Here is a 98672-nt window from a genome sequence, read left to right on the forward strand (position 1 = left end):
TGCCTGCCACCGCGTCTGGTAGCTTACCCGACGCGGCCTCATTCAAGTTACAAGGATAGCCAAGGCCACGGATGTGGCCGCCCGGCGCCTGAGGGAAAACTAAACAGTCACGTCCAGCATCTGGCCGCGCCAGGGGTGGGCGCTGCTGCGGGCGCGGACGGCGTTGGCGCCGGTGTCGGTCGACTGGCCCGTGTCGGTGCCGCTGCGGTTGTCCTTGCCGGCTTCCGACTTGCCGGTGGGCTGGGCGGCGTTGGCCGTCTGCGTCGCCACCGGCTTGGCCGCCCCTTGCGCGCCCGCGACAGCCGCCAGGAACGACGGGTTCTGCGTCGGCGACTGCTGCTGCGGCGTCAGTACCGGGGTCGGCACGGCCTGGGCGGTGATGGGCGGGACAATCATGCGAACGACTCAACGCCCGCTCCATGGGCAAGTCAATATGGCCCTCAGGTATAGGGCCTGGTGCCGCCATGTGCCGAGCGCGGGTGTGATGCCCGGCTTGATCAGGGGGTGAGCAAGGTGTGATTGGCTAGAAAAGCCTTTGTTTCAGAGAAAAGATCAGGTGCCAATCTTTGCCCATAGTACAGAGAGCCGGTCGTCGTCAAATGGACGAAATCCAGGTAAACCGGTGTATCGCCCAACGCCATGATGCATTTCTCCGCGCCCCCACAGACAACGCTGGTCGTTGAAATATACCGTACCTCACCGCCCTTGAAATGCTGCGCCAGCAAACTGTCCAAGTCTTTGGAAACAGATCTATTGAGATCGTTTCCGGGGAAGATGGATCGGTCTCCCTTCTGTCGCCTTTCTGTCAGGATGGTGGGCACGGGCCTCAGAAACATTTCAGGCGGTCCCAACACGATGACGGACACGCCGGCCTCCTTCAGGCGAAGGATGGTCTTGTCCAACTCTGGCAGCATGCTTTCCACCCAGGCGCCACCGAGGATGACCCGTTGGGGTTTGTGGGACAGGATCATCTGAAAAGCCAGATGATTGAATTCCAGACAGTTGGGCCGCTTGGGAACCACAAGGTCCAAAATGGGCGGACATCCTGAGCTGGTCAGTTGGCCCAGGGTGGCGCCGTACTCCTGGGCGCGCGGAGCAAGGCCGTGATACAAATGGGCCAGCGTGCTGTCGCCCCACAGAATGGGATCCGATGGTTTCTGACCCAGGCAGCTTTTCTCATCGAAATCAGAAACGTGATTGTCGATGTCGATGAAGCACGTTCCCTTCCTGATGCCTTTTAGGAAGGCGTCAATGGTGTCCTTGCCGGCCATCACCTCGCGTGCGCTGTCGTTGAAACGCGACGGGTAGCCTTGATTGGCGATGACCAAGCCCCCGAAGGCGAGCACGGGTAGGGCGGTGCCCACGATCAAAGCCGGGGCGAGCTGCCCCCTGACGCGCCTTCTTATGAAGGGCTGCTCTATGAATTGATAGCTTAGCCACGCCAGGAAGGTGCACGTGATCAAAGAGACAGCGATATAGATCGCGGAATCCGCGCCTGGTGCGAGATGCCGCCACAATACCAGGACGGGCCAATGCACCAGGTACAATGAATAGGAGATGTTGCCGATGAACTTGAACGGCCCTGATCCGATGAAGCGGGACAGGGCGGTTTTCCCATTTTCCCCACCCCAGATGACGAGGGCGGTGCCAAGACAGGGAATGAGGGCGACAACCCCAGGGAACGACATGGCTTCGTCGATAAGCGCCATGCTGAGGATGATCAGCAGGAGGCCGGCGTAAGATATTGGCGCTACCATTTTGGGAGCCAGGACCACCTTATTAGCCACCGTCGCCAGTATGCAGCCAATCAACAGTTCAAAGGCCCGAAAAGGCAGCAGATAGAATGCCGCGTCAGGGTCATGATTTCTTACAATCAACTCTCCGATCAAAGAAAATAGGAATAAAAATAATAATACAACCGGAAATCTCTTCGGGAAAAGGCGAGTCAATATCAGGGTGATTGGCGGATAGAGGAGGTAAAACTGTTCCTCAACGCCCAGAGACCAATAGTGAAGGAGGGGGATATCGGTGGCTGCAGGCGCGAAATAACCCGAAGCGGTATAAAAATAAATATTTGGAACGTATATCAGGGAAAATATCGTTGATTTTCCGAAGTCGTGAAGCTGGTTCGGGCCCAAAATACTGTATGAAATAATAGAAGTTATAAATATTGTAAAAATGGACGCCGGAAGAATTCGAATTGCGCGCTTTTTGTAAAAAGATGTAATGGAGAAATTTTTATTCCCTATATCTTTATTTATGCTTAATGATATCAAAAATCCAGATATAACAAAAAACATATCTACGCCAACAAACCCTCCAGACAAATTTGTTGCGCCAAAATGAAATAAAACGACGGCGATTATGGCGATTGCGCGCAATCCCTGAACGTGCGGCCGAAATCCAATGCGGCTATTTTCTTGGTCGATATGTTGCAAATTAACACCTTTAACTTCTAAAAGAGATAATAGATAAACACTCTGCAAAAATTCGTAAGACGACAAAGGGAAGATCGTTCAACCATTTAATAAAAGCATCAGACCTTGCATCTCTACGTCGGTGCTACGAACACCATTGTGGACCAGTTAGAATATGGTGCGCGAGAGAGCAAGCGGAAAGTTGATTTGCAATCTGAAGGACATCCAGCGCCACGTTTTATGGCGGGGATACCAGATGAACAGGACGTCGGCGATTGTCTGGATGGATGCGCAAGCCTGCGCCCGGCCGCCGCCAAAGGCTCAACCGAATGTGTAATGCACCTCGACAATGCCCGGGTCGTCCGGATAGTCGGTCTGCTTGAAGCCCAGGTCGCGGCACATCTGCAGCATGGTGACGTTTTCGCGCAGCACTTCGCCGAACACCTCGCGGATGCCGCGGGTGCGGGCGTAGTCCAGGATGCGGGTCATCAGCAGATAGCCCAGGCCCTTGCCCTTCATGTCGCTGCGCACCAGGACGGCGTATTCCGCCTTCTCGTTGTCCGGGTCGGCGGTGATGCGTACGGTGCCGAAGATGGCCTCGTCGCCCGGGCGCAAATCCGACCCTTCGGCCGCTGGTGGCGCCGGGTCGGGGGCGATGGCGACCAGGGCCATCTCGCGGTCATAGTCGATCTGGGTCAGGCGGGCGGCCATGGCGCGCGACAGGCGTCGCATGGGCGCGAAGAAGCGCAGGCGGATGTCCTCGATGGCGGTGCGGGCGATCATGTCATGGATCAGCGGCTCATCCTCCGGCCGTATGGGCCGGATGAGGAACTCGCGCCCATCATGGATTTGGACATGCTGCTCCAGCCGCTTCGGATAGGCGCGGATGGCCAAGCGCGCCGCCCCCGGCTCCAGCGGTGGCGCCACGCGGATGCGGGCGTCCAGGGCCATGACGCCGTCCGCCCCGGCGTACAGCGGATTGATGTCCAGTTCCTGGATCTCGGGGAAGTCGATGACCAGTTGCGACACCTTGTTCAGCGTCAGGGCGATGGCCGTCAGGTCGGCCGGCGGCCGGTGGCGATAGCCCTGCAGCAGCTTGTGGACGCGGGTGCGGGCCATCATGTCGCGCGCCAGGTTCATGTTCAGCGGCGGCAGGGCCAGCGCCTTGTCCTGCACCACCTCCACCTCCGTGCCGCCCTGGCCGAACACCAGCACGGGGCCGAACAGCCGATCGTCGGTCATGCCCACGATCAGCTCCACCGCCCCCGGCATGTGGGCCATCTGCTGCACGGTGAAGCCTTCGATGCGGGTGCCGGGGGCTGCCGCGCGGATGCGGGCCAGCATGGCCTCCGCCTCCAGCCGCACCTCGTCGGGCGCCAGGTTCAGGGCCACGCCGCCCAGGTCCGACTTGTGGGTGATGTCGGGCGACAGGATCTTCAGGGCCAGCCGGCTGTTCCGGCCCGGCATGGCCAGCCGGCGGGCGGCCGCCTCCGCCTCCTCGGGGTTGGCGGCGGTCACCGTCTCCACCACCGGGATGCCATAGGCGCGCAAGACCTGCTTGGCCTCGTACTCCGACAGCCAAGCGCGGCCCTCGGCCAGGGCCTGCTCGATGGGGACGCGGGCCGCCACACCGTCATACACGAACTGGTCCGGCACGGTGGACGGCACCTCCATCAGCTCATCCTGGTTCCGGCGGTAGCGCACCAGGTGCATGAAGGCGCGAATGGCCTCGTCCGGGGTCTGGTAGCTGGGGATGCGGTTGGCGGCGAACAGGCGCCGCGCCTCCACCGCCGCCCCCTCACCCAGCCAGTTGGCCAGCACGGGGAAGCGCTTGCCGCGCAGGGTATCGATGACGGCGCGTGCCGCCTCCCCACTGTCGGCGACGGCGGTGGGGCAGTTCATGACCAGGATGGCGTCGCAGCCCTTCTCCTCCAGCAGCACCGCCAGGGCGTCGGCATAGCGCTTGCCGTTGGCGTCGCCCAGCAGGTTGATGGGGTTGCCGTGGCTCCAGGTCGGGGGCAGCAGGTTGTCCAGCTTGGCGATGGCCTCCGGCGACAGCTGGGCCAGGCGGCCGCCCTGCTCGATCAGGCTGTCGGCGGCCAGCACGCCCATGCCGCCACCGTTGGTCAGGATGGCCAGGCGGTCGCCCTTGATCTGCACGCCGGTGGCCAGCGTCTCCACCGCGTCGAACAATTCGCTCAATTCCCCCACGCGCAGCATGCCGGCGCGGCGGAAGGCGGCATCGTAAATGGCGTCGGCGCCGGCCAGCGAGCCGGTGTGGGAACTGGCGGCGCGCGCCGCCTCGTCCGACCGGCCGGCCTTGATGACGATGACAGGCTTGGACCGCGACGCCGCGCGGGCGGCCGACATGAACTTGCGGGCATGGGCGATGGCCTCGACATACAGCAGGATGGCGCGCGTGTGCCCGTCTTGGGCCATGAAGTCCAACAGGTCGCCGAAATCCACGTCGGCCATGCCGCCCAGCGACACCAGGTGGGAAAAGCCGATGCCGCGCGGCGTGGCCCAGTCGACGACCGAGGTCACGACGGCGCCGCTCTGCGCCAGCAGGGCGATGTCGCCCCTCAGCGGCGGCACGTGGACGAAGCTGGCGTTCAGGCCGTTGCCGGGCGCCATGACGCCCAGGCAGTTGGGCCCGACCACGCGCAGCAGATGCGGCTTGGCGGCGTCCAGCACCTGTTGCTGCAGGGCCTTGCCCGCCTCCCCCAGCTCGGCGAAGCCGGCGGTGATGACCACGGCGGCTTTGGTGCCGCGCTCGCCCAGCTGGCGGATCAGCTCCGGCACGGTGGAGGGCGGGGTGCAGATGACGGCCAGATCCGGCACCACGGGCAGCGACGCCACGTCGGGATAGGTGAGCACCCCCTCGATGGAGCGTTCCTGCGGGTTCACCGGCATGATGGGGCCGTCGAAACCACCGGCGAACAGGTTGCGGGCCACCACCGCGCCCACGGTGTGGGGGCGGCGGCTGGCGCCGATCAGGGCGATGGATGACGGCTTGAACAGGTGGTGCAGGTTGCGGATGGTCATATGGCCTTCCTTCTGTCCTCTGCCGTTCCCCGATGCCGGATTGGGCTTGAGGGCCGACCATAGCAGCGCCCGGTGGCACGGCCATGACATGTCTCAAGCTTTCCGCCAGCCTAGCCGCAACGGCGCCCCCGACCAAGGCTGGTGCGGCACTCCTTGGCGATAGGTCAGGTGGCTTCCCGATTTTGGAAGGGACCGAAGACACGCAAGATTCAAACGTTGCCGGCCGTCTGATTGTTGTCCGTATCAGGTTCGACCCGGTACATCACCAGATAGCCCTCCACCGGACGCTCACGGATGCCGGCGTGATCGCCCACAGGCCATCGGCAGGGAGCGGTCTTCAGTTCCTTGATGGCGGCGCTGATCCGGATAAGCCGGTTCTCGGCCGCGACACCGGCTCCCGGCTGCTGTAGCCAATCGCGGGCAGCCGCCAAATCCCGATTTGCGGCGTAAGTCATGATAAGTTTTCTTCGGGAAGAAGGCACCACGGTGAGGCTGCGGCCTTAGCGGCGTTTCAGCGGCTTTTGTGGTGGTTGAATATCCAGGTCTTCACCTTGGACGAGACGATTAAGCCAAGCATCCACTTCATCATCCTCGATAAAGCGACCGGTGGCCATATCCTCGAGACCTTCGCGCAGCAGCTCAGCCTCGTGCGCGAACTGGCGCTGCGTCGCGCCAGCTTGTGATGTCCGCGATGCCGCTGCCTTGCTGCCAGCCATGGTCATCTCCTTGCCGGACTCATATGGCATGTCTTTCATTGGATACTACCCCAATGCATATCCTCGTGACGAGGTTGCGAATGAGCGCTCCAGAAACAGCTGAGCCGTCGGAATTGCTTCCGGCGGCTCAGAAAAAACACGATCGAGGATCAACGTGGAACGCTTACTTCTGGGCGTTATAGCGCTCCATGGCGTCGCTGATCATCTTGGCGGCCTCGTCGGCGTCGCCCCAGCGGACGATGCGCACCCACTTGCCCTTCTCCAGGTCCTTGTAGTGCTCGAAGAAGTGGGCGATCTGCTCCACCAGGATCTCCGGCAGGTCCTTGTAGCTGCTGACGTTGGTGTAGAAGCTGTGCAGCTTGTCCACCGGCACGGCCAGGATCTTCTCATCCATGCCGGCCTCGTCCTCCATCAGCAGCACGCCGATGGGGCGCGAGCGCAGCACCACGCCCGGGACCACCGGGGTGTTGCTGACCACCAGCACGTCGGCCGGGTCGCCGTCGCCCGACAGGGTGTGGGGCACGAAGCCGTAGTTGGCCGGGTAGTACATGGCGGTGTGCAGGAAGCGGTCGACGTAGATGGCGCCCGAGTCCTTGTCCACCTCGTACTTCACCGGCTGACCGCCCTGCGGGATCTCGATGACGACGTTGATGTCCCACGGGGCGTTCTTGCCGACCGGGATCTTGCTCATGTCCATGGAAGTTGCCTTTGCGTCACGACAAACGGTTGAACCGTGATGATGGGTTCGGGGCCCGAAGGGGTGCCCGGCGCGGCGCAGTCTATGCGAGTGCACCTGCGAAAAAAAGCGGGCAAAGGATAGCGGCGCCGGATGGGCGCCCATGCGGGAACGCCCATCCGCAACCGCCATTCCCTTGGAAAGCGGGCCCGCTCAGATGCCCGCCACCAGCTGGCGCAGGTCGGCCTGCGAGCGCGCGCCGTAGTGGCTGATGATCTCGGCCGCGCAAATGGCGCCCATGGCGCCGCAGGCGGCCATGTCGCGGCCCCGGGTATAGCCGTAGAGGAAACCCGAGGCGAACAGGTCGCCGGCGCCGGTGGTATCCACCACCTTGGCCACCGGGGCGGCCGGCACGGTGACGATCTCCTCCGGCGTGACGATGACGGCGCCCTTCTCGCTGCGGGTCAGCGCCGCCACGGCCACCTGGCCGCGCACCGCCTGCACCGCGGCGTCGAAGTCGGTGCCGTACAGCGCGGTGATCTCCGCCTCATTGGCGAACAGCACGTCGACATGGCCGGCCACCAGGTCGCGGAAGCTATCCAGGTGGCGGTTCACGCAGAAGGCGTCGGACAGGGACAGCGACACCTTGCGGCCGGCGCCATGGGCGGCCGACGCCGCCTTCAGGAAGGCCTCTTTGGCGGCCGGCGGATCCCAGAGGTAGCCTTCCATGTAGGTGACCTGGGCGGAGGCGATCAGCGCCTCGTCGATGTCGGCCGGCGTCAGTCGCACGGCGGCGCCCAGGTAGGTGTTCATGGTGCGCGCGGCGTCCGGCGTCACCAGGATCAGGCAGCGCCCCGTGGGCGTGCCGTCGGCCAGGTCGGTGGTGACGAAGCGCGAGCCCACCGCCTCGATGTCGTGGCGGTAGACCTGGCCCAGCTGGTCGCCCGCCACCTTGCCGATGAAGGCGCCCTTGCCGCCCAGCATGGCGATGCCGGCCATGGTGTTGCCGGCGGAACCGCCCGACATCTCCATGCCCTGGCCCATCTTGGCGTACAGCGCCTCGGCCTCGGCCGTGTCGATCAGGCGCATGCTGTTCTTGTCCAGGCGGTTGTCCGCCAGGAAAATGTCGGTCGTCTGCGTGATCACGTCGACGATCGCGTTGCCGATCCCAACCACATCCAATTCAGCCGTCACTTAAAATCCTCCGGATCGGCGAAAACTTGGGGCCGCAGTATAGAGATGGGGCCGCTTGCGGCAAGCGCGGGGGCATACTACCTAGGATGCTGAGATGATCCGCGCCCTGTTCCGCACCCTGGCCCAAGCCTTCGATCCCGCCCTGCTGCGGGTGATGGCGCGTTCCTTCATCCTGACGCTGCTGTCGTTCATCGTGCTGGGGGTGGCCGTGTCCTGGGGGCTGGACCGCCTGCATCCCACGGGCAAGGCCTGGCTGGATCCCCTGATCACGGTGGCGGGCGCCCTGGGTGTCGTGGCGCTCGCCTGGTACTTCTTCCTGGTTGTGGTGGCGGCCATCGCCGGCATGCTGCTGGAGCCGGTGGCCCGCGCCGTAGAGCGTCGGTGGTACCCCACCCTGCCGCCGCCGCGCGACGCCGGCGTGATGGAAGAGGCCGCCATCGCCCTGCGGTTCACAGTTCTGCTGGTCATCGTCAACGTTGCCGTGCTGCCCTTGTGGCTTTTGCCGCCGGTGGGTGCCGTGGCCTATCCGCTGGCCAACGGTTTCCTGCTGGGGCGCCAGTATTTCGACCAGGTGGCGGTGCGCCGCATGCCCCCCGACCAGGCGCGTCTACTCCGTCTGCGCTATAGGGGGCGAATTTTTTGCGCAGGCCTCATTATTGCCTTTATTTCCTTGCTGCCTGTTGTGAATCTGTTCGCGCCGGTTCTGGCGACGGCCTTCATGCTCCACCTGTTCGGCGGTTTCCTGCCCACAGGCGGAACGCGAAGTCCGCTGCCGGTCGCATCCCGGGCGAACTCATAAAAAGAACGACCTTCAACGACTTGTCCGGCTCCCGAACGGGGCCGGGCCGGCCGCGCGACACGAAGATTTGGGGACAACGCCGATGTTCCGACGTAACCGACCGAACCTGGGCCCCGTTGGTGGCGACCCGGCCAAGCCGGCCGACCTTCGCACGCCTGTTCCGGTGGCTGAGCCCACGCCCCCGGCCCCCCCGGCCGTGGAACCCGTTTCCGAACCGGAGCCTCCATCCAATCTGGCCGCGGCCAGCAGGGGGCCCTTAGACAAGGGGATCGATATGCAATTCAAGACGCCGACGCCCGGCCCCACACCGACGCCGGGTCAGCCTTCGCTCGGCCTGGGGAACAGCGGCCTTGGCGGCGGCGGCTTGGGCGCTGGCGCCACGCCGGTGCCGGCCACCCCCGCGACCCCGGCGCCGGCCGGCGCGGCCACCGGTGGTTTTCGTAGTGACATTCCCCGTCGTGTCGTGGAAATTCCCGGCACGCCGCCCCGGCGCGTCGCCCCCACCGGTACTGAAGGAAATGCCCCCTTGCCTACCAACGACATGCGCAAACTGATCGTCGGCCGTGAGATTTCCCTGTCCGGTGAAATCGCCGCCTGCGACATCCTGGTGGTCGAAGGCACGGTGGAGGCCAAGCTGCGCGAGGGCCGCGCCATCGAGGTGACCGACAGCGGCCTGTTCAAGGGCTCGGTCGAGATCGACGAGGCTGATATCGGCGGTCGTTTCGAAGGCGATATCTCCGTGCGCGGCACCCTGCGTGTCCGCTCCACCGGCCGCATCCAGGGCAACATCCGCTACGGCGTGCTGGAAGTGGAACAGGGCGGCCTGCTGGTCGGCACCATCGAGACGCTGACCGGCGAATCCCGGGCCCGCCCGGTGAAGGAAGTCGAGGCCGTGGTGGCTACGGGCACTGAGGAGTAAGCCTCGCCGCCCGCCTGATTTTATGGGCCGGTCCTTCAGGGGACTGGCCCGTTTCATTTCCGAAACGACTTAAGCCGTCAGTACCGTCTTGGCCTCATAGGCGCATAGGTCGATGACGCTGCACACGGCGCAGTCGGGCTTGCGCGCCTTGCAGATATAGCGGCCGTGCAGGATCAGCCAGTGGTGGGCGTGCAGTCGGTAAGCCTTGGGCACCACCTTCACTAGCTTCTCCTCCACCGCCTCCACCGTCTTGCCCGGTGCCAGGCCGGTGCGGTTGGACACGCGGAAGATATGGGTATCGACGGCGATGGTCGGCTCGCCGAAGGCCACGTTCAGCACCACGTTGGCCGTCTTGCGGCCCACGCCCGGCAGTTCCTCCAAATCCTCGCGCTTGCGCGGCACCTGGCCGCCGTGCTTCTCCAGCAGGATTTCCGACAGGCGGATGACGTTGGCGGCCTTGGTCTTGTACAGGCCGATGGTCTTCACATGGTCCCGCACCGTGGCCTCGCCCAGCGCCACCATGGCCGCCGGGTTGTCGGCGATCTTGAACAGCGCCTTGGTCGCCTTGTTCACGCCCACGTCCGTGGCCTGGGCCGACAGCACCACCGCCACCAGCAGGGTGTAGGGGTTCACATACTCCAGTTCCGTCTTCGGTTCCGGATCCCGCTCCGCCAGCCGGCGGAAGAATTCCTCGATGTTCGCGCGTTTCATATTCTTGTTCCTCAGACGCCGGCGGCTGCGTCCGCAGCCTTGGCTCATCCTCGCTGCGCCCTTCGGTACTCGCTCCGGCGGCCGCAGTCGCGGCCTAGGGTTAAAGGGCGTGGCGGTGCTGCACTGCCCAGTCGTGCGGCGGGCCGGCAAATCTACGGGTGGCGGGGCGGGCGGATCAAGCGGGGCACTCCCACGCAGGGGTGCCGTGGAAGGCGTCGGCCAGGAAGTCGATCAGGGCGCGGACCTTGGCGCTGACATGGCGGCGGCTGGGGTAAACGGCCAGGATGTCGATGTCGGGGATGCGGTGGTCCGGCAGCACCGGCACCAGGCGGCCGGCGCGCAGATCGTCGCCGATCAGGAAGGTGGGTTGCCAGATGATGCCCTGTCCCGCCAGGGCCGCCGCGCGGGCGGTGTCGCCGTTGTTGGTCATCAGGCGGATGGGGATGCGCACGGTGACGGGCTTGCCCTCCGGGTCCAGCAACACCCAATCCTCGGGCACGCCGGTATAGCTGTAGGCGACGCGCACGTGGCTGGCCAGGCAGTCCGGCGTCTTTGGCACGCCGTGGCTGGCCAGGTAGTCGGGCGCCGCGCACAGCACGTTGCGGGAGGTGGCCAGCTTGCGCGCGGCATAGGTGGGCGACCCGCCGCGCGAGATGCGGATGCCCAGGTCGAAGCCCTCTTCCACCATGTCCACCACCCGGTCGGTCAGGGCGATGTCCAGCAGCACGTCGGGATACTGCGCCATGAAGCGGGGCCACAGCGGTGCCAGGTGGCGGATGCCGAAGCTCAACGGCGCGTTCACCCGCAGCCGCCCCCGGGGCTTCAGTGTGGTGGCGGATGCCAGCGCCTCCGCCTCCGCCACCTCTTCCAGGATGGTCTGGGCGCGCTCGTACAGCGCCTCCCCCGCCTCGGTCAATGACAGCCGGCGCGAGGTGCGGTTCAGCAGCCGGCTGCCCAGGTAGGTCTCCAGCTCGTTGACATAGCGGGTGACGTTGGCGGGGGAGGTGTTCAGGGCGTCCGCCGCCTTAGCGAAGCCACCCCGGGCCACCACCGTGGCGAACACCTCGAACGCGCGCAGCCTATCCATGGGGCACCCTTGTCATTATTCAGGAAAGATGAATCATAAGGTCACTTTCGCCCCATCGATGCAAGCGTCGCTGAAAGGTAAACCTTTGTCTGTCAGCGGCGCGACCGTCGCGCCGACCCCAGCATCGGAGAGAAAAATGGCTCGTTTGCAGAACAAGGTCGCCCTCGTCACCGGCGCCAGCTCGGGCATCGGTCGCGCCACCGCCAAGCTGTTCGCCGCGGAAGGCGCCAAGGTCGTGGTCGGCGCCCGCCGCCAGGCGGAACTGGACAGCCTGGTGGCTGAGATCACCGCCGCCGGCGGCCAGGCCGCGGCGCTGGCCGGCGACGTCCAGCATGAGGACTATAACCGGGCCCTGGTGACCCTGGCGGTGGAACGTTTCGGCCGCCTGGACATCGCCTTCAACAACGCCGGCACCCTGGGTGAGACAGGCCCCAGCACCGGCGTGAGCGAGGCCGGTTGGGCCAACACCCTGGCCGTGAACCTGACCGGTCCTTTCCTGGGCGCCAAACACCAGATCGCCCAGATGACGAAGAACGGCGGTGGTTCGGTGGTCTTCACCTCCACCTTCGTCGGCCACACCTTCGCTTTCCCGGGCCTGGCCGCCTACGCCGCCAGCAAGTCTGGCCTGATCGGCCTGACCCAGGCGCTGGCCGCCGAGTTCGGCCCCCAGGGCGTGCGGGTCAACGCCGTGCTGCCGGGGGCCGTGGAGACCGAGATGTACCACGCCGCCAACGACACGGCGGAGAAGCGCGACTGGGTGAACAACGCCCACGCCTTGCGCCGTGCCGGCCAGCCGGAGGAACTGGCCCGCGCCGTCCTCTACCTGGCGTCGGACGACTCGTCCTTCGTCACCGGCACGGCCCAGCTGGTGGACGGCGGCATTTCGATAACCCGTAGCTAAGGTGTGCGTACCCAAGCGCGGACAGCATGACCGGGGCCTGACGCCCTGCATGGGGCGGCCTTTACCGGGTGGTGAGGCCGCCCTACTGTTTTGTCCATGATCCATGACGAAACCACCCTGAGGCAGACCTGGCTCAGCGTCATCCTGCGGCCCCACCGCAGCCTGTCGCCGAAGGGGTTCCGCATCCTCATGGGGCTGGTGGCGGCGGTCAGCTTCGGCGTGGGCCTGGTCTTCTTCCTGCGCGGCGCCTGGCCGGTCATCGGTTTCTGCGGCGTGGACGTGCTGGTGATCTACCTGGCCTTCCGCGCCAGCTACCGTTCCGCCCGGCTGTATGAGCGGGTGGAACTGACCGACCAGGCCCTGACCGTGGAGCGGGTGGAACCCCGCCGCCCCAGCCGCAGCTGGTCCTTCATCCCCTATTGGCTGCGCGTCCACATGGACGATCCCGCCCAACACGACAGCCAGGTGGTGCTGACCAGCCACGGCAGGCGTCTGGTGGTGGGCGCCTTCCTGCCGATGGAGGAGCGGGTGCAGGTGGCCAGCGTCCTCAACCAAGCCCTGGCGAAACATCGCCAAGGCTTGGTTTAGCGTCCCTCAGGCGCCGGGCGCCAGCATCCGCTGGCTTGGGCTTATCCTCAGTTTCCAGTCCGCTCCGCTGCCCGGAAACCTCCGGCGGCCGCGGTCGCGGCCTTGTCGCTTCGCTCCTTCGCGGTGGGCGGCCTCACCCTTCCGCCAGCATGGTCTCCAGCCAGCGCAACGCCGGTGACTTGTCACCCAGGCGCTGGCGCTCCGTCCGGGCGATGGCGGCGAACAGGCGGCGCTTCAGGCCGGGACCATCCACGCCCGGCGGGCGGCCGGCGGCGTCCAGGACCAGATCCACCAGGCGGTCGGCGGCATGCAGGCGGCCCATCAGATAGTCGCTCTCACGGTGCACGCGGCTGAAGAAGGCGCCGAAGTGGTTGATCTCCCGCCCTTTCAGGGGGATGGCGCCGCCCATGGCTTGGCAGAAGCGGGCGTCGTCCGGGCTGATGCGATCCACCCGCACCTCCTCCAGGTCGTCCAACTCGCGCCAGCCGCTGATGGAAAAGGTCAGCACGTCCCAGAAGGCGAAGCCGACATAGGCCACGAACAGTTCCCGCCGCGCCGCCACCCCCAGCATGTTCAGGCCCATCAGGGCGAAGATCTCGTCCACCTGCTGGTTGATGGCGTTCAGATCGATGCGCCGCGCCAGATCCCACATCACCTGGTCCACCGCCGCCACGTCCGGCTGGCGGCCCATGGCCAGGGGTTCGACGAAGGGCACGGCCAGGGCCTCGCGCTCGTCCGCGCTGAGGAAGGCGCCGGACTCGTAGACGCGCAGCCGCTCCAGGCAGTCGTAGAGATTGGCCTTGATCTCATCCAGGTCGCGCGCGGCGACGTCGGTGAACTCGTCTTCTTCCAGCCGGGCGTACAGCTCGTTCAGGGCGCGGATGACGAAGCGCAGGCGCCGGCCGCGGAAGCCCACGTCGAAGGCCAGCAGGAAGCGCACCCAGGGTGGCGCGTCGCCGCCCGGCAGGCCGTCCTCCCGTCGCTCCAGGCTCCAGGTCGTCACTTGGTCGGGGGTGATGCCGGTGGCCCGCGCCCAGGCGTGCAGCGCCTCGGTGGCCTGGCGGGCGGCGGCCGTCCCCGGCTGATAGCCGCAGCCCACCGCCACCAGCCGGCCCATGGCGTCCAGAACCGATGTCAGCTTGAGGCGGACGTAGGCCTCATAGGCGAAGCCCGCCTCCTGGGCCGCGCGGCCGTTGGCGATTTCCCGCCAGTCATGGATTTGGGCGTAGGTCAGTTCGGCCGGCGGCTCACCCCCCACCACCTCATGCACCAGCTGGGTGATGCCGGGGCGGGCGGCATCGATGACGGAGCGCAACTGGCGCACCCGGGCGTTGTTGCGGTCGATGGAGACCAGTTCGTCGCGCACCGGCTCATTGCGCGGAATGTCGGACAATGCCCCCTTGAGCGTTCGGAAAAAGCCCGGCGTCTGCGCCTTGGCCACCCGTTTCAGGTGGGCGGGGTCGGGATCGATGTAGATCAGCCGGCGGTCGACCTCACGATAGGCCGGACGGCCGGAAATGGCGCGCAGCGCCTCGGCGAAGGGCTTGTTGTTCAGCACGCTGCCGTCGATGAAGCTGATGCGCCCCGGGTCCACGCCGGCGGCGGTATAGCGGCGGAAGTTGCGCTTCAGGAAGCGTTCCCGCTCCGGCCAGCCCTGCCCCCGCCGGGCCAGCAGGCCGTCTAGCGCCCTCAGGTGCGCCGGCGTGAAGGCGCCGGGGAAGGAGGAGGTGGCGCGGGCGGCGAACACAAGGCCGGGGATGGCGCCCTCGCCGAAATCCGTGTCCACCCGGCCGCCGGGCCAGCGGCGGTAGTGGAACTTCAGCACATGGCGATGCTCCCGCTCCTCCACCGTGGGCGGATCGTGCGCGGGGATGCGCTGCAGGAAGCCGTGGAAATCGGTGACCGTGACGAACAGGGACAGCGATTGCCCCGCGGGCAGCAGCGAGGCGTAGGGGCTGACCGGCCGCCCCATGGCGGAGGCTGCGTCCAGCAGCATCTCCATCAGCCGCATGCCGTCGAAGGGCGGCTTGAACCAGCGCGAGCGCACGAACATGGACAGCTTCCAGCGCATCTCGTCATCCGGCGCCAGGCGCATCAGCCGGCCCAGGCCATAGGCCAGGAAGGGCTTCAGGAACCACTTGCTCCACTTCGTCGCCCGGCCGTCCTCCACCATCAGGTTGGTGACGTCGGCGCCGTCCAGCCACAGCTCGGTCAGGGCGTCCAGGTCCAGGTCATGGGCCAGGGCGCGGGCCAGCAGCACGCCGTTGATGCCGCCGGCGGACGATCCGGCGATGACGTCGATGACGATGCGCAGGTCGATATGGGCGCCCACCTCCTGCAGCAGGGCGACGTAGACCTCCTCCGTATCCGGCGTCTGCGCCCCGCCGTCCAGGCTGGCGCCGCTGCTATAGCCGATGCGGCGGGCCAGGTCGTCCTGCAGGGCCTGGTAGCTGCCGGTGTTACGCAGCCGGGGATCATGGGTGCCATGGAACACGCGTGAGGCGCGGGCCAGCTTCAGCAGTTCCTTGGTGACGCCGTGCATGTACACGGCCAGCGACACCCCGCCGTAGCAGACGAGCGCCATGCGCAGTTCTTTTTCCTTCACGGCATGGCATCCGAGGCGGTGGTTTCTCCCGCCCCGACTGTCGCGCCGCGATCCGGGGCGGTCAATTAAGTCTTTGAGACTTTAAGTTTTTGAGGGTGGTGGACGACGATTGCGCGCCAGCGTCGTGACCAGCACGCCGCCGCCGATCAGCAGGGTGGCGGCCGTCTCCGCCAGGCCGGGTGCCTCGCCCAGCATCAGGGCGCCCAGACCCAGCGTGACCACGGGGATCAGGGCCGGCAGGGCGGCGGCCCCCGTGGCGCCCAGCAGGACCACGGCGCGGTTGAAGGCCGCCAGGCCCACCAGGGTGGTGAAGCAGCCCTGGTAGATGGCCTGCAGCGCGATGTCGTGCGCCTCCGCCTGGCCGATGCCCTTGGGCAACACCAGCAGATAGAGCGGCAGGTACAACAGCGCCGACCCGGTGGCGACGATGGCGGTGGCATGCAGCGGGCCCACGCCGCTACGCCTGAGGACGATGACGTAGATGGCCCACACCAAGGCGCCGCCCAGGAACAGGGCGTGGCCCAGGGCCGCCCCGTCACCCGACCCGCTGAACAGGCCGGGCCCGCCGATCAGGGCGCTGCCGCCCAGGATCAGGCCCACGCCGGCCCAGCCGATGGCCGGCAGGCGTTCGCGCAGGAACAGGGCGCCCAGCAGGGCGGTCATGGCCGCCATGGGGCCGGGGGTCAGGGCCGCCGCGTGCGAGGCCGGGGCGTAGCGGGCCCCGGCCGCCAGCATCAGGGCATAGGGCGCCCCCGATCCCGCCACCAGCAGGACCAGGCCGCCCAGGCCCAGCCGGTCGAAGGCCAGGCCCCGGCGGCGCAGGATGGGGACCATCAGGGCGCCGGCGGTGGCGAAGCGCAGGGCCACCAGGTCGAAGGCGTTCAGGCCGGCCTTCACGCCCATGCGGGTGATGACGAAGGACCCCGCCCACACCGCCACCGCCAGCAGCCCCCACAACGCCCCCCGCAGGCCGGGGTGGGCCCAGCGGCCGGGTGGGACGGAAAGCTCGGCGGCGGCGTCGGTCATTACAGGCCCAGCACGTCGCGCATGCTATAGAGGCCGGGGGCCTTGCCGCCGGCCCAGATCGCGGCGCGCACCGCACCTCGGGCGAAGATAGCGCGGCTGCCGGCCTTGTGCGTCAGCTCGATACGTTCGCCCTCGGCCGCGAAGATGACGGTGTGGTCGCCCACCACATCGCCGCCGCGCAGGGTGGCGAAGCCGATGTGTCCGGCCTCGCGCGCGCCGGTGTGGCCGTCGCGCACCCGGTCGGACACGGCCGCCAGGTCGACGCCGCGACCGGCCGCCGCCGCGCGGCCCAGGCCCAGCGCGGTGCCGGAGGGGGCGTCCACCTTGTGGCGGTGGTGCATCTCCACGATCTCGATATCCCAGACATCGGGCCCCAGGGTGCGGGCCACGTCCTCCACCAGCGCCAGCAGCAGGTTCACGCCCAGGCTCATGTTGGGCGCCTGCACCAGGGCGGCCGTCTTGGACGCGGCGTCGATGGCGGCCTGCTGGTCCGGCGCCAGGCCCGTGGTGCCCACCACCAGGGCGGTGCCGTGGCGGCCAGCCAGCGCGGCGTGCACGGCCGTGCCGGCGGGGGTGGTGAAGTCGATGACGGCGTCGCTGACGGTGAACAGGGCGTCGACATCGCTGGTGGAAACGAGGCCGGCGGGCTCCAGCCCGGCCAGGGTGCCCAGATCCTTGCCCAGGTCGGGATTGCCGGGGCGCATGGTGCCGCCGGACAGGGTGGCGCCGGGGGTGCCCAGCACCTCCCGCATCAGCATACGGCCCATCCGGCCGCCGCAGCCCACGATCCCGATCCGCATGATGTCATCCCCACCCGCCAGAAATTCCGTGGGGGCGTCTTAACACAGCTTACCCGCCCAGGCACCCCGCCAGGGCATGGGCGTTGGCGCGCATCAGGGTGGCGTAGAGGTCCGGCCCGGCGGGCAGCAGGGCGCCTTCGGGGTCCAGCACGCCGCGCTTGGCCTGGGTCCCGTCGACCAGGGTGCCGATCAGCGCCGTCTCGAACTGCGGCTCGGCGAAGACGCAGGTGGCGCCGGAGGCCTGGATGCGGGCGCGCAGTTGGCTCAGGCGGGCGGCACCCGGCCGCACCTCGGGGTTCAGGGTGATGGCGCCCACGCCGTCCAGGCGGTAGCGGGCCTCCAGGTAATGAAAGGCGTCGTGGAAGACGACGAAGGGCTTGGCGCTCACGGGCGCCAGGATGGCGCCGATTTCCGCATCCAGGGCATCCAGGCTGCGCAGCAGGGCGGCCAGGTTGTCGCGATAGCGGGCGGCGTCGGCCGGGTCGTGCTGGATCAGGGCGTCGGCCATGGCGCGGGCCATCGCCTTGGCGTTGGCGGGATCCAGCCAGGCGTGGCCGTCGATCTGGTTGTCGGCGGCCCCGCCCACCACGGCGGGCACCAGGTGGGGATGGCCATCCTGGTGGGACTCGCCATCCGCCCAGGCGCCGGCGCTGCGCAGGGCCAGGGGGCGCAGGCCCGGCGCCTCGATCAGGGTGACGATGTGGGCGCCCCGGGCCAGGCTGGCCAGCGGCTTCACCAGGAAGGGCTCCAAGGTCGGCCCCATCCAGAACACGATGTCGGCCTGGGACAGGGCGCTGGCGTCCGAGGGCTTCAGGCTGAAGCTGTGCGGGCTGGCCGTGCCGTCGACCAACAGCTTGGGTTGGCCGATCCCCAGCATCAGCGCCGCTGCCAGGGAATGCACCGGCTTCACGCTCGCCACCACCTTGGGCGCCGTGGGCGCGTCCGCCCGCGATGGGACGGTGAACGCCAGCCACAGCAGGGCGACCAGGGACAGGATGCGGAAGGGGGACATGGGATGCCAATCAGGTAAAAAGCGCCGGGGACACGCGCCCCCAACATGCAATGTTATACTATAACATTTGTCAAGTCAGTCCGGATGCCGTAAAGCCGGGGGGCACGCATACCCGTGCCGCAGGCGTCTTGGAACCTGGGGCCGGTTTCCCCGCCAGGAAGGGCCCATGCCGTCCGACGCAGAGTTTCCAGAGATGTCGCCTGAGGCAGCGCTTATCAAGACCACCAGCCTGACGGTGCAGTTCGGCCGGCGCACGGTGCTGCAGTCGGTGGACCTGGTGGTGTCGGCTGGCGAGGTCGTGACCCTGGTGGGCCCCAATGGCGCCGGCAAATCCACCCTACTGCGCGCCGTGCTGGGGCTGCAGCGGCCCAGCGGCGGCACGGTATGGCGCAAGCCCGGCCTGCGCATCGGCTATATGCCACAGCGCCTGGCCGTGGACGCCACCCTGCCCCTGACCGTGCGGCGGCTGCTGGCTCTCTGGGGCCCGGTGACCGACGCGGCGGTGGATGAGACGCTGGGCGAGGTGGGCGCCGCCAGCCTGGCCGATAGCCCGGTGCAGGCCCTGTCGGGCGGGGAGCTGCAGCGGGTCATGCTGGCCCGCGCCCTGCTGCGCCGGCCCGACCTGCTGGTGCTGGATGAACCGGCGCAGGCGGTGGACGTGGCCGGCCAGGCCACCCTGTACGCCTTGATCGACGCTATTCGCCGCCGCCACGGCTGCGGCGTGCTGATGGTCAGCCATGATCTCAGCTATGCCATTTCCGGCACCGACCGCCTGATTTGCCTGAATGGCCATGTCTGCTGCGCCGGCCGGCCGGAGGATGTGCGCCGCCATCCCGATTTCCAGGCCCTGTTCGGTATCGATCCGCTGGCCATGCCGGCCTGGCTGTCCGCGGCCGGGCCGCACAGCCATGGCGCCGCCACGCCGGGCTGCCAGCATACGCACGATCCTGGACCCAAGGACGGGCACCCCGCCAAGGACCAACAGCCCCATGGATGATTTCCTGTTGCGCGCGCTGGCCGGCGGCGTCGGCGTCGCCCTTGTGGCGGGGCCTCTCGGCTGCTTCGTCGTCTGGCGGCGCATGGCCTATTTCGGCGACACCCTGTCCCATGCCGCCCTGCTGGGCATCGCGCTGGGCTTCGTCGCCGGCATCAACCTGATGCTGGCGGTGGCGCTGGTGGGACTGGCGCTGGCCGGCGTGCTGGTGCTGATGCAGCGCCAGCGCAAGCTGGCCACCGATACGCTGCTGGGCCTGCTCAGCCACACCACGCTCAGCCTGGGCCTCATCGCCGTGGCCCTGCTGCAGACGGTGCGGGTGGACCTCATGTCCTATCTGTTCGGCGACATCCTAGCCGTCAGCGGTGGCGACCTGGCCTGGATCTGGGGCGGCGGGGCCGTGGTGCTGGCCCTGCTGGCCTGGCTGTGGCGCCCCTTGCTGGCCATGACGGTGAACGAGGATCTGGCGCGGGTGGAGGGTGTGCCCGTGCTGGCCACGCAGCTGGGCTTCATGATGCTGATGGCCGCCACCATCGCGCTGGCCATGAAGGTGGTGGGCGTGCTGCTGATCACCGCCCTGTTGATCATACCGGCCGCCTGCGCCCGCCGATTCGCCCGTACGCCGGAAATCATGGCCGGTCTGGCCGCTGCCATCGGCGCGTTGTCGGTCTGCGGCGGCCTGGGCGCCTCCTTCCGCGCCGACCTGCCGGCGGGGCCGGCGGTGGTGGTTGCTGCGGCCGCGTTGTTTCTGCTGTCCCAGCTTTTCCCAAGGGGTGGGCCCCGTTGAGAAAGCCGCCGGCCACCGCAGGTGGTGCGGTGTTCGCGGTCGCACACCGTTTTAACTAATTTTTAAGCACAATTTTCCTACCCGAGCCGCGTCCTTTCGGTCACTATCTAATTAACAGTACGTGAACCGACGCCCACCTGGTGTGTGGCAGACATGACGATGGAGCATGGTTTGGATCGGTTCTCCCTCACCGGCATGAAGGCCGGCTATGCGCAGGCGTCCGCCGGCTCAATGAGCCAAGGCTTCATCGCCGGGGAACTGCGCCGCGACACCGACCACTCGGCCGCCAGCCGCGTGGCACGCCTCGCCTGGTTCGAACTGGCCGCCGCCGCCACCCGACGATCCCTGGCCCAGGACTTGGCCGCCGACCTCGGTCTTCCCGATCTGGACAGCGCCGACCTGGATGGCTTTTACCTGGACATGGACGCGCCGCGCACTGCATCCCGGTAAAGGCGTCCCGGTAAGCGATTTATGATCCGGTGTTCGGGCTGGGCGCCGGGGCCGTCACCGGCGTGAAGCTGGTGGGTGCCGGATCCACGACGGTCACGCCGGTCTTGGTCACTTCCAACACGGACAAGCCCCGCTCCACCTGGCCGGTGGGCAGCAGGCGGAACACCCCGTCGATGCCGGCGAAACCGTTGGGATCGGTCAGGTTTTCCCGGACATAGGCCTTGTGGCCCTTGGCCAGCACGGCGGCCAGGGCGGTCGCGTCATAGGCCAGGGTGGCCAAGCGCGGCGGGCGCTGGCCGTATACGTCGTTGAACCGCTTCTCGAAGCCCTGGCGCGCGTCGGGGGCGGCGCTGGCATACCAGCCGCCCACCAGCGCCGGCTCGCGGCCGATGCCGGGCTCATCCCACTGGCCGGTGCCCAGGAAGCGCACGGGGCCGGGGTCGATGTCGAAGAAGGGCAACAGGGGCGCCACCTCCTTCAGCCGTTGGCCGCCCTCGGCGATCAGGATGGCCTGGAAGGGCAATTCCTCCACCGCGGGGCCGGGTTTTCCGTCCTTGCTGGCGGTGGCCTCGCGCGCCGCCGCCATCTGGGCGTGGCGCTGGTCGAAGTTGGACAGCCGCTTGATGGTGTCGCTGACGTCCTTCTGCGTGGGCTGATAGCGCGCGGCGCGGGTAACATCGGCGCCTGCCTTGGCGGCGGCGTCGCGCATGGCCTGCTCCACCATGTCGCCGTTGCCGCCCACGGGGGCCAGCAGCGCCAGGCGGGTCAGGCCGCGGCTGGCGGCGTAGCTGACCACGCGGGCCACCTGGTCCTGCGGCTGGAAGCCCAGCACCCAGGTGCCGCCCGCCGGGGCGTGCGTGTCGGCCACCGTCGCGTCGTTGGAAAAGCTCAGCACCGGCACCGTGCCCGCCGCCGGCGTCACCGCCTTGGCATCCACGCCGTAGACCGGGCCGATCAGCAGGGTGGCGCCGGCGGCCAGCGCGTCCTGCGCCGCGGCCACCGACCCCTCGGGCGTGCTCTTGGTGTCGCGGATCAGCAGTTGGAAATGGCTGTCGGCCGTGTCGAACAGGGCCATCTGCGCCGCCTGCTGCATGGCCTCGCCCAGGCTGGCGGCCTTGCCCGACAGGGGCAGCAGCAGGGCCACACGCACAGTTTCATCCGCCGGGACCGTGGCGGGCGCGGGGGCCGCTTCCGCCTGGGCCGGGGCCGCCTCGGGCTGGGGCTGGGCCGCTTGCGGCCCGGTCGCCTGCTGGGGCGACTGCTGCGGTGCTTGCGCGGCGCGCGGCGGGGCCGTTACCGTGGGCTGGCTGGCGCAGCCCGCCAGCAAGGCCCCCGCCAGCAAGGCCAGCGTCAGCAGCGTCGCTGCGGTCCTGGCCGCCGCCGTCGTGGCGGACATCCCGGCATACTTCATCGCAAACCCACCCGTTGATCCCATGAAACCGCAGCAACCACCTGTCGACGATGTCGTTGCCGGCCCTGTCGACGCCGGCAACGATCCATACGATGACGTTCCGTCGGACGGGGACATCCCGCCGGACGAGGACGGGGCAGAGCCTAGCGGCAGCGCCCTCGCGCGTAAACCGCCGCCTGGCCTGCATGTCATCGCCACGCCCATCGGCAACGCCGGCGACATCACCCTGCGCGCGCTGGAAACGCTGAAGGGCGTCGACGCCATCGCCTGCGAGGACACCCGTGTGACGGCCAAGCTGATGGCCCGGTACCAGGTGCGCAAGCCCCTGCTGCCCTATCACGAGCACAACGCCGCCCGCATGCGGCCGCAGCTGCTGGCCCGCATCGCGGCGGGCGAGGCCATCGCCCTGGTGTCTGACGCCGGCACGCCGCTGATCTCCGACCCCGGCTACAAGCTGGTGCGCGAGGCGCGCGACCAGGGCTTGCACGTCACCCATCTGCCGGGTGCCAGCGCCACCCTGACCGCCCTGGTGCTGGCGGGTCTGCCCTCCGACCGCTTCCTGTTCGCGGGCTTCCTGCCCAACAAGACCGGCGCCCGCCGGGCCGCGCTGGAGGAACTGGCGCCGGTGCGCGCCACCCTGGTTCTGTTCGAGTCGGCCCAGCGCCTGGCCGACCTGCTGGCCGATGCCGCCCAGGTGCTGGGCGGGCGCGAGGTGGCGGTGGCGCGTGAGTTGACCAAGCTTTTCGAGGAGGTGCGGCGCGGCACCCTGCCTGGGCTCGCCGCCCACTATGCCGAGAATGGCCCGCCCAAGGGCGAGGTGGTGGTGGTCATCGGCCCGCCGCTTGATGCTGGTGGGGAGGAGGTCGACATCGACGGCCTCCTGCGCGCCGCCTTGCGCACCCTCAGCGTCCGCGACGCCGCCGCCACGGTGGCGGAGGCCAGCGGCGCCCCCCGCAAGCAGGTCTACCAACGGGCGCTCGAGATGTCGAAAGATGACGCGGTCTGAGCGGCTGGCAAGAAAGACGCAGAAGGGCCGCTCCGGCGAACGCCTGGGCCGCTGGGCGGAGGCCTGGTGCCGCCTGGCCCTGCGGCTGAAGGGCTACCGTGTATTGGCCAGCCGCTGTCGCACCCCGGCGGGGGAGATCGACATCGTGGCGGCCAGGGGCGACCTGCTGGTCATCGTCGAGGTCAAGGCGCGCCCGACGGAGGATTTGGGCCACCTGGCCGCCAGCCTGGCGCAATGGCGCCGGCTGGAACGGGCCGCCGGCCTCTATGTCGCTGCCCGGCCCCGGCTGGCGCGCCACGCCGTCCGCTTCGACCTCATGATTGTCCGGCCCCGGCGCTGGCCGCTGCACCGGCCGGACGCCTGGCGGCCCTCCTGACGGCTCGTTCCATACGGGATCATTGAAGGTTCCGGCGGCATTGATGGTCGACACCGGCCCCGGCGATGCGCTATCTCCCCAAAAGCCTGGCTCCCCAAAGCCCGGCGCCGCAGGGCCGATGCCGGAGGGAGCATCCAATCCGTGACCAGCCAGGGGTCCCAGAATCGCAGCACCCGCGCCGGCAAGGGCCAGGCGCAAGCCCGCGCGCTGTTGCGCGCCGTGGGCCAGATGCGTGACGAGGATATCGACCTGGCGGAAACCGCCCTGGCGCTGGCGATCCTGTCCAGCGGCGACACCGGCCTGGCGCCCTACCGCCGGCATCTCACCGCTCTCTCGGCCGCCGTGGCCAGGCTGACGGCCGGCCGCGCGCCGGAGGCGCTGACCCTGGAGGAGTGCCTGGACGCGCTGCGCGGCGCCCTGGTGGACCGCATGGGCTATGAGGGCGACAGCGCCACCTATGAGGATTTGCAGAACGCCAACCTGGCGCGGGTCATCGATCGGCGCCGGGGCCTGCCGGTGGCGCTCGGCATCCTTTACATGCATGCCGCCCGCGCCCAGGGCTGGCACATGGTGGGCCTGAATTTCCCCGGCCATTTCCTCATCCGCCTCGATCACGGCGGCGACCGCGCCATCATCGACCCCTTCGGCGGCGGCCGGGTGCTGAGCGTGGTCGACCTGCGCGACCTGATCAAGCAGACCTCGGGCGCCGCGGCGGAACTGGAACCGGACCACTACGCCCCCGTGGGCAACCGCGACGTCCTCCTGCGCCTGCATAACAATGTGAAGCTGCTGCACATGCGCGGCGAACGGCCCGACTTGGCGGCCGAGGCGGTGGAGGCCATGTTGCTGATGGCCCCGGGCCAGGTGGCGCTGTGGCGCGAATCCGGCCTGCTGCAGGCTCAACTGGGCCATATCACCACCGCCATTTCGGCGTTCGAGACCTTCCTGGACCTGGGAGCCCGCGCCGGCACCTCCGCCCAGCTGCTGGACCAGGCGGCCACCCTGGTGCAGCATCTGCGCAACCGCCTGAACTGATCCGATCTTTATTCACACCCCTGTGATTGGCGCCGCAGCAGGGCCAGTCCACCGGGGTCACAGTCCAACCCTTTGCCAGCCAAGCACCGCCGGACCGCCGGGGTGGGGGAGATGAGAATGAGCCTGTCCGTTGCCATTCAGATGGACCCGATGCACTCCATCAACATCGATACCGACAGCACCTTCATGATGGCGCTGGAGGCGCAACGGCGGGGGCACATCCTCTACCACTACCTGCCCCAGGACCTGGCCTTCCGCCACAGCCGCCTGGTGGCCACCGCCCGGCCTCTGGAGGTGCGGCGCGAACGGGGCAACCACCACACCTTCGGCCCGGCCGAGACGCTGGATCTGGCCAGCGTCGACGTGGTGCTGATGCGCCAGGACCCGCCCTTCGACATGGCCTACATCACGGCCACCCACCTGCTGGAACACGTCCATCCCAGGACCCTGGTGGTGAACGACCCCGCCTCCGTCCGCAACGCGCCGGAAAAGCTGTTCGTCACCCACTTCCCGGACCTGATGCCGCCCACGCTGATCACCAGCGCCAAGGACGAGGTCCTGGCCTTCCGCCGCGAATACAAGGACATCATCGTGAAGCCGCTGTTCGGCAACGGCGGCTCCGGCGTCTTCCATGTGAAGCCGGATGACGAGAACCTGGGCGCCCTGCTGGAGACCTTCACCCAGCTCTACCGCGAGCCCATCATCGTGCAGAAGTACCTGCCGGAAATCCGCCAGGGCGACAAACGCATCCTGCTGGTGGATGGCGAGCCGGTGGGCGCCGTCAGCCGCCTGCCGCAGGAGGGCGAGGCGCGCGCCAACTTCCACGCCGGCGGCAGCGCCGCCAAGACCGACCTGACCCAGCGCGAGCGCGAAATCTGCGCCACCATCGGCGGGGTGCTGCGCGACAAGGGTCTGGTGTTCGTGGGTATCGACGTCATCGGCGACTACCTGACCGAGATCAACGTGACCAGCCCCACCGGCATCCAGGAGATCAACCGCCTCAACGGCGGCGCCATCGAGTCCACTCTGTGGGACGCCATCGAGCGGCGGTACGCCGCGTCACGATGAAGCCATGGGGCCAAAGGGGGCTCGGCGGCAGGTGGTCTGGCGGCGTTGGTGTGACATTTCCGCCGCTGGAAACGCCAGGCGCAGCCCACTGCGAAAATAGGGGGCGGGGGACCGTTGAAATCAGGTCACACCGTCTACTTATTATCACCCTGTGCGAACGATTTGGCGGGCTTTCCGGGATGCGGGTCGCCCAGGGCCATGATACGCTTCGTGATATTTGCATGAACCAGAGGACGCCCGTGGCACGGCATCGGCGTCCGGTCGATGAGGCGGTCGATGGCTGGCGCGGACGATCTCGGCGGGGAGGACAGCCCCAAGCGGGCACCCAGGGCTTCCAGGGGCTCGGGCCCCGATGGGGCGCCGGGTGGCAATGTCGTCAATGCCGAACGGTTGCGCCGCCAGGGCGACCGCATCCGTGAGATCGAACGCCTCATGTGGGGCGCCCGCGCCTTCGCCGAGGGCGATGATCCGGATAACCGGACGGACTAACCCGTCCTTTTCCCCTACGTTTACGTCCCCGGCTGGCCGCCATGGCGCCAGCGGACCATGGCGCGCCTGGCCTTGCGTCGCTCAGGCAGGCTGGCCAGCACCGCGCGCCGCTGGTCCGGCGTCATCCCGCCCCACAAGGTGATCTCTTCCAAGGTGCGCTGGCAACCGGCGCACAAGCCGCTGCGCGCGTCGATGCGACAGACCCTGGTGCAGGGGCTGGCGACGTAATCGTCCGGATTGGGAACCTTTGGATCGGGGCCGGTCGAAGGGATGGGGCTGTCGGTCACGGTGTCAGCGCCGGTCGGTTGCGGGACAGTCAGATATAGCGGCGGCGGGGGTTTCGTGTCGCCCTTTCCATCGCCGCCTTTCCCACGCCATCCTACACTTTCTGACAGGATGTTAACCCGCCGTTGTATCTTTGGGGTTAGGAATGGGTTTATCCTGCGCGCTTGCGAAGCCGCAAGGGGGCGCCCAGGGGACGCAGGGGATGTGGCCCCAAGGGGAAGCGGAAAGGTATTGCCAGGATGTCGGTGTTGGAGACCGCGCGGCGCCGCCGCCCGGCCGTCTTTTTTATGACCCGCGGCCCGATTTTGGCCGCCCTCTCCGGTATTGTCCTGACTGTCCTGGCCGCGTTCTACGTCCATTCCATGCTGTCGGGCGTGGCCCAGGCCCGGCTGGCGGATGAGGCCGACGCCCGCAGCCGCCATGTGCAGCAACGTCTGGACCGCATCGCCGCCACCTTAGGCGCGGAGGGCGATTTCCTGACCGCCAACCCCTCCCCGGCGGAATTCGACCGCCAGGTGGCCCTGCTGATCGACCTCCGGCCCGAGATCCGGGCCGTGTCCTGGGTGGGGCCGGGCGGCCGCCTGCTGCGGACCGGCCCCATGGGGGCCGAAATCGCACCCGCGGACATGGCCGACCTCCCGCTTTCGCCCGAGGGCGTCACCGTGCGCCTGAGCGCCGACGGCGCCAACCTGTTGCTGGCGCGGTCCACATCCGGGCCGGCGCCCAGCGGCGGGCCCAGTGGCGGGCCCAGTGGCGGGATGGCGCTGGTGGCCCGCATCGACCTGCGCGACCTGCTGACCCTGCGCATGGAGGGGCAGGCCGATCCTGCCCTATGGACCCGGCTCAGCCTGCGGTCGCGCGGGGGCGAGGCCGCCTTCGTCCAGACGGGGCATGCCGCCACCGCCACCTCCGAATTCAGCCGAGCCCTGTCCATCGGCGATGGGGTGTGGTGGTTGGACATGACGGGCGACCTGGTAGCCGGTCTGGCCCGCCAGTCGTGGGAGGTGGAGGCCGTGCTGGTCTTCGGCTTCGCGCTGACCCTCGGCGTCAGCCTGGTGCTGATGGTCAGCCGCCGCCGCGCCCATGACCGCACCGTGCTGATGGACAGCCTGGAACAGGCCAACGCCGTGCTGCATGCCAGCGAGCGCAAGTACCGCGACATCTATGAGAACGCGGTGGAGGGCATGTTCACCATCACCGTCGGGGGCGCCATCCTGTCGGCCAACCCCGCCCTGGTGCGCATGCTGGGCTATGCCTCGGAAGAGGACTTGGCGACCACCTTGACCGACGCCTGGACGCAGCTGTTCGTCGATCCGCGCCCCCGGGTGGAATTTCCCCAGGAGGTCATGGATCGTGGCGCCATCCAGGATTTCGCGGCCGAGATCCGCCGCCGGGACGGCAGCGCCCTCTGGGCGTCCCTGTCCGCCCGGGTGCTGCTGGACGGCGCCGGCCGCGCCTACGCCATCCAGGGCACGGCCGACGACATCACCGACCGCCGCCGGGCCGAGGTGGCGCTGCGCCTGGCCAAGGAACAATCGGAATTCGCCAGTCGCTCCAAGACCGAGTTCCTGGCCAACATGAGCCATGAGCTGCGAACGCCCCTGAACGCCATCATCGGTTTTTCCGAGATCATCGGCAGCCAGTCGCTGGGCCCCATCGACAACCCCGCCTACGCCGAATACGCCAAGGACATCCACGACAGCGGCCGCATGCTGCTGGACCTGATCAACGACATCCTGGACCTGTCCAAGATCGAGGCCGGAAAGCGTGAGCTGAACGAGCACATGGTGGACCTGCCGCGCGTCTTCGCCTCCTGCCTGCGGGTGGTGAAGGAACGGGCCATCCGCGGCGGCATCCACTTGCAGACCGACTACGCCGACTTCCTGCCCCGCCTGCGCGCGGACGAGGTGGCGCTGAAGCAGTTGCTGTCCAACCTGCTGGCCAACGCCGTGAAGTTCACGCTGAAGGGCGGCACCGTCACCCTGGGCGCCGTGGTCGATGGCGACGGCCGCCTGGTCATCACCGTGGCCGACACGGGCATCGGCATGCGGGCGGAAGACATCGGCCGCGCCCTGGAACCCTTCCGCCAGATCGAGAACCCGCTGACCCGCACTGCCGGCGGCGCCGGCCTGGGTCTGCCCCTGGTGCGCGCCCTGGTGGAACTGCACGGCGGCAAGCTGGAGATCGAGAGCGAGCCCGGCACCGGCACCATCGCCCGCGTCGTCATGCCCGCCGACAGGGTGTGGCCGGACATCGGGCTGGTGGCCGCGGCGAACTGACCATCACCGGTACCCGTACCGGCGAGGGGAGGTAGCGCTCAGAGCCCGGCTTTGTTCAACAGACCGAGAATGCTTTCCAGCACCACGTCGGCCATGGGCCGCACGGGGGATGGCCAGATTTCCGCCAGCCGCCCGTCGGGCGTGATCAGGTGCTTCTGGAAGTTCCAGCGCGGCCGGCCCGCCCCTTCCCCCACGCTGCTGACCACCCACTGGAAAAAGGGGTGGGCGTTGGGGCCGATCACGGTCTGCTTGGCCGTCAGGGGGAAATCCACGCCGTAGGTGGTGGCGCAGAACTGTGCGATCTCCGCCGGGCTGCCGGGCTCCTGTCCGCCGAAGTCGTTGGACGGCACGCCCACCACCACCAGGCCCCGGCCGCGCAGGCGGGTCCACAGCGTCTGCAACTCGGCATATTGCGGGGTGTAGCCGCAGGCCGACGCCGTGTTCACCACCAGCACCGGTCGGCCCTTGAAGGCCCCCAGCTGTATGGTTCCATCGCCGGTCAGGCTGGGAAAGGTGAAGCTGTGGGCGTTCAGCCGTTCCCGCGTCCTCGTTTGCTCCATGGGCCTGACCTGGGAATTGGAAGGGGCGCGCGGGGGCGGCGCGAAAGAGGCTGTGCGATCGGCCGCGCGGGGGGCCATGCGGGGAAAACTGTTCTGGCTCATCTACAGGTCTCAACCGTACCGCTGTTCGGTCCAGGGATCGCCCTCGTTATGGTACCCCCGCACTTCCCAAAACCCTGGCGTGTCGTCGTTGACGAACTGAATGCGGCGCAGCCACTTGGCCGACTTCCAGAAATAGGCCTGGGGCACCACCAGCCGCACCGGCCCGCCATGTTCCCGCGTCAGGGGCTGGCCCTGCCAGGTGGTGGCCAGCAGCACATCGGCCGCGCTGAACGCCGCCAGGCTGAGATTGGTGGTGTAGCCGTCATAGCTGTGCAGCAGGACGTGGGCCGCATCCGCCTGGGGCCGGGCCAGCGCCACGACGTGGCCGGCGGAAACGCCCTGCCACTGGTTGTCATAGCGCGACCAGGACGTGACGCAGTGGATGTCGGACGTGTCGCTGAACGCCGGCTGATCCTGGAAATCCGCCCACCTCCAGGTGAAGGGATGGTCCACCAGCCCGTCCACCGTCAGGGTCCAGTCGTCGGTGCCCACCTCCGGCAGGATGCCCAGGTCCAGCACCGGCCAGTTGGTCACCAGGCGCTGTCCCGGCGGCAGGCGCGGGCGGGCCGCCGCAGGTCGGGCCCGGTCCGGGTCGGCCTGCGCGCCGGTCAGCAGCCGGCCCTCCCGCGCCCAGGCGCGCTTGGTCGCCACCAGCTTGCTCTCAGGGGTCTTCTGGTCATCGGCGCCCAGGGCGGCATCCGGTATGGTGTCGTCGGGACTGTCCGTGGCCATGCGCCGGGTTACTCACATAATCAGCCGGGGGTGGCCGGGAATTGGCCAGGTGCCCGCGGGAGAATCACGGGGAAATGTTGTGTCAAATCGCGGGCGCCGGGTCCACATGCCGCGCCGCCGCCACAATCTTAAGGATAGTGCGCCCTGCCCCGCCTGCCTACCACGCAGCGGCGATTTTGCCGGGAACTGTGCTTCGGGACCTATGCTTTACGGCAACATCCCCCGCCCGCCCGTTGGCAGCCCTACCCTTTAAGGTTAACGTTCGGCCCTTTCCTTGATCCCTGGCCCCTTGATCCTTGGCCCCTCATAGACCCACCCGATTGTTGCGGATGATGCGGAAAGCCCTTTTTGCCGTTTCCCTGGCGCTTCTGGCGTCCCTGATGCTGTCGCCCGCGATGCCGCCCGCCCGGGCGCAGGGCGCACCCGCGGCCGCGCCCGCCGATCCGTCCTCGCCCGACCCATCCTCGCCCGACCCATCCTCGCCCGACTTGGCCCAGGCCGACCAGCCACCGCCCGATCAGCAGCCGTCGGATGCGGGTGGGGACGCGAATGGGAAAGCGCGGGATGACGTGCAGACCCCGCGAGGGGAAGCGGCCAAGGAGCCGGTGGCCGTTCCCGTGCCGGTGCCGGTGCCCGTTTCCCCGCCGGCCGCCTCCTCCCAGGCGGCGGCTCTGCTGCAGACCTTGCAGGACCCCCAGCGCCGCGACGCCCTGATCGCCCAGCTGAAGCTGCTGGCCGACGCGAACCCCAGCGCCACCTCCGCCCCGGTCCCAGCCCCCGCCCCGGTTGCGACCCCCGCCGCCCCTGCCGCCGCCGCCCCGGCCGCACCGGCGCAGGAGTCGGAAGTGGAGATGCTGGGCGCCCGCGTGCTGGACGCCTTGTCCGACCGCATCGAGGAATTCAGCGAGGAGATCGCGGCCGCCGGCCAGGCCTTGCTGGACCTGCCCAAGGCCTATCGCTGGCTGGACCGTCAGATGTCCGATCCCCGCCTGCGCGTGCAGTGGGGCATCCTGCTGGGTGAAGTCCTGCTGGTGGTCGTCGCCGGCTATGTCGCCCGTCTGGCGACCTTCTGGCTATTGGCGCGCCCGCGCCGGGGTCTGGAACATCGCCAGCCCCGGAACTGGGGCGTTCGCCTGGGCCTGCTGCTGACCCGCACCCTGCTGGACATCGTGCCCATGGTGGCCTTCGCCTTGGCGGCCTATGGCGTGCAGACCCTGACCCACCCGCCCAAGCCCGCCTCCACGGCGGCGCTGGGCATCATCGTGTCCAGCTTGCTGGTGCAGGGCGCGACCCTGGCGGCCCGTTTCCTGCTGTCGCCGGGTGCCCCCTCCCTACGCTTGCTCCCCGTGGGCGATGAGACGGCGCATTACATCTACATCTGGGTGCGCCGTATCGCCCTGACCGCCGTCTACGGCTACTTCGTGGCGCAGGTGGCCTATCAGCTGGGCCTGCCCTATCGCCCCTACATGGCCCTACTGAAGGTGGTGGGCCTGATCGTCGGCATCATGCTGGTGATCCTGGTGCTGCAGAACCGGCAGAGCGTGGCGGACTGGATCCGGGGGCGGGACCCCCTGCTGCCGGAAGACCCGCATGATGACGGCGCGCTTGAGGCGCAACTGGCGGCCGAAATCTCCGGCGACAGTCCCATGGTCGCCGCCCCTCCGCCAGCGCCGACCGCCTGGGGCCTGGTCCGGCGCCGCCTGGCGGAGGTCTGGCACATCCTGGCCATCGTCTATCTGGTAGCCATCTACGGCATCTGGGCGCTGGAGGTGAAGGGCGGCTTCGGCTTCGTTTCCCGCGCCACCCTGATCAGCGTCGTCACCCTGATCGTGGCCCGCCTCCTGATGGAGGGGATAGACCGCCTGATCCGGCGCGGCTTCGCCATCCCGGATGATTTGAAGCGCCAGTACCCGCTGCTGGAATCCCGCGCCAACCGTTATCTGCCCATCCTGCACCGGGGCGCCAAGGTGGTGGTGTGGCTGGTGGGATTGCTGACCGTGCTGCAGGCCTGGGGCGTGGACAGTTTCGGCTGGCTCAGCACGCCCTTCGGCCAGCGGGCCAGCGCCTCCCTCCTCACCATTGTCCTCATGGTCATCTTCGCGCTGATCGTGTGGGAACTGGTCAGCGGCGGCATTGAACGCTACCTCAACACCACCGACCGCCACGGCCGCCTGGTGGAGCGTAGTCCCCGCATCCGTACCCTGCTGCCCCTGGTGCGCAACGTCGTGCTGGTGATGCTGCTGGTCATGGTGGGGCTGACCGTGCTGGCGGAGATCGGGGTCAACATCGCCCCGCTGCTGGCCGGTGTCGGTTTCCTCGGCGTCGCCGTAGGCTTCGGCTCCCAGTCCCTGGTGAAGGACGTCATCACCGGCCTGTTCATCCTGTTCGAGGATACGATCTCCGTCGGCGATTCCGTGACACTGGCCGGCTACACCGGCACGGTGGAGGGACTGACCATCCGCACCATCCGCCTGCGCGACGACAGCGGCGCCGTCCATACCGTGCCGTTCAGCGCCGTCACCGGCATCTCCAACCTGACCAAGGACTACAGCTACTTCACCGCCGATTTCGGCATCGCCTACGCCACCGACCTGAACCGGGCCACCCAGATCATGACCGAGATTGGCGAGGAACTGCAAAGCGACAGTCTGTTCGGCCCGGGTATCCTGGCGCCCCTGGAAATCCTGGGCGTCAGCGAATTCGCGGAGAAGGCGGTGAAGATCAAGTTCCGCATCAAGACCCGTCCCCGCCGCCAGCTGGCCGTGGGCCGCGAGTTCAACCGTCGCCTGAAGCTGCGCTTCGACGCCGAGGGCATCCCCTTCCCGGTTTGAGGGGGCGTCACCTGAGGATTTCGTCCGGATCGGCCGCGTCCACGATGCGTGCGGCGGTGTCGAAATCGAAACCGGCGCGGGCCAGGGTGGCCAGGTCCTTGTCGCGCCTGGCCTCACGCTCCGCCTCGGGGCGGAAGGGGCCCAGCCGGCGGCGGCGGGCGTAGGCATGGGCGGCACGCAGGTCGGTCGAGCCTTCCTCGGCATCGCCCAGCTCACGGGCGAGTTCGCCCAGGGCGGCGTCGACCAGATCGGCGTCCACGCCCTTGGCTGCCATCTTCTGGCGGATGGTGCGGGTGGATCCACCCCGGCGGTGCAGGCTGGCCACGCGGCCCTCGGCATAGACACGGTCGTTCAGCAGGCCGCTCTGCTGGTATCGGGAAATCAGCGCCTCCACCCACTCCGCCCCTTGCGCCCGGTCCGTGCCGTGGGCGGCCGCCGACATGTCCACCTTGCGCATCAGCACGCGGCGCAGCGCGGCGGTGGAGGCGGCGAAGCGCTCCAGGTAATGCAGGGCGGCGCGCTCCAGATAGGCGGCGCTGACCCGCCTCGGGCCCCGGCGCTGGGCGGGCTGGCGAGCGGCAGGGCGGGCGGGCGGGTCGAAAAGATCGTCGGTCATGCCGGCCATGGTAGCGCCGGGGAACGCCCTCACGCCATCGTTGTGCCGGCCCCTGTGACGCCGCTCATATTGCCGGATAGGGGGCGTGGCGTTAAGGTCGGGCCCAGCCTTGCCGGGGGCACATCCCCGGACCCTTCCGCACGGGCGCCTTAAATCCATGACCATGCTGCAGCAGTCCCCTTTGTCCGGCATCGCCGCCGCGACGCCCGTCCCGGCCCCCCGGGCCCTGGGCGCCATCAACTGGGTGGGCTTCACCACCCTGACGAAGCGGGAGATACGGCGCTTCCTGAAGGTCTGGGTGCAGACCATCGCCGCGCCGGTGGTGACGACGCTGCTGTTCTATTCCGTGTTCGCCCTGGCGTTGGGCGGCGTGGTGCGCATGGTGGGCGACGTGCCCTTCCTGCGCTTCCTGGGTCCGGGCCTGATCATGATGGGCATGGCGCAGAACGCCTTCGCCAACACCTCATCCTCCGTGCTGGTATCCAAGGTCCAGGGCAACATCGTCGATGTGTTGATGCCGCCCCTGTCGCCGTTCGAGTTCGTGTCCGCCTTCGTCACCGGCGGCATCGTGCGTGGGCTGATGGTGGGCCTCGTTACCTGGATCGTCATCCAGCTGGTGGTGCCGCTGGGCCTCCACGCGCCCTTCTACGTCCTGTTCCATGCCGTGATGGCCTCCATGCTGCTGTCGCTGCTGGGCCTCATCGGCGGCATCTGGGCGGATAAGTTCGACCACATGGCGGCCATCACCAACTTCGTGATCACGCCCCTGTCCTTTCTGTCCGGCACCTTCTACACGCTGGACAGCGCGCCGCGCTTCTTCCACACCGTGGCCCATGTGAACCCCTTCTTCTATTTCATCGACGGGTTCCGCTACGGCTTCATCGGCCGCACCGACGGCACGCTGGGGACCGGCATCGCCGTGATGCTGGGCATCAACCTGGTCCTCTGGCTGGTGGCGCTGCGCATGGTTTCCACCGGCTACAAGCTGAAGGCCTGACGCCATGGACATGCCGGTGGACGGGGTGGGTGCCGAAACGCCGTTACCGGCCGGGGCTTACCGGCCCGACCGCCGCCGGTACCACGGCCGTTTCAACACCCTGGGCTTCCTGACCCTGCTGGGGCGGGAGATCAAACGCCTGCGCAAGCTGGCGATGCTGTTCCTGGTGGCGCCCGGCCTGTCCGCCGCCCTTTACTTCACCGTCTTCGCCTTCGGCCTGGGCGACAAGCGCGGCACGCCCGAGGGCGACGCCATCCTGGCTTTTCTGGTGCCTGGCCTGGTTACCCTGTCCCTGCTGACCCAGTCGGTGCAGATCCCTTCCTTCTCCATCCTTTATGCGAAGATGGAGGGCGCCATCCTGGATCAACTGATGGCACCGGTGGGCGCGGCCGAGATGCTGGCCGCCTATGTCCTCTCCGCCATGGCCGCCGGCGTGGCCAGCGGGGCCGCCGTGTGGGTGGGGTTCCTCATCTTCTGGCAGGCGCCCATGGCCGATCCCGGGTTGGTGCTGCTGTTCGTGGTGCTGGGCTCGTCCATGATGGCCACCTTCGGCGTGCTGACCGGCCTCATCAGTGTGAAGTGGGACCATCTGTCGGCGGCCATGACCTTCGTCTTCACGCCCCTGATCTTCCTGTCCGGCCTGTTCGCGCCGGTGGCGGGCATGCCGGGGGTGCTGCGCGCCATCGTCCAGGCCAATCCCATCTACTACGCCATCGACGGCGTGCGCATCGGCTTCCTGGGACAGGGTCAGGACCAGGCGGCGCTGGCCGTCCTGGTGCTGGTGGCCGTGAACGTCGCGCTGCTGGCCATTGCCGGCACCCTGCTGCATCGCGGCTACCGCCTGCGGAATTGATGGTCCCCACCACAACACGGGCCTGGGACCTGCATGTCCTTGGCGCGGCGGGGATTTTAGCGGAATCCACCGCTCCAGCCATGTGCTGGGGGCGCAACTGTACTGGCTGGCCTGCTGGCGGAGGGTTTGCAACGGCGGGCCGGCTTGCCTAGAGTGCCGCGCCATGGGACAGCGGACTTTGGACATAGACCTCGCCAGCGGCGACTGGCAGTGGATGGCCGTGCATGGCGGGGCCGTGCGCATTTGCCTGCCCGCGACCTGGACCCGCGTCTACCGTGACGACGGCGGCCTGGCCCTGCAGTCGCCGGTGTTGTGGGCGGCCACCGACGGGCGCCCCGTGGGCGGTCACCCGCTGGACCTCCTGGTGTCCGTCACCACCTACGCCAACGAATACGGCGTGGATGCCGAAGACGCGTTGCAGTACCTGGACCGCGACCATCTGCTGCCGCCGGGCGTGACCGCCATGGCATCGGGCGACCGCCGCTGGATCGCCTATTGCGCCGCCTTGCCGGCACCGCCGCAGCCGGGCCAGACGCCGGAGCAGGCCGCCGCCGTCACGGCGGCGCTGGGCGCCGGTGCCCGCGTTCCCGAGGCGCAGATCTTCGTGTGGAAGATGGCGGACTTCCGTCCACCCGACCGTGTGCGCGTCGCCACCCTGCAACTGTATGTGCCGGGCGAGGAATTTTGGGTGCCCGGCCTCGGTGCCCTGCTGGATCGCCTGGGTGACGAGATCGGCCGCATGGAGTTCGGACCCGCCGACCAGGGCCCCGTCAGCGCCGTCACCATGCGCAACATCGTGCACGCCGACGTCCTGCGCTTCCGCCTTCCCTGGGATTGGCGGAGCAGCGACGAGGATGAGGACGACCTGGGCGGGCCCGAGACCAGCCACTTCCGCCGCCCGGACGACGCCGAGGCTGACGAGATCCTGCGGGTCGTGGTGCACGATTATCCGCCGCCCGACGACATGGAGCCGGAGTCCGCCCTGGAATCGGCGCTCGCCGCCGGCCTGGACTGGGAAGCCATCACATCGGAGGAAGGTGACGGCCTGCCCCCCGCCGTTCTGCTGCAGCGTATCGCCGCTCAGTTCGCCGATGGGCCGGACGGGCAGGTGGGCATGGGCAGCGTCGACACCCTGGCGGATGACGAGGTGCTGGCCCGCTTCACCCATACGGCGGTGGAGGATGGGCGCCGCCGGCGCTGCCACTTGTGGCTGCGCGGCGCCGTGGTGGGCGGGCGGGCGACCCTGGCCGTTTTCTCCTACGGCCTGCCCGAGGGGCTGCAAGGCTCGCCCCTGGCGGTGGACGCCGTGGCCATGCTGGAACGGGAAATCCGCCGCGCCCAGATCGGCGGCTATGAATCGCTGCCCGTCGGGGACGCCTCCGGCAACGGTGACGACGGCCTGCCGTCCGGCATGGCGCCGGATTGGCCCGCCGGCGGCTGGAATGCCGGCAGCTGGGATGAGGGCGACGCCCTGCTGGATGACGAGGATGACTTCGACGAGGACGGGGATGGTCCCCTCGACTCGGACGAAGAAGATGACGGCTATCGCCGCCGCAAGGGCGACGACCCCGCCAAGAACTGAGGCGGCGCGTCAGCGTCCCATTCTTTAAAACTCTGCCAAAAAAACGGATGAACCCGAAAGGCGGCTCGTACGGCCGTCGTTCCGGTCATCCGTTTCATGCGTGATCCATCCGCCCCGCCCCGTTCACAGAGGGGGCTTATGACCCTGTCAGCAGCGTTCTGTCAGCAGCGCCCCTGGGGGGTGCGGTCCAGCAGGGATTGCAGGCCCATGGTGCGGCTGTCCGCGGCCTTGGCGGCGTCTTCCGCGGCCAGGGAGGCCAGGCCCAGGAGGTGGACCAGTTCCCCCATGTTATTGCGGCGGGCGTCCAGCGCCAGATTGTCGAGGCAATGCTTGATGGCGATGGCGGTAGTGCGGCGCGTGTCGGTCATGACTTTGTGCCCCAAGGATGCGGGCGACCCCTCGCCCGGGGGTCCAAGCGACCCCTGAAGTAATTACAGCACAGATCTGGGGCGCCAAGTCAACAGGAAGAATAAAATCTCAACTAGCGATACACCATCCTGCCTCGCGCCGTGCCAATCTGGTTGTGCAAGGCAATAAGTTATAATTTTGCAGCAATAACCGGCTGTAAATCGGCTCGTTAATCCCATGTTAATTCCATATCCGGTGGATTACGTCGGTATTCACACGACATTCACTTGGCGTCGTCAATTTCTGACAAATTGTAACTTGATGGGTGGAAAATCGGTTAGCCGCCAGCCGACCTTCCCGCGCCAAGCGGTGGTGGGGGGAGCCCAACACCACCCCCAGGGCTGGCGAGGCGGCGGACGATGCCGGGTACGCGCTATGGAATAGCGGGACATATGCCAGGGGTGGAGTGGGCGCTTTTAGCGGGGCTTGGCGCCGCAAAGCCGGTTGCAGCCGGGCGCCGCCCTGCCTATATCTGCGTGGCGATGCGGTCGCTCCCGTTTCAGGATGGGGAGGGCCGTGCCATGACGGGTGCCACCGGGTGCCGCGCCATGATCGTGTTGAACGTGTCCCGTTTTAACAGGGGGACCGCTCCGGTGCCGGAAGGGCCGTCGCGCGTCTGCCACATTGGAAGGGTTAGAATTATGAGCAAAGTCATCGGTATCGATCTCGGCACCACCAATTCCTGCGTGGCCGTCATGGAAGGCACGTCGGCCAAGGTGATCGAGAACGTCGAGGGCGCGCGCACCACGCCGTCCATGACCGCTTTCACCCAGGGCGGGGAACGCCTGGTCGGCCAGCCGGCGAAGCGCCAGGCGGTGACCAACCCCGAGAACACGCTGTTCGCGATCAAGCGCCTGATCGGCCGCCGTTACGACGACCCGCTGACCCAGAAGGACAAGGGCCTGGTGCCCTACAAGATCATTTCGGGCGACAACGGTGACGCCTGGGTCGAGGCCCACGGCGAAAAGTACAGCCCCAGCCAGGTGTCCGCCTTCATCCTGCAGAAGATGAAGGAAACGGCCGAGAACTACCTCGGCGAAAAGGTGACCCAGGCCGTCATCACCGTGCCCGCCTACTTCAACGACAGCCAGCGCCAGGCGACCAAGGACGCCGGCCGCATCGCCGGTCTTGAAGTGCTGCGCATCATCAACGAGCCCACGGCCGCGGCGCTGGCCTACGGCATGGAGAAGAAGGGCTCCGGCATCGTCGCGGTCTACGACCTGGGCGGCGGCACCTTCGACGTCTCCGTGCTGGAAATCGGCGACGGCGTGTTCGAGGTGAAGTCCACCAACGGCGACACCTTCCTGGGTGGCGAGGACTTCGACGCCCGCATCATCGACTATCTGGCCGACGAGTTTAAGAAGGAGAACGGCATCGATCTCCGCAAGGACCGTCTGGCCCTGCAGCGTCTGAAGGAAGCGGCCGAGAAGGCCAAGATCGAGCTGTCTTCCGCCATGCAGACGGAAGTCAACCTGCCGTTCATCACCGCGGACCAGACTGGTCCGAAGCACCTGAACGTCAAGCTGACCCGCGCCAAGCTGGAAGCCCTGGTCGAGGATCTGGTGGCCCGCACGGTCGAGCCCTGCAAGGCGGCCCTGAAGGACGCCGGCCTGAAGGCCAGCGAGATCGACGAGGTGATCCTGGTCGGCGGCATGACCCGCATGCCCAAGATCATCGAGACGGTGAAGCAGTTCTTCGGCCGCGAGCCGCACCGCGGCGTGAACCCGGACGAGGTGGTGGCCGTCGGCGCCGCCATCCAGGGCGCCGTGCTGAAGGGTGAGGTGAAGGACGTCCTGCTGCTGGACGTGACCCCGCTGTCCCTGGGCATCGAAACCCTGGGCGGCGTGTTCACCCGCCTGATCGACCGCAACACCACGATCCCGACCAAGAAGAGCCAGACCTTCTCCACGGCTGAGGACAACCAGACGGCCGTCACCATCCGCGTCTTCCAGGGTGAGCGCGAGATGGCGGCGGACAACAAGATGCTGGGCCAGTTCGACCTGGTCGGCATCCCGTCCGCCCCGCGCGGCGTGCCGCAGATCGAGGTCACCTTCGACATCGACGCCAACGGCATCGTCAACGTCCAGGCCAAGGACAAGGCCACCGGCAAGGAGCAGGTGATCCGCATCCAGGCCTCCGGCGGCCTGTCGGACGCCGACATCCAGCGCATGGTCAAGGAAGCCGAGAGCCATGCCGCCGACGACAAGAAGCGTAAGGAACTGGTGGAAGCCCGCAACCAGGCCGACGGCCTGATGCACTCCACCGAGCGTACGCTGAAGGAGAACGCGGAGAAGCTGCCGGCCGCCGAGAAGGCCGCCGCCGAGAAGGCCATCGCCGAGCTGAAGACGGCGCTGGAGGGCGAGGACGCGGCCGATATCAAGGCCAAGACCGAAGCCCTGGCCCAGGTCTCCATGAAGCTGGGTGAAGAGCTGTACAAGTCCGGCCAGGACGCCTCGGCCGCCGGTGGTGAAGACCACGGCGCCGCCCATGGCGAAGGGTCGGAAAAGGTTGTCGATGCTGACTTCGAGGAAGTCGACGAAGACAAAAAGAAGTCCGCCTAAGTCTTTCTTAAGACGACCCGGGCAATGACTGACTAGGTATCGGGCCCGTTCTCCGGTGAAATCCGGGGGGCGGGCCTGAGCCCCATCAGGGGCCTGGTGGGGCCCGGGTTCCGGCAATTCCCTGAAAGGGCTTAGGGCCAAACATGGCGAAGCAGGATTATTACGAACTTCTGGGCGTGGCGAAGACCGCCTCGGCCGACGACCTGAAAAAAGCGTATCGCAAGCTGGCCATGCAGTATCACCCCGATCGCAATCAGGGTGACAAGGCGGCCGAGCAGAAATTCAAGGAAGTCAGCGAAGCGTACGAGGTCCTGAAGGACGAGCAGAAGCGGGCGGCCTACGACCGCTTCGGCCATGCCGCCTTCGAGAACGGCGGCGGCCGGGCCGGTGGCGGCGCCGGCGGCTTCGATTTCGGCAGCGGCTTCGCGGACATCTTCGAAGAGATGTTCGGCGATTTCATGGGCGGCCGCCGGGGCGGCGGGCAGGGCCCGGGCCGTGGCAGCGACCTGCGCTACAATCTGGAAATCTCGCTGGAGGACGCCTTCAAGGGCACCTCCACGAACGTGCGCGTGCCGACCTCCGTCGCCTGCGACGTCTGCAACGGCACCGGTGCCGAGTCGGGCACGCAGCCGGTCACCTGCCCCACCTGCAACGGCGCCGGCAAGGTGCGGGCGCAGCAGGGCTTCTTCACCATCGAGCGCACCTGCCCGGCCTGCGCCGGCGCCGGCCGCGTCATCAAGGATCCCTGCCGCAACTGCGGCGGCCATGGCCGCGTGCGCAAGGAAAAGACCCTGCAGGTCAACATCCCGGCCGGTGTCGAGGACGGCACCCGCATCCGCCTGACGGGCGAGGGCGAGGCCGGGGCCCGTGGGGCGCCCCCGGGCGACCTGTACATCTTCCTGGCGATCGCCCCGCACGCGCTGTTCATCCGCGACGGCGCCAACATCCAGTGCCGGGTGCCCATCCCCATGACCACGGCGGCCCTGGGCGGCACGGTCGAGGTGCCGACCATCGATGGCAGCCGCGCCCGTGTCTCCATTCCGCCGGGCACGCAGAGCGGGCACCAGTTCCGCCTGAAGGGCAAGGGCATGAGCGTCCTGCGCAGCACCCAGCGCGGCGATATGTATGTGACGGCCTTGGTCGAGACCCCGGTCAACCTGACCAAGCGCCAGCAGGAGCTGATGCGCGAGTTCGAGAAGGCCGGGGAAGAGAAGGGCGGTACCCACCCCGAATCGGAAGGCTTCTTCGCCAAGGTGAAGGAGCTGTGGGCCGACCTGAAGGAATAAGGGTTGCTGAATCGCGCCGGTGCGCCGCCTCCGTCCCAGTCTTTGGGGGTGACGCGCCGGCGTTTTCTTTTGGGGAAGATCATGCAGCGTCTGTGCGTTTTCTGCGGCTCCAGCCCCGGCTTCGACCCTCGCCATCTTGAGGCCGCGCGCGGCCTGGGCCGGGCCTTGGCCGGCGCCGGCATCGGCCTGGTCTACGGTGGCGCCTCCGTCGGCCTCATGGGGGCCGTGGCCGATGCCGTCCTGGAGGCGGGCGGCCAGGTGATCGGCGTCATCCCGGAATCGCTGAAGAAGAAGGAAATCGCCCACGCCGGCCTGACCGACCTGCGCGTCGTCGCCTCCATGCACGAGCGCAAGGCGCTGATGGCGGAGCTGTCGGACGGCTTCATCGCCCTGCCCGGCGGCATCGGCACCTTCGAGGAGTTGTTCGAGGTCTGGACCTGGGCCCAGTTGGGCCACCATCAGAAGCCCTGCGCCATCTATAACGTCGCCGGCTTCTACGACGGCCTGACCACCTTCCTGGATGGCGTGGTGGCCTCTGGCTTCATGAAGCAGAACCACCGCGACATGCTGGTGACAGCCGACACGGCCGAGGATCTCCTGGATAAGCTGCGCGGCTATGAGCCCCCGGCCGTGACCAAATGGATCAAGGCGGACGAGCGCTGACAGGACACGGGAAAGAATAAGGCCGCCGGGAAATGACTCCGGCGGCCTTTTCCTTATCCGCGACGTCAGGCGGCGATCAGATCGTCGGCCGGGCCGAAGAACTCGTAGTGGACGCGGTCGGCGGCGACGCCGGCCAGGGCCAGGCCGCTGAGATAGGCGCGCAGGAAGGGCTTGGGCCCGCACAGGTAGATGTCTGACTGGTGCAGGGGCGTGTTCTCCCGCAGCCAGTCGATGCTGATGAAGCCTTCGCCGTCGTGGGTGACACCCAGCCGGTCTTGCGGGTGCGGGTCGCTGTAGAAGGTGGCGACCTTGATGGTGGGATGCTGGGTGGCGAGGGCCCGGACATGGGCGTCCATGGCATGGGTGGTGCCGTTCAGCGCGCCGTGGATGTAGTGGGTTTCCAGGCCCGGGTGCCTGGCCGCGATCTCCTCCACCATGCTGACCATGGGGGTCAGGCCCACGCCGCCCGACAACAGGATGACGGGCCGCGTCGGCGCCTCATCCAGGTAGAAGTCGCCGGCCGGCGGCGTCGCCTCAATGATGTCGCCCACCTGGACATGGTCGTGCAGGTAGCGCGAGCCGCCGTTGCCGTTGGCCTCCCGCTTCACCGAGATGCGGTACTGCCCGTCTTGCGGGGCGCAGGAGATGGAGTAGTTGCGCTTCACCTCGGTACCGTCCGCCAGCGGGAAGCGGAAGGTCAGGTACTGCCCCGGCTTGTGGCGCGGCACGACGCCGCCATCGGCCGGCCGCAGGATGAAGGAGGTGATGACGCCGCTTTCCCGCATCTTGTCGGCCACGGTGAACTTGCGCCAGCCGGTCCAGCCGCCCTGTTGCGACTCGATCCCGTCGCGCAGCACGGACTCGCGGGCCTTCAGCACCTCTGCCAGGAACCAATAGGCCTCCCCCCAGGCGTTCAGCACGGCGTCGGTCGCGGCGTCGCCCAACACCTCCTTGATGGCGGCCAGCAGGGCCGTCGCCACATAGGGGTAGTGCTCCGGCAGGATGTGATAGCCGACATGCTTATGGGCGATGCGCTCCACCACTGGCGTCAGAGCGCTCAGGTTCTCGATGTTGCGGGCATAGGCCAGGATGGCGCCGGCCAGGGCGTGCACCTGGGCGCCGTCCTCGCCCTGGTTGGCGTGGTTGAACAGGGCGCGGATGTGGTCGTCCTGGAACAGGCGGCGGTACATGGCCTTAGTGATGGTGGGGCCGTGTTCGGCCAGCAGCGGCACCGTGGCCTTGATCAGGGCGATGGTTTCCGGGCTAAGCGGCTTCGGCATGTCGTGCTCCTGTCTGGGGGAAGGGCGGCTGCCTCACCCAGTCAAGGGTAGTGAGCCGGCAGGGTGCCTAAATCATTCATTCTCGATGAATGAATTCCTGCCAGCGATATTGATGCATGTCAAACACATCTTTTTGCGCGAGCGAAAGGCATCGGCCTGACACGGCGCGGGCGGACATGAAAAAGGCCGCCGGATCGCTTCCGGCGGCCTTCACCGTCATCGGGCGGGAAGGGATTACGGCGGCGTCACCAGCCGGCCCAGCGGCCGTCCACCCAGGATGTGGACGTGGTAGTGCGGCACTTCCTGGTGACTGTCGGGGCCGTGGTTGGAGATCAGGCGATAGCCCGAGCCTTCCACCCCCGCCTCAGCGGCAATGCGCGACACGGCGCGGGTGAAGGCGGCGATCTCGGCGTCGCTGGCCTGGGCGCCGAAATCGGCGGCGCTGACGTAAGCCCCCTTCGGAATCACCAGGATGTGGGTGGGGGCCTGAGGGTGGATGTCGTGGAAAGCCAGGACATGGTCGTCCTCATAGGCCTTCTTGCACGGGATTTCGCCGCGCAGGATGCGGGCGAAGATATTGTTCGTGTCATAGGACATCTTTGGTTTCTCCCTCAAGCGCCGGGCGGCCACGCCCGTGGCCTTGGCTTATCCTCGCTCCGCCCTTCGGTGCTCACTGCTAGGCTGGCGGTCGCCAAGCCCGATATAGCCCAGTTTTATGGCGTGTTACGCCTTGCGGTTCTTCTTTTCCTCGATGCCGCTGATGCCCTGGCGAGCGGCCAGCACGGCATAGATGTCGTCCGGCGTCAGCCCGGCATCGGCCCACAGCACCAGCAGATGATAGAGCAGGTCGGCGGACTCCGAAGCCAGCTTGTCGCGGTCGCCGCGCATGGCCTCGATCACCGCTTCCACCGCTTCCTCGCCCACCTTCTGGGCGATCTTGGCAGTGCCGCGGCTGAACAGCCGGGCGGTGTGCGAGGTTTCGGGGTCGGCGCCCTTGCGGGCCAGGATGGTGGCGTACAGATCCTTCAGGAGGCTGGCCAGCGGGTCGCTCTTGGTCTTGGCTGCCATGGCATCACACCCCGCGCATGGGAATGCCGGCGGCGGCCATGTGGGCCTTGGCCTGGGCGATGGAATAGGTGCCGAAGTGGAAGATGCTGGCGGCCAGAACGGCCGAGGCATGGCCCTGGGTGACGCCGTCCACCAGATGGTCGAGTGTGCCGACCCCGCCCGAGGCGATCACCGGCACGGGCACGGCATCGGCCACGGCCCGCGTCAGTTCCAGGTCGAACCCGCTCTTGGTGCCGTCGCGGTCCATGGAGGTCAGCAGGATTTCGCCGGCCCCATACTCCGCCATGCGCTGGGCCCATTCCACCGCGTCCAGCCCCGTCTCCTTGCGGCCGCCGTGGGTGTAGACGCCCCAACGTCCACTGGCGTCGCGCTTGGCGTCGATGCCCACCACCACGCACTGGGCACCGAACTTCTGCGCCGCCTCACGCACGAATTCGGGCCGGCTGACGGCGGCGCTGTTGATCGACACCTTGTCGGCACCGGCCAGCAGCAGCTTGCGGATGTCCTCCACCGTGCGCACGCCGCCGCCCACCGTCAGGGGCATGAACACCTGTTCCGCCGTGCGGCGCACGACGTCGAAGATGGTGTCGCGGCCTTCATGGCTGGCGGTGATGTCCAGAAAGGTCAGCTCGTCGGCGCCGGCTGCGTCATACAGGCGCGCCTGCTCGACGGGATCGCCGGCGTCCACCAGATCGACGAAGTTGACGCCCTTGACCACGCGCCCGTCCTTCACGTCCAGGCAGGGAATGATGCGGCGTTTCAGCATCACAGCATCTCCCTGGGGCGGTTCAGCAGGCCCAGCGCCGCCACGGGGTCGATGCGCCCGTCATACAGGGCGCGGCCGCAGATGACGCCGGTGATGCCCGTGTCCTCCTGCCGCTTCAGTGCCGCCAGGTCGGCGATGCTGGACACCCCGCCCGAGGCGATGACCGGCGTGGTGAGGTGCGAGGCCAGGTCGGCCGTCGCCTCCACGTTCACCCCGCCCAGGGCGCCATCCCGGTCGATGTCGGTGTAGATGATGGCGGCCACGCCGGCGTCCTCGAACTTCAGCGCCAGATCCAGGGCCGTGATGTCGGACGCCTCGGCCCAGCCCTCCACCGCCACGCGGCCGTCGCGGGCATCGATGCCCACGGCCACGCGGCCGGGGAACAGGCGGCAGGCCTGCTTCACCAGCTCGGGGTCGCGCACGGCGATGGTGCCCAGGATCACCCGCTCCACCCCGCGCTTCAGCCAATCCTCGATGGTGGCGATGTCGCGGATGCCGCCGCCCAGCTGCACCGGCAGCTTCACCCGGTTCAGGATGGCGGCCACGGCGTCGCCGTTGACCGGCCGGCCGGCGAAGGCGCCGTTCAGGTCGACCAGATGCAGCCACTCGAAGCCCTGCGCCGCGAAGCGCGCCGCCTGGTCGGCCGGGTCGGTGTTGAACACCGTGGCCTGGTCCATGTCGCCGCGCACCAGGCGCACGCAGGCGCCGTCCTTAAGGTCGATGGCCGGATAAATGATCATGGTTCGCCCTAATCCCGCTTGATGTCTTGGGGCCGGTCTTCCTGCCGGCTGGATTCCGTCAGATCCTTGTAGAAGAACAGGCCCGGGATATCCCGCCCGTCCACCCGCGCATAGTGGGGATGGTGGCCCCATTCGATGTAGCCCAAGGCGCGGTACAGCGCGATGGCGGCACCCTGGGTGGCGCGCACGTCCAGGTTCAGGATGCGGAAGCCGGCCTTGCGCGCCTCCTCCTCCACCGCCAGGGTCAGCGCCCGGGCCAGGCCATGGCCGCGCCCCCACGGGGCGACGAAGCTGGTGGTCAGGGTGCAGGCGAAGCTCTGCGCCTCATTGTTGCGGGTGGGGCGCACCAGCTGGGCCGATCCGGCGATGACCCCGTCCAGGCGGCCCACCAGCAAGGTGCGCTCCGGCACGACCATCACGCCCTTCCAGTAGCGTTCCATGGCCTCCCGCATGGGCGGCGTCACCCAGCCGAAGCCGCCACCATCGCGGATGGCCAGGTCGGCGGCGTCGCACAGGTCGTCCATATCGCCGGGGCGGATGCGTTCCACCACCTCCACGGTGATCTGGGCGCTGGGGGCGGCCGGCTGATGCGCACCGGTCATGGGGAACCTCGAAGCGTGGCGGCGGGAACGATGACGCGTGGAACAGGGGGTGATCAGGGTGTCCAGGCCAGGAAATTGGCGATCAGCTTCAGGCCCGTGGCCTGGCTTTTCTCCGGATGGAACTGGGTGCCCGCCAGGTTGTCGCGGCCCACCAGGGCGGGAATGGATCCGGCGTAGTCGGCATGGGCCTTCAGCAAGGCGGGGTCACCCACCTTCAGGCCGTAGGAATGGACGAAATAGACATGGGATCCGGCTTCGATGCTGGCCAGCAGGGGGTGGTCCGGCTGGTCCGGCACCAGCTCGTTCCAGCCCATGTGCGGGATTTTCAGGGCGGGGTTGGCCGGGGCCAATCGTTCCACCACCGCATCGATCCAGCCCAGGCCAGGGTGCACGCCATGTTCGCGACCCTCGCGCGCCATCAGCTGCATGCCGACGCAAATGCCCAGGAACGGCTGGCCGCGGCGGATCACCGCCTCTTCCAGCGCATCCTTGAGCCCGTCCACGGCCAGCAGGCCGCCCATGCAATCGGCGAAGGCGCCCACGCCCGGCAGGATGACGCGGTCCGCCCGGGCGATGGCGTCCGGGTCGGCGGTGACGGTGACGGCCAGCCCATGGCGCCCCGCCTCCTGCGCCGCCCGCTCCACGGCCTTGGCGGCGGAGCGCAGGTTGCCGGAGCCGTAGTCGATAAGCGCCACGGAGGCGGAAGAGGTCGCGGTCATGAGAGGCGGACCCTGTGACGGAAAGAAAGGATCAGAGCGAACCGCCCAGCACACCCTTGGTGGAGGGCACGGCATCGGCCTTGCGCGGGTCGATCTCGATGGCGGCGCGCAGGGCCCGGGCCAGGGCCTTGTAACAACTCTCCACGATGTGGTGGTTGTTCTCCCCGTACAGGTTTTCCATGTGCAGGGTGGCACCGGCGGCGAAGGCGAAGGCCTGGAACCATTCCTTGAACAGTTCCGTATCCATCTCGCCCAGCTTGTCGCGGGTGAAATGCACCTTCCAGATCAGGTAGGGCCGGTTGGACAGGTCTATGGCCGCGCGGGTCAGCGTCTCATCCATGGGGATGTAGGCGTGGCCATAGCGGTTGATGCCGCGCCGGTCGCCCAGGGCCTTGGCCACGGCCTCGCCGATGGCGATGCCGGTATCCTCGGTCGTGTGGTGGAAATCGATGTGCAGGTCGCCCACCGCGCGCACCGTCAGGTCGATGAGCGAATGGCGCGACAGCTGCTCCAGCATATGGTCAAGGAAGCCGATGCCGGTCGACACGTCGTAACGGCCGGTACCGTCGAGATCCACGGTCACGCTGATCTGCGTTTCCTTGGTCTTGCGCTCCACAGTGCTGCTGCGGGCGCCTGCTGGTTCGTTCCTGTCCATAAGCACTACTTAGCAGCAAGGCTGTTACCGTGAAAGGGGCGGAGCATAGACTCTGGCGCATGGCTTGACCCGCATCATCGCCATCCCACATACCGTGGGCCCTCATCCCATTTCCCGTTTCCAACCGGAACCGCTTCCCATGTCCGACTACGGCAAGACCCACGACCCCATCCAGTGGCACGGCACCACCATCCTTTCCATCCGCAAGAACGGGCAGGTGGTGGTGGCCGGCGATGGCCAGGTGTCGGTGGGCAACACGGTGATGAAGTCCAACGCCCGCAAGGTCCGCCCCCTGGCTGGTGGCAGCGTCATGGCCGGCTTCGCCGGGGCCACGGCGGACGCCATGACCCTGTTCGAACGGCTGGAAGCCAAGCTGGAACAGTATCCGGGGCAGCTGACCCGCGCGGCGGTGGAACTGGCCAAGGACTGGCGTACCGACCGCTACCTGCGCCGGCTGGAGGCCATGATGGCGGTGGCCGACCGCCATGCCAGCCTGATCCTGACCGGCAACGGCGACGTGCTGGAGCCGGAGGACGGCATCATCGGCATCGGCTCCGGCGGCGCCTACGCCCTGGCGGCCGCCCGAGCCCTGATCGACCTGCCGGATATGGACGCGGAGGCCATCGCCCGCAAGGCGTTGGGCATCGCCGCCGACATCTGTGTCTACACCAACCGCAACATCACCCTGGAAAAGCTGTGAGCCCGGCGATGACCTCGTTCTCCCCCCGCGAAATCGTCTCGGAACTGGACCGCTACATCGTCGGCCAGAAGGACGCCAAGCGCGCCGTGGCCATCGCGCTCCGCAACCGCTGGCGCCGCCAGCAATTGCCCGACGGCTTGAAGGAGGAGGTTCTGCCCAAGAACATCCTCATGATCGGGCCCACCGGCGTGGGCAAGACCGAGATCGCGCGCCGCCTGGCCAAGCTGGCCCAGGCCCCCTTCCTGAAGGTGGAGGCGACCAAGTTCACCGAGGTGGGCTATGTCGGCCGCGACGTCGAACAGATCGTGCGCGACCTGGTGGAGATCGCCATCACCCTCACGCGCCAGCGCCTGCGCAAGGAAGTGGCCGCCAAGGCCGAGCTGCGCGCCGAAGAGCGGGTGCTGGACGCCCTGGTGGGCGAGGGGGCGTCATCCGAGACGCGGCAGAAGTTCCGCAAGATGCTGCGCGAGGGGCAGCTGAACGACAAGGAGATCGAAATCCAGGTGCAGGACAACGCCGCGTCCGCCCCGGCCTTCGACATCCCCGGCATGCCCGGCGGCAGCATGAGCATGATCAATCTGGGCGACATCTTCGGCAAGGCCTTCGCCGGCCGCACCAAGGCCCGCCGCATGACCGTATCCGAAAGCCACACCGTGCTGATGGCCGAGGAGTCCGACAAGCTGCTGGACAACGAGACGGTGGTGGCCGAAGCCATCCACGCCGTGGAGCAGAACGGCATCGTCTTCCTGGATGAGATCGACAAGATCACCGCCCGTTCCGAAAACCGGGGCGGCGGCGACGTCAGCCGCGAGGGTGTGCAGCGCGACCTGCTGCCCCTGATCGAGGGCACGACGGTCAACACCAAGCATGGCGCGGTGAAGACCGACCACATCCTGTTCATCGCGTCCGGCGCCTTCCACGTGGCCAAGCCGTCGGACCTGCTGCCCGAGCTGCAGGGCCGCCTGCCCATCCGCGTGGAACTGAAGCCCCTGACCGAAGAAGATTTCCGCCGTATCCTTACGGAGCCGGAGGCCAGCCTGATCAAGCAGTACGTGGCGCTGCTGAAGACCGAGGACGTGGCCCTCAGCTTCACCGACGACGCCATCGACGAGCTGGCGCGCCTGGCGGTGCAGATCAACAGCACGGTGGAAAACATCGGCGCCCGCCGCCTGCACACGGTGCTGGAACGCCTGCTGGAGGAGATCAGCTTCACCGCCGCCGACCAGGCCGGCAGCACCGTGGCCATCGATGCCGCCTATGTGCGGGAAAAGGTGTCGGACCTGGCCAAGAACGCCGACCTCAGCAAATTCATCCTGTAGGCGTTGGCGCCAGCCGTGTTGAGGTGGGGCGGGGCCGTCGGGTCCCGCCCTTTTTTTGGTTTATCGCCGGTTGCGGGATGGCTGCCTGGAATCATCCCAGGATGGATGGTGCGCCCGCGCTCCTTGGATCAGACAACGGTGTCTTGGCGCTTTTAATCCATTAACAGACCATTTGACTTAAATTTCTCTTGGTCTCCGAGTGTGTGATCTATGACACAGAGACTCTCTTTAATGAAAAGATAGACTATTTATACCTTAAGAGGGGTTTCGTGGCCCCTGCGGGTAACTTTATTGTTCCCGTACAGGATCAACCCAGGAACATGACATCCGGGGGTAAGATGAACGGCGATGCAACGGAGACGGTGGCGGACCTGCCACTGCCACAGATCAAGACTAGGGATAAGACCGCCGGCGACAAGAGCGCTGGTCGCTGGCTGCTGCTGGCGTTGACCGCCGTGGGCATGATCCTGTTGGCGGCTTGGTCGTCCTCGGGCGAAAGCAACGCCGCCCCGGCCAAGGTACCGGCCCAGATGTCAGGAGCCCCGGTCGAACAATAACGCCTGAAACAGGTTTGGTTGTTCACCGGGCGGCCTTGCGGTCGCCCTTTTTATTTGCGGGATTGTCTTATTTACGGACTTGGAACGGGCAGCGCCCGCCAATTCCATCTGTCCCCGCTGGCTATTCCCGCTGGCCGCACCCCGGCATCTGCTTTCCGGGGGCGGCGATCATCGGATCAACCAAGTAAAATGCCGAACGGCAGGGCTGGTTTCACGCGTGGCCGGCCAAGGCCGGTTCCGCCGTGGAAACCTTGGGCGCTGCCGCCTTCACGGCGGGCTTGGCGGCTTTGCGGGCCACGCTGGCCATCAGTTTCAGAACATCATCGCGGTAGACGCCGTCGCGCTCCATCACCAGGCGGACCACCGGGTCCTCCAGCATGTCGGTCAGGCGGGGTTCGTGGTGCACCATCATCGTGTCTCACCCTCCCTTCTTGGGCTTTGTCCAAGCCTGTTCCAGGCTTCGGGGTTCCAGGCCCCATCCCCATTTCAGGAGGGGGCGGGGCATGAGCCATCCGTCGCCATGGGGCATATATGAGCATGGCAGACGGCTATGACAGGGGCATGTCGGGTTTGTGGCCGCCAATGTCAGCGGCCATCCGGCATACCCTTGCCGTACAGTGGGTTGTACGGTGCCGGAAGCCCAGGATCGTCGCCTGCCGATGGGGGTAGGGCGCCCTGCCGCAGGGGCCAAGGAAAGGGCAGGGGCGCCAGGCGCTTAGCCGCACGGCCCCGTGGTACCTCAAACGCGAACGGCGGACCCGGAGGTCCGCCGTTGGTGGGGGTGCGGCCTTCCGCCACCCCATGATTTTCGGGACCGGTGATTGCGCGGCCCGATGACTCGGGGGATGGCGGCGTCAGATGTCCTCTTCCCCATCGGCCAGATGACCGGGGCCCAGCAGGCCCTCCCACTTGGCGATGACGGCGGCGGCGACCGACACGCCCACCACGTTGGTGGCACTGCGGCCCATGTCCAGCAGGTGGTCGACGGCCAGCACCAGCACCATGCCCTCCGATGGGATGTGGAAGAAGGGCAGGGCGGCGGCGATGACCACCAGCGAGGCGCGCGGCACGCCGGCGATGCCCTTGCTGGTCAGCAGCAGCAGGCCCAGCATCTCCACCTGCTGGCCGATGCTGATATGGATGCCGTAGGCCTGGGCGATGAACATGGTGGCGAAGGTGCAGTAGATCATCGAGCCGTCGAGATTGAACGAATATCCCAGCGGCAGGACGAAGCTGACGATCTTGCGGGCGGCGCCGAAGGCCTGCATGCGCTCCAGCGTGCGCGGGTACGCGGCTTCGGAGCTGGCGGTGGAAAAGGCCAGCAGCACGGGCTGGCGGATGGCGCTGACCAGCTCACGCACCCGGCCGCCGATGAAGGGCACGGCCGCAGCCAGCAGCACCACCCACAGCAGCGCCATGGCCAGGTAGAAGCCGCCCACGAACTTCACGTAGCTGCCCAGCACCTGCAGACCCTGCGTCGTCACCGTGGCCGCCAGGGCCGCGAAGATGGCGACGGGCGCGAACATCATGACGTAGCTGGTCACCTTCAGCATGACGGTGGCGATCTGTTCCACCAGGTGCACCACCACCGGCACCTTCTCCTTCACCGAGGCGATGGCGATGCCCGCGAAGATGGAGAAGACGACGATCTGCAGGATCTCGTTGTTGGCCATGGCCTCGATCACCGAGCGCGGCACCGTGTGCTCGATGAAGTTCTTCAGGGTGAAGACGGCGGCGTCCGGCGCCTTGCCGCCGGACGTGGGATCCGGCAGGGACATGCCCACGCCCGGTTCCAGGATCTGCACCATGACCAGACCCAGGATCAGCGAGACGATGCCGGCCAGCAGGAACCAGCCCAGCGTCTTCACGCCTACGCGGCCGATGGCGGCCACGTCCTCCATATGCGCGATGCCCACCACCAGGGTGGAGAAGACCAGGGGCGCGATGATCATCTTGATCAGGCGCAGGAAGATGTCCGTCAGGATGGACAGGGTGCTGGCCAGCGAGGCCCCGTCGGCCGCAGGCAGGTTGTGCCCCACGGCGCCCACCGCGATGCCGGCGACCATCGCGCCCAGGACGAACAGCGTGAAGCGCTTTTGCTGCATTGAAACCTATCCCCCGATGGCCGGCGCCGCCGCCCCGATGTGCCCGGGGCGATTTTGGCGCGGTCAAATTTTCTGTTGCTGTCTACTTGCCTTGAAACCGGCGCCGATACAACGGCGGCTTTCGCCGGGAAGGGCGGTCCCTACCGGAATCGCTCTGTTTCCCATCACCGTATGGGCATGGCGTACATCAGGCCGCCCTGGTTCCACAGGGCGTTCAGCCCGCGGTCCAGGCGCAGCACGGAATTGCGGCCGACATTGCGCTCGAACACCTCGCCATAGTTGCCCACCTGGGAAACGATGCGCACGGCCCAGTCATCGTCCAGGCCCAGCGACCTGCCCAGGCCGGCCCCCGTCCGCACGCCCAGCAGGCGTTGCACGCCGGGGGCGGCGGACCCCAGGTTGTCGCGCACGTTGGCCTTGGTGACGCCCCGCTCCTCCGCCTCGATCAGGGCGAAGACGGTCCATCTCACGATGTCGGACCATTGCTCGTCACCCTTGCGCACGGCGGGTGCCAGCGGCTCCTTCGAGATCAGCTCCGGCAGGATAAGATAGTCGTCGGCGCTGACCGTCTGCGCCGCGCGGGTGGCGGCCAGGGCCGAGGCGTCGGTGGTATAGGCATCGCAGCGGCCGCTGAAGAAGGCGGCCACCACCTCGCCCAAGTCCTCGATGGCCAGCGGCCTGTAGCTCATGCCCGTGGATTGGAAGTAATCCGCCAGGTTCAGTTCGGTGGTGGTGCCCTGCTGCACGCAGATGGTGGCGCCGTTCAGCTCGCGCACGCTGCGGGCATTGAAGGACCGCCGCACCATGAAGGCTTGGCCGTCGTAATAGACGGGCGGGGCGAAGTCCATGCCCTGCACGTCGCGGCTCAGCGTCCAGGTGGTGTTGCGCGACAGCAGATCGATGTCCCCCGACAGCAGACTGCTGAAGCGCTGGCGGCCGCTCAGTGGAATGAATTGGACCTTGCGGGCGTCGCCCAGCACAGCGGCGGCCACGGCGCGGCAGATGTCCACGTCCAGGCCCGTCCATTCCCCCTGGCTGTCCGGCGCCCCGAATCCCGGCAGGCCGGTGTTGACGCCGCAGCGCAGGATGCCGCGCTGGCGCACCTGCTCCAGCGTGCCGCCGCTTTTGGCGGCACCGGGCGCGGCCGCCCGGGCGGGTGCCATAAGGGCGCCGGCCGCCAGGGCCAGGCCCAGCGCCACACCCAGCACCCCTGTCTTCGCCGGGCGCATCCAGCCGCGCCGCATCCTGTGCCCCATGACCCGCCCCACGTCGCCCTGAAGTTCCGCTCCCGCGCGACCGGCCCTGGGCGCTAACCGTTTGGTGGCCAAGGGGTCGTCATGGGTCATCGCAAGATACAAAAGCCCCGCGCGGGCGCCTAGTGCTCCCACGATGGATTCCGCCGGCCATAACAATGGGGCTTACCATTCGTCATGTTGGAACAGACGCTATATTTGACTGGAAATAACGGGAGGCTACAAGTAATGGGCGCGATTCTCGTGTCCCGTCAGCCCATCACATGGGAAGAAACCGACAATTTCGCAAGTCCACCATTTGGCCAAGTTGGCCATTTCTACACGATCGTGATACATCCATGACTTCCGGCGGGCATGGGGTTGCCCGCCGTTCCGCATTCGTATTCCGTAAGGCCTGTCCTGCCGCCTATCCGCCCGCATCGGATGGACCAGGACTGTGCCCAGCGCCGCCTGGCGCGGCCATCCGGAATGGGGATGCCCCACACGACGAACCCCCGGGATTGAGATCCATGCCGCCCATCAAACTCACCCTCAACGGAAAGCCCTGGTCGGTTGACGCCGATCCCGACATGCCGCTCCTCTGGGCGGTGCGCGAGATCGCGGGCAAGACGGGCTCCAAGTTCGGCTGCGGCGCCGCCCAGTGCGGCGCCTGCACCATGCATGTCGACGGCCAGCCCGTGCGCGCCTGCTCCACCCCCATCGGTTCCATCGCCGGGTCCAAGGTGACCACGATTGAGGGCATCGAGGGCAAGGTGGCCAAGGCCGTGCAGGACGCCTGGGTCAAGCTGGACGTGGTCCAGTGCGGCTATTGCCAGTCGGGCCAGATCATGTCAGCCGTCGCCCTGCTGACCGATAACGCCAAGCCCACCGACCAGGACATCGACAGCGCCATGAGCGGCAACCTCTGCCGCTGCTCTACCTATGTCCGCATCCGCGCCGCCATCCACGAGGCGGCCAAGGCGTTGGAGATCTGATCATGCCGGATGGACACATGAGCGATACCAGCCGCCGCCGTTTCCTGCAGGTCACCGGCGGCGCCGGCGTGGGCCTGATGGTGGGCTTCACCTGGACCGGCACCAGCCGCCGGGCCCAAGCCGCCGCGGCCGCCGCCCAGGCCTTCGAGCCCAATGCCTTCGTCAAGGTGGCACCGGACGGCACCGTCACCGTGCTGATCAAGCATCTGGAGATGGGCCAGGGCGTCTTCACCGGCCTGACCGCCATCGTGGCGGAGGAGATGGACGCCGACTGGGCGCAGATGCGGGCGGAACACGCCCCCGCCAACGCCAAGCTGTACAACAACACCGCCTTCGGCCCCATCCAGGGCACCGGCGGGTCCACCTCCGTCTACAATTCCTGGACCCAGCTGCGCCAAGCCGGCGCCACGGCGCGCGCCCTGCTGGTGGCGGCCGCCGCCCAGACCTGGGGCGTGCCCGCGTCGGACATCACCGTGTCCAAGGGCGTGGTTTCCTCCGGCACGCACAAGGCCGGCTTCGGTGAGCTGGCGGCCAAGGCGGCCACCCTGCCCGTGCCCGCCGACGTGCCGCTGAAGGATCCGAAGAACTTCACCCTGGTGGGCACCAAGCTGCCGCGCAAGGACAGCGCGGAGAAAACCACCGGCAAGGCCATCTTCGCCATCGACGTCGTCCAGCCGGGCATGCTGGTGGCGGTGGTGCAGCGCCCGACCCGCTTCGGCGCCAAGGCCCAGGCCATCGACGCCAAGGCGGCGAAGGCGGTGAAGGGCGTGGTCGAGGTGGTGGAGATCCCGCGCGGCGTGGCCGTGCTGGCCACCTCCTACTGGGCGGCGCACCAGGGGCGTGAGGCGCTGAAGGTCACCTGGGACGAAACCAACGCCGAGAAGCGCGGCACCGACGCCATCGTCGCCGACTACAAGGCTTTGCTGCCCAAGCCTGGTCAGCTGGTGACCAAGGAAGGCGATGTCGACGCGGTGAAGGGCGCCAAGACCCTGAAGGCGGAATTCACCTTCCCCTACCTGGCCCACGCGCCCATGGAGCCGCTGACCTGCGTGGTCAAGCTGGGCAAGGACGGGTGCGAGATCTGGGCGGGCGACCAGTTCCAGACCATCGACCAGATGAACGCCGCCAAGACGGCCGGCCTGAAGCCGGAGCAGGTGACCATCCACACCGTCTACGCCGGCGGCAGCTTCGGCCGGCGCGCCAACGTCGAGTCCGACTACATCGTCGAGGGCGTGGCCATCGCCAAGGCGCTGTCGGATGCCAAGGTGCAGGGCGGCAAGCTGGCCGGGCGGCCGGTGAAGCTGATCTGGTCGCGGGAGGATGACATCCGCGGCGGCCGCTACCGCCCCCTGTATGTCCACGGCATGGAGGCCAAGCTGGGCGCCGACGGCAGCGTGCTGGCGTGGCAGCACCGCATTGTCGGGCAGAGCATCATGGCCGGCAGCCCGTTCGATCAGCCGGGCAAGCCCGACGCCACCTCGGTCGAGGGGGCGGCGGAAATCCCCTACACCATCCCCAACCGCCTGGTGGACCTGCACACCACCACCTCGCCCGTGCCGGTGCTGTGGTGGCGGTCGGTGGGGTCCACCCACACCGCCTTCGCCGTGGAAACCTTCCTGGACGAGCTGGCGGCGGAGGCCAAACAGGATCCGGTGGCCTTCCGGCGCAAGCTGATGGAGAAGCATCCGCGCCACCTGGCGGTGCTGAACCTGGCGGTGGAAAAGGCCGAGTGGACCAAGCCCCTGCCCAAGGGCTGGGCGCGGGGCGTGGCGGTGGCGGAAAGCTTCCGTTCCGTCGTCGCCCACGTGGCCGAGGTGTCGCAGGACGACAAGGGCCGCATCAAGGTCGAACGCGTGGTCTGCGCCGTCGATTGCGGCATCGCCGTCACGCCGGACGTGGTCAAGGCCCAGATGGAGGGCGGCATCGGCTATGGCCTGGGCGCCATCATGTACGGCGCCATCACCATGAAGGACGGCGTGGTCGACCAGTCCAACTTCGACACCTACCGCTGCCTGCGCATCGACGAGATGCCCAAGGTGGAGGTGCACATCGTCCCCAGCGCCAACCCGCCCACCGGCGTGGGCGAACCGGGCGTGCCGCCCTTGGGGCCGGCGGTGGCCAACGCCATCGCCGCCCTGACCGGCAAGCGCATCCGCGACCTGCCCTTCGCCGGGTCGGTCAGCGTGTGAGTGATCCGGCGGCGTGGGAGAAATCCCACGCCGCCGCGACTGCGTTTAGCTTGGGTAACGAGCTGGGTCATATTTGGGATTGAAGGTGAAGCTTGCTTCGATCTTGCCGTTAAGCGCCACCTTCCATGCCCCGACGATAGCTTCGGGAGGTATGCGCTCATCAGGCCCAAAGGTACCGGCAATTCGATAAACCCAGCCGCCTGGATGCTTCGCCGCTTCCTTGATTTCATCTGGATGGGGTTGCATTGCTTCTTTCACTTCCCGCAGCCGGTAAAAACTAATCCAAACTATCCGATAAGCTCACGCTGGCGGGAATCTCCTCCGCCACGCGCTGTTCCAGCTTTTCCATCAGCGCCCACAGCTGCGCGCGCTCGGCATCCGTCAGGACCGACAGCAGTTGCCCTTCCCAGGCCAGGGCCTCCGGCGCCACCTGCGCGTAAAGGTCGCGGCCGCGCGGGCTGAAGGACAGGCGCAGCAGGCGCTGGTCGCGGGGGTGGGCCTGCCGGTCCAGCAGGCCGGCGGCCACCAGGCGGTTGACCGCCCGGCTGACCTTGGCCTTGTCCATGGCCGTGCGCTCCACGATGTCGTTGGACGACAGCGGCTGTTCCTGGCCCAGGGTGGCGAACACCCTCCACTCCGGAATGCTGAGGCCGAAGCGTTCCTGGTACCGCGTGGCCAGCGCCAGGCTGACCTTCTTCGACAGGATGTTCAGCCGGTAGGGGAGGAAGCGGTTCAGCTGCAGATCGGGGGGCATGGGGGCTGACCCTGTGACAGGTTGGTGGCGGTGGCGGGGCGGCTTGACAGGGAAACCCGCGCGGCCTACTGTACTTATAACGTTTCATTTGAAACGATAAAACCGGCCGCTGTCCATCCTGTCATTGGGGTTGTCCTTAACGGGCACCGCCCCGGGGGTGGAAGACGGGTTGGGAGGAAACAGCCCCGTTTTTCGTGGTCTCAAGGCGCCGCCATCCGGGATGGCCGGCCGCCTTGAGGGCGCCCCTTTTCCTGCCGACCCCATAAGGGCGAAAGGATCGATAGGAAAGGCCCCCCATGAAGCTGGCTACCCTGAAATCGCTGGACCGCACGCTGGACGCCGCCTTGCAGGCCAAGGTGGGCCGCGACGGCATCCTGGTCGTCGTGTCGGCCGACCTCGCGCGCTTCCGCGCCGTGCCGGGCATCGCCCCCACGCTGCAGCGGGCCTTGGACGACTGGGCGCAGGTGGCGCCGCGCCTGGCCGAGGTGGCGGCCGAACTGGATGAGGGCGTCGCCCCGTTCGAGGCCTTCGACGAGGCCGCCTGCATGGCCCCGCTGCCCCGCGCCTATCAGTGGGCGGACGGCTCGGCCTACGTCAACCATGTGGAGCTGGTGCGCAAGGCGCGCGGCGCCGACATGCCGCCCAGCTTCTGGACCGACCCGCTGATGTACCAGGGCGGGTCCGACAGCTTCCTCGGGCCCCGCGACCCCATCCTCATGGCCAATGAGGCCTGGGGCATCGATCTGGAGGGGGAGGTGGCGGTGGTCACCGGCGACGTGCCCATGGGCGTGTCGGCCGAAGAGGCGCGCGGCCTGATCCGCCTGGTCATGCTGGTCAACGACGTGTCCCTGCGCGGCCTGATCCCGGCGGAATTGGGCAAGGGCTTCGGCTTCTTCCAGTCCAAACCGTCCAGCGCCTTCGCCCCCGTGGCGGTGACGCCGGATGCCCTGGGCGACGCCTGGCGCGAGGGCAAGCTGCACCTGGACCTGCTGTCCTTCATCAACGGGCAACCGTTCGGCCGGCCCAACGCTGGGATCGACATGACCTTCGACTTCGGCCAGCTGATCGCGCACGCCGCCCGCACCCGGCCGCTGGTTGCCGGCACCATCATCGGCTCCGGCACCGTGTCCAACCGGGGGCCGGACGGCGGCCCGGGCAAGCCCATCGCGGAGGGCGGCGTGGGTTATTCCTGCCTGGCCGAGGTGCGCACGGTGGAAACCCTGCTGCAAGGCCAGCCCAAGACGCCCTTCCTGCGCTTCGGCGACAGCGTGCGTATCGAGATGCGGGACGCCGCCGGCGCCAGCGTCTTCGGCGCGATCGAGCAGACGGTGGCGGAATACCAGGCCCACCCGGTGGCGCCCGAGCCCGTTCCGGCCCCCGTCCTCTGACCATCCCCCTTCCAGGACCCGCCTGCCCCATGGCCTCGCTCACCCTTTATACCTATTTCCGCTCCTCCGCCGCTTACCGCGTGCGCATCGCCCTGAACCTGAAGGGCCTGACGGCCGAGCAGGTGCCGGTCCACCTGCTGCGCGACGGCGGGGAACAGCTGAAGCCGGAGTACCTGGCCCTGAACCCGCAGGGCCAGCTGCCCACCCTGGCGGTGGACGACGCGACCGGCTGCCACCTGCTGACCCAGTCGCTGGCCATCGCGGAATACCTGGACGAGGTTCACCCCACCCCCGCGCTGCTGCCGGCCGACCCCATCGCCCGCGCCCAGGCCCGCGCCGTGGCCCTGGCCATCGCCTGCGACATCCACCCCATCAACAACCTGCGGGTCCAGAAGTACCTGAAGGGTGAGATGGGCGTGGATGAGGAACGGGCCGGCCGCTGGGTGCGCCACTGGATGGAAACCGGCCTGGCGGCGGTGGAGGCGATGGTGAAGCCCCATGCCGGCCGCTTCTGCTTCGGCGACACGCCCGGCCTGGCGGACCTGACCCTGGTGCCGCAGATGTTCAACGCCCGGCGCTTCAACGCCGACCTATCCGCCTGCCCGACCCTGGTGGCCATCGACCAGGCCTGCCTGGCCCTGCCGGCCTTCGCCGACGCGGCGCCGGAGAGCCAGGCCGACGCGCCGCCAGCGTAAGTGCTTATATCTTACAGTCCTCACGCTTGGGGTAGGGGACGTTGCTTACGGTCGCTACGGTCATGGGCTGGGTGATGTGTGGAAACTCGGCCAGCTTCGCCGCAGCCGCCTGCGGTTGCGGTTTGGCCGATTTCACCGCGGCGCCGCCAAAAGTAGAGGCGAAGTTGCCGATATACGTGACCTTGCCAGGCGCCAGGAAGAACTTGATGGTGCCCTTGCACATTCGGACGATCACCTCCTGGGACCAACGGACGTCCACCGAGTCGACCACGTAATAGCCGGGATCAACCTCCGCCACGAAGTATTCGGTTGGTTGCCGCTCAATCAGGCCCTTGCCGTTGGCCAGGCTGAAGTAGCGATCGTCAAAGGGGCCCAGCATGCTGGTGCCGCGGAACTGTAACCGCAGGGATGTGCCACCATATTGGTCCAGGCCTTCCCATCCCAGGACAACGATCGCTTTCTTACTGTCTGCGCTGAACACGATGTCTTTGCTGGCCTCGCCAGTGGCACAGCCCAGAAGGGTGCCTGTGGCGATAAGGGCGGCCAGCAAAGGCTTGCCAATTTTCAACGGCATGACGGTCCTTGGCATTAAGTTGCGCATGGAAGCATCTAATACGCCTCGGGGCGATGATGTGTCGATGCCCCGGCGTTGTGTAAGAACGCCAAGGCCTTAAGCTTCCGCTCGCCTGCCACGTGGCGTCAGGGCATGATGGCGCCGTTTCCGCCCGACCCGACCCAAAGCCCGCCCATGCCCTTCGACCTGGCGCCGCTGGACCTTCTGGCCCTCACCACCTTCTTCGTGTTGTGGGGCGGCTATAACGTCATCTTCCGCCTGCCGGGGGCGCCGGCCAGCTTGAACCTGCACATGCGCACGGTCCGCGAGGTGTGGATGCGCAACATGCAGGCGCGCGACACCCGCCTGCTGGACGGCCAGTTGCTGGGCCACCTGATCCAGAGCGTGTCCTTCTTCGCCTCCACCACCGTGCTGCTGATCGCCGGCGACCTAAGCGCCCTGGTGAACGCCGATCGGCTGGCGGCCCTGGTGGAAAAGATGCACGTCACCAGCACCGCGTCCGGTGCCTTGGTGGAGGTGAAGCTGTTCCTGCTGCTGGGCGTGCTGGTCTACGCCTTCTTCCAGTTCACCTGGGCGGTTCGGCAGTACAACTATACCTGCGCCCTGATCGGCGCCATGCCCGACGCCACCAACCACCCGCCCAGCGTGGACGTGGAAGAGGCGGCGGACGCGGCGGCGGCCCTGCTGTCCCTGGCGGTGCAGAGCTTCAACGCCGGGGTGCGGGCCTATTACTTCGGCTTCGCGGCCCTGGGCTGGTTCGTCCACCCCTTGGCCTTCATGGCCTCCACCACCCTGGTGATCGTGGTGCTGATCCGCCGCCACTTCCATTCCCGCGCCTTCCACGCCGTGCGCCGCTTCGGCACGGCGGTGCGCATGGTGCTGCCGGAACGCCGCCAGCCGCAGCCGCCCGAAGGGGGCTGAATGCCGGTTAGCGCCAGGGTCTACTCCGCCTCTTCGCTATAGGCGTGCCGGCCGCCGCGTGGGTCGGTGACGGTCCAGCCGCCTTCGCCGTCGGGGGCCAGATAGTCGGCGGTCAGGGGCACTTTGCCGTGGCCGCCGGGGATGTCCAGCACATAGGTGGGCTGGCACAGGCCGGAGACATCGCCGCGCAACTCGCGCATCAGGGCGCGGCCACGCTGGATCGTCGTGCGGAAATGTGCTGTGCCCTTGGCCAAATCCCCCTGGTGCAGGTAATGCGGCTTCACCCGCGCCTGGACCAGGGCGCGGAAGGTGCGGGTCAGGGTGTCGGCATCGTCATTCACGCCCTTCAGCAGCACGGTCTGCGACAGCAGCGGGATGCCGGCATCCACCAGGCGGGCAATGGCGCCGCGCGCGGTGTCGTCCAGCTCCCGCCAATGGTTGGCGTGCAGCATCAGCCAGCTGGCGATGCGCTTGCCCTTCAGGGCGGCCACCAGCTCCGGCGTCACGCGGTCGGGGTCCACCACCGGTACGCGGGTGTGAAAGCGGACGATGCCGACGTGGGGGATGGCGTCCAGGCGCGCGACGATCTCGGCCAGGCGGCGGGGCGACAGGATCAGGGGGTCGCCCCCGGTCAGGATGACCTCCCACACCTCCTCGTGCTCGGCGATATAGGCGAGGGCGGCGTCCAGCTCCGCGCCGTCCAAGGTCTCACTGCCCGGGCCCACCATCTCCCGCCGGAAGCAGAAGCGGCAGTAGACCGGGCAGACGTTGACGGCCTTCAGCAGCACCCGGTCGCGATAGCGGTGGACGATGCCCTTCACCGGGCTGTGCGGCCCATCGCCGATGGGGTCGGCCAGCTCGCCGGGGGTGGTTTCCAGCTCCTCCCCCGCCGGGATGAACTGGCGGGCCACGGGGTCGTTCGGGTCGGTGGGGTCGATCAGGCCGGCCATCTGGTCGGTGACGGAGACGGCGAAGCTGGCCGCCAGTTGTTCCAGCACAGGCAGGGCCGACGCCTCGGCCAGGCCGGCCTGGACCAGACCATCCGCCGTGCGGATGGGGGCCTTGCGCGGGGCGAGCTGGCGAACGGCGATGCCCATGGGGCCTCTCCCTGGCGGTGCGTGGAATGACGGAACAGGGGCTTAGATCGACCTTGGGCGCCCCGTCGTCAAGCGGCCCGCCCGCATGGGCCCCCCGCATCGGCGTTGGCGCCGGCCTGGGCTTGGGGCACACTGGCGCCCTGATGCGGGGGCATCTTCACACGAAATAAGCGCATGGGGACCAGGGCATGGGGCTGAGACGGGCCGCGGTGGCGGCGCTGCTGATGGGATTGGTGACTGGCATGACCGACGCGACCGCCGCCGAGAAGAAGACCGCCGCTTACGGCACCTGGGCCTCGCCCATCACCGCCGCCCGCCTGGCCGGCAGTGAGATCCGCCTGGGCGACCTGATGGTGGACGGCGGCGTGCCCTATTGGCTGGAAAGCCGCCCGGCCGAGAAGGGCCGCTACGCCGTGGTGACGCCCGATGGCGCCGGTGGCATCCGCGAGCTGACGGGGCCGGAGGTGAACGCCCGCACCCGCGTCCATGAATATGGCGGCGGCGCCCTGCTGGCCGTTGGCGGTGGTCTGGCCGGCGGCCGCTTGTACTTCAGCAACTTCGCCGATCAGCGCCTGTATACCGTGCCCGAGGCGGGCGGCGCGCCGCAGCCGCTGACGCCGGAGGGCTACCGCTATGCCGATTGCGTAGCGGGTGCGCCCGGCCACCTCATTTGCGTGCGCGAGGATCACAGCGCCCCAGGGGAGGCCAAGAACACCATCGTCAGCCTGGCGGTGGACACGCCCGGCGACGCCGGCACGGTGCTGTTCGGCGGCACAGACTTCGTGGCCTATCCACGCCTGAGCGCCGATGGCAAGCGCCTGGCCTGGATCGCCTGGTCCCATCCCAACATGCCCTGGGACACCACCACGCTCTACGTCGCCGACCTCACGCCCCAGGGGCTGGGCAGCCCGACGGCGGTCGCCGGCGGCCATGACGAATCGGTGCTGGAACCGCAGTGGGATGCCGACGGCACCCTCTACTTCATCTCCGACCGCAGCGACTGGTGGAACCTGTACGCCTGGCACGACGGCGCCACCCGCCCCGTCGTGGCCAAGGCGGCGGAATTCGGCGGCCCCCTGTGGAACCTGGGCCTGACCACCTATGCCCTGACCGGGAAGGGCCAGGCGGTGGCGCGGTACAGCAGCCAGGGCCTGGACAGGCTGGCCGTCATCGACCTGAAGACGGGCAAGGCGCATGACCTGGACCTGCCTTTCGTCGGCATCACCGGCGTGCGGCTGCTGGGGCCCGACCAGGCGGTCATGATCGCCAGCTTCGCCGACGCCACGCCGGCGGTGGTGACCGTCAACCTGGCGACCGGCACCCACGCCGTGCTGCGCCGCCCGGCGCCGGAAGGTTTGGAGGCCGGCCTGGTGTCGCGCGCCCGGCCCATCGAATTCCCCACCGCCCCCGGCCCGGACGGCCAGGCGCGGACGGCCCACGCCTTCTACTACGCCCCCACCAACCCCGCCTTCCAGGCCCCGGCGGGGGAGAAGCCGCCCCTGCTGGTCAAGGTGCATGGCGGCCCCACCAGCGCGGCCAAGCCCTCGATGGACATGAGCGTGCAGTACTGGACCAGCCGCGGCTTCGCCGTGGTGGATGTGAACTACGGCGGCAGCACCGGCTATGGCCGTGCCTATCGCAACCGCCTGCGCGGCAACTGGGGCATCACCGACGTGCAGGACGCCACCGCCGTGGTGGCCTACCTGGACAAGGCCGGCCTGGCCGACGCCAACCGCGCCGCCATCCGCGGCGGCAGTGCCGGCGGCTACACCACCCTGGCGGCCCTGGCGCTGACCAAGGTGTTCAAGGCCGGCGCCAACTACTACGGCGTGTCGGACATGGAATCCCTGGCCAAGGACACCCACAAGTTCGAAAGCCGCTACCTGGACAGCCTGGTGGCCCCCTATCCGGCGGGCAAGGCCGTCTACGACGCCCGCAGCCCCCTGCACCACCTGGACGGCTTCTCCGCCCCGCTGATCACCTTCCAAGGGTCGGAGGACGCGGTGGTGCCGCCGGCGCAGTCGCGCAGCATCGTCAACGCGCTCAAGGCCAAGGGCGTGCCCGTCGCCTACATCGAGTTCGAGGGCGAGCAGCACGGCTTCCGCAAGGCCGACAGCATCATCCGCGCGCAGGAGGCGGAGCTGTACTTCTACGGCCGCATCTTCGGCTTCACCCCGGCGGACACCCTGCCGGGGGTGGCGATCGACAATTTGAAGTGAGGGACTGACAGGGCGGGTGGAAGCGCCCGCCCGTCGATGGCAGAGACATTTTTCCCCAAGGCCATTGCCGCGCCGGAATTTCGACCGATCCTCATGGGGCAGGTTCGGATTTCGGAGCAGTGCCCCATGCCGTTCGTGGCCATCGGCTATACCGCCAATCCCAAGGCGCCCGTTGGGAAATGGGTTTGTACCCGCACATCGGCGCTGGGGCCCTATGACGATAAGCCGCCTGAAGAAACGCGGCACTCGCCGGACTTCTGTGGGCAGTGCGTTTCTTTCGTCACTCAAGTTTGCCCTTCATTGCCCGTCAGCACGGCGCTCTGGCGAAAGGGGGCGGCCGTCAAGAACAACGCGACCATCCTTTCCGGCACCGTGATCGCGACCTTTGATGACCAAGGTCGCTATTACGGGCATGCGGCGATCTATGAGCGGCAGGATGGTCGGGGAATTTATGTTTATGATCAATGGATTACCGGACATGTCCCCCAGCCAGTCGCACCTAGAGGCATCCGCTGGGACGGTCACGGCATCTCGAACAGAGGAGATGGTTTCTTTGTCGTTGAACCGTGATGTTATGAAGCGGCTCTTGCTGATCTCCGCCGCCAGTTTTGGCATAGCAAATGCCGCCTGCGCTGCCCCGCCGGACGTTTGCCCAGCGCGACCTGGCGATAAGGTTAAGAGCCTCAACGTGTTCGATGGGAAGCCGGAGGACATGTTCAACCTGGCCCCAGATGACCAAGGGGCGGGGCAGGACACTTTCACAGTTGGTGAAATCTACAAGGCTGGGCGGATGGTGACTATCCGCTGCATATACGCCAGCGGTACCGTCACCGACGTGGAACTTAAAGACAAGGTTGAGCAGTGCAAGGCGTCTGAAAAGAAGTCAGGTGAAGTGACTATTCAATGCCATTAGGCACCAATCCGGTAAAAATCCATGCCTTGGGGACTGTAGGGCTTCCTTCATCGCCGCCATACATACGGATGTCTGGGATTGATGGTGTCCCCGGCGGGATTCGAACCCACGGCCCCAGGATTAGGAATCCTGTGCTCTATCCTGCTGAGCTACGGAGACGCCGGGGCGGGTTATAGCAGGTTTGGGCGGCTTGCACAGCCCCGGGGCGCGCAAGGCTCAGGCGCCCGGAATTCAATCAGATTCAATCAGCCGACCAGCAGGCTGACGATCAGGACCTCATCCACCAGGGGCTTGCCCACGGCCTCGTTGGCCACTTCCATGATGCGGCCCTTCAGGGCCTGGACGTCGGCGGTGTTCAGGCGGTTATGGGTCAGGTGGTCGACGGTCAGCGCCTCGGTCAGCTCGCCATTGATGCGGGGCTTGAGGTTGGTGACCAGGTCCACGTCCTCATTCAGATGCTTGCTCATGCGCACGACCAGCATCACCTGCAGCCGGACGTAGGAGAAGCGGTCCTTCCCCGGCAGCAGCATGGGGTTCATCTTGACCTTGCGCAGCACCTCCGGATCTTCCGACTTCTGGCCGCCGCCTTCGCCGGCCCAGGCCGCCTGCGGCAGGGCCGTGGCGGCCGCCAGCGCCAGGAAGGCGCCAGCCAGCACCCCGCGCAGCATGGCGCCGCGGCGGCGTTCACGGGGCAGGCGTTCATCGTCGCGGGTCATTCCGGGGCGAGTTCCTGTGGCCAGCCGTGGGGCTGGAATCGGGGTGAATACTGGGACGGCAACGGTTCACGGTTCAAAACCGGGCGGGTTATTTAGTCTAGCACGGGCGTTCCAAGAGGAGGCCCGAGTCTTGTCCCGCCTGGTATGCGGGATATTAGGGCGGCTTCCTTAAGGCTTCCTTAGCGGGCGAACCTATCCGAAAGGCGTGGATTCGCGACCCTGTGTCGATAGTGCCGGGCCGCGACTCGGGGAAAACGCCCCGGCAAGGCGGACCGGACCTAAAAGTCAGGTTGACCTGACATTCAGAATGAGTCATGTTTGCCTGACAAAACGTCAGGAGATCATGACATCATGTCCGTCGCCGTTTTCTTCCCGCCCGCCTCGCGGCGCTACATTCTCACCTCGATCATCACCGCGGTCCTCTACGTCCTGTCCATCAAGGTCATCAGCTGGGGCCAATCGCAGCTGGACGGGCCCTTGCTGTGGGGGGCGATCCTGGTGCCGGTGGGCTGCATCGCCGTGCAGCTGTGGGCGACGCTCAGGCTGATGACCCAGGTGGATGAATTCATGCGGGCGCTGCTGGCCCGGCGCTTCATCATCGCCGCCTGCCTGGCCTTCATCGTCGCCAGCGCCTGGGGCTTCCTGGAGACCTTCGCGCGGGTGGACCACCTGCCCGGCTATATGGTCTACGCCATCTTCTGGGTGGCCTTCTGCATCGTCTCGCCCTTCATCCGGAGTACGCGCTGATGCGGAACACGTTGAAGGTCCTGCGGGCCGAGCGTGGCTGGACGCAGAACGATCTGGGCGAGCGGCTGGGCGTGTCTCGCCAGGCGGTCAACGCCCTGGAGACGGAGAAGCATGACCCGTCGCTGGACCTGGCCTATCGCATCGCCGCGCTGTTCGGCCTGCCGGTGGAGGCGATCTTCACCAATCCCCACCGGCCGGCGGCATGAGCTTCATGCCGCCGTAGGCCCCGACCGGGGCCGCCGGAGATTTCCGGGGAGCGCCAGCGGACTGGAAATCGAGGACAAGGCCAGCGACCGGATGGCCGCGCCCGCCGCTTGAGGGATTACTCGAACAATCCCGCCTGGTAATCGCGGATGGCGGCGATGATTTCCTCGCGGGTGTTCATGACGAAGGGACCGTGGGCCACCACCGGTTCGGCGATGGGCTCGCCATGGCCGAACAGCAGCACCGCATCTTCCTGCGCCGTGATCTCGACCGCGTCGCCCTCCAGGCTCAGTTCCGCCAGCTGGTGGGCGGGGGCGGTGCCGCCGCCCACGGCGATCGCGCCGCGCACGACGTAAAGGAAGACAGTGCGGCCGGCGGCGCCGTCAAAGCGCACGGTGCCGCCGGCGCCCAAGGTCACCGTGCTCATGAACACGCCGGTCAGCGAGGGGACGGGACCGGCGGCGCCACCCCAGCTGCCGGCGATGAGGTTGACGGTGCCGCGCCCATCCGGCGTGGGCAGGGCCGGGATGGCGTCGCGCTGCAGACCGGTATAGCCGGGCTCGGCGAACTTCAGCCGGGCCGGCAGGTTCACCCACAGCTGCAATATCTCCAGCGGCCCACCCTTGCGGCGGAATTCGGCCGGCGACAGCTCCGAATGCACCACGCCGCGCCCCGCCGTCATCCATTGCACGCCGCCGGCCTTGATAACGCTTTCATGACCAGCGCTGTCGGCGTGCGTCAGCTCCCCTTCCAGGATGAAGGTCACCGTCTCGAAACCCCGGTGGGGGTGGGGGCCGAAGGGCAGGCCGCCGTTATTGGGCGGATACACCTGAGGCCCATGGTGGTTCAGGAACAGGAAGGGGCTCAGCTGCGGCAGGGCCGGCCCCGGCAGGGGGCGGCGCGTCGTCAGGTCCGCGATGTCGTCGCGATAGGCCGGGTGCAGGCGTTTCAGGGTCTTCAGCGGGCTCATCGGCCGGTCCCTCCAGGGCAAATCTCACCGGGGCGCGGCATCGGCGCACCCGTCATCATCCTACATCTAAGCGGTGGCGGGCCCGCGCGATAGGGCATAGCGGCGGCACGGACTGTTGCTGTGCCGGAACGATGGACCATGGCGGCACCGGGAGCCGGGGCGGGGAGTTTTCGGGTTGACCCAGGCCTGGGCATGGCCGATGGTACCGCTATCATATGATTTATAAGAATCCTCCAGGGGGAAGACCGACCATGAAGACGCAGGGGCAGCCCGCGCGGGGCGCCGCACCGAAATCCATGTTGAATTACTGGGGCTTGGCACTGGTCCTGGGCCTCGGCGCCGCCGCTTCGGCCCTGACCACGCCGGCCCTTGCGGCCGGCAGGGATGTTACCGCCCCCGTGGTGGTGGACCAGTCGAACAAGACCCAGGAACAGACCCTGGTGCTGGAGCCCTACGGCCCCAACATTATCCGCGTTACCCTCAGCCTGAAGAAGGACGCGGCCTTGGCCGGCCCCGGCTACGGCATCATCCCCGGCGCCAACACCGCCGGCTGGACGCAAGGCCAGGATGAGCGCGGCGACACCGTGCTGAAGTCCGGCCAGATGTCGGCCACCATCGTCGGCTGGCACCCGCCGCCGCACGCCGTGGCGCCGCAGCAGACCGCCGTGGACATCAGCCGCTATTTCGGCGGCACCACCAACGGCGCCCACATCCTGTTCAAGGACGCGGCGGGCAAGACCATCCTGGACTTCACCGGCTGGTCCATGGGCATTCCCAATTTCAAGGATGGCAACAGCCAGCTGCTGCATGACCGCCGGCCCACCGATGACCAATTCTACACCGTGAACGGCACCTTCGCCTCCCCGGCGGATGAGCACTATTACGGCCTGGGCCAGAACCAGGAGGGCTTCCTGGACCATCGCGGCCATGTGGTGCGCTGCTGGAACGACTACAACGCCTCGGGCGGGCAGAGCACCTGCGTGCCCTTCATGATCACCAACTACGGCTACGGCCTGCTGTGGGACAACCCGTCCAAGACGACGATCGAGCCGGGCTTCAACGAGGTCACCCGCTGGACGTCCGAGGTGGGCGACCGCGTCTCCTTCTTCGTCATCTCCGGTAAGACGCCTGATGAGATCTACGCCGGCTACCGCCAGCTGACCGGCGCCACCCCCATGTTGCCCAAGTCGGCCTACGGCTACATCCAGTCCAAGCAGCGCTACCGCTCCCAGCAAGAGGTGCTGGACGTGGCCAAGGGCTATCGTGAGCGGCACATTCCGGCCGACGTGCTGGTGGTCGACTGGTTCTACTACACCATCATGGGCCAGTTCGATTTCGTGCCGGAGCTGTGGCCGAACCCGAAGGCCATGAACAAGCAGCTGCACGACATGGGCTTCGAGACCATGATCAGCGTGTGGCCGCGCTTCACGTCCGATGGCCGCTATTATGATCTGCTGAAGAAGAACGGCTGGTTCCTGAGCCAGGCGGACGGCACGCCCACCAATGGCCTGCCCTATGACAAGGCCGGGTCGGACATCGACACCACCAACCCCGATGCCGCCAAGTGGTACTGGAACACCATCCGCGACAACATCCTGAGCCAGGGCTTCGATAGCCTGTGGTCGGATGAGACGGAGCCGGATTTGCCGCCCAACGGCAGCTACTACCACATCGGGCCGGGCACGAAGTACTTCAACGTCTACCCGCTGTTCCACACCAGCGCGCTGTATGACGGCTTCCGCCGCGACTTCAAGGACAAGCGCACCGTCATCCTGTCGCGCGACGCCTATCTGGGCGTGCAGCGCAACGGCGCCATCGTCTGGTCGTCCGACATCACCCCCACCTGGGACGCGTTCAAGCGACAGGTGCCCACCGGCCTGGACTTCGCCGCGTCTGGCATCACCTACTGGAGCAACGACACCGGCGGCTGGCAGTACCTGCCGGAGGAGCACAAGCCCGCCAAGGCGCCGCTGCTGGACCCGACGCCGGCGCGCGGCGTGGTCGGCGGCTATGACGACTATCCCGAGCTGTACACCCGCTGGTTCCAGTACGCGACCTTCCTGCCGGTGCTGCGCACCCACGGCAGCCGCCCGGCCAACGAGATCTGGTCCTACGGGCCCGACGCCCAGGCCATTTTGGAAAAGTACGTGAAGCTGCGCTATCAGCTGATCCCGTACATCTATTCCCTGGGCTACAAGACCTATAAGACGGGCGCGCCTTTCCTGCGGGCCCTGCCGCTGGACTTCCCCAACGACCCGGCCGTGACCGACATGCGGGACGAATACATGTTCGGCCCCGCCTTGCTGGTGGCCCCGGTGACGGAGCAGGGGGCGACGACCAAGCAGGTGTACTTGCCGGCGGGCAGCGACTGGTACGACTTCTGGACGGACAAGCGCTACACCGGTGGCCAGACGGTGACGGTGGCCGCCCCCATCGACCGCATCCCGGTGTTCGTGAAGGCCGGGTCCATCCTGCCCTTGGGCTCCCCCATCGAGAACACGCACCAGAAGCAGACCATCGCGAAGGTGAAGGTCTATCCGGGCGCCGACGGCCGCTTCACCCTGTTCCAGGACGACGGCTTCACCTACGCCTACGAGCAGGGCGGCGGCAACGTCACCGAACTCACCTGGACCGAGGCCAGCCACAGCCTGGGACATACCGGCGCCAAGGGCTGGAGCGAGCCCGACGTCAAGGTGGTGGAGGTGGTGCAGGCCAAGTAAGGCCGGCATCCAATACGTGCGGCAGTTGATCGTGACCGATCAGCTGCCGCCCCTCAGGCGCCGGGCGCCAGCATCCGCTGGCTTGGCTTCTCCTCGATTTCCGGTTCGCCTTCGGTTCCCCAGAAATCTCCGGCGCCTGCGGTCGCGGGCTACAGCGGCACGAGTCACTATCTCGTGCCGCTGGTATAAGGTCATGGGAAAGGGCGGTCGCGGGTGGCCGCCCTTTTCTTTCGCGTTGTGACCGCGGCCGTTGAAGCGGGGGCGGATTGGCGGTTCAATGCCGCACCCCGAGCCGACTGATGAGAAGCCCCGATGACCGACCTGTCCGCCTTTCCCATCACCCGCCGCTGGCCGGCCCAGCATCCCGACCGCATCCAGCTCTATGGGCTGCCCACGCCCAACGGCGTGAAGGTTTCCATCATGCTGGAGGAGACGGGGCTGCCCTATGAGCCGCATCTCGTCAACATCATGCAGAACGAGAGCTGGACGCCGGAATTCCTGTCGCTGAACCCCAACGGCAAGATCCCGGCCATCATCGACCCCAACGGGCCGGAGGGCACGCCCATCGCCCTGTTCGAGTCCGGCGCCATCCTGGTCTATCTGGCGGAAAAGACGGGCAGGTTCCTGCCCGCCGGCGCGACCGCCCGCTACGAGACGCTGCAGTGGGTGTTCTTCCAGATGGCGGCCATCGGTCCCATGTTCGGCCAGGTGGGCTTCTTCCACAAATTCGCCGGCAAGGACTATGAGGACAAGCGCCCCCTGAAGCGCTACGCCGACGAATCCAAGCGCCTGCTGGGCGTGCTGGAGGGCCGCTTGGCCGACCGCCCCTGGATCATGGGCGAGGAATACACCATCGCCGACATCGCCTGCCTGGGCTGGGTGCGCAACCTCGTGGGCTTCTATGGCGCCGGTGAACTGGTGGACTACGCCAGCCTCAAGAACGTTCCCGCCTGGCTGGAACGCGGCTTGGCGCGGCCGGCGGTACAGCGCGGGCTGGATATCCCGAAGCGGCCGGGGTGACTTAAATCCCTTCCGCTTTCAGCGCCGTCCGCCAGTGGGCGGCGCGGTCCTTCAGTTGGGCACGGGCGAGATAGGGGCTTTCCTCCGGCTCCAGCCGTTCCAGCACCTCGAAGGTGAAGGCGTCGGCCCCGTGGGTGTTCCAGGCGGCTTGCAGGCCCCGGTGGGTGTGGCCGCCGTGACGCAGGCTGAACCACAGCCGGTTCCGGATGGTGTCCAGGGTCGGTGTGGGTCCCACCCACACGGTGTCCGGCAGGGCGGCGCAGCGCAGGGCATAGATGCCGGGCTCATCCTCCCGCTTCTTGTAGTCGGCGATGGCCGCCTTCCTGTCCTGGCTCTGCATGGTACGATCCTATTTCACCCGGGTGATATCTTGGCTGGGGGTATAATGCCCGGGTAAAATAAGGTCAAGCCTGGTGGTTATGACGGCTGGTCAGCCGCCTGATGACTCATCGTCAATCGCGCGGGTGGGGCGCGCTGCGGCATGCTCATTCCCAGGCCCCACGAGACTTTCGCCCCTGACTTTCGCCGGGGCCGCCCCATATCAGGCGTCTCCCTTCCCTCATGGCCCGATCCCGGCGCGCACCGGGGCGGCCGGCGCCCCTAGCAGAAAGGGTCCCCCTCATGTCCGCTTCCCCAACCGCCTTCATCGTTGGCGCCTCCCGTGGCCTGGGCCTGGCCTTGGCCCAGGAGTATCTGACCCGTGGCTGGCAGGTTATCGCCACCGTCCGTCCCGGTGCCGAGCCCGGACCCCTGCATGAGCTGGCGGGCGAGGCCCAGGGCCGCCTGACGGTGGAGACGGTGGACATCGTCCATGCCGACCAGATCGCGGCCCTGCGCCGGCGCCTGGAGGGCAGCCGGGTCGATGTGCTGTTCGTCAACGCCGGTGTCACCAACAACCCGGAAGAGACCATCGGCGAGGTGTCGACCGAGGAATTCGTCCGTGTCCAGGTGACCAACGCCCTGGCGCCCATGCGCTGTGTCGAGGTGCTGGGTCCGCTGGTGACGCCCAAGGGCACCATTGCCGTCATGTCCTCCGGCCTGGGCAGCGTGGCCAACAACCTCAGCGGCGGGTGGGAGGTCTATCGCGCCAGCAAGGCGGCGCTGAACACCCTCATGCGCTCCTACGCCGCCCGGCAACCGGCGCACGGCCGCACCCTGCTGGTCATCGCCCCCGGCTGGGTGCGCACCGATATGGGCGGGCCGGCCGCCAGCCTGGATGTGTCCGAAAGCATTCCCCGCGTGGTCGACGTGGTGACCGCCCAGGCTGGGAAGCCCGGCCTGCAGTATCTGGATTACAAAGGCGCCACCGTTCCCTGGTGAGCCGCCCTTCAAGGAGCATTGAAAACATGAGCAAGGTCGCATTCCTGGGCCTGGGCGCCATGGGTGCCCGCATGGCCGCGAACCTGGTCAGGGCGGGTCACGCCGTCACGGTGTGGAACCGCTCGCCCGCCGCGACGGCGGACCTGACAGCGCTCGGCGCCACCGCCGCTTCCAGCCCGCGTGCGGCTGCGGCGGGGGCGGACTTCGTCATCACCATGGTGGCCGATGACGCGGCGTCCCGGGCCGTGTGGCTGGATGACAGGACCGGCGCCCTGGGCGGCCTGGGCAAGGACGCCGTCGCCATCGAGTGCAGCACCGTCTCCCCCGCCTGGGCCACCCAGCTGGCGGCGGTGGTGACCGCCACCGGGGCGGGCTTCCTGGAGGCGCCGGTGGTGGGCAGCCTGCCCCAGGCGCAGGACGGCAAGCTGATCATCCTGGGTGGGGGCGGGCGCGACGCCTTCGACCGGGCGCAGCCGGTGCTGGCGCCCCTGGCGGCGGCCATCCACCATGTCGGCCCGGTGGGCCGGGGTGCCGTCATGAAGCTGGCGGTGAACGGCCTGCTGGGCATCCAGCTGGCCGCCTGGGCGGAGATGATGGGCTTCCTGGGCAGGGCCGGCTTCGACGGCGCCGCCGCCCTGGATGTCCTGACCACCCTGCCGGTGGCCAGCCCGGCCGCCGCCGGCTATGCCCGCCTGATGCAGGCGGGCGACTTCGCCGTGCGCTTCCCGGTGGACCTGATGGCCAAGGACTTCCGCTACGCCACGCAGGCGGCGGATGCGCTGAAATCCGACACCCCCGTGGCGGACGCGACCCTGTCGGTCCTGGAGCGCGCGCGGGAGGCCGGCCATGGCGCCGAGAACGTCTCCGCCCTCATCCGCCTCTACACCGGCCGCTGAGGAGGGGCGTGTACCAGCGGCACGAGATGGCCTCTCGTGCCGCTGTAGCCCGCGACTGCGGGCGCCGGAGATTTCCGGGGAGCCGAAGGCGGACTGGGAATCGAGGAGACGCCTATCGTATCAGGATTGGGCGGTGGCCGGTTGCGGCCGGGAAGGGCGTTGCGCCAGCACGATGCCCAGCACCACCAGGCCGCCGCCCACCAGATGATAGGGGTGCAGCACCTCGCCCAGCAGCAGGGCCGCCAGCACGGCGGTGGTGATGGGCAGCAGGTTCATGAAGATGGCGGTGCGGCCCGGCCCCAGGTGCTTCACTCCCTGCATCCACAGCACCGGCGCCAGGATGGATGTCGGGATGCCGGCATAGGCGATCATGGCGATGGTGGCTAGCGTGGCCGGGGCCGGGGGCGCCAGCAGATAGCCCGGCAGCAGGAAGACCAGGCCCGCCGCCACCTGGGCGTAAAGCGAGGTCCATACCGGCAAGGGCAGGGGCCAGCGCTTCAGGCAGACACCATAGCCGGCATAGGCCACGCAGGCACCCAGCATGAAGGCGTCGCCCCGGCCCACGCCGTGCGACAGCAGGCGGCCGTAATCCCCCTGGCCCAGCACGAACAGGATGCCGGCCAGCGACACCAGCCCGCCCACCAGGGCCAGGGGCCCATGCTTCTGCCGCAGCCACACGGCGCTGATCGCCAGGGTCAGCAGCGGCACCAGGGCCACGAAGATGCCGATGTTGGTGGCGCTGGTGCTGGCCGCCGCGTAATAGGCCAGCCCCTGGTACAGCGCCATGCCCAGCAGGCCGAGGACGATGATCTGGGGCAGGTGCTGGCGGATGACGGACCGCCGCGCCCAGGCGCCGCGCAGGCAGAACGGCGTCAGCAGCACGAAGGCGACGAACCAGCGATCAAAGGCGATGACGCTGGGGGGAATGGCCCCGGCCGAGGCCTTGGTCACCAGATTGTTGCCGGTCCAGATCAGCACGGCCAGCAAGGGGAAGGTCAGGTACAGGCGGGGCGACATGAAACGGGCCGGGTCATCATCCTTGGGATGGCGACCCTAATGCCGGACGCGCCCCGGCTGTAGAGCGACTTTGCGACGGCAGGTATCAGTCCAACAATTCCGGCCGGAACTGCTCCCGCCGGCTGACAGTTCCGCCCGCCACCATGAACACGCCGTCGCCGGTATAGTGCAGGGTCTCGTGGTGTTCCGGCTGTGGCACCGCGTGGGCCCTCATCACCTGGAAGATGAAGAAGTTGTAGCGCTCCACCAGGCTGGCGTCGGCCAGCCGGCACTCCAGGTTGACGGGACAGTCGCGGATCAGCGGGGCGTCCACATTCACCCCCCGGCCTGCCGTCAGGCCGAAATGCTCGAACTTATCGACCTCCATCCCGCTGGTGTTGCCGATGCCCACCACGGTGTCGATCATGGCGGCGGTGGGCAGGTTCAGTACGCATTCGCCGCTGCCCCGCACCAGCTCGAAGCTATGGTTGTCGGCGGCGATGACGCAGCCCACCAATGCCGGCGTGAATTCCATCATCGTATGCCAGCCCAGCGCCATGATGTCCCGCTGCCCCCGATGGGCGCTGGACAGCAGCACAATGGGCCCCGGTTCCAGATAGCGGCGCACCTTGGACACTGGAAACTCCGCTTTCTCGGTCATGTCTCGTCTCCCGTGGTTTGCCGCTGAGAACCCAGGGTGTGAACCCCGGCCGGTGGCTTGGGTTCCTTATCGTGGCTGGCGCCACGCGGGGGTTCCTACCGCGGCCGGCGCCACGCGGGGCGGGCCATGTGCTCGATGAAGAAATCGGCCAGCGCCTCCACCTTGGCGGGGCGGGCGCGGGTGGTCGGGGTCACCAGGTACAGCCCGCCCAGGGGCAGTGACCAGCCGTCCAGCAACTCCACCAGCCGGCCGTCGGCCAGCTGCTCCGCCACCACGAATTCCGGGAATTCGGCGATGGCCAGCCCGTCCAGCACGGTGGGCAGCAGCGCCTCCACATTGGTGGCGCGCAGGGGGCCGGTGGGCGCCACCACCGCCTCCTCCCCCGCGCCGTTGGTGAGGCGCCAGACGTCCTGCCGGGCGCGGTAGGCGTAGCCCAGGCAATGGTGGGCCGCCAGTTCGCCCGGATGGTGCGGCCGGCCATAGCGGGCGATATAGGCCGGGGCGGCCACGATGTGCCGGGCGATGGGGCACAGCTGGCGTGCCACCAGCGAGCTGTCGGTCAGCACGGCGATGCGCAGGGCGGCGTCGAACCCCTCGCCGATCAGGTCCACCGTGGCGTCGCTCAGGTGCAGATCGACGGTGATCTCGGGATATGCCCGCAGGAAAGCCGGCAACAGCGGCGCCACCCAGTGCACGCCGAAGGTCATGGGCACGGCCAGGCGGATGGTGCCGCGCGGCCGGCTGGACAACTCCCGCGCCGCATCCTCCACCGCCTCCGCCTCGGCATACAGCTGGGACGCCCGGGCGGCCAGGGCGGCGCCCACGTCGGTCAGGGCCAGGCGGCGCGAGGTGCGGTTGAACAGGCGGGCGCCCAGCCTGTCCTCCAACCGGCTGACGCCGCGCGACACGGTGGCGACCGACACGCCCATGGCCCGGGCGGCGGCGGCGTAGGACCGTTCCTCCGCCACCTTGGCGAACATGGCCAGGCCTTCAAAATCCGGCACCTTGGTCATAGCATCAAACCTGCAACGATAATTTTCATCCATTTCTATTTTGGAAATACGGGTTTGGCGACATCTTTTGTCCATCAGCCGCCGCCCACAACGGATAGCGAGGGCGGCACCAACCAAGGTTCTGAAAGGAAAGACAAAATGGCTCGCAAACTCGAAGGCAAGGTCGCGGTCGTCACCGGTGGCACCAGCGGTATCGGCCTCGCCACCGCCAAGGCCTTCGCCGCCGAGGGCGCCCGGGTGTTCATCACCGGCCGCCGCGCCCCGGAACTGCAGGCGGCGGTGGCGGCCATCGGCCCCAACGCCGCCGGCGTCCAGGCCGACAGCGCCAAGGCGGAAGACCTGAACCGCCTCTATGAACAGGTGAAGGCCCAGGCCGGCCGCATCGACGTGCTGTTCGCCAACGCCGGCGGCGGCACCATGCTGCCCCTGGGCCAGATCACCGAGGAACACTACGACGACATCTTCGGCCGCAACGTGAAGGCCGTGGTGTTCACGGTGCAAAAGGCCCTGCCCCTGCTGGTGGACGGCGCCTCGGTCATCCTGACCGGCTCCACCGCCGGCAGCACCGGCACACCGGCCTTCAGCGTCTACAGCGCCAGCAAGGCGGCGGTGCGCAACTTGGCCCGCAGTTGGACCCTGGACCTGAAGGAACGCGGCATCCGCGTCAACGTGCTGAGCCCCGGCCCCATCCGTACGCCGGGCCTGGTGGAATTGGCCGGCCCGGACGCTGCCCAGCAGCAGGGCCTGCTGGACTACATGGCCAGCCAGGTGCCCCTGGGCCGCGTGGGTGAGGTGGAGGAGATCGCCAAGGCCGCCCTGTTCCTGGCCTCCAGCGACAGCAGCTTCGTCGCCGGCGCCGAACTGTTCGCCGATGGCGGCCTGGCGCAAGTCTGATGCGCAGGGCATTTGATCTTGATCGATCAAATGCCCTCCCTCAGGCGCCGGGCGCCACCATCCGGTGGCTTGGCTTACGGGCCTGACCGGCCCGGGCCGGCAGTCGCCGTCCTAAATCCCGAGAAGTGCGGTGCGGCCCCGGAGCGATCCGGGGCCGTTCCGCTTGGTCAAATTGGCCCCATCCGGCGGGCTGGCGGCTGGTGTATCAAGGGGGCGGACTTAAGATCGGGAACCCGGACCCATGCCCTACCTCTGGCTGGAATCGCTGCACGCCGCCGCGGCCGTCACCTTCGTGGCGGGCCTGCTGGCGGCGGCCCTGCTGCTGGCCTTCGTGCCCAGCGCCGATGCCCTGTCGCCCGCCTTCTGGCGCGCGGCGCGGGCCTGGCATCGCTGGGTGACGGGACCGGCCATCCTGCTGGTCTGGGGCCTGGGCCTGACCCTGGCGGTCACGGGCGGCTGGCTGCCCTCCGCCGGCTGGCTGTGGGCCAAGCTGGCGCTGGTCACGGCGCTGTCGGGCCTGCACGGCGCCCAGGCCGGCGCCCTGCGCCGCCTGGCGGCCGGGGAAGCGCGCCGGCGCACTGCCCTGGGCCGTTTCATGCCCGCCCTGATCGTGCTGGCGGTGGTGGGCATCCTGTTCCTGGTGATCGGCAAACCCTTCTGACCATTGCGCTTTCTTGCGGCAAAGCGACGCATGCCATCGCGTCGCAGGGCCGGGGGCGGTCCTGTCACAAAGTCGTAAAATTCCAAGGCATTGACGTTGGCCGTTTCCGCCCGGCATCACAGGGAAGGGCGGCGGTGTTGGGGCCGTCCCGATAGGCGGAGGGGCCATGGGCACGCGCGCGGCATCGGACATCAGCGAGGAACACGGGCTGATCTGCGGATTCCTGATCCGCAACGGAACGGTGGCGCCTGTCCCCTGGCCCGGCATCAACGACGCCATGGCGGAACCCGGCGGCCTGGTCTGGCTGCATTTCAACCTGGTGGACGTGCGGGCGCGGCAGTGGATCGAGGCCATGCCCACCCTGCCGCGGGGCGCCCGCCAGGCGCTGCTGGGCCAGGACAGCCATTTCCGCCTGGAACCGGTGGGCGACGGCCTCACCGGCGTGCTGGCCGACCTGCATCACCGCTTCGATGATCCCGCCGGCGGCCTGGGCCAGTTGCGCCTGTACATGGATTCCCACCTGGTCATCACCGCCCGGCGCCAGCCGCTGATGGCGGTGGACCAGCTGCGCCGCGCCATCAGCCAAGGCCTGGCGCCCACCAGCGCCGTCGACCTGATCGCCCACCTCATGTTCCACCTGACCGACACGGTGGCGGCGGAGGTCAGTGAGCTGGCCAATGATGTCGACGATGTGGAGGACGCCCTGCTGGCCGACCGGCTGGAGGATGAGGGGGAGAAGCTGGGGCGTATCCGCCGCACCTCCGCCCGCCTGCGCCGCCACATCGGCCCGCAGCGCACGGCGCTGAACGTGGCGCTGGGCCGCCTGCCCGGCTGGTGCGGGGGGGAGGATCAGGCCCGCCTGCGGCAGGGCATCGACCGGCTGGACGGCGTCGGCCAGGATCTGGACCTGGTGCAGGAGCGCGCCCGGCTGCTGCAGGACGAGCTGTCCAACCGCTTCAGCGAGGCCACCAACCGCAACCTCTATATTCTGTCCATCGTCACCACCATCCTGCTGCCCGTGAACCTGATCACCGGCATCTTCGGCATGAACGTGGGCGGCCTGCCGTGGAGCGGCCACGACGCCGGCTTCATGTGGGTCTGCGGCGTCATGGTCTTCACCATCCTGGTGTCCCTGGTGGTGCTGCACTGGCGCCGGCTGTTCTAGGCAACCCTAGGCTGCGGGCGGCACCTGCCGGTCCAGCAGGGCGAACGTGGCCCGCAAATGCTCAGCCAGGGGGCGGGCGGTATCTGGATGGGCCGCATGGTCCCGGCGCCATTCCTCCTGGGCCAGGCGCAGGGCGCCGATCGCCAGCATGGCCGCCACCCGCAGTTCCTCCGCCGCGCGGTCGGGCCACCGTTCCGCCATCACCTGGGCCAGGTCGCGTTCCATATCCACCATCTTGGCCAGCTTGCGGGCGCGCAGCGCCTCGGTGGAACGCAGCAGGGCGTCGGCGGCGATGGACGTCTTGGTTTCGAAGCGGGCGGCCAAGGTCAGCAGGCAGTGCCGTGCGGCGGCCAGGGGGGGCAGGTCCGCCGGTTCCTGCAGCAGGGCCGGGCCGATGGCCTCCACGAAGCCGCTGCCTTGCCAGGCCAGCAGCACGTCCTCCTTGGACTTGAAATAATAGAAGAAGGTGCGCCGGGCGATGCCGGCGGCGGCGGCGATGGCGTCCAGGGTCGTCGCCTCGAACCCGTTTTCCATGAACAGCTTCAGGCCGGTGTCGGCGATGCGCTGCATCGTCTCCCGGCGCTTGCGGTCGCGCAGGCCTTCAGTCTTGCCCGGCGTCGCGGGCGATGGGGGGGCGGTGTTCATGGGGGCCCTTATCGCATGAAAGGCCCGCCCTTGAAATATCGCACCCGGTGCGATATCTGATATCGCACTCAGTGCGAGTTCGCGCATAGTGTAAATTTATTGGAGAGACAGATGGCGAAGATCTGGTTCATCACCGGCGCCAACCGCGGCTTCGGCCGTATCTGGGCGGAGGCGGCGCTGCGGCGGGGCGACCGGGTCGCCGCCACCGCCCGCGACATCGGAACCTTGGCCGACCTGGCCACCGAATATGGCGACCGGCTGGCACCCCTGGCCCTGGACGTCACCGATCGCGACGGCGTGTTCCGGGCGGTGGCGCGGGCGCACGCCCATTTCGGCGGACTGGACGTGGTGCTCAGCAATGCCGGCTATGGCTGCATGGGTGCTGTGGAGGAGATGACGGTGGAGGCGGCGCGCGCCAATTTCGACACCAACGTCTTCGGCACGCTGTCCGTCATCCAGGCCGCCGTCCCATTGCTGCGGGCCCAGGGACATGGCCATATCCTGACGGTGTCCAGCATCGGCGGCGTGGTCAGCTTCCCCACCGCCGGCGTCTATACCGCCACCAAGCATGCGGTGGAGGCGTTGAGCGAGGCCCTGGCCGGAGAGGTCGCGGGCTTCGGCATCAAGGTGACCATCATCGAGCCCGGCAGCTTCGCCACCGATTTCCGCGCCTCCATCGCCTTCGCGCCGGCAATGCCCGATTATGACGGCGTGCGCGCGGCCGTCATGGCCAATTTCAAGCCGGAGATGTCCGGAAATCCCCAGGCCACCGCGGATGCAATCCTGAAGGTGGTGGATGCCGAGACCCCGCCCCTGCGCCTGCTACTGGGCACGGGGCCGTTGCCCCTGATCCGCCAGGTCTATGCCCGCCGCCTGGCCGCGTGGGAGGAATGGGCGGAGGTCTCGGCCGCAGCCCACGGTCAGCGCTGACCGGCCCCCAGCCCGGCCCCGGCCGCCAGCGACCCGAGCGCCAGGGCCGCCAGGGCGCTGGCGCCTGCGGGCAGTAAGGCGGCGCCGTCCAGCGCCATGCCCACCAGTGCTGCGGCCGCCGCCACCAACAGGGCCAGGGCCGCCAGCAGCAGGCCGCCACCCCTCAGCCGCCGGCGGGTGGCCGCCAGGCCGGCCAGGGCCGCGATGGCGTAGGCGGCCATTTCCACCCCGCCCGCCCCGTGCGGATCATGGCGCACGGCCATCAGGGCCAGGCCGCCGGCGATGGACGACAGGGGGGGGACCAGCGGCCCCAGGCGGGTGAAGGGGGAATTGGCCAGGGGGCTGCGGGCATAGGCCTCGCGGGCCAGGCTGTCATGGGCGAGGGCATTCATGGCGGTTCTCCTGCCGTGTATGGGTTCAGGTGGGGCTGACGTAAGAGGCGAGGCCGTTGCCGAAGGACCAGTCGTCCCGCTGGTTGGGCGCCAGCACCACCATCACGTCCTCCGGTCGCAGGCCGGGGGCGCGGGTCAGATTCTCGGCGATGGCGCGATACAGGGCCTGCTTCTGCGCGGTGTCGCGCCAGTTGCTGGCCAGGATGGTGACCGTCACCAGGTCGTCGGTGCGGTGCACACCCAGGTAATCGGCGTCATAAAGGAAGGTGTCCCGCTCATGCTGGTCGATCAGCTGGAAGCGGTCGTCAGCCGGCACGCCGAAGGTCTCGGTCAAGGCCTGGTGGACGCCATCGGCGATGGCGCGGATATGGGCGGCCGGCTTGCCCTTGATCAGGGAGATGCGGACGAGGGGCATGATGCGCTCCGTTCTTCGAAAGGGGCGGGCGGACCCGCTTGACGTCCTTGAAGGTAAGGGCGCACAATCATTCTGAAAATTTGAAACTTACAAACCAATACATCCACATAATCGAACTATCGGAGCCCGGCTTTGGTGGCGCGCGTCAATCTCGACATGGATGTCCTGCGGACCTTTGTGACTGGCTTCGAACTGGGCAGCTTCGCCCGCGCGGCGGAACGGCTGGGCCGGTCGCAGTCCGCGATCAGCACCCAGTTGCGCAAGCTGGAGGATCAGATCGGCCGGCCCCTGGTCCAGAAATCCGGGCGCGGCCTGGCCCTGACCCCCGCTGGCGAAAGCCTGCTGAGCTACGCCAAGCGCCTTCTGGATTTGAACGACGAGGCGGTGGACGGGATCCGGGGGGCGGAGGTCGCGGGCTGGGTGCGCCTGGGCCTGCCGCAGGACTTCGCCGAAACCTGGCTGCCCGGCGTGCTCAATCGCTTCAACCGGGCCCATCCCAAGGTGCGGGTTGAGGTGCAGGTGGACCGCAGCACCCCCCTGACGGAAAAAACGGTCAAGGGCGAATTGGACCTGGCGCTCATCTGGGGTGACGGCCGGGGCACGCCCTATGCCCGGCAGGTGGCCGAATTGCCCATCGCCTGGATCGGGCGGACTGATTGGCCCGGCATGGCGGCCTTGGCGGGGGAGCCCCTGCCGCTGGCCGTGCTGCCGGCTCCTTGCGCTTTCCGCTCCGCCGCGGTGGCGGCGTTGGATGGAGCTGGCCTGCCTTGGCGCCTGGCCTTCACCAGCCCCAGCCTGTCCGGGCTGTGGGCGGCGGCGGAGGGGGGGCTGGGCCTGACGGTGCGTACCACCGTCACCATGCCCCGTACCTTGTCAGTGCTGGACCCCGCCGCCACCGGCTTGCCGCCCCTGCCGCACGTTCCCCTGGCCCTCCACCGGGCGGAGGCGGATCCGTCCCCCGCCGCCGCCCGTCTGGCCGGCATCCTGCTGGACACCATCCGGGATGAACTGGGGCTCCCGGCGGAAGCCTGACCGCCGTTCCCGCCAAGTGTCAGGACGGCAGGCCCGGGGCCAGGCTGGCGGCCGGCCGCATTTGGCGCCAGGGCAGCAGGATGGGCGTCGCCAGCATGAGGATGCCGGCGATGGCGATGGCGATGCGGGGGCTGGTCATGTCAGCCAGCAGGCCCCACAGGGCGATCAGCGCCGCCGTGGTCAGGCTGTTGGTGACCGACCAGGCGGACAGGGTGCGGGCCACGCGGTCAGCGGCCAGCTGTTCCAGGCGGAACGAGGCCATGACCGGGTTGAAGGTGCCGCAGCACAGCACCAGCCCGAACTGGACGGCGATGACCAGGACCAGGCCGGGCGTACCGGGGCCGATGAAGGCCAGGCCCAGCGACCAACCGGCCCGCAGGGTTCCCGTCACCAGGATGGTGGTGCGCTGGCCCAGGCGCGCCGCCAGCGGGCGCGCCAGGCGCGACCCGATCAGACCGCCGACACAGGGCAGGCCGAAGGCCAGGCCATATTGCCAGGGCGTGTAGGCCAGCGGCCCCAGCATCAGGAAGGCCATCAGCGGCGCACTGACCATGATCATGGCGTTCACCAGCACGGTGTTGAGGAACAGCCGCCACAGCGTCGGGTGCGCCAGGATGAAACGCCAGCCGTCCAGTAATTCAGCCAGCCGCCGGCTGGGACCGGCGGGCCGCGTTGGCGGCCGCTCCCGCCCCTTGATCATGCCGATGCCCAGGGCCGAGAGCAGATAGCTGACGGCGTCGACCAGGACGGTCGCCACGGGACCCATCAGCCCGATGGCCATCCCGCCCAGGGGCGGCCCCGCGATGGTCGCGACCCAGCTGGTGGACTCCAGCACGGCGTTGGCGCTGATCAGGTCCTCCCGGGGGACCAGCGCCTTGATGTAGGCACCGCTGGCCGCCGTGAAGGTGATGTTGGCGGTGGCGACGATGATGGAGACGACCACCAACTGGGCATAACTCAGCCAGCCCAGCGGATAGGCGATGGGAACGGTGATGATGGCGGCGAAGCGGACCAGGTCCATGGTGATCAGCACGCCCCGCTTGGCCCGAAACTCGGCCCAGGGGCCCATGGGAATGGCGGCGATCGCCCCCGCCGCCAGGCCCCCCGCCATCATCAGGGACACGGCGGCGGGGCCGCAGTGCAACACCGTGACCGCGATCAGGGGAAACCCGCCCCAGGCCAGCCAGGTGCCCGCGACGCTGACGGCGTAGGCCGTCCACAGCCAATTGAACTGCGGGCCCAGCGACCTGCCGCCCCATGACCATCCCACGAGTGACCGCCCCCACGCCGCCATCGCCCCCAAGCCCCCCGCGACCGCCCACGCAACAGGAAAGCAGGAGAGGGCCCCGCCTGCCAGCGGCTTTCGCTGGCGAGGAAGATCATAACTTCTGCTTGGCGGTGGCGAGACGTCGGCTTGCCGCAGGTGCCTTCGCCGACGTCAGCAGCGTGTCCCAATCGTCCGGTGGATTGCCGGCCTTCAGCATCCTGGCGAATACGGCATAAGCGTCGGTGCGGCTGCCATAGGCGCGTTTGGTTTGCTCGTCGTTGACCCAGGCGAGCACGACCACCTTGGCAGTGGAGCTGAAGCGGAAGAACAAGCGGTACTGCTGGTAGAACTTCGCACGCCGCCAGTATTTGCGCGCCGGACCGAGCGTCTCGCCCTGCTCGAAGCGCTTGTGCGCGGGATCGGCCGGGATGTCCTCGAACGCCAGCTTCAGGACCGCCGCAAGCATCTTCGCGTCGCGGCCGGCGCGATAACCTTCAGGATCCTTGTCGCGCGCCCGCTCGACCGCCGCTGTCAGCAATTCGAGTTGATCGAGGAACAGCGGGTGCGCGTAGATTTCCCAATCGCCGACCTTCACGGTGTGGGCTCAAAGCGCCGCGTCAAGGTCGATCTCGACGCCCTCGACCAGTTCACGGCTGCGTTGGACCAGCGCTTCCGGCACGCGCTGAAGGCGTTCCGGATGGGCCGCAATATCGCGCTCCAGCAGGTCGAGGAAGCCGGTCAGGACGGGATCATCACTCTGCTGCTCGGGTTGTCGCCGGACGATGACTTCCTCACCACGGACCTCATAGGCAAGCGTGTCACCGCGCCGAAGCCCGAGCGCCTCGCGCACGCCCTTCGGAATAGTGGTCTGAAACCGCTCGGTAACGGAACTCTGGATCATCATGCCCTCCGTTTAGAAGGTAATGCATTTGCATTGCGGTCGCAAGGCGCATCGGCGGAAGGTCAGCCCCGTCATGGACGGACGTTTGCGCTTTGTGGCTTGGCTTTTGAAATTGGCTTTTGAAAGGGGAGTCGATCGCCGATGTGTGCCCGGATTCCGGGGTATCGCGCGAGGCCGGCTACAAGATTTTCGATCGCTATGAATAAGATGTCCCGGTCGCCACGGGCGACCGCTCGCGCCGGCCTGTGCGCTGCGCCGACGTGTTCCCTGACCAGATCGGAAATCCGATCATCTCCACCGAGTATGAGAAGCGGAACTGGGGCGTCCGAAAGGTCCTGGACCTGCCGATCCGCCGCCTGGCCGGGGACGTCCAGGTCTGGCCATCAGCACCACCCACGCCGTGTGCGACCGCTAGGGATTGGTCAGGCAGACCAAGGCGCTACGGCGAAAGGCGATCGGAACATCATGTGCAGTCTGTTACGTCTGTGTCCCGTCCGGACACCAGAGAGACTGGAGCGGGCGAAGGGATTCGAACCCTCGACCCCAACCTTGGCAAGGTTGTGCTCTACCCCTGAGCTACGCCCGCGTACCAACTCTCCGCCTTCACGTCGAAGGCTCACCTAAAAGCGAAAGGCCGAACCAGCCGGCCCGGCCTTTTCTCGCTTGTTCTTCCCTGAGGAAGACTGGAGCGGGCGAAGGGATTCGAACCCTCGACCCCAACCTTGGCAAGGTTGTGCTCTACCCCTGAGCTACGCCCGCACTCCATCCCGACGTCTGGCGCCAACCTTGCGATCAGTGCCCCCCGGCGGTGAGCGCGGATAATATGCAGGTGCGGATCGAATGCAAGCGCTTTTTTCAGGGAAAAATCGGGCGTCTTTTTTCCCCGCGCGGGGGCGGCTATAAGGGACCGGTCACCCGCCCAGACGGCGCGTGGGGCGCGCATGCCCCTTGCGACGGCGGCCCGGCGGGCTCATTTCAGGGACCTATGCGCGGGGGCCCCCATGCCGTGCCCAGATGGGCGGCGGCTCGTGGGCGGCGGCTCCCGCGGCTGAGAAGGGATACGAGGCCATGCAGTTTCCGACCAACGCCGCCCCCGGTGGCAACGCCCCGGTGGACAAGTCCGACCTGATCAAGGACGGCAGCGACCGCACCTTCATGGCCGACGTCATCGAAGCCTCGCGCGAGGTGCCGGTGATCGTGGACTTCTGGGCGCCATGGTGCGGCCCCTGCAAGACCCTGGGCCCCATCATCGAAAAGGCCGTGCTGGCCGCCAAGGGGGCGGTGAAGCTGGTCAAGATCGACACCGACCAGAACCCGGCCATCGCCGGCCAGCTGCGCATCCAGTCGATTCCCGCCGTCTACGCCTTCTTCCAGGGCCGGCCGGTTGACGGCTTTACCGGCGCCCTGCCGGAAAGCCAGGTGAAGCAGTTCATCGACCGCCTGGTGCAGGCGGCGGGCGGCGTGCCCGGCGCCGCCGACATCGCCGCCGTGCTGGAAGAGGCCGGACAGCTGCTGGAGTCGGGCGACGCCCAGACGGCGGCCGCCCTCTATAACGAGGTGCTGGGGGAGGAACCGGAGAACGCCGCGGCCTACGCCGGCCTGATCCGCTGCCTGCTGGCCGCCGACCAGGCGGACACCGCGCAGGAGATGCTGGACCAGGCGCCGGCGGCCCTGGCCAAGGCGCCGGAGATCGTGGCCCTACGCACCCAGATGGACCTGGCCCGCCAGGCGGCGGACATGGGTCCGGTGGGCGATCTGGAGCGCGCGGTGGCGGCCGACGCCGACAACCACCAGGCCCGCTATGACTTGGCCCTGGCCCTCTATGCCGGCGGCCAGCAGGAGGCGGCGGTGGACCACCTGCTGGACATCGTGAAGCGCGATCGCGAATGGAACGAGCAGGCGGCCCGCAAGCAGCTGGTGAAGTTCTTCGAGGCCTTGGGCTTCAAGCACCCGCTGGCGATCGCGGGGCGGCGCAAGCTCTCTTCCATCCTGTTCGCCTAAGTGATTTTGCTATCGTAACGGTGTGATGAGCCCCTTCGCCCCCACCTTCGAGCGGCTGCCGGCCAGCATTCCCGTCTTTCCTCTGACGGGGGTGCTGCTGCTGCCGCGGGCTCGCCTGCCGCTCAATGTGTTCGAACCGCGCTACCTGGCCATGGTGCAGGACAGCCTGGCCGGTGACCGGCTGATCGGCATGATCCAGCCGGTGGAACCGGGAACGGAAACGGACAGCAGCATCGATCCGCCGCTGGCCGGCGTAGGCTGTTGCGGCCGGCTGACAGCCTTCGCCGAGACCGACGACGGCCGCTATCTCATCACCCTGTCCGGCCTCTGCCGCTTCCGTATCCGGGAAGAGGTGTCGACCATGCGGGGCTACCGCCGCGTCATGGCCGACTGGTCGCCCTTCGCCGGCGACTTCATCGCCCCGGCCGATGGCGGCTTCGACCGGGCCGGCCTGATGGCGGCGCTGAGGCCCTATTTCACCCGGCGGTCGCTGACGGTGAACTGGCAGGCGCTTGAGACGGCGTCGGATGAACAGCTGGTCGCCACCATCGCCATGCTGTGCCCTTTCACACCGGCCGAGAAGCAGGCCCTGCTGGAGGCGCCGGATTTCATCGGTCGCGCGTCGATGCTGCTGGCGTTGGTGCAGATGGCGGTGCATGAATCGGCGGACGGCGACGCCGCGCGCCATTGATTTCTTTTTCAGGGACCCTTTCCCATGTCCGATACCGCCAAGGTCGATCCCAAGCTGTTGGAGATCCTGGTCTGCCCCCTGACCAAGGGGCCGCTCAGCTATGACGCCCAGCGCCAGGAACTGGTGAGCCAGCAGGCGCGCCTGGCCTATCCCATCCGCGACGGCATCCCCATCATGCTGGTGGACGAGGCCCGGTCTCTCGACGACTGAGGCTGACAGTCATGACCCAGGAAAACTTCGCGACCGACGCCCACGGCACCCAGCATTGGCCGACCGAGATCCGCTACAAGCGGGCGGAGCGTGAACTGGTCATCACCTTCGACAACGGTGCCCGCGCCACCCTGCCGGCCGAATACCTGCGGGTGGAAAGCCCGTCGGCCGAGGTGCAGGGCCACAGCCCGGATCAGAAGCAGACGGTGCCGGGCAAGCGCACCGTCGCGGTGGCGGAGCTGGAGCCCATCGGCAACTACGCCGTCCGCCTGATCTTCGACGACGGCCACGACACCGGCATCTTCTCCTGGAAGTACCTGTACGAGCTGGGTATGGAGTACGACGAGCGCTGGGCCCGCTATCTGTCCGAGCTGGCGGCCCAGGGCCTCAACCGCGACACCGCCCCCCATCGCCACGGCCCCAGCTGCGGCTCGGGTGGGGGCTGCGGCTGAAGCAGGCGGCACCATCTCCGCCCAAACATATCCTTGGAGCGCCACGGAGCGCAGCGACAAGGCCGCGACCGCGGCCGCCGCAGCATTTTGGGGAGCGCAGCGGACCGAAATGCGAGGAAGCCGAGCCGCCGGATGGCGGCGCTGGCGCCTGAAGCTAACTCGTATGAATCAGCCCGCTCGCCAAAATTCCATCGATCACGAACTGGCAGGCCAGGGCGGATAGCAGGATGCCCAGCACGCGGTTCAGCACGGTGATGCCGGTACGGCCCAGGATGCGGCTGACCTTGGTGGCGAAGATCAGTACGAACAGGGTCAGGGCCAGGATGCCGGCCAGGACGCCCAGCACCACGGCCTGCTTGGCCAGGTCGCCGTGGGCGCGGCCCATGAACAGCACGATGGTGGTCATGGTGCCGGGGCCGCTGATCAGCGGGATGGCCAGGGGGAAGACGGAGATGTCGGCGCGGTGGCGCGCCTCTTCCCGCTCATCCGCCGTGGCGGTGCGCACGCCGCTTTCGCGGGCAAACACCATGTCGATGGCCACCAGCATCAGCAGCACGCCGCCTGCGATGCGGAAGGCGGCGAAGCCGATGCCCAGCGCGCGCAGCAGCAGGTCGCCGGCGAAGGCGAAGAAGAACAGGATCAGGGCCGCGATGACCGTGCCCTTGATGGCCATGCGCCGGCGGTAGCGCTGGTCCATGCCGGCCGTCAGGCCCACGAACATGGGGCCCAGCCCGACGGGATCGATGGTGACGAACAGGGCGACGGCGGTGGTGAGGATGAGGTCCAGCACGGGAGGACGGGCCTGAGGAAAAGGGGTAGGCCGTGGGAGGCAGGACCCGGGGGTCGCGGGCGTCCCGGCAGACCCCTCAGGGTCTAGCGCGTTGGGGCGCCTGCTGCAAGCGGCGGCTGGCAAGGGGCAGGGCTGCCGAAGTTGAAGGGTCGTTCAAGTTGACTTAACCCCCATCGGGGCCGTAAGCAATGCTGCGGTGCATAGTGCCCGGGAGAGGGGCCGGCGCCGGAATCCAAACATTTTAGGGGGCCGTCCGGAGACACGATGAGCAAGAAGGTCTACCCCGACGCCGTAACCGCCCTGGCCGGGCTGTTGCGCAACGACATCACCGTCATGGCCGGCGGCTTCGGCCTGTGCGGCATCCCGGAAAACCTGATCGAGGCCATCCGCCTCTCGGGCGTGACCGGGCTGACGGTCGTCTCCAACAACGCCGGTGTTGATGGCTTCGGCCTGGGCGTGCTGTTGGAAACCAAGCAGATCAAGAAGATGATCAGCAGCTACGTGGGTGAGAACAAGCTGTTCGCCCAGCAGTACCTGTCCGGTGAGCTTGAGCTGGAATTCAACCCGCAAGGCACCCTGGCCGAGCGCATCCGCGCTGGCGGCGCCGGCATCCCCGCCTTCTTCACCAAGACGGGTGTGGGCACGCTGGTGGCCGAGGGCAAGGAGCTGCGCGAGTTCGACGGCGAGACCTATGTGATGGAGCGCGGCATCGTCGCCGACCTGTCCATCGTCAAGGCCTGGAAGGGCGATACCGAGGGCAACCTCGTCTATCGCAAGACGGCGCGGAACTTCAACCCGATGATGGCCACGGCCGGCAAGGTGACGGTGGTCGAGGTCGAGGAACTGGTGGAACCGGGCAGCTTCGACCCCGACCACATCCACACCCCCGGCATCTTCGTCCAGCGCATCATCAAGGGCGCCAAGTTCGAAAAGCGCATCGAGCAGCGCACCACCCGTCCGCGCGCCTGAAGGAGCTGACCTATGGCATGGACCCGTGAGGACATTGCCGCCCGCGCCGCGAAAGAGCTGCGCGACGGTTTCTACGTCAACCTGGGCATCGGCATTCCGACGCTGGTGGCCAACTACATCCCCGACGGCGTGCACGTCACGCTGCAGAGCGAGAACGGCATGCTGGGCATGGGCCCCTTCCCCTATGAGGGGGAGGAGGATCCGGACCTGATCAACGCCGGCAAGCAGACCATCACCGAACTGCCGTACAGCAGCTTCTTCAGCTCCGCCGACAGCTTCGCCATGATCCGCGGCGGCCATATCGACCTGTCGGTGCTGGGCGCCATGCAGGTGGCGGCCAACGGCGATCTCGCCAACTGGATGATCCCGGGCAAGATGGTCAAGGGCATGGGCGGCGCCATGGACCTGGTGGCTGGCGTCAAGAAGGTGGTCGTGGTGATGGAACACTGCGCCGTCGACAAGAAGACCGGCGCGCTGGAGCCCAAGATCCTGAAGGCCTGCACCTTGCCGCTGACCGGCACCAAGGTGGTGGACATGATCATCACCGACCTGGGCGTCTTCCAGGTCGACAAGGAGGGCGGCAGCGGCCTCACCCTGATCGAGGTCGCCCCCGGCGTGACGGTGGATGAGATCCGCCAGAAGACCGAGGCAGAGTTCAAGGTGGGGCCGGGCCTCTAAGGCCGGAGAACCTCACCCCCTGATGTGTTGGCGGGCCGTCCCCCTGGGGCGGCCCGTTTGTTGTTCTGTGGGCCCAGCCGGGGGCCCAGCCGGCGGACGCCGGCGCCCGGCGTTTGAGGGCTGGAAAGATTCAGCTCGCCGCCCGCCCGGTGGCGGCCAGGCGCAGGCGGGTCAGCGTGCCGTCGGCCCGCATGGCCTCGATGGCGGCGTCCAGCGTTTCCATCGGCAAGGGCGACCGGGGGGCGTTGGCGCAGCGTTCCTCATGATCGCCCACCGTCTGGGGCAGGACGGTCAGCGCCTGGGCCCAGGTCTTGTCCGTCGTCTGGCGGTAGTCGGCCTCCAGGTCGGTGGTCAGGATGGCGTCCACCCGCCGGTTGCGCAGCTTCAGGAAATTGCTTTCCGCGGACGGCGCGTCCTCCCGCTGCCAGGTGCCGTCGATGAAGGCCGCCTCCACCTCGCGCGGGTAGCGGAAACCCAGGATGGCGCCGATGGACCGCCCGGCCAGGTCGCCCAGGGTGCGCAAGCGCTCGCTGTCGCCCCGGCGGACGACCAGCACGCTGTGGCTGACCAGGATGGGGGTTGAGAAGCGGGTGATGGCCACCTTGGGCAGCCAATCGGGGCTGTAGCCGCAGGCCAGGTCGATCAGGCCGTCGGCCAGGTCGGCCTCCAGACGGTTGCGGGGGACCAGGCGGTAGAGGGGCCTCAAGCCCGTGCGCCGCGCGATCTCGTCACCGATGGCCTTGATCAGACCCCCAGCCACCTCGCCATTCCGCATGTCCACCAGCGGCGGCTGTTCTGTCTCCAGGATGCCGAAGACCAGGGCGGGGGACTGGCCGGTGGGGGATTGGCCGGCGGGGGATTGGGCGCCGGCGCCATCGGAAAACAACGCCGCCAGGCCGGCCACTGCGGCCGTGATCAGCAAGACAGCCCCGGCAAGGGTGGGTCGCGGCACGGGGGCTGGGTGTCCTATCGCGGGGAAGATGACGATCTTCCCATCTAAGGCCCCGCCGCGGTGCCGTTCAAGCGCGCCGTGGCGGGGCGAAGGGATAGGGGAACAGGGTCAGGCGCGGGCGCGCCAGCCGGGGGATTCGGCATCCAGCAGGCGTTCCAGCTGCTGCACCCGCTGCTCCAGCCGGTCGGCGCGGGCCAGAAGGTCGCCGGCGGCGTTATCCGACAGGCCCTGGGCCTGCAGTTCGCGCGCGCGGATCATGTAACGGGTCACCAGGGCCACGATGGGGATCATCAGGGCGGCGAGGGGGATCAGCAGGGGGGACATGGGGCTTCGTCCTATCAGCGCTGGGCCAGCTGGCTCAGCTTGCGGTTGAGGTCGAATTCGGGGCTGGTGACGTGCCGCTCCATCTGGGTGACGCGGCGCTCCAGATCATCATAGCAGCGGAAGCGCTGGTCCTGCTGGCCGCGGCGCGCCTGGGCCATGGCCTCGATATCCTGCAGCTTCTGCATCGCCCGCAAGACGATGGCCACGATGGGAATGCACAGCGCCAAGAGGGGGACGAGTATCGGCGACATGGGGAAGGCCACCTGCTAAGGGTCGTGTGACGGGTAAACCTGGGGCGTCGACGGGACCGTGCCGATCCCGTCAGGCCACGCAATCTTAAATTATTTTGTGCCTGGTGACAGGCCCTGGCAACCATTGGGATGGGCCGCCGCAATAAACGGCCGGGGGGACCGCCGCCGGGGGAGGGGGCCGAAAGGTCTTTCCCCGCATTCCCCGTGCACGCCTGGAGACCTACTTCTCCAGGTCCTTGAACTGCCGTCGCAGATCGAACTCGCGAGAGGCGACGGCGGTCTCCATGGCGCCGATCTCGCGATCCAGATCGCGGAACTTGGCGCGCAGGCCGGCCAGGGTCTGGTCGGGGCGGGTGGTGACCGACCGCCAGAACACCTCTTCCTCGTTGCTGCCATACAGCCCTTGGGGCTGCGGCTTCAGCACGACGGCCAGCACGATGTAGGCGATGATCGTGGCCGGGAAGAAGAACACCAGGCCCAGGACCATGCCCAACCGCACCAGCCAGGCGTCGACGCTGAAGTAGTCGGCGACGCCGGCGCAGACACCGGCCACCTTGCCGGCGCGGGGGTTGCGATACAGGCGGTGGGGATTGGGGCTGCCGAAGGTGCCACCGCCCCCATAGGTACCGCCCTGGGCACCGGCGGCGGGGTTGGTCCAGCGGCTGCCGCCGCCATACCCGCCCGAACCGCCACCGGAGGTTCCGCCGGGGGGCCGCCGCCCGGGGAAGGGCGGCGGGTTAGAGCCTCTACCAGTCATTGCCGTGCCCTCCAGCCCGGGGCCTCCGCATCCAGGATCTTCTCCAGCTGCTGGATGCGGCTGTCCATTTCAGTGGCGCTGTGCCACAGGTCCGACAGCATGCGCTCGTCATCGACCGACAGTGTCTTGGCGACCCGCCACTTGGTCACATAGTGGGCGATGATCCACACCGGCGCCACGATGACCATGAAGATGATGGGTACGGCGACAAGTGCGTCCAGGTCCATGGACAGATTACCCCTGGTTCTTGGTCGCCAGCTTGGCCTTCAGGGCCTGCAGCTCGGATTCGACCTTGTCGTTGTTCTCCAGCTCGGCGATCTCGTCCGCCAGGCTGCGCTTGCGTCCCATATCCAGGACTTCCGCCTTGCCTTCCAGGACATCCAGGTTGCGCTCGATCTGGTCGAAACGCGAGAAGGCATCGGTGATGCGGTCGTCGTGAAGCTGGGTCTTGACCTTCAGACGCGCCGTGGCGGTCTTCTGGCGGGCGATGATGGTGCGTTCCCGCGTCTTGGCGTCCTGCAGCTTGGCCTGCAGTTGGCCAATGTCATCGTTGGTCTTCGCCAGGGCCTCGTCCAGGCGACCCAGGTCGGTCGTCAGGCTGTCGGCGGCTTCGGCGATCTTGGCGCGGGCCATCAGGGCGCCCTTGGCCAAGTCCTCGCGGTCCTTGGACAGGGCCAGCTCGGCCTTGCGCTGCCATTCGTCGGCCTCACGGCGGAGTTCGACCAGGCGGCGCTCGATCTCCTTCTTCTCCGCCACGGTCTTCACCGCGGAGGAACGAACCTCGACCAGCGTGTCTTCCATTTCCTGGATGACCAGACGGATGATCTTCTCCGGCTCCTCGGCGCGATCCAGGATGGCGTTCAGGTTGGAATTGATGATGTCGCTGAGGCGCGAAAAGATGCCCATGAGTCAGGTCTCCTTCAGGCAAGGGCGATGAAAAGGTTGCTCAACACGGTGGCGACCGCAAGGATGATCCAAGCTTCAGCCGGCACGGCGCGGAAATCGTCCGCCAACATGGCCAGTTGGCTCTGGGCCCGGCTGGCGAAGAAGCCGGCATCGCCGGCCTTGTCGTGGATCGTGTGGTCGGTCATCGCTGCATTCCCCTTCGATGAGTTCCTTGCATTCGATCGTGTGTCCCTACATCAGCAAGGGGCGTGCCAATTGTATCTGACGAGCGTAAGATATTGAAAACAAACAAAACACACCAGACGGCACTCTAGGCGAAGCCGGGCGACTTATCCAAATCCACGATTATGTGGCGAATTTCGCCAACCGGTGCCATGATCGGCCAGAACGCCCCCCTTAAGCGGTAGTTTCCGCCCCGCGAGCGAATCACCCATGGCCTCCTCCGCAACCCCGCCGTCCCTGGTCGGCCAGGCCGCGTCCTTCCTGCAGTTGATGGAGCATGTGTCGCGGGCGGCGCCGCTGAACCGCCCCACGCTGGTGATCGGTGAGCGCGGCACGGGCAAGGAACTGGTGGCCGCTCGCCTGCACTATCTGTCGTCCCGCTGGGACAAGCCCTTCATCAAGCTGAACTGCGCGGCCTTGTCCGAGACGCTGCTGGAGACGGAGCTGTTCGGGCATGAGCAGGGCGCCTTCACCGGCGCGGCCAAGCGCCATGTCGGCCGGTTCGAACTGGCCGACGGCGGCACCCTGTTCCTGGATGAGATCGCCACCAGCTCGGCCTCGGTGCAGGAGAAAATCCTGCGCGTTATCGAGTATGGGGAGTTCGAGCGCGTGGGCGGCACCCAGACGGTGTCGGTGGACGTGCGCGTGGTGGGCGCCACCAACGCCGACCTGCCTCGGATGGCGTCTGCGGGCAAGTTCCGCGCCGACCTGCTGGACCGCCTGTCCTTCGACGTGGTGACCATCCCCCCCTTGCGGGCGCGGGCCGACGACATCCCCATGCTGGTCGACCATTTCGGCATCGCCATGGCGCGCGAACTGGGGCGGCCCTTCTTCCCCGGCTTCGCGCCCAAGGCCATGAGCCAACTGTTGGCCTATCCCTGGCCGGGCAACATCCGCGAACTGAAGAACGTGGTGGAGCGGGCGGTCTACCGCGCCCAGGGGGCGGAGCGGCCCATCGACGAGGTCATCTTCGACCCCTTCGATTCCCCCTTCCGCCCCGTGGCCATGCCTGGCGACCGCCGCGCCGGCCCGGCGCCGATGGAGGAAGCGGAGGCCGAGGCGGCACCCGCCTCCTCCGCCACGCTGGGCCCCACCGCGTCCGGCCCGGCCACGGCGGCGCCAAGTGGTCCCTGCAACTTCCTGGAACAGGTGGCGGATTTCGAAAAGGCGCTGCTGCGCGCGGCGCTGGAGCGCAACCAGTTCCACCAGAAGCGCGCCGCCGCCGACCTGGGCCTGAACTACCACCAGTTCCGGGGATATCTGCGCAAGTATGAGCTGCTGGACCGCCGCAGCGCCGCCGAGTGATCTGGAATTTTTTGATTTAGGACGCGACTGCGTCGCCGAAAGTTTTTGGGCAGCGAAGCAGACTGAAAACTGAGGAGGGACAAGGCAGCGGATGCGGCCGCCCGGCGCCTGAGGGGGGCCGTGAAACATGCGACCAAACGCCGCCCTGAAAACGCCCTTTTTGCCCTCTACCGCTGGAGCAGGGCCGATGGGGCCGCCCGCACCGCCGGGCGGACGCAGCACCTGGGGACGGCGAAGGGATAAGGGGTCAGGGTTGACCAGCCGGCGCTTTCCGCAGGGTCACCCATCCCCTAGATAGGGCCTGTCACCGCCTGCCTTTCCCCGATGACCGGCGCTCCCAAAGGGACGCCTTAGTTGAGTCGCCGCCTTGAGCCCTGACGACACCGACACCTCGCTGCGTGCCTTCCGCCCCGTGGGCAGCCAGCCGGCGCCGCGCCGCAAGCCCGCCGCCCCGGCCAAGGCCGCCGCCCCCCGCGTAGCCCCTCGCCCTCGTCCGGATGAAGGGGATGAAGGGGGAACTGGCGGCAACGGTGGCAGCAATGGCGGTGGCGGACAGCCGCCGCGCCGTCGTCCGCCGCCCGGCCGGCGCCCGGCGCCCAAACGCCGCTCCGGTGGGCCGCGCATGCCGTGGTGGGTGAAGACGCTGGTGGTGCTGGGCATCTGGGGCGTCATGGTCTTCGCCGGCGTCGTGGCCTATTTCGCCTACGACCTGCCGGAAATCAGCCAGGTGGCGCAGTTCCAGCGCCGCCCGGCGGTCACCGTGCTGGCGGCCGACGGCAGCAAGCTGGCCCGCTTCGGCGACATGCGCGGCGAGACGCTGGAGGTGTCGGAGATCTCGCCGGACCTGGTCCACGCCGTCCTGGCGGTGGAGGACCGGCGCTTCTACAGTCATTTCGGTGTCGATCCCATCGGCATCGCCCGTGCCGCCTGGACCGATTACCGCACCGGCCACATGCGCCAGGGCGCCTCCACCATCACCCAGCAGCTGGCGCGCAACCTGTTCCTGTCGCCGGCCAAGACCATGCGCCGCAAGGTGCAGGAGGCCATGCTGGCCCTGATGCTGGAGCACCGCTACACCAAGGACCAGATCCTGGGGGCCTACCTGAACCGGGTGTACCTGGGCTCAGGCACCTACGGCGTGGACGCGGCGGCGCGCACCTATTTCGACAAGCCGGCGACTGAGGTGAACCTGCGGGAGGCGGCGATCATCGCCGGCCTGCTGAAGGCGCCCTCCAAATACTCGCCCAGCGCCAACAACGAACGGGCCGAGCAGCGCATGGCCGTGGTGCTGGCCACCATGGTGGATGCTGGTTACATCACGGTGGAACAGGCCAAGGCGGTGGTGAACCAGCCGGCCCAGCCGCGCGCCAACCCGGCGGTCGAGGGCGACGGCCGCTACTTCGCCGCCTGGGTGGCTGACCAGGTCAACGCCTTCATCGGCCCCAACCACGGCGACCTGGTGGTGCACACCACCTACGATGCCAAGATGCAGCGCGCCGCCACGGCGCATGTGGCGGAGATCCTGAACGGCCCCGGCGCTGCCGCCAACGTTCACCAGGCCGCCGTCGTCATCATGGCGCCCGATGGGGCGGTGAAGGCTATGGTGGGTGGGCGCGATTACGACGAAAGCCAGTTCAACCGCGCCACCCAGGCCCTGCGCCAGCCCGGTTCCTCCTTCAAGCCCTTCGTCTATCTGGCGGCGCTGGAGGCGGGACGCACGCCGGACGATTTGATCCTGGACGCTCCCTACAAGCGCGGCAAGTGGGAGCCGAAGAACTACGAGCCCGGTTACATGGGCGAGATTCCGTTGCGCACGGCGCTGGCCCACTCGGTCAACACCGCCACCATCCGTTTGCTGGAGAGCGTGGGCATCGACCGGGCCATCGCCGTCGCCCGCCGCCTGGGCATCACGGCACCGCTGCGCCGCGACCTGTCGCTGGCCCTGGGCACCAGCGAGGTGACGCCCCTGGAGCTGACGGGCGCCTACACCGCCATCGCCAATGGCGGCCGCGCCGTCTTCCCCTACGGCATCACCGAGATCCGCGACGCCGACGACAGCGTGCTGTACCAGCGCAAGGGCAGCGGTGCCGGCTATGCCATCGCCGCGGCGGAGGATGCCAATCTGGTGCGCATGATGATGGGCGTGGTGCAGGTGGGCACCGGCAAGTCGGCCCAGCTGGCCGACCGCCCCATTGCCGGCAAGACGGGCACCACCCAGGACTATCGCGATGCCTGGTTCATGGGCTTCACCGCCGACTATGTCACGGGCGTGTGGCTGGGCAACGACGACGGCGATGAGATGAAGCGCATCACCGGCGGCACCCTGCCGGCCAAGCTGTGGAAGGCCATCATGACCGACCTGGAGCAAGGCCTGCCCGTGCGCGACCTGATTCCGCTGCAGCCCGCCGCCGTTCAGGACCAAGCGCCCGACGGCCCGGCCGTGCCGCCCCTGCCCACGGTGGAAACCGTGCCCCTGGACGGGGCCCCCACCGCCGCCGCCACGCCAGACCCCGGTGTCCCAACGGTCGACACCACCGGTCAGGTCAAGCCTGAGGCGGTGCAGAAGGAAGAGGACCAGGACGACGACAAGGACGTCCCCGACCAGACCCCGTCCAACAAGCCCGACCCCATCGGCGATCTGCTGAATAAGCTGAAAAAAGAGGAGTGAGGTGAGGAGGTGGGTTAGCCTACTTATAGTCTTAAGGCGCTCATCTCAAAACTTGCGCGGCAGCCGCCGCATCTCAAAGCACGACAACGCTTGAGGGGCTCATGACAGCGCGGCGTCAGCACTATGTCTGGCGGCACTATCTGGAGGCATGGTGTGCTGGGAGAAACGTCTCTGTCCTGCCAAAGTGCGGTAAACCATATAAGGCCAGTCCACTAAACGTAGCGGTCTCGCGGGACTTCTATCGCCTCCCAATCCTCACCGAAGAGGATGAGATGTTCGTCGTTACCTACATCGAGAAAGCCGCTAACCCTGAGAACATCAAACAGCTCAATCGGGGCTGGTTTGATATGTTCTCCTTCACATCGAGACTTCGGCGGAAGTTCGGCACGACCCTTGAGCACCACCGGGAGGTAATGCAGGTGCTTGATGAGATTGAAATCGAGATGGAAGAGCGGTGGCAAGGCATCTTGGAATCTGCCTCATACCAACGAGCATTAATTACGACCCATGTGCCCAGCGTCGAAGTCCAATGGACATGATGCGGTAAGGCTGTTCGACGAGTTTGTTCCAGGCGTG

At 67.6% G+C, this 98672-nt stretch carries 105 protein-coding genes and 3 tRNA genes; 51 read left to right on the top strand and 57 right to left on the bottom strand.

The annotated features are described in order from the left end of the window. Positions 1-99: 99 nt before the first annotated feature. From FBZ88_RS24745 to FBZ88_RS24775, 7 genes are all read right to left on the bottom strand, one after another. Positions 100-396, bottom strand: coding sequence for a hypothetical protein (locus tag FBZ88_RS24745; protein ID WP_145619735.1), 297 nt, complete (start codon positions 394-396; stop codon positions 100-102). Positions 397-497: 101 nt separating this feature from the next. Further along, positions 498-2504, bottom strand: coding sequence for an acyltransferase family protein (locus FBZ88_RS24750; protein WP_186464590.1), 2007 nt, complete (start codon positions 2502-2504; stop codon positions 498-500). 234 nt (positions 2505-2738) lie between these two features. Further along, entirely contained in the window at positions 2739-5462 is a 2724-nt protein-coding gene (locus FBZ88_RS24755) for a bifunctional acetate--CoA ligase family protein/GNAT family N-acetyltransferase (RefSeq protein WP_145619737.1), read from the bottom strand. Between the two features lie 209 nt (positions 5463-5671). Next, positions 5672-5917: a type II toxin-antitoxin system RelE/ParE family toxin gene (locus FBZ88_RS24760; RefSeq protein WP_145619738.1), complete on the bottom strand. Its 246-nt coding sequence runs from the start codon at positions 5915-5917 to the stop codon at positions 5672-5674. A gap of 45 nt (positions 5918-5962) precedes the next feature. Next, entirely contained in the window at positions 5963-6178 is a 216-nt protein-coding gene (locus tag FBZ88_RS24765; protein WP_145619739.1) for a hypothetical protein, read from the bottom strand. A 163-nt stretch (positions 6179-6341) separates the two neighbouring features. Further along, positions 6342-6875 (bottom strand): inorganic diphosphatase, encoded by a 534-nt coding sequence (ppa, locus tag FBZ88_RS24770; RefSeq protein ID WP_004271346.1) that lies wholly within the window; start codon positions 6873-6875, stop codon positions 6342-6344. 192 nt (positions 6876-7067) lie between these two features. Further along, the gene (locus tag FBZ88_RS24775) at positions 7068-8048 is read right to left on the bottom strand and encodes an adenosine kinase (protein ID WP_145619740.1); all 981 of its coding nucleotides are present in this window, start codon (positions 8046-8048) and stop codon (positions 7068-7070) included. Between the two features lie 94 nt (positions 8049-8142). Between FBZ88_RS24775 and FBZ88_RS24780 the strand changes: the two genes are divergently transcribed. Then, the gene (locus FBZ88_RS24780; protein WP_145619741.1) at positions 8143-8847 is read left to right on the top strand and encodes an EI24 domain-containing protein; all 705 of its coding nucleotides are present in this window, start codon (positions 8143-8145) and stop codon (positions 8845-8847) included. Between the two features lie 274 nt (positions 8848-9121). Continuing rightward, positions 9122-9766 (top strand): bactofilin family protein, encoded by a 645-nt coding sequence (locus tag FBZ88_RS24785; protein ID WP_145619742.1) that lies wholly within the window; start codon positions 9122-9124, stop codon positions 9764-9766. A gap of 69 nt (positions 9767-9835) precedes the next feature. Here the strand turns inward: FBZ88_RS24785 and nth are convergent, their stop codons facing one another. Both nth and FBZ88_RS24795 read right to left on the bottom strand, forming a co-directional pair. Next, on the bottom strand, positions 9836-10477 hold the full coding sequence (gene nth, locus FBZ88_RS24790) for an endonuclease III (protein WP_088870468.1): 642 nt from the start codon (positions 10475-10477) through the stop codon (positions 9836-9838). 175 nt (positions 10478-10652) lie between these two features. After that, the gene (locus FBZ88_RS24795; protein ID WP_145619743.1) at positions 10653-11564 is read right to left on the bottom strand and encodes a LysR family transcriptional regulator; all 912 of its coding nucleotides are present in this window, start codon (positions 11562-11564) and stop codon (positions 10653-10655) included. Between the two features lie 136 nt (positions 11565-11700). On the opposite strand from FBZ88_RS24795, the gene FBZ88_RS24800 reads away from it, so the two are divergent. Both FBZ88_RS24800 and FBZ88_RS24805 read left to right on the top strand, forming a co-directional pair. Next, a complete protein-coding gene (locus tag FBZ88_RS24800) occupies positions 11701-12465 on the top strand; it encodes an SDR family oxidoreductase (protein WP_145619744.1) in 765 nt (254 codons plus the stop codon). A gap of 96 nt (positions 12466-12561) precedes the next feature. Continuing rightward, positions 12562-13053, top strand: a complete 492-nt coding sequence (locus tag FBZ88_RS24805) for a DUF2244 domain-containing protein (RefSeq protein ID WP_145619745.1) — start codon at positions 12562-12564, stop codon at positions 13051-13053. Between the two features lie 133 nt (positions 13054-13186). Here the strand turns inward: FBZ88_RS24805 and FBZ88_RS24810 are convergent, their stop codons facing one another. From FBZ88_RS24810 to FBZ88_RS24825, 4 genes are all read right to left on the bottom strand, one after another. Next, positions 13187-15658, bottom strand: a complete 2472-nt coding sequence (locus FBZ88_RS24810) for a patatin-like protein (RefSeq protein WP_246138844.1) — start codon at positions 15656-15658, stop codon at positions 13187-13189. A gap of 81 nt (positions 15659-15739) precedes the next feature. After that, the gene (locus FBZ88_RS24815) at positions 15740-16684 is read right to left on the bottom strand and encodes a DMT family transporter (protein WP_145619746.1); all 945 of its coding nucleotides are present in this window, start codon (positions 16682-16684) and stop codon (positions 15740-15742) included. Then, entirely contained in the window at positions 16684-17484 is an 801-nt protein-coding gene (gene dapB / locus FBZ88_RS24820; RefSeq protein WP_145619747.1) for a 4-hydroxy-tetrahydrodipicolinate reductase, read from the bottom strand. The genes FBZ88_RS24815 and dapB overlap by 1 nt, the downstream gene beginning before the upstream one ends. Before the next feature lie 49 nt (positions 17485-17533). Next, entirely contained in the window at positions 17534-18496 is a 963-nt protein-coding gene (locus FBZ88_RS24825) for a zinc ABC transporter substrate-binding protein (protein WP_145619748.1), read from the bottom strand. 166 nt (positions 18497-18662) lie between these two features. Between FBZ88_RS24825 and FBZ88_RS24830 the strand changes: the two genes are divergently transcribed. The 3 genes from FBZ88_RS24830 to FBZ88_RS24840 all read left to right on the top strand — a co-directional run bounded on the left by FBZ88_RS24830 (position 18663) and on the right by FBZ88_RS24840 (position 20727). Then, the gene (locus FBZ88_RS24830) at positions 18663-19493 is read left to right on the top strand and encodes an ATP-binding cassette domain-containing protein (protein WP_211102792.1); all 831 of its coding nucleotides are present in this window, start codon (positions 18663-18665) and stop codon (positions 19491-19493) included. Further along, complete coding sequence (gene znuB, locus FBZ88_RS24835) at positions 19486-20277, top strand: zinc ABC transporter permease subunit ZnuB (protein ID WP_145619749.1); 792 nt, start codon at positions 19486-19488, stop codon at positions 20275-20277. Before FBZ88_RS24830 ends, znuB begins: the two co-directional genes overlap by 8 nt. Positions 20278-20448: 171 nt before the next feature. After that, entirely contained in the window at positions 20449-20727 is a 279-nt protein-coding gene (locus FBZ88_RS24840) for a hypothetical protein (protein WP_145619750.1), read from the top strand. A 19-nt stretch (positions 20728-20746) separates the two neighbouring features. Here the strand turns inward: FBZ88_RS24840 and FBZ88_RS24845 are convergent, their stop codons facing one another. Then, positions 20747-22123, bottom strand: a complete 1377-nt coding sequence (locus FBZ88_RS24845; protein ID WP_145619751.1) for a penicillin-binding protein activator — start codon at positions 22121-22123, stop codon at positions 20747-20749. Between the two features lie 37 nt (positions 22124-22160). Here FBZ88_RS24845 and rsmI point away from each other — a divergent pair, with 37 nt between their 5' ends. The 5 genes from rsmI to FBZ88_RS24870 all read left to right on the top strand — a co-directional run bounded on the left by rsmI (position 22161) and on the right by FBZ88_RS24870 (position 26112). Then, a complete protein-coding gene (gene rsmI, locus FBZ88_RS24850) occupies positions 22161-23144 on the top strand; it encodes a 16S rRNA (cytidine(1402)-2'-O)-methyltransferase (RefSeq protein WP_145619752.1) in 984 nt (327 codons plus the stop codon). Next, positions 23131-23520 carry a YraN family protein gene (locus FBZ88_RS24855; RefSeq protein ID WP_145619753.1) on the top strand — a complete coding sequence of 130 codons (390 nt, stop codon included), beginning with the start codon at positions 23131-23133 and terminating at the stop codon, positions 23518-23520. The genes rsmI and FBZ88_RS24855 overlap by 14 nt, the downstream gene beginning before the upstream one ends. 141 nt (positions 23521-23661) lie before the next feature. Beyond that, complete coding sequence (locus FBZ88_RS24860; protein ID WP_246138845.1) at positions 23662-24555, top strand: SirB1 family protein; 894 nt, start codon at positions 23662-23664, stop codon at positions 24553-24555. Between the two features lie 117 nt (positions 24556-24672). Further along, on the top strand, positions 24673-25623 hold the full coding sequence (gene gshB, locus FBZ88_RS24865; RefSeq protein WP_145619754.1) for a glutathione synthase: 951 nt from the start codon (positions 24673-24675) through the stop codon (positions 25621-25623). Positions 25624-25899: 276 nt separating this feature from the next. Then, positions 25900-26112: a hypothetical protein gene (locus FBZ88_RS24870; RefSeq protein ID WP_040848069.1), complete on the top strand. Its 213-nt coding sequence runs from the start codon at positions 25900-25902 to the stop codon at positions 26110-26112. A gap of 20 nt (positions 26113-26132) precedes the next feature. Here FBZ88_RS24870 and FBZ88_RS31135 read toward each other — a convergent pair whose 3' ends face one another. Beyond that, positions 26133-26399: a DUF1289 domain-containing protein gene (locus FBZ88_RS31135; protein ID WP_246138846.1), complete on the bottom strand. Its 267-nt coding sequence runs from the start codon at positions 26397-26399 to the stop codon at positions 26133-26135. A 285-nt stretch (positions 26400-26684) separates the two neighbouring features. On the opposite strand from FBZ88_RS31135, the gene FBZ88_RS24880 reads away from it, so the two are divergent. Next, a complete protein-coding gene (locus FBZ88_RS24880) occupies positions 26685-28676 on the top strand; it encodes a sensor histidine kinase (protein WP_246138847.1) in 1992 nt (663 codons plus the stop codon). A 38-nt stretch (positions 28677-28714) separates the two neighbouring features. Here FBZ88_RS24880 and FBZ88_RS24885 read toward each other — a convergent pair whose 3' ends face one another. Together FBZ88_RS24885 and FBZ88_RS24890 are read right to left on the bottom strand one after the other, a co-directional pair. Further along, the gene (locus FBZ88_RS24885; protein ID WP_145619757.1) at positions 28715-29236 is read right to left on the bottom strand and encodes a glutathione peroxidase; all 522 of its coding nucleotides are present in this window, start codon (positions 29234-29236) and stop codon (positions 28715-28717) included. A gap of 111 nt (positions 29237-29347) precedes the next feature. Further along, entirely contained in the window at positions 29348-30070 is a 723-nt protein-coding gene (locus FBZ88_RS24890; protein WP_145619758.1) for a sulfite oxidase-like oxidoreductase, read from the bottom strand. A gap of 380 nt (positions 30071-30450) precedes the next feature. On the opposite strand from FBZ88_RS24890, the gene FBZ88_RS24895 reads away from it, so the two are divergent. Further along, positions 30451-32901, top strand: a complete 2451-nt coding sequence (locus FBZ88_RS24895) for a mechanosensitive ion channel domain-containing protein (protein WP_246138848.1) — start codon at positions 30451-30453, stop codon at positions 32899-32901. Positions 32902-32908: 7 nt separating this feature from the next. On the opposite strand, the gene FBZ88_RS24900 is transcribed toward FBZ88_RS24895, so the two are convergent. Continuing rightward, positions 32909-33517 (bottom strand): regulatory protein RecX, encoded by a 609-nt coding sequence (locus FBZ88_RS24900; protein WP_145619759.1) that lies wholly within the window; start codon positions 33515-33517, stop codon positions 32909-32911. A gap of 157 nt (positions 33518-33674) precedes the next feature. Here FBZ88_RS24900 and FBZ88_RS24905 point away from each other — a divergent pair, with 157 nt between their 5' ends. The 3 genes from FBZ88_RS24905 (at position 33675) to FBZ88_RS24915 (ending at position 36949) form a co-directional block, all read left to right on the top strand. Then, the gene (locus FBZ88_RS24905; protein ID WP_246134384.1) at positions 33675-34514 is read left to right on the top strand and encodes an ABC transporter permease; all 840 of its coding nucleotides are present in this window, start codon (positions 33675-33677) and stop codon (positions 34512-34514) included. A 4-nt stretch (positions 34515-34518) separates the two neighbouring features. Further along, complete coding sequence (locus FBZ88_RS24910; protein ID WP_145619760.1) at positions 34519-35367, top strand: ABC transporter permease; 849 nt, start codon at positions 34519-34521, stop codon at positions 35365-35367. A 163-nt stretch (positions 35368-35530) separates the two neighbouring features. After that, positions 35531-36949, top strand: a complete 1419-nt coding sequence (locus tag FBZ88_RS24915; protein ID WP_145619761.1) for a hypothetical protein — start codon at positions 35531-35533, stop codon at positions 36947-36949. Positions 36950-37110: 161 nt separating this feature from the next. Here FBZ88_RS24915 and FBZ88_RS24920 read toward each other — a convergent pair whose 3' ends face one another. Beyond that, positions 37111-37317 carry a hypothetical protein gene (locus tag FBZ88_RS24920; RefSeq protein ID WP_145619762.1) on the bottom strand — a complete coding sequence of 69 codons (207 nt, stop codon included), beginning with the start codon at positions 37315-37317 and terminating at the stop codon, positions 37111-37113. A 681-nt stretch (positions 37318-37998) separates the two neighbouring features. On the opposite strand from FBZ88_RS24920, the gene dnaK reads away from it, so the two are divergent. From dnaK to FBZ88_RS24935, 3 genes are all read left to right on the top strand, one after another. Beyond that, a complete protein-coding gene (dnaK, locus tag FBZ88_RS24925; RefSeq protein ID WP_004274039.1) occupies positions 37999-39918 on the top strand; it encodes a molecular chaperone DnaK in 1920 nt (639 codons plus the stop codon). Between the two features lie 143 nt (positions 39919-40061). Then, positions 40062-41204 carry a molecular chaperone DnaJ gene (gene dnaJ, locus FBZ88_RS24930; protein WP_088870487.1) on the top strand — a complete coding sequence of 381 codons (1143 nt, stop codon included), beginning with the start codon at positions 40062-40064 and terminating at the stop codon, positions 41202-41204. 81 nt (positions 41205-41285) lie between these two features. Continuing rightward, positions 41286-41867: an LOG family protein gene (locus FBZ88_RS24935; RefSeq protein ID WP_145619763.1), complete on the top strand. Its 582-nt coding sequence runs from the start codon at positions 41286-41288 to the stop codon at positions 41865-41867. 65 nt (positions 41868-41932) lie between these two features. Here the strand turns inward: FBZ88_RS24935 and hmpA are convergent, their stop codons facing one another. From hmpA to hisB, 8 genes are all read right to left on the bottom strand, one after another. After that, positions 41933-43147: an NO-inducible flavohemoprotein gene (gene hmpA / locus FBZ88_RS24940; protein WP_145619764.1), complete on the bottom strand. Its 1215-nt coding sequence runs from the start codon at positions 43145-43147 to the stop codon at positions 41933-41935. 234 nt (positions 43148-43381) lie between these two features. Further along, positions 43382-43744, bottom strand: coding sequence for a histidine triad nucleotide-binding protein (locus FBZ88_RS24945; RefSeq protein ID WP_145619765.1), 363 nt, complete (start codon positions 43742-43744; stop codon positions 43382-43384). Positions 43745-43870: 126 nt separating this feature from the next. Then, positions 43871-44215, bottom strand: a complete 345-nt coding sequence (locus tag FBZ88_RS24950; protein WP_145619766.1) for a phosphoribosyl-ATP diphosphatase — start codon at positions 44213-44215, stop codon at positions 43871-43873. A 4-nt stretch (positions 44216-44219) separates the two neighbouring features. Beyond that, complete coding sequence (gene hisF, locus FBZ88_RS24955; RefSeq protein ID WP_145619767.1) at positions 44220-44981, bottom strand: imidazole glycerol phosphate synthase subunit HisF; 762 nt, start codon at positions 44979-44981, stop codon at positions 44220-44222. Continuing rightward, positions 44981-45721, bottom strand: coding sequence for a 1-(5-phosphoribosyl)-5-[(5-phosphoribosylamino)methylideneamino]imidazole-4-carboxamide isomerase (gene hisA, locus FBZ88_RS24960; RefSeq protein ID WP_088870493.1), 741 nt, complete (start codon positions 45719-45721; stop codon positions 44981-44983). The genes hisF and hisA overlap by 1 nt, the downstream gene beginning before the upstream one ends. 8 nt (positions 45722-45729) lie before the next feature. After that, on the bottom strand, positions 45730-46323 hold the full coding sequence (locus tag FBZ88_RS24965) for a GNAT family N-acetyltransferase (RefSeq protein WP_145619768.1): 594 nt from the start codon (positions 46321-46323) through the stop codon (positions 45730-45732). Positions 46324-46376: 53 nt separating this feature from the next. Then, positions 46377-47042 carry an imidazole glycerol phosphate synthase subunit HisH gene (hisH, locus tag FBZ88_RS24970; RefSeq protein WP_145619769.1) on the bottom strand — a complete coding sequence of 222 codons (666 nt, stop codon included), beginning with the start codon at positions 47040-47042 and terminating at the stop codon, positions 46377-46379. A gap of 31 nt (positions 47043-47073) precedes the next feature. Beyond that, a complete protein-coding gene (gene hisB, locus FBZ88_RS24975) occupies positions 47074-47697 on the bottom strand; it encodes an imidazoleglycerol-phosphate dehydratase HisB (protein ID WP_040849280.1) in 624 nt (207 codons plus the stop codon). A 139-nt stretch (positions 47698-47836) separates the two neighbouring features. Between hisB and hslV the strand changes: the two genes are divergently transcribed. From hslV to FBZ88_RS24990, 3 genes are all read left to right on the top strand, one after another. Next, a complete protein-coding gene (gene hslV / locus FBZ88_RS24980) occupies positions 47837-48397 on the top strand; it encodes an ATP-dependent protease subunit HslV (RefSeq protein ID WP_145619770.1) in 561 nt (186 codons plus the stop codon). A gap of 8 nt (positions 48398-48405) precedes the next feature. Continuing rightward, positions 48406-49716 carry an ATP-dependent protease ATPase subunit HslU gene (hslU, locus tag FBZ88_RS24985; RefSeq protein ID WP_088870496.1) on the top strand — a complete coding sequence of 437 codons (1311 nt, stop codon included), beginning with the start codon at positions 48406-48408 and terminating at the stop codon, positions 49714-49716. A 338-nt stretch (positions 49717-50054) separates the two neighbouring features. Beyond that, complete coding sequence (locus tag FBZ88_RS24990; RefSeq protein ID WP_145619771.1) at positions 50055-50273, top strand: hypothetical protein; 219 nt, start codon at positions 50055-50057, stop codon at positions 50271-50273. Positions 50274-50484: 211 nt separating this feature from the next. Here the strand turns inward: FBZ88_RS24990 and FBZ88_RS24995 are convergent, their stop codons facing one another. The 3 genes from FBZ88_RS24995 to FBZ88_RS25005 all read right to left on the bottom strand — a co-directional run bounded on the left by FBZ88_RS24995 (position 50485) and on the right by FBZ88_RS25005 (position 53607). Further along, positions 50485-50685 carry a hypothetical protein gene (locus tag FBZ88_RS24995; protein ID WP_145619772.1) on the bottom strand — a complete coding sequence of 67 codons (201 nt, stop codon included), beginning with the start codon at positions 50683-50685 and terminating at the stop codon, positions 50485-50487. A 442-nt stretch (positions 50686-51127) separates the two neighbouring features. Further along, positions 51128-52378 carry a dicarboxylate/amino acid:cation symporter gene (locus tag FBZ88_RS25000; RefSeq protein WP_145619773.1) on the bottom strand — a complete coding sequence of 417 codons (1251 nt, stop codon included), beginning with the start codon at positions 52376-52378 and terminating at the stop codon, positions 51128-51130. Between the two features lie 164 nt (positions 52379-52542). After that, entirely contained in the window at positions 52543-53607 is a 1065-nt protein-coding gene (locus FBZ88_RS25005; RefSeq protein ID WP_186464591.1) for an amino acid ABC transporter substrate-binding protein, read from the bottom strand. Positions 53608-54140: 533 nt separating this feature from the next. Here FBZ88_RS25005 and FBZ88_RS25010 point away from each other — a divergent pair. Next, positions 54141-54605, top strand: a complete 465-nt coding sequence (locus tag FBZ88_RS25010) for a (2Fe-2S)-binding protein (RefSeq protein ID WP_040849287.1) — start codon at positions 54141-54143, stop codon at positions 54603-54605. 17 nt (positions 54606-54622) lie between these two features. Next, entirely contained in the window at positions 54623-56794 is a 2172-nt protein-coding gene (locus FBZ88_RS25015; RefSeq protein WP_211102794.1) for a xanthine dehydrogenase family protein molybdopterin-binding subunit, read from the top strand. A 45-nt stretch (positions 56795-56839) separates the two neighbouring features. Here the strand turns inward: FBZ88_RS25015 and FBZ88_RS25020 are convergent, their stop codons facing one another. Beyond that, complete coding sequence (locus FBZ88_RS25020; RefSeq protein ID WP_246138849.1) at positions 56840-57052, bottom strand: hypothetical protein; 213 nt, start codon at positions 57050-57052, stop codon at positions 56840-56842. Between the two features lie 19 nt (positions 57053-57071). After that, complete coding sequence (locus tag FBZ88_RS25025; RefSeq protein ID WP_145619775.1) at positions 57072-57548, bottom strand: MarR family winged helix-turn-helix transcriptional regulator; 477 nt, start codon at positions 57546-57548, stop codon at positions 57072-57074. Positions 57549-57844: 296 nt separating this feature from the next. Here FBZ88_RS25025 and FBZ88_RS25030 point away from each other — a divergent pair, with 296 nt between their 5' ends. Both FBZ88_RS25030 and maiA read left to right on the top strand, forming a co-directional pair. After that, on the top strand, positions 57845-58936 hold the full coding sequence (locus FBZ88_RS25030; protein ID WP_145619776.1) for a fumarylacetoacetate hydrolase family protein: 1092 nt from the start codon (positions 57845-57847) through the stop codon (positions 58934-58936). A 29-nt stretch (positions 58937-58965) separates the two neighbouring features. Further along, complete coding sequence (gene maiA, locus FBZ88_RS25035; protein ID WP_145619777.1) at positions 58966-59631, top strand: maleylacetoacetate isomerase; 666 nt, start codon at positions 58966-58968, stop codon at positions 59629-59631. Positions 59632-59635: 4 nt separating this feature from the next. On the opposite strand, the gene FBZ88_RS25040 is transcribed toward maiA, so the two are convergent. After that, on the bottom strand, positions 59636-60205 hold the full coding sequence (locus tag FBZ88_RS25040) for a hypothetical protein (protein ID WP_145619778.1): 570 nt from the start codon (positions 60203-60205) through the stop codon (positions 59636-59638). 132 nt (positions 60206-60337) lie between these two features. Between FBZ88_RS25040 and FBZ88_RS25045 the strand changes: the two genes are divergently transcribed. Beyond that, on the top strand, positions 60338-61126 hold the full coding sequence (locus FBZ88_RS25045) for a DUF599 domain-containing protein (protein ID WP_145619779.1): 789 nt from the start codon (positions 60338-60340) through the stop codon (positions 61124-61126). A 20-nt stretch (positions 61127-61146) separates the two neighbouring features. On the opposite strand, the gene FBZ88_RS25050 is transcribed toward FBZ88_RS25045, so the two are convergent. Beyond that, positions 61147-62223 (bottom strand): lysine-2,3-aminomutase-like protein, encoded by a 1077-nt coding sequence (locus tag FBZ88_RS25050; RefSeq protein ID WP_145619780.1) that lies wholly within the window; start codon positions 62221-62223, stop codon positions 61147-61149. Positions 62224-62411: 188 nt separating this feature from the next. Between FBZ88_RS25050 and FBZ88_RS25055 the strand changes: the two genes are divergently transcribed. From FBZ88_RS25055 to FBZ88_RS25065, 3 genes are read left to right on the top strand one after another with little or no spacing between them, the layout of a single operon-like run. Further along, on the top strand, positions 62412-64442 hold the full coding sequence (locus tag FBZ88_RS25055) for a S9 family peptidase (protein WP_211102795.1): 2031 nt from the start codon (positions 62412-62414) through the stop codon (positions 64440-64442). 36 nt (positions 64443-64478) lie between these two features. After that, positions 64479-65012: a BPSL0067 family protein gene (locus tag FBZ88_RS25060; protein ID WP_211102796.1), complete on the top strand. Its 534-nt coding sequence runs from the start codon at positions 64479-64481 to the stop codon at positions 65010-65012. A 16-nt stretch (positions 65013-65028) separates the two neighbouring features. Beyond that, entirely contained in the window at positions 65029-65355 is a 327-nt protein-coding gene (locus FBZ88_RS25065; RefSeq protein WP_145619781.1) for an STY0301 family protein, read from the top strand. An 82-nt stretch (positions 65356-65437) separates the two neighbouring features. Here FBZ88_RS25065 and FBZ88_RS25070 read toward each other — a convergent pair. Both FBZ88_RS25070 and FBZ88_RS25075 read right to left on the bottom strand, forming a co-directional pair. Continuing rightward, positions 65438-65514: transfer RNA gene (locus FBZ88_RS25070), tRNA-Arg, on the bottom strand. Positions 65515-65600: 86 nt separating this feature from the next. Continuing rightward, positions 65601-66071 carry a hypothetical protein gene (locus FBZ88_RS25075; RefSeq protein ID WP_145619782.1) on the bottom strand — a complete coding sequence of 157 codons (471 nt, stop codon included), beginning with the start codon at positions 66069-66071 and terminating at the stop codon, positions 65601-65603. Between the two features lie 351 nt (positions 66072-66422). On the opposite strand from FBZ88_RS25075, the gene FBZ88_RS25080 reads away from it, so the two are divergent. Beyond that, entirely contained in the window at positions 66423-66818 is a 396-nt protein-coding gene (locus FBZ88_RS25080; protein WP_145619783.1) for a hypothetical protein, read from the top strand. Beyond that, entirely contained in the window at positions 66818-67024 is a 207-nt protein-coding gene (locus FBZ88_RS25085; RefSeq protein WP_004272005.1) for a helix-turn-helix transcriptional regulator, read from the top strand. The genes FBZ88_RS25080 and FBZ88_RS25085 overlap by 1 nt, the downstream gene beginning before the upstream one ends. Positions 67025-67140: 116 nt before the next feature. On the opposite strand, the gene FBZ88_RS25090 is transcribed toward FBZ88_RS25085, so the two are convergent. Further along, positions 67141-67992: a pirin family protein gene (locus FBZ88_RS25090; RefSeq protein WP_145619784.1), complete on the bottom strand. Its 852-nt coding sequence runs from the start codon at positions 67990-67992 to the stop codon at positions 67141-67143. A gap of 251 nt (positions 67993-68243) precedes the next feature. Here FBZ88_RS25090 and FBZ88_RS25095 point away from each other — a divergent pair, with 251 nt between their 5' ends. Both FBZ88_RS25095 and FBZ88_RS25100 read left to right on the top strand, forming a co-directional pair. Continuing rightward, positions 68244-70712 (top strand): glycoside hydrolase family 31 protein, encoded by a 2469-nt coding sequence (locus FBZ88_RS25095; RefSeq protein ID WP_145619785.1) that lies wholly within the window; start codon positions 68244-68246, stop codon positions 70710-70712. A 312-nt stretch (positions 70713-71024) separates the two neighbouring features. Beyond that, positions 71025-71732 (top strand): glutathione S-transferase N-terminal domain-containing protein, encoded by a 708-nt coding sequence (locus FBZ88_RS25100; RefSeq protein ID WP_145619786.1) that lies wholly within the window; start codon positions 71025-71027, stop codon positions 71730-71732. A 1-nt stretch (position 71733) separates the two neighbouring features. Here FBZ88_RS25100 and FBZ88_RS25105 read toward each other — a convergent pair whose 3' ends face one another. Continuing rightward, the gene (locus FBZ88_RS25105; protein ID WP_088872415.1) at positions 71734-72072 is read right to left on the bottom strand and encodes a GIY-YIG nuclease family protein; all 339 of its coding nucleotides are present in this window, start codon (positions 72070-72072) and stop codon (positions 71734-71736) included. Positions 72073-72353: 281 nt separating this feature from the next. On the opposite strand from FBZ88_RS25105, the gene FBZ88_RS25110 reads away from it, so the two are divergent. Together FBZ88_RS25110 and FBZ88_RS25115 are read left to right on the top strand one after the other, a co-directional pair. Then, positions 72354-73052 carry an SDR family NAD(P)-dependent oxidoreductase gene (locus FBZ88_RS25110; protein WP_145619787.1) on the top strand — a complete coding sequence of 233 codons (699 nt, stop codon included), beginning with the start codon at positions 72354-72356 and terminating at the stop codon, positions 73050-73052. Between the two features lie 26 nt (positions 73053-73078). Then, complete coding sequence (locus FBZ88_RS25115) at positions 73079-73948, top strand: NAD(P)-dependent oxidoreductase (protein WP_145619788.1); 870 nt, start codon at positions 73079-73081, stop codon at positions 73946-73948. Positions 73949-74068: 120 nt separating this feature from the next. Here FBZ88_RS25115 and FBZ88_RS25120 read toward each other — a convergent pair whose 3' ends face one another. The 3 genes from FBZ88_RS25120 to FBZ88_RS25130 all read right to left on the bottom strand — a co-directional run bounded on the left by FBZ88_RS25120 (position 74069) and on the right by FBZ88_RS25130 (position 76618). Continuing rightward, a complete protein-coding gene (locus FBZ88_RS25120; protein ID WP_145619789.1) occupies positions 74069-74965 on the bottom strand; it encodes a DMT family transporter in 897 nt (298 codons plus the stop codon). A gap of 85 nt (positions 74966-75050) precedes the next feature. Further along, entirely contained in the window at positions 75051-75605 is a 555-nt protein-coding gene (locus tag FBZ88_RS25125) for a flavin reductase family protein (RefSeq protein WP_145619790.1), read from the bottom strand. A gap of 95 nt (positions 75606-75700) precedes the next feature. Beyond that, entirely contained in the window at positions 75701-76618 is a 918-nt protein-coding gene (locus FBZ88_RS25130; RefSeq protein ID WP_145619791.1) for a LysR family transcriptional regulator, read from the bottom strand. A gap of 138 nt (positions 76619-76756) precedes the next feature. Here FBZ88_RS25130 and FBZ88_RS25135 point away from each other — a divergent pair, with 138 nt between their 5' ends. The 3 genes from FBZ88_RS25135 to FBZ88_RS25145 all read left to right on the top strand — a co-directional run bounded on the left by FBZ88_RS25135 (position 76757) and on the right by FBZ88_RS25145 (position 79338). Continuing rightward, positions 76757-77512 carry an SDR family oxidoreductase gene (locus FBZ88_RS25135; protein ID WP_145619792.1) on the top strand — a complete coding sequence of 252 codons (756 nt, stop codon included), beginning with the start codon at positions 76757-76759 and terminating at the stop codon, positions 77510-77512. A gap of 241 nt (positions 77513-77753) precedes the next feature. Continuing rightward, a complete protein-coding gene (locus FBZ88_RS25140; protein ID WP_145619793.1) occupies positions 77754-78173 on the top strand; it encodes a CopD family protein in 420 nt (139 codons plus the stop codon). Between the two features lie 166 nt (positions 78174-78339). Further along, positions 78340-79338 (top strand): transporter, encoded by a 999-nt coding sequence (locus tag FBZ88_RS25145; protein ID WP_145619794.1) that lies wholly within the window; start codon positions 78340-78342, stop codon positions 79336-79338. Between the two features lie 6 nt (positions 79339-79344). On the opposite strand, the gene FBZ88_RS25150 is transcribed toward FBZ88_RS25145, so the two are convergent. Next, positions 79345-79983 carry a TetR/AcrR family transcriptional regulator gene (locus tag FBZ88_RS25150; protein WP_145619795.1) on the bottom strand — a complete coding sequence of 213 codons (639 nt, stop codon included), beginning with the start codon at positions 79981-79983 and terminating at the stop codon, positions 79345-79347. A 111-nt stretch (positions 79984-80094) separates the two neighbouring features. On the opposite strand from FBZ88_RS25150, the gene FBZ88_RS25155 reads away from it, so the two are divergent. Further along, positions 80095-80913, top strand: a complete 819-nt coding sequence (locus FBZ88_RS25155; RefSeq protein WP_145619796.1) for an SDR family NAD(P)-dependent oxidoreductase — start codon at positions 80095-80097, stop codon at positions 80911-80913. Here the strand turns inward: FBZ88_RS25155 and FBZ88_RS25160 are convergent. Together FBZ88_RS25160 and FBZ88_RS25165 are read right to left on the bottom strand one after the other, a co-directional pair. Then, positions 80904-81305, bottom strand: a complete 402-nt coding sequence (locus tag FBZ88_RS25160; protein WP_145619797.1) for a hypothetical protein — start codon at positions 81303-81305, stop codon at positions 80904-80906. The genes FBZ88_RS25155 and FBZ88_RS25160 overlap by 10 nt on opposite strands. 25 nt (positions 81306-81330) lie before the next feature. Further along, positions 81331-81720, bottom strand: a complete 390-nt coding sequence (locus FBZ88_RS25165; RefSeq protein ID WP_145619798.1) for a tautomerase family protein — start codon at positions 81718-81720, stop codon at positions 81331-81333. Positions 81721-81855: 135 nt separating this feature from the next. Between FBZ88_RS25165 and FBZ88_RS25170 the strand changes: the two genes are divergently transcribed. Next, positions 81856-82752, top strand: a complete 897-nt coding sequence (locus FBZ88_RS25170) for a LysR substrate-binding domain-containing protein (protein ID WP_246138850.1) — start codon at positions 81856-81858, stop codon at positions 82750-82752. Positions 82753-82771: 19 nt separating this feature from the next. Here FBZ88_RS25170 and FBZ88_RS25175 read toward each other — a convergent pair whose 3' ends face one another. The 5 genes from FBZ88_RS25175 to FBZ88_RS25195 all read right to left on the bottom strand — a co-directional run bounded on the left by FBZ88_RS25175 (position 82772) and on the right by FBZ88_RS25195 (position 85679). Further along, positions 82772-84022 (bottom strand): MFS transporter, encoded by a 1251-nt coding sequence (locus FBZ88_RS25175; RefSeq protein WP_211102797.1) that lies wholly within the window; start codon positions 84020-84022, stop codon positions 82772-82774. A 109-nt stretch (positions 84023-84131) separates the two neighbouring features. Next, positions 84132-84614, bottom strand: a complete 483-nt coding sequence (locus FBZ88_RS25180; RefSeq protein ID WP_145619801.1) for a type II toxin-antitoxin system YhaV family toxin — start codon at positions 84612-84614, stop codon at positions 84132-84134. A 9-nt stretch (positions 84615-84623) separates the two neighbouring features. Next, a complete protein-coding gene (locus FBZ88_RS25185) occupies positions 84624-84923 on the bottom strand; it encodes a type II toxin-antitoxin system PrlF family antitoxin (RefSeq protein WP_145619802.1) in 300 nt (99 codons plus the stop codon). A gap of 508 nt (positions 84924-85431) precedes the next feature. After that, positions 85432-85506, bottom strand: a tRNA-Gly gene (locus FBZ88_RS25190). Between the two features lie 98 nt (positions 85507-85604). Beyond that, positions 85605-85679 (bottom strand) — tRNA-Gly (locus FBZ88_RS25195). Positions 85680-85988: 309 nt separating this feature from the next. On the opposite strand from FBZ88_RS25195, the gene FBZ88_RS25200 reads away from it, so the two are divergent. The 4 genes from FBZ88_RS25200 to FBZ88_RS25215 are packed head-to-tail and all read left to right on the top strand — an operon-like array spanning position 85989 to position 88274. After that, a complete protein-coding gene (locus tag FBZ88_RS25200) occupies positions 85989-86921 on the top strand; it encodes a thioredoxin family protein (protein WP_088870617.1) in 933 nt (310 codons plus the stop codon). A gap of 25 nt (positions 86922-86946) precedes the next feature. Continuing rightward, positions 86947-87612, top strand: a complete 666-nt coding sequence (locus FBZ88_RS25205) for an LON peptidase substrate-binding domain-containing protein (protein ID WP_145619803.1) — start codon at positions 86947-86949, stop codon at positions 87610-87612. A 24-nt stretch (positions 87613-87636) separates the two neighbouring features. Further along, positions 87637-87822, top strand: coding sequence for a Trm112 family protein (locus FBZ88_RS25210; RefSeq protein ID WP_040845462.1), 186 nt, complete (start codon positions 87637-87639; stop codon positions 87820-87822). An 11-nt stretch (positions 87823-87833) separates the two neighbouring features. Further along, entirely contained in the window at positions 87834-88274 is a 441-nt protein-coding gene (locus tag FBZ88_RS25215; RefSeq protein ID WP_145619804.1) for a gamma-butyrobetaine hydroxylase family protein, read from the top strand. 154 nt (positions 88275-88428) lie between these two features. Here FBZ88_RS25215 and FBZ88_RS25220 read toward each other — a convergent pair whose 3' ends face one another. After that, the gene (locus FBZ88_RS25220; RefSeq protein ID WP_145610708.1) at positions 88429-89064 is read right to left on the bottom strand and encodes a MarC family protein; all 636 of its coding nucleotides are present in this window, start codon (positions 89062-89064) and stop codon (positions 88429-88431) included. Positions 89065-89328: 264 nt separating this feature from the next. On the opposite strand from FBZ88_RS25220, the gene FBZ88_RS25225 reads away from it, so the two are divergent. After that, complete coding sequence (locus FBZ88_RS25225) at positions 89329-90033, top strand: CoA transferase subunit A (protein WP_145610707.1); 705 nt, start codon at positions 89329-89331, stop codon at positions 90031-90033. Positions 90034-90045: 12 nt separating this feature from the next. Further along, positions 90046-90711: a 3-oxoacid CoA-transferase subunit B gene (locus tag FBZ88_RS25230; RefSeq protein WP_145619805.1), complete on the top strand. Its 666-nt coding sequence runs from the start codon at positions 90046-90048 to the stop codon at positions 90709-90711. A gap of 130 nt (positions 90712-90841) precedes the next feature. Here FBZ88_RS25230 and FBZ88_RS25235 read toward each other — a convergent pair whose 3' ends face one another. The 7 genes from FBZ88_RS25235 to FBZ88_RS30400 all read right to left on the bottom strand — a co-directional run bounded on the left by FBZ88_RS25235 (position 90842) and on the right by FBZ88_RS30400 (position 94086). Next, positions 90842-91663, bottom strand: coding sequence for a substrate-binding periplasmic protein (locus FBZ88_RS25235; protein ID WP_145619806.1), 822 nt, complete (start codon positions 91661-91663; stop codon positions 90842-90844). Positions 91664-91771: 108 nt separating this feature from the next. Further along, a complete protein-coding gene (locus FBZ88_RS25240) occupies positions 91772-91987 on the bottom strand; it encodes a phage shock protein B (protein WP_145619807.1) in 216 nt (71 codons plus the stop codon). A gap of 14 nt (positions 91988-92001) precedes the next feature. Continuing rightward, positions 92002-92238 (bottom strand): hypothetical protein, encoded by a 237-nt coding sequence (locus tag FBZ88_RS25245; protein ID WP_138918615.1) that lies wholly within the window; start codon positions 92236-92238, stop codon positions 92002-92004. A gap of 220 nt (positions 92239-92458) precedes the next feature. Further along, a complete protein-coding gene (gene pspC / locus FBZ88_RS25250) occupies positions 92459-92995 on the bottom strand; it encodes an envelope stress response membrane protein PspC (protein WP_145610704.1) in 537 nt (178 codons plus the stop codon). Then, entirely contained in the window at positions 92992-93222 is a 231-nt protein-coding gene (gene pspB / locus FBZ88_RS25255) for an envelope stress response membrane protein PspB (protein WP_040845458.1), read from the bottom strand. The genes pspC and pspB overlap by 4 nt, the downstream gene beginning before the upstream one ends. Before the next feature lie 7 nt (positions 93223-93229). Next, positions 93230-93901 carry a phage shock protein PspA gene (gene pspA, locus FBZ88_RS25260; protein ID WP_088870610.1) on the bottom strand — a complete coding sequence of 224 codons (672 nt, stop codon included), beginning with the start codon at positions 93899-93901 and terminating at the stop codon, positions 93230-93232. Positions 93902-93915: 14 nt separating this feature from the next. Next, complete coding sequence (locus FBZ88_RS30400) at positions 93916-94086, bottom strand: hypothetical protein (protein WP_157999463.1); 171 nt, start codon at positions 94084-94086, stop codon at positions 93916-93918. A gap of 247 nt (positions 94087-94333) precedes the next feature. Here FBZ88_RS30400 and pspF point away from each other — a divergent pair, with 247 nt between their 5' ends. The 3 genes from pspF (at position 94334) to FBZ88_RS30405 (ending at position 98635) form a co-directional block, all read left to right on the top strand. Then, positions 94334-95428 carry a phage shock protein operon transcriptional activator gene (pspF, locus tag FBZ88_RS25265; protein WP_145619808.1) on the top strand — a complete coding sequence of 365 codons (1095 nt, stop codon included), beginning with the start codon at positions 94334-94336 and terminating at the stop codon, positions 95426-95428. A gap of 367 nt (positions 95429-95795) precedes the next feature. After that, entirely contained in the window at positions 95796-98096 is a 2301-nt protein-coding gene (locus FBZ88_RS25270; RefSeq protein ID WP_246138851.1) for a PBP1A family penicillin-binding protein, read from the top strand. Positions 98097-98368: 272 nt separating this feature from the next. After that, positions 98369-98635, top strand: coding sequence for a hypothetical protein (locus FBZ88_RS30405; RefSeq protein ID WP_186464592.1), 267 nt, complete (start codon positions 98369-98371; stop codon positions 98633-98635). The last annotated feature ends 37 nt before the right edge of the window (positions 98636-98672 follow it).

Origin of the sequence: Nitrospirillum bahiense (genome assembly GCF_007828025.1) — a bacterium.
In the GTDB taxonomy this organism is placed as follows: Bacteria; Pseudomonadota; Alphaproteobacteria; order Azospirillales; family Azospirillaceae; genus Nitrospirillum; species Nitrospirillum amazonense.

Coding starts and splice junctions, on each gene's coding strand:
- FBZ88_RS24745 (WP_145619735.1), bottom strand. CDS start 396: ATGATTGTCCCGCCCATCACCGCCCAGGCCGTGCCGACCCCGGTACTG.
- FBZ88_RS24755 (WP_145619737.1), bottom strand. CDS start 5,462: ATGACCATCCGCAACCTGCACCACCTGTTCAAGCCGTCATCCATCGCC.
- FBZ88_RS24760 (WP_145619738.1), bottom strand. CDS start 5,917: ATGACTTACGCCGCAAATCGGGATTTGGCGGCTGCCCGCGATTGGCTA.
- FBZ88_RS24765 (WP_145619739.1), bottom strand. CDS start 6,178: ATGGCTGGCAGCAAGGCAGCGGCATCGCGGACATCACAAGCTGGCGCG.
- ppa (WP_004271346.1), bottom strand. CDS start 6,875: ATGGACATGAGCAAGATCCCGGTCGGCAAGAACGCCCCGTGGGACATC.
- FBZ88_RS24780 (WP_145619741.1), top strand. CDS start 8,143: ATGATCCGCGCCCTGTTCCGCACCCTGGCCCAAGCCTTCGATCCCGCC.
- FBZ88_RS24785 (WP_145619742.1), top strand. CDS start 9,122: ATGCAATTCAAGACGCCGACGCCCGGCCCCACACCGACGCCGGGTCAG.
- nth (WP_088870468.1), bottom strand. CDS start 10,477: ATGAAACGCGCGAACATCGAGGAATTCTTCCGCCGGCTGGCGGAGCGG.
- FBZ88_RS24795 (WP_145619743.1), bottom strand. CDS start 11,564: ATGGATAGGCTGCGCGCGTTCGAGGTGTTCGCCACGGTGGTGGCCCGG.
- FBZ88_RS24800 (WP_145619744.1), top strand. CDS start 11,701: ATGGCTCGTTTGCAGAACAAGGTCGCCCTCGTCACCGGCGCCAGCTCG.
- FBZ88_RS24805 (WP_145619745.1), top strand. CDS start 12,562: ATGATCCATGACGAAACCACCCTGAGGCAGACCTGGCTCAGCGTCATC.
- FBZ88_RS24815 (WP_145619746.1), bottom strand. CDS start 16,684: ATGACCGACGCCGCCGCCGAGCTTTCCGTCCCACCCGGCCGCTGGGCC.
- dapB (WP_145619747.1), bottom strand. CDS start 17,484: ATGCGGATCGGGATCGTGGGCTGCGGCGGCCGGATGGGCCGTATGCTG.
- FBZ88_RS24825 (WP_145619748.1), bottom strand. CDS start 18,496: ATGTCCCCCTTCCGCATCCTGTCCCTGGTCGCCCTGCTGTGGCTGGCG.
- FBZ88_RS24830 (WP_211102792.1), top strand. CDS start 18,663: ATGCCGTCCGACGCAGAGTTTCCAGAGATGTCGCCTGAGGCAGCGCTT.
- znuB (WP_145619749.1), top strand. CDS start 19,486: ATGGATGATTTCCTGTTGCGCGCGCTGGCCGGCGGCGTCGGCGTCGCC.
- FBZ88_RS24845 (WP_145619751.1), bottom strand. CDS start 22,123: ATGTCCGCCACGACGGCGGCGGCCAGGACCGCAGCGACGCTGCTGACG.
- rsmI (WP_145619752.1), top strand. CDS start 22,161: ATGAAACCGCAGCAACCACCTGTCGACGATGTCGTTGCCGGCCCTGTC.
- FBZ88_RS24855 (WP_145619753.1), top strand. CDS start 23,131: ATGACGCGGTCTGAGCGGCTGGCAAGAAAGACGCAGAAGGGCCGCTCC.
- gshB (WP_145619754.1), top strand. CDS start 24,673: ATGAGCCTGTCCGTTGCCATTCAGATGGACCCGATGCACTCCATCAAC.
- FBZ88_RS24870 (WP_040848069.1), top strand. CDS start 25,900: ATGGCTGGCGCGGACGATCTCGGCGGGGAGGACAGCCCCAAGCGGGCA.
- FBZ88_RS24880 (WP_246138847.1), top strand. CDS start 26,685: ATGACCCGCGGCCCGATTTTGGCCGCCCTCTCCGGTATTGTCCTGACT.
- FBZ88_RS24885 (WP_145619757.1), bottom strand. CDS start 29,236: ATGGAGCAAACGAGGACGCGGGAACGGCTGAACGCCCACAGCTTCACC.
- FBZ88_RS24890 (WP_145619758.1), bottom strand. CDS start 30,070: ATGGCCACGGACAGTCCCGACGACACCATACCGGATGCCGCCCTGGGC.
- FBZ88_RS24895 (WP_246138848.1), top strand. CDS start 30,451: ATGCTGTCGCCCGCGATGCCGCCCGCCCGGGCGCAGGGCGCACCCGCG.
- FBZ88_RS24900 (WP_145619759.1), bottom strand. CDS start 33,517: ATGACCGACGATCTTTTCGACCCGCCCGCCCGCCCTGCCGCTCGCCAG.
- FBZ88_RS24905 (WP_246134384.1), top strand. CDS start 33,675: ATGACCATGCTGCAGCAGTCCCCTTTGTCCGGCATCGCCGCCGCGACG.
- FBZ88_RS24910 (WP_145619760.1), top strand. CDS start 34,519: ATGGACATGCCGGTGGACGGGGTGGGTGCCGAAACGCCGTTACCGGCC.
- FBZ88_RS24915 (WP_145619761.1), top strand. CDS start 35,531: ATGGGACAGCGGACTTTGGACATAGACCTCGCCAGCGGCGACTGGCAG.
- FBZ88_RS24920 (WP_145619762.1), bottom strand. CDS start 37,317: ATGACCGACACGCGCCGCACTACCGCCATCGCCATCAAGCATTGCCTC.
- dnaK (WP_004274039.1), top strand. CDS start 37,999: ATGAGCAAAGTCATCGGTATCGATCTCGGCACCACCAATTCCTGCGTG.
- dnaJ (WP_088870487.1), top strand. CDS start 40,062: ATGGCGAAGCAGGATTATTACGAACTTCTGGGCGTGGCGAAGACCGCC.
- FBZ88_RS24935 (WP_145619763.1), top strand. CDS start 41,286: ATGCAGCGTCTGTGCGTTTTCTGCGGCTCCAGCCCCGGCTTCGACCCT.
- hmpA (WP_145619764.1), bottom strand. CDS start 43,147: ATGCCGAAGCCGCTTAGCCCGGAAACCATCGCCCTGATCAAGGCCACG.
- FBZ88_RS24945 (WP_145619765.1), bottom strand. CDS start 43,744: ATGTCCTATGACACGAACAATATCTTCGCCCGCATCCTGCGCGGCGAA.
- FBZ88_RS24950 (WP_145619766.1), bottom strand. CDS start 44,215: ATGGCAGCCAAGACCAAGAGCGACCCGCTGGCCAGCCTCCTGAAGGAT.
- hisF (WP_145619767.1), bottom strand. CDS start 44,981: ATGCTGAAACGCCGCATCATTCCCTGCCTGGACGTGAAGGACGGGCGC.
- hisA (WP_088870493.1), bottom strand. CDS start 45,721: ATGATCATTTATCCGGCCATCGACCTTAAGGACGGCGCCTGCGTGCGC.
- FBZ88_RS24965 (WP_145619768.1), bottom strand. CDS start 46,323: ATGACCGGTGCGCATCAGCCGGCCGCCCCCAGCGCCCAGATCACCGTG.
- hisH (WP_145619769.1), bottom strand. CDS start 47,042: ATGACCGCGACCTCTTCCGCCTCCGTGGCGCTTATCGACTACGGCTCC.
- hisB (WP_040849280.1), bottom strand. CDS start 47,697: ATGGACAGGAACGAACCAGCAGGCGCCCGCAGCAGCACTGTGGAGCGC.
- hslV (WP_145619770.1), top strand. CDS start 47,837: ATGTCCGACTACGGCAAGACCCACGACCCCATCCAGTGGCACGGCACC.
- hslU (WP_088870496.1), top strand. CDS start 48,406: ATGACCTCGTTCTCCCCCCGCGAAATCGTCTCGGAACTGGACCGCTAC.
- FBZ88_RS24990 (WP_145619771.1), top strand. CDS start 50,055: ATGAACGGCGATGCAACGGAGACGGTGGCGGACCTGCCACTGCCACAG.
- FBZ88_RS24995 (WP_145619772.1), bottom strand. CDS start 50,685: ATGATGGTGCACCACGAACCCCGCCTGACCGACATGCTGGAGGACCCG.
- FBZ88_RS25000 (WP_145619773.1), bottom strand. CDS start 52,378: ATGCAGCAAAAGCGCTTCACGCTGTTCGTCCTGGGCGCGATGGTCGCC.
- FBZ88_RS25005 (WP_186464591.1), bottom strand. CDS start 53,607: ATGCGCCCGGCGAAGACAGGGGTGCTGGGTGTGGCGCTGGGCCTGGCC.
- FBZ88_RS25010 (WP_040849287.1), top strand. CDS start 54,141: ATGCCGCCCATCAAACTCACCCTCAACGGAAAGCCCTGGTCGGTTGAC.
- FBZ88_RS25015 (WP_211102794.1), top strand. CDS start 54,623: ATGAGCGATACCAGCCGCCGCCGTTTCCTGCAGGTCACCGGCGGCGCC.
- FBZ88_RS25025 (WP_145619775.1), bottom strand. CDS start 57,548: ATGCCCCCCGATCTGCAGCTGAACCGCTTCCTCCCCTACCGGCTGAAC.
- FBZ88_RS25030 (WP_145619776.1), top strand. CDS start 57,845: ATGAAGCTGGCTACCCTGAAATCGCTGGACCGCACGCTGGACGCCGCC.
- maiA (WP_145619777.1), top strand. CDS start 58,966: ATGGCCTCGCTCACCCTTTATACCTATTTCCGCTCCTCCGCCGCTTAC.
- FBZ88_RS25040 (WP_145619778.1), bottom strand. CDS start 60,205: ATGCCGTTGAAAATTGGCAAGCCTTTGCTGGCCGCCCTTATCGCCACA.
- FBZ88_RS25045 (WP_145619779.1), top strand. CDS start 60,338: ATGATGGCGCCGTTTCCGCCCGACCCGACCCAAAGCCCGCCCATGCCC.
- FBZ88_RS25050 (WP_145619780.1), bottom strand. CDS start 62,223: ATGGGCATCGCCGTTCGCCAGCTCGCCCCGCGCAAGGCCCCCATCCGC.
- FBZ88_RS25055 (WP_211102795.1), top strand. CDS start 62,412: ATGGGGCTGAGACGGGCCGCGGTGGCGGCGCTGCTGATGGGATTGGTG.
- FBZ88_RS25060 (WP_211102796.1), top strand. CDS start 64,479: ATGGCAGAGACATTTTTCCCCAAGGCCATTGCCGCGCCGGAATTTCGA.
- FBZ88_RS25075 (WP_145619782.1), bottom strand. CDS start 66,071: ATGACCCGCGACGATGAACGCCTGCCCCGTGAACGCCGCCGCGGCGCC.
- FBZ88_RS25080 (WP_145619783.1), top strand. CDS start 66,423: ATGTCCGTCGCCGTTTTCTTCCCGCCCGCCTCGCGGCGCTACATTCTC.
- FBZ88_RS25085 (WP_004272005.1), top strand. CDS start 66,818: ATGCGGAACACGTTGAAGGTCCTGCGGGCCGAGCGTGGCTGGACGCAG.
- FBZ88_RS25090 (WP_145619784.1), bottom strand. CDS start 67,992: ATGAGCCCGCTGAAGACCCTGAAACGCCTGCACCCGGCCTATCGCGAC.
- FBZ88_RS25095 (WP_145619785.1), top strand. CDS start 68,244: ATGAAGACGCAGGGGCAGCCCGCGCGGGGCGCCGCACCGAAATCCATG.
- FBZ88_RS25100 (WP_145619786.1), top strand. CDS start 71,025: ATGACCGACCTGTCCGCCTTTCCCATCACCCGCCGCTGGCCGGCCCAG.
- FBZ88_RS25105 (WP_088872415.1), bottom strand. CDS start 72,072: ATGCAGAGCCAGGACAGGAAGGCGGCCATCGCCGACTACAAGAAGCGG.
- FBZ88_RS25110 (WP_145619787.1), top strand. CDS start 72,354: ATGTCCGCTTCCCCAACCGCCTTCATCGTTGGCGCCTCCCGTGGCCTG.
- FBZ88_RS25115 (WP_145619788.1), top strand. CDS start 73,079: ATGAGCAAGGTCGCATTCCTGGGCCTGGGCGCCATGGGTGCCCGCATG.
- FBZ88_RS25120 (WP_145619789.1), bottom strand. CDS start 74,965: ATGTCGCCCCGCCTGTACCTGACCTTCCCCTTGCTGGCCGTGCTGATC.
- FBZ88_RS25125 (WP_145619790.1), bottom strand. CDS start 75,605: ATGACCGAGAAAGCGGAGTTTCCAGTGTCCAAGGTGCGCCGCTATCTG.
- FBZ88_RS25130 (WP_145619791.1), bottom strand. CDS start 76,618: ATGACCAAGGTGCCGGATTTTGAAGGCCTGGCCATGTTCGCCAAGGTG.
- FBZ88_RS25135 (WP_145619792.1), top strand. CDS start 76,757: ATGGCTCGCAAACTCGAAGGCAAGGTCGCGGTCGTCACCGGTGGCACC.
- FBZ88_RS25140 (WP_145619793.1), top strand. CDS start 77,754: ATGCCCTACCTCTGGCTGGAATCGCTGCACGCCGCCGCGGCCGTCACC.
- FBZ88_RS25145 (WP_145619794.1), top strand. CDS start 78,340: ATGGGCACGCGCGCGGCATCGGACATCAGCGAGGAACACGGGCTGATC.
- FBZ88_RS25150 (WP_145619795.1), bottom strand. CDS start 79,983: ATGAACACCGCCCCCCCATCGCCCGCGACGCCGGGCAAGACTGAAGGC.
- FBZ88_RS25155 (WP_145619796.1), top strand. CDS start 80,095: ATGGCGAAGATCTGGTTCATCACCGGCGCCAACCGCGGCTTCGGCCGT.
- FBZ88_RS25160 (WP_145619797.1), bottom strand. CDS start 81,305: ATGAATGCCCTCGCCCATGACAGCCTGGCCCGCGAGGCCTATGCCCGC.
- FBZ88_RS25165 (WP_145619798.1), bottom strand. CDS start 81,720: ATGCCCCTCGTCCGCATCTCCCTGATCAAGGGCAAGCCGGCCGCCCAT.
- FBZ88_RS25185 (WP_145619802.1), bottom strand. CDS start 84,923: ATGATGATCCAGAGTTCCGTTACCGAGCGGTTTCAGACCACTATTCCG.
- FBZ88_RS25200 (WP_088870617.1), top strand. CDS start 85,989: ATGCAGTTTCCGACCAACGCCGCCCCCGGTGGCAACGCCCCGGTGGAC.
- FBZ88_RS25205 (WP_145619803.1), top strand. CDS start 86,947: ATGAGCCCCTTCGCCCCCACCTTCGAGCGGCTGCCGGCCAGCATTCCC.
- FBZ88_RS25210 (WP_040845462.1), top strand. CDS start 87,637: ATGTCCGATACCGCCAAGGTCGATCCCAAGCTGTTGGAGATCCTGGTC.
- FBZ88_RS25215 (WP_145619804.1), top strand. CDS start 87,834: ATGACCCAGGAAAACTTCGCGACCGACGCCCACGGCACCCAGCATTGG.
- FBZ88_RS25225 (WP_145610707.1), top strand. CDS start 89,329: ATGAGCAAGAAGGTCTACCCCGACGCCGTAACCGCCCTGGCCGGGCTG.
- FBZ88_RS25230 (WP_145619805.1), top strand. CDS start 90,046: ATGGCATGGACCCGTGAGGACATTGCCGCCCGCGCCGCGAAAGAGCTG.
- FBZ88_RS25240 (WP_145619807.1), bottom strand. CDS start 91,987: ATGTCCCCCCTGCTGATCCCCCTCGCCGCCCTGATGATCCCCATCGTG.
- FBZ88_RS25245 (WP_138918615.1), bottom strand. CDS start 92,238: ATGTCGCCGATACTCGTCCCCCTCTTGGCGCTGTGCATTCCCATCGTG.
- pspC (WP_145610704.1), bottom strand. CDS start 92,995: ATGACTGGTAGAGGCTCTAACCCGCCGCCCTTCCCCGGGCGGCGGCCC.
- pspB (WP_040845458.1), bottom strand. CDS start 93,222: ATGGACCTGGACGCACTTGTCGCCGTACCCATCATCTTCATGGTCATC.
- pspA (WP_088870610.1), bottom strand. CDS start 93,901: ATGGGCATCTTTTCGCGCCTCAGCGACATCATCAATTCCAACCTGAAC.
- FBZ88_RS30400 (WP_157999463.1), bottom strand. CDS start 94,086: ATGACCGACCACACGATCCACGACAAGGCCGGCGATGCCGGCTTCTTC.
- pspF (WP_145619808.1), top strand. CDS start 94,334: ATGGCCTCCTCCGCAACCCCGCCGTCCCTGGTCGGCCAGGCCGCGTCC.
- FBZ88_RS30405 (WP_186464592.1), top strand. CDS start 98,369: ATGTTCGTCGTTACCTACATCGAGAAAGCCGCTAACCCTGAGAACATC.